Source organism: Salibacterium aidingense DSM 18341, assembly GCF_000429685.1.
Lineage (GTDB): Bacteria > Bacillota > Bacilli > Bacillales > Marinococcaceae > Salibacterium > Salibacterium aidingense.
This window is the reverse complement of sequence record NZ_AUCI01000002.1, coordinates 1-115,343: the sequence shown is the minus strand read 5'-3', so window position 1 is coordinate 115,343 and position 115,343 is coordinate 1. Positions and strand designations below refer to the sequence as shown.

At 44.9% G+C, this 115,343-nt stretch carries 117 protein-coding genes, 1 riboswitch and 1 other annotated feature (1 of these 119 running past the window's edge); of the genes, 24 read left to right on the top strand and 93 right to left on the bottom strand.

Features of this window, described 5'->3' with window-relative positions; genetic code table 11:
- A protein-coding gene (locus tag G475_RS0102720; RefSeq protein WP_026699945.1) for an LCP family protein crosses the window boundary here: on the top strand, nucleotides 1–680 show its 3' portion. The gene continues 385 nt to the left of window position 1, outside the view; only the last 680 of its 1,065 coding nucleotides appear in the window; its start codon lies off the left edge, out of view; it ends in the stop codon at nucleotides 678–680.
- 206 nt (nucleotides 681–886) lie between these two features.
- Here the strand turns inward: G475_RS0102720 and fabF are convergent, their stop codons facing one another.
- From fabF to ctaG, 16 genes are all read right to left on the bottom strand, one after another.
- Nucleotides 887–2,131 carry a beta-ketoacyl-ACP synthase II gene (gene fabF, locus G475_RS0102715; RefSeq protein ID WP_026699944.1) on the bottom strand — a complete coding sequence of 415 codons (1,245 nt, stop codon included), beginning with the start codon at nucleotides 2,129–2,131 and terminating at the stop codon, nucleotides 887–889.
- A 46-nt stretch (nucleotides 2,132–2,177) separates the two neighbouring features.
- Nucleotides 2,178–3,113, bottom strand: a complete 936-nt coding sequence (locus G475_RS0102710) for a beta-ketoacyl-ACP synthase III (protein ID WP_026699943.1) — start codon at nucleotides 3,111–3,113, stop codon at nucleotides 2,178–2,180.
- Between the two features lie 198 nt (nucleotides 3,114–3,311).
- Complete coding sequence (locus tag G475_RS0102705) at nucleotides 3,312–3,506, bottom strand: ComZ family protein (RefSeq protein WP_026699942.1); 195 nt, start codon at nucleotides 3,504–3,506, stop codon at nucleotides 3,312–3,314.
- A 72-nt stretch (nucleotides 3,507–3,578) separates the two neighbouring features.
- Complete coding sequence (locus tag G475_RS0102700; RefSeq protein WP_051302108.1) at nucleotides 3,579–4,556, bottom strand: BMP family ABC transporter substrate-binding protein; 978 nt, start codon at nucleotides 4,554–4,556, stop codon at nucleotides 3,579–3,581.
- A gap of 67 nt (nucleotides 4,557–4,623) precedes the next feature.
- Nucleotides 4,624–4,785 (bottom strand): hypothetical protein, encoded by a 162-nt coding sequence (locus G475_RS27060; protein ID WP_156911610.1) that lies wholly within the window; start codon nucleotides 4,783–4,785, stop codon nucleotides 4,624–4,626.
- A 159-nt stretch (nucleotides 4,786–4,944) separates the two neighbouring features.
- Complete coding sequence (gene argF, locus G475_RS0102690) at nucleotides 4,945–5,904, bottom strand: ornithine carbamoyltransferase (protein WP_026699940.1); 960 nt, start codon at nucleotides 5,902–5,904, stop codon at nucleotides 4,945–4,947.
- A 4-nt stretch (nucleotides 5,905–5,908) separates the two neighbouring features.
- Nucleotides 5,909–9,094 carry a carbamoyl phosphate synthase large subunit gene (locus G475_RS0102685; RefSeq protein ID WP_026699939.1) on the bottom strand — a complete coding sequence of 1,062 codons (3,186 nt, stop codon included), beginning with the start codon at nucleotides 9,092–9,094 and terminating at the stop codon, nucleotides 5,909–5,911.
- On the bottom strand, nucleotides 9,087–10,169 hold the full coding sequence (locus tag G475_RS0102680; protein WP_026699938.1) for a carbamoyl phosphate synthase small subunit: 1,083 nt from the start codon (nucleotides 10,167–10,169) through the stop codon (nucleotides 9,087–9,089). The genes G475_RS0102685 and G475_RS0102680 overlap by 8 nt, the downstream gene beginning before the upstream one ends.
- Before the next feature lie 164 nt (nucleotides 10,170–10,333).
- Nucleotides 10,334–11,503 carry an acetylornithine transaminase gene (locus tag G475_RS0102675; protein WP_051302106.1) on the bottom strand — a complete coding sequence of 390 codons (1,170 nt, stop codon included), beginning with the start codon at nucleotides 11,501–11,503 and terminating at the stop codon, nucleotides 10,334–10,336.
- A 35-nt stretch (nucleotides 11,504–11,538) separates the two neighbouring features.
- Nucleotides 11,539–12,321, bottom strand: a complete 783-nt coding sequence (gene argB / locus G475_RS0102670; RefSeq protein ID WP_026699936.1) for an acetylglutamate kinase — start codon at nucleotides 12,319–12,321, stop codon at nucleotides 11,539–11,541.
- 24 nt (nucleotides 12,322–12,345) lie between these two features.
- The gene (argJ, locus tag G475_RS0102665) at nucleotides 12,346–13,578 is read right to left on the bottom strand and encodes a bifunctional glutamate N-acetyltransferase/amino-acid acetyltransferase ArgJ (RefSeq protein WP_026699935.1); all 1,233 of its coding nucleotides are present in this window, start codon (nucleotides 13,576–13,578) and stop codon (nucleotides 12,346–12,348) included.
- 36 nt (nucleotides 13,579–13,614) lie between these two features.
- Nucleotides 13,615–14,646: an N-acetyl-gamma-glutamyl-phosphate reductase gene (gene argC / locus G475_RS0102660; protein WP_026699934.1), complete on the bottom strand. Its 1,032-nt coding sequence runs from the start codon at nucleotides 14,644–14,646 to the stop codon at nucleotides 13,615–13,617.
- A 270-nt stretch (nucleotides 14,647–14,916) separates the two neighbouring features.
- Nucleotides 14,917–15,228, bottom strand: coding sequence for a redoxin domain-containing protein (locus G475_RS0102655; RefSeq protein WP_233275720.1), 312 nt, complete (start codon nucleotides 15,226–15,228; stop codon nucleotides 14,917–14,919).
- Between the two features lie 9 nt (nucleotides 15,229–15,237).
- The gene (locus tag G475_RS0102650) at nucleotides 15,238–15,423 is read right to left on the bottom strand and encodes a hypothetical protein (protein WP_026699932.1); all 186 of its coding nucleotides are present in this window, start codon (nucleotides 15,421–15,423) and stop codon (nucleotides 15,238–15,240) included.
- Between the two features lie 36 nt (nucleotides 15,424–15,459).
- Entirely contained in the window at nucleotides 15,460–16,080 is a 621-nt protein-coding gene (locus tag G475_RS0102645; RefSeq protein ID WP_026699931.1) for an SCO family protein, read from the bottom strand.
- A 21-nt stretch (nucleotides 16,081–16,101) separates the two neighbouring features.
- Complete coding sequence (ctaG, locus tag G475_RS0102640; protein ID WP_026699930.1) at nucleotides 16,102–17,031, bottom strand: cytochrome c oxidase assembly factor CtaG; 930 nt, start codon at nucleotides 17,029–17,031, stop codon at nucleotides 16,102–16,104.
- 214 nt (nucleotides 17,032–17,245) lie between these two features.
- Between ctaG and G475_RS0102635 the strand changes: the two genes are divergently transcribed.
- Together G475_RS0102635 and G475_RS0102630 are read left to right on the top strand one after the other, a co-directional pair.
- The gene (locus tag G475_RS0102635; protein WP_324603199.1) at nucleotides 17,246–18,085 is read left to right on the top strand and encodes a Cof-type HAD-IIB family hydrolase; all 840 of its coding nucleotides are present in this window, start codon (nucleotides 17,246–17,248) and stop codon (nucleotides 18,083–18,085) included.
- 29 nt (nucleotides 18,086–18,114) lie between these two features.
- Nucleotides 18,115–18,567 (top strand): GNAT family N-acetyltransferase, encoded by a 453-nt coding sequence (locus tag G475_RS0102630; protein ID WP_026699928.1) that lies wholly within the window; start codon nucleotides 18,115–18,117, stop codon nucleotides 18,565–18,567.
- A 33-nt stretch (nucleotides 18,568–18,600) separates the two neighbouring features.
- On the opposite strand, the gene G475_RS0102625 is transcribed toward G475_RS0102630, so the two are convergent.
- Nucleotides 18,601–19,158, bottom strand: a complete 558-nt coding sequence (locus G475_RS0102625; RefSeq protein ID WP_026699927.1) for a helix-turn-helix domain-containing protein — start codon at nucleotides 19,156–19,158, stop codon at nucleotides 18,601–18,603.
- 85 nt (nucleotides 19,159–19,243) lie between these two features.
- On the opposite strand from G475_RS0102625, the gene G475_RS0102620 reads away from it, so the two are divergent.
- Both G475_RS0102620 and G475_RS0102615 read left to right on the top strand, forming a co-directional pair.
- Nucleotides 19,244–19,975, top strand: coding sequence for an AzlC family ABC transporter permease (locus G475_RS0102620; RefSeq protein WP_035710022.1), 732 nt, complete (start codon nucleotides 19,244–19,246; stop codon nucleotides 19,973–19,975).
- Nucleotides 19,975–20,280 (top strand): AzlD domain-containing protein, encoded by a 306-nt coding sequence (locus G475_RS0102615; RefSeq protein ID WP_026699925.1) that lies wholly within the window; start codon nucleotides 19,975–19,977, stop codon nucleotides 20,278–20,280. The genes G475_RS0102620 and G475_RS0102615 overlap by 1 nt, the downstream gene beginning before the upstream one ends.
- Here the strand turns inward: G475_RS0102615 and G475_RS0102610 are convergent.
- The 9 genes from G475_RS0102610 to G475_RS0102565 form a co-directional block, all read right to left on the bottom strand.
- Nucleotides 20,264–20,713: a BsuPI-related putative proteinase inhibitor gene (locus G475_RS0102610; RefSeq protein WP_026699924.1), complete on the bottom strand. Its 450-nt coding sequence runs from the start codon at nucleotides 20,711–20,713 to the stop codon at nucleotides 20,264–20,266. The genes G475_RS0102615 and G475_RS0102610 overlap by 17 nt on opposite strands.
- A gap of 16 nt (nucleotides 20,714–20,729) precedes the next feature.
- Complete coding sequence (locus G475_RS0102605) at nucleotides 20,730–21,575, bottom strand: YitT family protein (RefSeq protein WP_026699923.1); 846 nt, start codon at nucleotides 21,573–21,575, stop codon at nucleotides 20,730–20,732.
- 25 nt (nucleotides 21,576–21,600) lie between these two features.
- On the bottom strand, nucleotides 21,601–22,359 hold the full coding sequence (locus G475_RS0102600; RefSeq protein WP_026699922.1) for a prolyl oligopeptidase family serine peptidase: 759 nt from the start codon (nucleotides 22,357–22,359) through the stop codon (nucleotides 21,601–21,603).
- Nucleotides 22,360–22,508: 149 nt separating this feature from the next.
- A complete protein-coding gene (locus G475_RS0102595; RefSeq protein ID WP_026699921.1) occupies nucleotides 22,509–22,820 on the bottom strand; it encodes a hypothetical protein in 312 nt (103 codons plus the stop codon).
- 82 nt (nucleotides 22,821–22,902) lie between these two features.
- Nucleotides 22,903–23,775 (bottom strand): hypothetical protein, encoded by an 873-nt coding sequence (locus G475_RS0102590; RefSeq protein WP_026699920.1) that lies wholly within the window; start codon nucleotides 23,773–23,775, stop codon nucleotides 22,903–22,905.
- Nucleotides 23,776–24,333: 558 nt separating this feature from the next.
- Entirely contained in the window at nucleotides 24,334–25,602 is a 1,269-nt protein-coding gene (locus tag G475_RS0102585) for an exo-beta-N-acetylmuramidase NamZ family protein (RefSeq protein ID WP_026699919.1), read from the bottom strand.
- Nucleotides 25,603–25,629: 27 nt separating this feature from the next.
- Nucleotides 25,630–27,717, bottom strand: a complete 2,088-nt coding sequence (locus G475_RS0102580) for a glycoside hydrolase family 3 protein (protein ID WP_026699918.1) — start codon at nucleotides 27,715–27,717, stop codon at nucleotides 25,630–25,632.
- Between the two features lie 565 nt (nucleotides 27,718–28,282).
- Nucleotides 28,283–28,657 carry a rhodanese-like domain-containing protein gene (locus G475_RS0102570; RefSeq protein ID WP_026699917.1) on the bottom strand — a complete coding sequence of 125 codons (375 nt, stop codon included), beginning with the start codon at nucleotides 28,655–28,657 and terminating at the stop codon, nucleotides 28,283–28,285.
- Nucleotides 28,658–28,690: 33 nt separating this feature from the next.
- Nucleotides 28,691–29,782 carry an AI-2E family transporter gene (locus tag G475_RS0102565; RefSeq protein ID WP_026699916.1) on the bottom strand — a complete coding sequence of 364 codons (1,092 nt, stop codon included), beginning with the start codon at nucleotides 29,780–29,782 and terminating at the stop codon, nucleotides 28,691–28,693.
- Nucleotides 29,783–29,932: 150 nt separating this feature from the next.
- On the opposite strand from G475_RS0102565, the gene G475_RS0102560 reads away from it, so the two are divergent.
- The 4 genes from G475_RS0102560 (at nucleotide 29,933) to G475_RS0102545 (ending at nucleotide 35,457) form a co-directional block, all read left to right on the top strand.
- Nucleotides 29,933–30,829: a PucR family transcriptional regulator gene (locus G475_RS0102560; protein WP_026699915.1), complete on the top strand. Its 897-nt coding sequence runs from the start codon at nucleotides 29,933–29,935 to the stop codon at nucleotides 30,827–30,829.
- Between the two features lie 137 nt (nucleotides 30,830–30,966).
- Nucleotides 30,967–32,064 (top strand): ABC transporter ATP-binding protein, encoded by a 1,098-nt coding sequence (locus tag G475_RS0102555; RefSeq protein ID WP_026699914.1) that lies wholly within the window; start codon nucleotides 30,967–30,969, stop codon nucleotides 32,062–32,064.
- A 203-nt stretch (nucleotides 32,065–32,267) separates the two neighbouring features.
- Nucleotides 32,268–33,356 (top strand): TAXI family TRAP transporter solute-binding subunit, encoded by a 1,089-nt coding sequence (locus G475_RS24125; protein ID WP_051302104.1) that lies wholly within the window; start codon nucleotides 32,268–32,270, stop codon nucleotides 33,354–33,356.
- Between the two features lie 151 nt (nucleotides 33,357–33,507).
- On the top strand, nucleotides 33,508–35,457 hold the full coding sequence (locus G475_RS0102545; protein WP_026699913.1) for a TRAP transporter permease: 1,950 nt from the start codon (nucleotides 33,508–33,510) through the stop codon (nucleotides 35,455–35,457).
- 172 nt (nucleotides 35,458–35,629) lie between these two features.
- Here G475_RS0102545 and G475_RS0102540 read toward each other — a convergent pair whose 3' ends face one another.
- Together G475_RS0102540 and G475_RS0102535 are read right to left on the bottom strand one after the other, a co-directional pair.
- Nucleotides 35,630–36,484, bottom strand: a complete 855-nt coding sequence (locus G475_RS0102540; RefSeq protein WP_026699912.1) for a MurR/RpiR family transcriptional regulator — start codon at nucleotides 36,482–36,484, stop codon at nucleotides 35,630–35,632.
- A gap of 15 nt (nucleotides 36,485–36,499) precedes the next feature.
- The gene (locus G475_RS0102535; RefSeq protein WP_026699911.1) at nucleotides 36,500–37,906 is read right to left on the bottom strand and encodes an aspartate aminotransferase family protein; all 1,407 of its coding nucleotides are present in this window, start codon (nucleotides 37,904–37,906) and stop codon (nucleotides 36,500–36,502) included.
- 293 nt (nucleotides 37,907–38,199) lie between these two features.
- On the opposite strand from G475_RS0102535, the gene G475_RS0102525 reads away from it, so the two are divergent.
- Both G475_RS0102525 and G475_RS0102515 read left to right on the top strand, forming a co-directional pair.
- Nucleotides 38,200–39,387: a KamA family radical SAM protein gene (locus G475_RS0102525; RefSeq protein ID WP_026699910.1), complete on the top strand. Its 1,188-nt coding sequence runs from the start codon at nucleotides 38,200–38,202 to the stop codon at nucleotides 39,385–39,387.
- A 132-nt stretch (nucleotides 39,388–39,519) separates the two neighbouring features.
- On the top strand, nucleotides 39,520–40,269 hold the full coding sequence (locus tag G475_RS0102515) for a hypothetical protein (protein WP_026699909.1): 750 nt from the start codon (nucleotides 39,520–39,522) through the stop codon (nucleotides 40,267–40,269).
- On the opposite strand, the gene G475_RS0102510 is transcribed toward G475_RS0102515, so the two are convergent.
- The 6 genes from G475_RS0102510 to G475_RS0102485 all read right to left on the bottom strand — a co-directional run bounded on the left by G475_RS0102510 (nucleotide 40,270) and on the right by G475_RS0102485 (nucleotide 45,703).
- A complete protein-coding gene (locus G475_RS0102510) occupies nucleotides 40,270–41,169 on the bottom strand; it encodes a fumarylacetoacetate hydrolase family protein (protein ID WP_035710017.1) in 900 nt (299 codons plus the stop codon).
- Between the two features lie 36 nt (nucleotides 41,170–41,205).
- On the bottom strand, nucleotides 41,206–42,000 hold the full coding sequence (locus G475_RS0102505; protein ID WP_026699907.1) for an ABC transporter ATP-binding protein: 795 nt from the start codon (nucleotides 41,998–42,000) through the stop codon (nucleotides 41,206–41,208).
- Entirely contained in the window at nucleotides 41,987–42,988 is a 1,002-nt protein-coding gene (locus G475_RS0102500; protein WP_026699906.1) for an ABC transporter permease, read from the bottom strand. Before G475_RS0102500 ends, G475_RS0102505 begins: the two co-directional genes overlap by 14 nt.
- Nucleotides 42,989–43,123: 135 nt before the next feature.
- Complete coding sequence (locus G475_RS0102495; protein WP_026699905.1) at nucleotides 43,124–44,191, bottom strand: ABC transporter substrate-binding protein; 1,068 nt, start codon at nucleotides 44,189–44,191, stop codon at nucleotides 43,124–43,126.
- 258 nt (nucleotides 44,192–44,449) lie between these two features.
- Entirely contained in the window at nucleotides 44,450–45,019 is a 570-nt protein-coding gene (locus G475_RS0102490; protein ID WP_026699904.1) for a hypothetical protein, read from the bottom strand.
- Between the two features lie 90 nt (nucleotides 45,020–45,109).
- Nucleotides 45,110–45,703, bottom strand: coding sequence for an NAD(P)H-dependent oxidoreductase (locus G475_RS0102485; RefSeq protein WP_026699903.1), 594 nt, complete (start codon nucleotides 45,701–45,703; stop codon nucleotides 45,110–45,112).
- A 182-nt stretch (nucleotides 45,704–45,885) separates the two neighbouring features.
- Here G475_RS0102485 and G475_RS0102480 point away from each other — a divergent pair, with 182 nt between their 5' ends.
- The gene (locus G475_RS0102480) at nucleotides 45,886–46,335 is read left to right on the top strand and encodes a hypothetical protein (protein WP_026699902.1); all 450 of its coding nucleotides are present in this window, start codon (nucleotides 45,886–45,888) and stop codon (nucleotides 46,333–46,335) included.
- Nucleotides 46,336–46,594: 259 nt separating this feature from the next.
- Here G475_RS0102480 and accB read toward each other — a convergent pair whose 3' ends face one another.
- From accB to G475_RS0102445, 5 genes are all read right to left on the bottom strand, one after another.
- A complete protein-coding gene (accB, locus tag G475_RS0102470; RefSeq protein WP_026699900.1) occupies nucleotides 46,595–47,065 on the bottom strand; it encodes an acetyl-CoA carboxylase biotin carboxyl carrier protein in 471 nt (156 codons plus the stop codon).
- Nucleotides 47,066–47,109: 44 nt separating this feature from the next.
- Complete coding sequence (locus G475_RS0102465; RefSeq protein ID WP_026699899.1) at nucleotides 47,110–47,742, bottom strand: TetR/AcrR family transcriptional regulator; 633 nt, start codon at nucleotides 47,740–47,742, stop codon at nucleotides 47,110–47,112.
- A gap of 27 nt (nucleotides 47,743–47,769) precedes the next feature.
- Nucleotides 47,770–49,116 (bottom strand): acetyl-CoA carboxylase biotin carboxylase subunit, encoded by a 1,347-nt coding sequence (accC, locus tag G475_RS0102460; RefSeq protein ID WP_026699898.1) that lies wholly within the window; start codon nucleotides 49,114–49,116, stop codon nucleotides 47,770–47,772.
- Between the two features lie 249 nt (nucleotides 49,117–49,365).
- Nucleotides 49,366–49,839, bottom strand: coding sequence for a hypothetical protein (locus G475_RS0102455; protein WP_156911609.1), 474 nt, complete (start codon nucleotides 49,837–49,839; stop codon nucleotides 49,366–49,368).
- Nucleotides 49,840–50,003: 164 nt separating this feature from the next.
- A riboswitch (cyclic di-GMP riboswitch) is annotated at nucleotides 50,004–50,091 on the bottom strand.
- 90 nt (nucleotides 50,092–50,181) lie between these two features.
- Nucleotides 50,182–51,024 (bottom strand): dimethylarginine dimethylaminohydrolase family protein, encoded by an 843-nt coding sequence (locus G475_RS0102445; protein ID WP_026699896.1) that lies wholly within the window; start codon nucleotides 51,022–51,024, stop codon nucleotides 50,182–50,184.
- A 142-nt stretch (nucleotides 51,025–51,166) separates the two neighbouring features.
- Here G475_RS0102445 and G475_RS0102440 point away from each other — a divergent pair, with 142 nt between their 5' ends.
- The 5 genes from G475_RS0102440 to G475_RS0102425 all read left to right on the top strand — a co-directional run bounded on the left by G475_RS0102440 (nucleotide 51,167) and on the right by G475_RS0102425 (nucleotide 52,709).
- Nucleotides 51,167–51,460, top strand: coding sequence for a 4a-hydroxytetrahydrobiopterin dehydratase (locus G475_RS0102440; RefSeq protein ID WP_026699895.1), 294 nt, complete (start codon nucleotides 51,167–51,169; stop codon nucleotides 51,458–51,460).
- A gap of 112 nt (nucleotides 51,461–51,572) precedes the next feature.
- A complete protein-coding gene (locus tag G475_RS24120) occupies nucleotides 51,573–51,842 on the top strand; it encodes a DUF5665 domain-containing protein (protein WP_051302103.1) in 270 nt (89 codons plus the stop codon).
- A 4-nt stretch (nucleotides 51,843–51,846) separates the two neighbouring features.
- Nucleotides 51,847–51,909 (top strand): hypothetical protein, encoded by a 63-nt coding sequence (locus tag G475_RS27985; protein WP_407636186.1) that lies wholly within the window; start codon nucleotides 51,847–51,849, stop codon nucleotides 51,907–51,909.
- 60 nt (nucleotides 51,910–51,969) lie between these two features.
- Complete coding sequence (locus G475_RS0102430; protein WP_026699894.1) at nucleotides 51,970–52,419, top strand: DUF948 domain-containing protein; 450 nt, start codon at nucleotides 51,970–51,972, stop codon at nucleotides 52,417–52,419.
- Nucleotides 52,416–52,709 carry a hypothetical protein gene (locus tag G475_RS0102425; protein ID WP_026699893.1) on the top strand — a complete coding sequence of 98 codons (294 nt, stop codon included), beginning with the start codon at nucleotides 52,416–52,418 and terminating at the stop codon, nucleotides 52,707–52,709. Before G475_RS0102430 ends, G475_RS0102425 begins: the two co-directional genes overlap by 4 nt.
- A gap of 506 nt (nucleotides 52,710–53,215) precedes the next feature.
- Here G475_RS0102425 and G475_RS0102420 read toward each other — a convergent pair.
- The 11 genes from G475_RS0102420 to G475_RS24110 form a co-directional block, all read right to left on the bottom strand.
- The gene (locus tag G475_RS0102420; protein WP_026699892.1) at nucleotides 53,216–53,824 is read right to left on the bottom strand and encodes a cytochrome c oxidase subunit 3; all 609 of its coding nucleotides are present in this window, start codon (nucleotides 53,822–53,824) and stop codon (nucleotides 53,216–53,218) included.
- Nucleotides 53,817–55,757, bottom strand: coding sequence for a cytochrome c oxidase subunit I (locus G475_RS24115; RefSeq protein WP_084413957.1), 1,941 nt, complete (start codon nucleotides 55,755–55,757; stop codon nucleotides 53,817–53,819). Before G475_RS24115 ends, G475_RS0102420 begins: the two co-directional genes overlap by 8 nt.
- A gap of 4 nt (nucleotides 55,758–55,761) precedes the next feature.
- Complete coding sequence (gene coxB / locus G475_RS0102410; protein WP_026699891.1) at nucleotides 55,762–56,778, bottom strand: cytochrome c oxidase subunit II; 1,017 nt, start codon at nucleotides 56,776–56,778, stop codon at nucleotides 55,762–55,764.
- Nucleotides 56,779–57,110: 332 nt separating this feature from the next.
- The gene (gene queF / locus G475_RS0102400; RefSeq protein WP_026699890.1) at nucleotides 57,111–57,602 is read right to left on the bottom strand and encodes a preQ(1) synthase; all 492 of its coding nucleotides are present in this window, start codon (nucleotides 57,600–57,602) and stop codon (nucleotides 57,111–57,113) included.
- Nucleotides 57,603–57,605: 3 nt separating this feature from the next.
- Nucleotides 57,606–58,325 carry a 7-carboxy-7-deazaguanine synthase QueE gene (gene queE, locus G475_RS0102395; RefSeq protein WP_026699889.1) on the bottom strand — a complete coding sequence of 240 codons (720 nt, stop codon included), beginning with the start codon at nucleotides 58,323–58,325 and terminating at the stop codon, nucleotides 57,606–57,608.
- Nucleotides 58,322–58,771 (bottom strand): 6-carboxytetrahydropterin synthase QueD, encoded by a 450-nt coding sequence (gene queD / locus G475_RS0102390; RefSeq protein ID WP_026699888.1) that lies wholly within the window; start codon nucleotides 58,769–58,771, stop codon nucleotides 58,322–58,324. The genes queE and queD overlap by 4 nt, the downstream gene beginning before the upstream one ends.
- On the bottom strand, nucleotides 58,768–59,439 hold the full coding sequence (queC, locus tag G475_RS0102385; RefSeq protein WP_035710011.1) for a 7-cyano-7-deazaguanine synthase QueC: 672 nt from the start codon (nucleotides 59,437–59,439) through the stop codon (nucleotides 58,768–58,770). The genes queD and queC overlap by 4 nt, the downstream gene beginning before the upstream one ends.
- A gap of 395 nt (nucleotides 59,440–59,834) precedes the next feature.
- A complete protein-coding gene (locus G475_RS0102380) occupies nucleotides 59,835–61,712 on the bottom strand; it encodes a putative bifunctional diguanylate cyclase/phosphodiesterase (RefSeq protein WP_026699886.1) in 1,878 nt (625 codons plus the stop codon).
- 108 nt (nucleotides 61,713–61,820) lie between these two features.
- On the bottom strand, nucleotides 61,821–62,357 hold the full coding sequence (gene dcd, locus G475_RS0102375) for a dCTP deaminase (RefSeq protein WP_026699885.1): 537 nt from the start codon (nucleotides 62,355–62,357) through the stop codon (nucleotides 61,821–61,823).
- A 76-nt stretch (nucleotides 62,358–62,433) separates the two neighbouring features.
- Entirely contained in the window at nucleotides 62,434–63,756 is a 1,323-nt protein-coding gene (locus G475_RS0102370) for an oligosaccharide flippase family protein (protein WP_026699884.1), read from the bottom strand.
- A 273-nt stretch (nucleotides 63,757–64,029) separates the two neighbouring features.
- Nucleotides 64,030–64,329: an IDEAL domain-containing protein gene (locus G475_RS24110; protein ID WP_169728503.1), complete on the bottom strand. Its 300-nt coding sequence runs from the start codon at nucleotides 64,327–64,329 to the stop codon at nucleotides 64,030–64,032.
- Nucleotides 64,330–64,746: 417 nt separating this feature from the next.
- Between G475_RS24110 and G475_RS0102360 the strand changes: the two genes are divergently transcribed.
- Entirely contained in the window at nucleotides 64,747–65,127 is a 381-nt protein-coding gene (locus tag G475_RS0102360) for a hypothetical protein (protein WP_026699883.1), read from the top strand.
- 207 nt (nucleotides 65,128–65,334) lie between these two features.
- Nucleotides 65,335–65,988 (top strand): potassium channel family protein, encoded by a 654-nt coding sequence (locus tag G475_RS0102355; RefSeq protein ID WP_026699882.1) that lies wholly within the window; start codon nucleotides 65,335–65,337, stop codon nucleotides 65,986–65,988.
- 704 nt (nucleotides 65,989–66,692) lie between these two features.
- On the opposite strand, the gene hmpA is transcribed toward G475_RS0102355, so the two are convergent.
- A complete protein-coding gene (hmpA, locus tag G475_RS0102340) occupies nucleotides 66,693–67,922 on the bottom strand; it encodes an NO-inducible flavohemoprotein (RefSeq protein ID WP_026699880.1) in 1,230 nt (409 codons plus the stop codon).
- A 134-nt stretch (nucleotides 67,923–68,056) separates the two neighbouring features.
- On the opposite strand from hmpA, the gene G475_RS0102335 reads away from it, so the two are divergent.
- Complete coding sequence (locus tag G475_RS0102335) at nucleotides 68,057–68,491, top strand: RrF2 family transcriptional regulator (protein WP_026699879.1); 435 nt, start codon at nucleotides 68,057–68,059, stop codon at nucleotides 68,489–68,491.
- Between the two features lie 255 nt (nucleotides 68,492–68,746).
- Here G475_RS0102335 and G475_RS0102325 read toward each other — a convergent pair whose 3' ends face one another.
- The 4 genes from G475_RS0102325 to G475_RS0102310 form a co-directional block, all read right to left on the bottom strand.
- Nucleotides 68,747–69,304, bottom strand: coding sequence for a hypothetical protein (locus G475_RS0102325; protein WP_026699878.1), 558 nt, complete (start codon nucleotides 69,302–69,304; stop codon nucleotides 68,747–68,749).
- 116 nt (nucleotides 69,305–69,420) lie between these two features.
- Nucleotides 69,421–70,785, bottom strand: coding sequence for a magnesium transporter (mgtE, locus tag G475_RS0102320; protein WP_026699877.1), 1,365 nt, complete (start codon nucleotides 70,783–70,785; stop codon nucleotides 69,421–69,423).
- A gap of 167 nt (nucleotides 70,786–70,952) precedes the next feature.
- Nucleotides 70,953–72,125, bottom strand: a complete 1,173-nt coding sequence (locus tag G475_RS0102315) for a cation:proton antiporter (protein WP_233275719.1) — start codon at nucleotides 72,123–72,125, stop codon at nucleotides 70,953–70,955.
- 3 nt (nucleotides 72,126–72,128) lie between these two features.
- The gene (locus G475_RS0102310; RefSeq protein ID WP_156911608.1) at nucleotides 72,129–72,620 is read right to left on the bottom strand and encodes a cation:proton antiporter regulatory subunit; all 492 of its coding nucleotides are present in this window, start codon (nucleotides 72,618–72,620) and stop codon (nucleotides 72,129–72,131) included.
- 162 nt (nucleotides 72,621–72,782) lie between these two features.
- On the opposite strand from G475_RS0102310, the gene G475_RS24105 reads away from it, so the two are divergent.
- Complete coding sequence (locus G475_RS24105; protein ID WP_035710004.1) at nucleotides 72,783–73,694, top strand: LCP family protein; 912 nt, start codon at nucleotides 72,783–72,785, stop codon at nucleotides 73,692–73,694.
- Between the two features lie 8 nt (nucleotides 73,695–73,702).
- Here G475_RS24105 and G475_RS26235 read toward each other — a convergent pair whose 3' ends face one another.
- The 5 genes from G475_RS26235 to G475_RS0102280 form a co-directional block, all read right to left on the bottom strand.
- The gene (locus tag G475_RS26235) at nucleotides 73,703–74,302 is read right to left on the bottom strand and encodes a CPBP family intramembrane glutamic endopeptidase (protein ID WP_051302102.1); all 600 of its coding nucleotides are present in this window, start codon (nucleotides 74,300–74,302) and stop codon (nucleotides 73,703–73,705) included.
- A 16-nt stretch (nucleotides 74,303–74,318) separates the two neighbouring features.
- Nucleotides 74,319–75,467, bottom strand: coding sequence for a D-alanyl-D-alanine carboxypeptidase family protein (locus tag G475_RS24095; RefSeq protein ID WP_051302100.1), 1,149 nt, complete (start codon nucleotides 75,465–75,467; stop codon nucleotides 74,319–74,321).
- A gap of 111 nt (nucleotides 75,468–75,578) precedes the next feature.
- Nucleotides 75,579–76,121: a thiol-disulfide oxidoreductase ResA gene (gene resA / locus G475_RS0102290; protein WP_026699874.1), complete on the bottom strand. Its 543-nt coding sequence runs from the start codon at nucleotides 76,119–76,121 to the stop codon at nucleotides 75,579–75,581.
- A gap of 185 nt (nucleotides 76,122–76,306) precedes the next feature.
- Nucleotides 76,307–78,502, bottom strand: a complete 2,196-nt coding sequence (locus G475_RS0102285; protein ID WP_026699873.1) for a methyl-accepting chemotaxis protein — start codon at nucleotides 78,500–78,502, stop codon at nucleotides 76,307–76,309.
- 230 nt (nucleotides 78,503–78,732) lie between these two features.
- Nucleotides 78,733–79,968: an FtsW/RodA/SpoVE family cell cycle protein gene (locus tag G475_RS0102280; RefSeq protein ID WP_051302098.1), complete on the bottom strand. Its 1,236-nt coding sequence runs from the start codon at nucleotides 79,966–79,968 to the stop codon at nucleotides 78,733–78,735.
- 197 nt (nucleotides 79,969–80,165) lie between these two features.
- Between G475_RS0102280 and G475_RS0102275 the strand changes: the two genes are divergently transcribed.
- Nucleotides 80,166–81,389, top strand: coding sequence for a DUF418 domain-containing protein (locus G475_RS0102275; RefSeq protein ID WP_026699871.1), 1,224 nt, complete (start codon nucleotides 80,166–80,168; stop codon nucleotides 81,387–81,389).
- A gap of 57 nt (nucleotides 81,390–81,446) precedes the next feature.
- On the opposite strand, the gene G475_RS0102270 is transcribed toward G475_RS0102275, so the two are convergent.
- The 19 genes from G475_RS0102270 to G475_RS0102180 all read right to left on the bottom strand — a co-directional run bounded on the left by G475_RS0102270 (nucleotide 81,447) and on the right by G475_RS0102180 (nucleotide 98,073).
- Nucleotides 81,447–81,932 carry a chemotaxis protein CheX gene (locus G475_RS0102270; protein WP_233275718.1) on the bottom strand — a complete coding sequence of 162 codons (486 nt, stop codon included), beginning with the start codon at nucleotides 81,930–81,932 and terminating at the stop codon, nucleotides 81,447–81,449.
- Nucleotides 81,933–81,946: 14 nt separating this feature from the next.
- The gene (locus G475_RS0102265; RefSeq protein ID WP_026699869.1) at nucleotides 81,947–82,306 is read right to left on the bottom strand and encodes a response regulator; all 360 of its coding nucleotides are present in this window, start codon (nucleotides 82,304–82,306) and stop codon (nucleotides 81,947–81,949) included.
- Between the two features lie 46 nt (nucleotides 82,307–82,352).
- Complete coding sequence (locus tag G475_RS0102260) at nucleotides 82,353–82,817, bottom strand: chemotaxis protein CheW (RefSeq protein WP_026699868.1); 465 nt, start codon at nucleotides 82,815–82,817, stop codon at nucleotides 82,353–82,355.
- 24 nt (nucleotides 82,818–82,841) lie between these two features.
- Complete coding sequence (locus tag G475_RS0102255; protein WP_026699867.1) at nucleotides 82,842–84,905, bottom strand: chemotaxis protein CheA; 2,064 nt, start codon at nucleotides 84,903–84,905, stop codon at nucleotides 82,842–82,844.
- A 412-nt stretch (nucleotides 84,906–85,317) separates the two neighbouring features.
- The gene (gene phoU, locus G475_RS0102250) at nucleotides 85,318–85,968 is read right to left on the bottom strand and encodes a phosphate signaling complex protein PhoU (protein ID WP_026699866.1); all 651 of its coding nucleotides are present in this window, start codon (nucleotides 85,966–85,968) and stop codon (nucleotides 85,318–85,320) included.
- Between the two features lie 18 nt (nucleotides 85,969–85,986).
- Complete coding sequence (pstB, locus tag G475_RS0102245; RefSeq protein ID WP_026699865.1) at nucleotides 85,987–86,808, bottom strand: phosphate ABC transporter ATP-binding protein PstB; 822 nt, start codon at nucleotides 86,806–86,808, stop codon at nucleotides 85,987–85,989.
- Between the two features lie 38 nt (nucleotides 86,809–86,846).
- A complete protein-coding gene (gene pstA, locus G475_RS0102240; protein ID WP_051302097.1) occupies nucleotides 86,847–87,752 on the bottom strand; it encodes a phosphate ABC transporter permease PstA in 906 nt (301 codons plus the stop codon).
- On the bottom strand, nucleotides 87,752–88,693 hold the full coding sequence (gene pstC, locus G475_RS0102235) for a phosphate ABC transporter permease subunit PstC (protein WP_026699863.1): 942 nt from the start codon (nucleotides 88,691–88,693) through the stop codon (nucleotides 87,752–87,754). Before pstC ends, pstA begins: the two co-directional genes overlap by 1 nt.
- A 75-nt stretch (nucleotides 88,694–88,768) precedes the next feature.
- On the bottom strand, nucleotides 88,769–89,824 hold the full coding sequence (locus G475_RS0102230) for a PstS family phosphate ABC transporter substrate-binding protein (RefSeq protein ID WP_233275717.1): 1,056 nt from the start codon (nucleotides 89,822–89,824) through the stop codon (nucleotides 88,769–88,771).
- A gap of 651 nt (nucleotides 89,825–90,475) precedes the next feature.
- Nucleotides 90,476–91,216: an MBL fold metallo-hydrolase gene (locus tag G475_RS0102225; protein WP_026699861.1), complete on the bottom strand. Its 741-nt coding sequence runs from the start codon at nucleotides 91,214–91,216 to the stop codon at nucleotides 90,476–90,478.
- A gap of 186 nt (nucleotides 91,217–91,402) precedes the next feature.
- Nucleotides 91,403–91,705 (bottom strand): 50S ribosomal protein L27, encoded by a 303-nt coding sequence (gene rpmA / locus G475_RS0102220; RefSeq protein ID WP_026699860.1) that lies wholly within the window; start codon nucleotides 91,703–91,705, stop codon nucleotides 91,403–91,405.
- Nucleotides 91,706–91,723: 18 nt separating this feature from the next.
- The gene (locus G475_RS0102215; RefSeq protein WP_026699859.1) at nucleotides 91,724–92,053 is read right to left on the bottom strand and encodes a ribosomal-processing cysteine protease Prp; all 330 of its coding nucleotides are present in this window, start codon (nucleotides 92,051–92,053) and stop codon (nucleotides 91,724–91,726) included.
- Nucleotides 92,054–92,065: 12 nt separating this feature from the next.
- On the bottom strand, nucleotides 92,066–92,374 hold the full coding sequence (gene rplU, locus G475_RS0102210) for a 50S ribosomal protein L21 (protein WP_026699858.1): 309 nt from the start codon (nucleotides 92,372–92,374) through the stop codon (nucleotides 92,066–92,068).
- Between the two features lie 11 nt (nucleotides 92,375–92,385).
- Nucleotides 92,386–92,458: a sequence feature (ribosomal protein L21 leader region), on the bottom strand.
- 51 nt (nucleotides 92,459–92,509) lie between these two features.
- On the bottom strand, nucleotides 92,510–94,018 hold the full coding sequence (locus G475_RS0102205; protein ID WP_035710001.1) for an Rne/Rng family ribonuclease: 1,509 nt from the start codon (nucleotides 94,016–94,018) through the stop codon (nucleotides 92,510–92,512).
- 20 nt (nucleotides 94,019–94,038) lie between these two features.
- Entirely contained in the window at nucleotides 94,039–94,893 is an 855-nt protein-coding gene (locus G475_RS24090) for a site-2 protease family protein (RefSeq protein WP_051302094.1), read from the bottom strand.
- Nucleotides 94,886–95,677: a M23 family metallopeptidase gene (locus tag G475_RS0102195; protein ID WP_026699856.1), complete on the bottom strand. Its 792-nt coding sequence runs from the start codon at nucleotides 95,675–95,677 to the stop codon at nucleotides 94,886–94,888. The genes G475_RS24090 and G475_RS0102195 overlap by 8 nt, the downstream gene beginning before the upstream one ends.
- Before the next feature lie 266 nt (nucleotides 95,678–95,943).
- Nucleotides 95,944–96,354, bottom strand: a complete 411-nt coding sequence (gene arsC, locus G475_RS0102190; RefSeq protein WP_026699855.1) for an arsenate reductase (thioredoxin) — start codon at nucleotides 96,352–96,354, stop codon at nucleotides 95,944–95,946.
- 12 nt (nucleotides 96,355–96,366) lie between these two features.
- On the bottom strand, nucleotides 96,367–97,698 hold the full coding sequence (locus G475_RS0102185) for an arsenic transporter (RefSeq protein WP_026699854.1): 1,332 nt from the start codon (nucleotides 97,696–97,698) through the stop codon (nucleotides 96,367–96,369).
- Nucleotides 97,699–97,713: 15 nt separating this feature from the next.
- Entirely contained in the window at nucleotides 97,714–98,073 is a 360-nt protein-coding gene (locus G475_RS0102180) for an ArsR/SmtB family transcription factor (protein ID WP_026699853.1), read from the bottom strand.
- Between the two features lie 109 nt (nucleotides 98,074–98,182).
- Here G475_RS0102180 and arsD point away from each other — a divergent pair, with 109 nt between their 5' ends.
- Both arsD and arsA read left to right on the top strand, forming a co-directional pair.
- The gene (gene arsD / locus G475_RS0102175; protein WP_026699852.1) at nucleotides 98,183–98,539 is read left to right on the top strand and encodes an arsenite efflux transporter metallochaperone ArsD; all 357 of its coding nucleotides are present in this window, start codon (nucleotides 98,183–98,185) and stop codon (nucleotides 98,537–98,539) included.
- Between the two features lie 12 nt (nucleotides 98,540–98,551).
- Nucleotides 98,552–100,303 carry an arsenical pump-driving ATPase gene (gene arsA / locus G475_RS0102170; RefSeq protein ID WP_026699851.1) on the top strand — a complete coding sequence of 584 codons (1,752 nt, stop codon included), beginning with the start codon at nucleotides 98,552–98,554 and terminating at the stop codon, nucleotides 100,301–100,303.
- A 74-nt stretch (nucleotides 100,304–100,377) separates the two neighbouring features.
- Here the strand turns inward: arsA and G475_RS27055 are convergent, their stop codons facing one another.
- From G475_RS27055 to G475_RS0102095, 14 genes are all read right to left on the bottom strand, one after another.
- Nucleotides 100,378–100,548 (bottom strand): hypothetical protein, encoded by a 171-nt coding sequence (locus G475_RS27055; RefSeq protein WP_156911607.1) that lies wholly within the window; start codon nucleotides 100,546–100,548, stop codon nucleotides 100,378–100,380.
- Nucleotides 100,549–100,774: 226 nt separating this feature from the next.
- Nucleotides 100,775–101,113, bottom strand: coding sequence for an ArsR/SmtB family transcription factor (locus G475_RS0102160; RefSeq protein ID WP_026699850.1), 339 nt, complete (start codon nucleotides 101,111–101,113; stop codon nucleotides 100,775–100,777).
- 202 nt (nucleotides 101,114–101,315) lie between these two features.
- Entirely contained in the window at nucleotides 101,316–102,113 is a 798-nt protein-coding gene (gene minD / locus G475_RS0102155) for a septum site-determining protein MinD (RefSeq protein WP_026699849.1), read from the bottom strand.
- A gap of 38 nt (nucleotides 102,114–102,151) precedes the next feature.
- Nucleotides 102,152–102,832 carry a septum site-determining protein MinC gene (minC, locus tag G475_RS24085; RefSeq protein ID WP_035710108.1) on the bottom strand — a complete coding sequence of 227 codons (681 nt, stop codon included), beginning with the start codon at nucleotides 102,830–102,832 and terminating at the stop codon, nucleotides 102,152–102,154.
- A gap of 111 nt (nucleotides 102,833–102,943) precedes the next feature.
- Nucleotides 102,944–103,468, bottom strand: a complete 525-nt coding sequence (gene mreD / locus G475_RS0102145; protein ID WP_026699848.1) for a rod shape-determining protein MreD — start codon at nucleotides 103,466–103,468, stop codon at nucleotides 102,944–102,946.
- Entirely contained in the window at nucleotides 103,465–104,403 is a 939-nt protein-coding gene (gene mreC / locus G475_RS0102140) for a rod shape-determining protein MreC (RefSeq protein WP_026699847.1), read from the bottom strand. Before mreC ends, mreD begins: the two co-directional genes overlap by 4 nt.
- Before the next feature lie 14 nt (nucleotides 104,404–104,417).
- Nucleotides 104,418–105,461 (bottom strand): rod shape-determining protein, encoded by a 1,044-nt coding sequence (locus G475_RS0102135; RefSeq protein ID WP_026699846.1) that lies wholly within the window; start codon nucleotides 105,459–105,461, stop codon nucleotides 104,418–104,420.
- Between the two features lie 238 nt (nucleotides 105,462–105,699).
- Nucleotides 105,700–106,392 carry a RadC family protein gene (gene radC, locus G475_RS0102130; RefSeq protein ID WP_035709998.1) on the bottom strand — a complete coding sequence of 231 codons (693 nt, stop codon included), beginning with the start codon at nucleotides 106,390–106,392 and terminating at the stop codon, nucleotides 105,700–105,702.
- 10 nt (nucleotides 106,393–106,402) lie between these two features.
- Entirely contained in the window at nucleotides 106,403–106,990 is a 588-nt protein-coding gene (locus tag G475_RS0102125; RefSeq protein ID WP_026699844.1) for a Maf family protein, read from the bottom strand.
- Nucleotides 106,991–107,104: 114 nt separating this feature from the next.
- Complete coding sequence (locus tag G475_RS0102120) at nucleotides 107,105–108,061, bottom strand: hypothetical protein (protein WP_026699843.1); 957 nt, start codon at nucleotides 108,059–108,061, stop codon at nucleotides 107,105–107,107.
- Nucleotides 108,062–108,523: 462 nt separating this feature from the next.
- The gene (locus G475_RS0102115) at nucleotides 108,524–109,279 is read right to left on the bottom strand and encodes a prepilin peptidase (RefSeq protein ID WP_026699842.1); all 756 of its coding nucleotides are present in this window, start codon (nucleotides 109,277–109,279) and stop codon (nucleotides 108,524–108,526) included.
- A 229-nt stretch (nucleotides 109,280–109,508) separates the two neighbouring features.
- Nucleotides 109,509–110,450: a DUF4179 domain-containing protein gene (locus tag G475_RS0102110; protein WP_026699841.1), complete on the bottom strand. Its 942-nt coding sequence runs from the start codon at nucleotides 110,448–110,450 to the stop codon at nucleotides 109,509–109,511.
- Between the two features lie 633 nt (nucleotides 110,451–111,083).
- Nucleotides 111,084–112,370, bottom strand: coding sequence for a bifunctional folylpolyglutamate synthase/dihydrofolate synthase (locus G475_RS0102100; protein WP_026699840.1), 1,287 nt, complete (start codon nucleotides 112,368–112,370; stop codon nucleotides 111,084–111,086).
- A 27-nt stretch (nucleotides 112,371–112,397) separates the two neighbouring features.
- Nucleotides 112,398–115,040 (bottom strand): valine--tRNA ligase, encoded by a 2,643-nt coding sequence (locus G475_RS0102095; RefSeq protein WP_026699839.1) that lies wholly within the window; start codon nucleotides 115,038–115,040, stop codon nucleotides 112,398–112,400.
- Between the last annotated feature and the right edge of the window lie 303 nt (nucleotides 115,041–115,343).

The window sequence follows — 115,343 nt, the reverse complement described above, 5'->3', positions numbered from 1 at the left end:
ATTCCTATGTCGAAATTCCCGGCTATGAAAATAATAAAATCAACGCCTCGTTTGCTTATGGCGGGATTGAATTATTGCAGAACACGATTGAAGAAAATTTTGACATAGACATTGATTATCATGCTACCGTGAATTTTGACGGTTTTATCGAAGTGGTCGATACAATCGCTCCTGATGGTATAGAAGTCGATATTAACGAACGAATGTATTATCAGGATAATTCAGGGAACGTGAATATTGATTTTCAACCGGGGACCCAGAACTTAAATGGAGAAGAGGCCCTTGAATATGTCCGTTTCCGCGGGGATGAAAATAATGACTTTGGTCGTGTGCAGAGACAACAGGAGATGCTCGGTTTATTAAAAGATGAATTGCTTTCTATCAGCAGCGTCACAAAGGTTCCTCAATTAATTGGAGCCATCCGTCCTAATCTGGAAACCAATGTTTCCACAAGCAAAATGCTTGGCCTGGGCAAGGACGTATTGTTGAATCAAATTAACAACATTGATACTATGCGTGTGCCTTTAGATGATACGTATACCAGCGAAAGATACAGCCATGCTGGTCTTGTGCTTGAAATGGACAAACAGGCAAACAGACAGGAATTGAAAAACTTCTTAAATCAATCCTCTTCTAACGACATTCAAACTGCTTCGGAACAGGAAGACAACAGCTATTAAGAAAGACGAATCCCGGGTGTACTTCCCGGGATTCGTCTTTCTTTGGCAGCCGGTTTTTCCCGCAGAATCCTTATCACAGCAACCGCTGTAAATAAGAATTACTATCGAAATCTTCCAAGGCGGCAAACGCTGAAAAACCCCTGTGAAATTTTCCACAGAGGTTTTTCTATGCAGTTACCCTCTAGCCGGTCAAACGCCGGGAACGGTTAAGCTTCATATTTTTTAAATACAAGCGTGGCATTGTGTCCGCCAAATCCAAGAGAATTACTTAGAGCCGCCTTAATCTCAGCCTGTCTCTGTTCATTTGGTACATAATCGAGATCACAGGCCGGATCAGGTTCTTCGTAATTAATGGTGGGCGGGACAATACTGTCCTCCATTGCTTTTAACGTAAACACAGCTTCTACTCCACCCGCAGCCCCAAGCAGATGCCCTGTCATTGACTTCGTGGAACTAACCATTAAATGATAGGCGTGGGAACCAAACACAGATTTTAAAGCTGTGGTCTCGTATTCATCATTATACCCCGTACTTGTACCATGGGCATTGACATATTGAATATCTTCCGGCTGAAGCCCGGCATCCTCAACCGCCTGCTTCATGGAACGGACCGCGCCCTCTCCTTCAGGGGCTGGTGCGGTTAAATGATAAGCATCTCCCGTTGCCCCGTATCCTACAATTTCTGCATAGATATGGGCCCCGCGGTTTTTCGCAGATTCCAGCGATTCAAGGATTAAAATGCCGGCTCCTTCCCCCATAACAAAACCGTCACGATTTTTGTCAAAAGGGCGGGAGGCGGAGGCGGGGTCCTCATTCGTTGTGACCGCTTTTGCCGAGCAAAACCCGGCCACGGCCATATTCGTGATCGGAGCCTCTGCTCCGCCCGTAATCATCACCTCTGCATCTCCCCTCTGAATCACTTTAAAGGCATCGCCGATTGAATTCGTGCCGGATGCACAAGCTGTGACCGAGCAGGAATTGATCCCTTTTGCCCCCGTTACAATGGAAACTTGTCCAGATGCCATGTCTGGTATCATCATTGGGACAAAGAAAGGACTGACTCGTTTATAGCCTTTTTCATTAAATTTATGAAACTGCTGTTCATATGTCTCCATGCCGCCAATACCAGCACCGATCCAAACACCGACATGTTCGGCATTTTCTTCTGTGATCGTGTAATCTGCATCTTCCAGTGCCATCTTTGCAGAGGCGACGGCAAATTGTGTAAAACGGTCCATTTTTCTAGCGTCTTTTTTATCAATAAAATCCGACGGTTCAAAGTCTTGAACTTCTGCTGATGTTTTCATTGGAAAATCTTCTTTATTCACCCGCGTCAACTCACCAATTCCGGAAATTCCGGCCGCAGCATTTTTCCAGGAAGAAGCAACATCGAGACCAATCGGGTTAACTGTTCCTAATCCGGTAATTACTACACGGCTTTTATCACTCATGTCTTTTCTCTCCTTTGTCTGCATTGTCCTTCTTACAATTTAAAAATCAGCGGCCCCAGCGCATGGCTGTGGCTCCCCAAACGAGTCCTGAACCAAATCCTACCATAACGACAAGATCTCCATCTTTTATTTTACCATTTTTTAATTCTTCCACCAGAGCAATAGGAACCGATGAGGAAGAGGTGTTCCCATATTTCTGGACAGTTACCGCCATTTTATCTTTAGGAAGATCTAATCTTTCTCTGGCAGCCTCCATAATACGGATATTGGCTTGATGAGGTACAAGAAAGTCTACATCATCTTTCGTCAGCCCTGCTTTTTCAACGACATGGATGGATGATTCCCCCATTTGTCTTACAGCAAATTTAAAAACTTCCCGCCCATTCATAATAAGCTGTGGATCCTGGCGGATGTGCATAGCTCCACTGCCATCGGAGCCAAGTTCAAAAGAGAGAAACCCTTTGTCTTTTTCTACAGGCCCTACGACAGCAGCACCCGCTCCATCGCCAAACAAAACAGCGGTATTACGGTCCTTCATATCCGTAACTTTTGATAATTTCTCCGAGCCGATAACAAGGATATGTTTGTACATTCCCGTTTTTATGAACTGCTCGGCGGTCGCAAGACCATATATAAAACCAGCACATGCAGCACTGATATCCATTGCTGCTGCTTTTTCTGCTCCAAGTCGTTCCTGCAGCAGAGAGGAAACGGAGGGAAATGGATAATCCGGGGTGACAGTGGCCACCAGAATCATATCAAGTTCTTCTGCATTCAGTTCTGCATCATTTAAAGCCTCTATTGCTGAATAGTATGCCATATCAGAGGTGTTCACGTCATCCTCCGCAAATACCCTTCTTTCAATTCCCGTTCTTGTTCTAATCCATTCGTCATTGGTATCCAGGGTTTTCTCCAGCTCCGTATTTGTTACTTCCCGTCCTTCTACAAATGATCCAATACCCCATATTCCTGCATGTTGCATATAGTGGTCCTCCTCTTTTTAAAAGGCAAATCGTTGTACAGTAAAATATGAATTAACACTTCATCTTATGACCTGGTTTTAATTTTATATCATCATGGTATGATTGTCCACCTATTTGATCCTGCCGCAGGATATGACATATCGGAATGAGAAACAAAAAGGCTGCCCTTTGGGACAGCCCCGCTCCGTTGGAGTATACTAGCCGGATTGTTCTTGTTTCCCTTCCTCGTAACCCATCTCATATGCTTCATTCATAACTTCCATCAACATATTCAAAGCAGGCTGTAGATCTTCCATTCCGAGGTCAATACCGTTTTCATCTAAAAAGGTCCGACCTTCCTGAACGTGTTTCATTGCAATCTCCATAAATTTCATATTCCGTTCCTGATCCATAGTGTCACCTCATACATTATGTAGTGTTCCGCCTCTTATTCAAGCATGCCTGCCGGCAGGCGTCAAGGGTGTTTATTGACCCGGCAGTTCCCCGGTATCTTTATAGTGATCGATTTCCCTTTCAAGCTCGTCTTTTACATCGTCGGGCACTGCCGGGCTGAAGCTACCCAACGAGATGGCCCCTTCTTTAAACCCATAGGAAATAGTACCATTTTTCAGCTCTCCTGATTGATATTGTTCTGCAATGTTTTGATACATTTTATCCACGTGTTGTACGGTACTTGTCAAAACGGTCGTTTCTCCTAAATCGGATTGATCCCCAATATAGCCTATGGCCTGAAGCCCCTGTGATTTTAATTCATTTATCACTTCGACATGAAATCCGTTTCCGGCAGGATAAATAATGTCCGCCTCTTGACTGGTCATGGATTCCTGGATCTTCAGCGCTTTGTCTTCATCATTCCAGCCGCCGACGCTGTCTTTCAAAACATTTATCGATTCTTTATTGTTTTCCGCTCCTTCAATAAAACCTTCTGTTTCCGGCTGCCATTCCTGCGCTGCAATCACCCCGATAGTATTCGTCTGAGTCATTTCACTGGACAGCCTGCCGGCAAAATATCCCATAGCATAACCCTCGAATTGGACAGCAGTAATATTGTCTCCCTCTGCCGCGCCGTTCAAACTGACAAAATGGAGGTCCGGGTAATCATCCTTTATCTTCATAAACATATCTGCAAATGTTTTTCCATGGCCAAACAGGAGCGTGACTCCGTTTTCCTGCATCCCCTGTACGGTCTCTTTTAATTTTCTCATATCGGCCACATTTTCTTCATATGTTACTTCCATTCCAAGCTCTGACTGAATATTGAGCAGCCCTTGATACCCCTTGCTGTTCCATCCCTGTTCATCTATCGTATTTTCCAGAAGAAGTGCAGCTTTCTCCTCTGAAGAGGCCGTGGAAACAGGATTATCACAACCTGTGACCAGTGTCATCATGATTATTGTGCTGCACACACCCCAAACTTTAAATCCTGCAAATACGTGAGCCATAACTACACTCCTTTGTCCCCTGTCCTAAACACTGTAACAGTACACTAGTATGAAGAAACAGCACAAGCTATGACTGCCTCCGCCGATACCACCATTCTACAGAGAATGCCGCGATAATCGCACACACTACGGTTACGCCGTCTCCTGCTTTCACCACATAACGGAGAATACTAAACGTTAGGATTAACACTACACAAAAAAGAAGAGCTCCCATATATAGAGATTTCATGTTCCACGCTCCTTTTCCTTTCACCGTAGTCCCTTACATTGTAGCGGAAACCATACTTTCTGACCAGAACGATTTTCACAATGTTTGCTCAACGCTCATGAAAAGCTGCTTTAACAGCATAGTATGCTGTCAAAGCAGCTTTTTTCACGAAAATATTTATTACTCTATGACAGAAGCGAGAATTGCTTTCTGCATATGAAGCCGGTTTTCCGCTTCATCGTATACAACAGAGTGGGCCCCGTCAATAATTTCCTCTGCCACTTCTTCCCCACGATGTGCAGGAAGACAGTGCATAAAAATGAAATCAGATTTCGCATAACTGCAAAGCGATTTATCAATTTGAAAGCCGGAAAATGCTTCTTCCCGTTTTGATTGTTCCTCTTCAAAGCCCATGCTGGCCCATACGTCTGTGTAAATGACATCCGCGTCCTGAACTGCTTCTTGCGGAGAATGGGTGAGGTCCAGCGAAGTCTTGTTGTTTTCCGCGGTTCTTTTAATTTCCTGCCATACTTTGTCAGATGGCTCATATCCTTTAGGTACAGCAATGGAAGCATTCATTCCTGCTTTTGCGCAAGCAATCAGAAAAGAATGGGCGACATTATTTCCATCTCCTACAAAAGCAGCCTTTCGTCCATTCAACTGCCCTTTGTGCTCTTTGATGGTTAATATATCAGCCAGCGCTTGACAAGGATGATACAAATCCGTGAGAGCGTTAATAACAGGCACATCTGCGTGTGTGGCAAGTTCTTCCACCGTTTCGTGGGAATTGGTTCTGATCATGATGGCATCTACGTAGCGGGACAAGACATTAGCTGTATCTTTTATCGGTTCTCCCCGGCCGATCTGCATATCGCGGGGACTTAAAAACAAGGCGTGCCCCCCCAGCTGGGTCATACCTGTTTCAAAGGAGACCCTCGTGCGGGTAGAGGCGTTTTCAAAAATCATCCCAAGCGATTTTCCCTGAAGCAGAGGATTTTTAATATTCTGCTTCTGTTCCTGTTTTAATTTCTCCGATAAATCAAGCAGCATTTGTATTTCTTCTGCTGTGAAATCCAGCAGTGTCAGCACATCTCTATTTTTCAACTCTCCAGAGGGCTGTGCGAAAGTATTATCGTCCATGATTTTATACTCCTTCATTTGCCGGGGCTTCTTGGAGCCATTCTTCTATTGCCCGCGGTTCTTTTAATGCACCTGTCATCGCTTCCACCATGACAGCAAATGTATTTGCATTCGTGATAATTGTTTTTCTCTGCTTTAAGGCTTCCTGCCGGTGTTCCCGCCCCGTTGAATAACCGGTTTTAGGCAGGCTTAAGAGCGCTGCTGCCTCAGGATGTTTTACCCATGTTGAAAAATCCATCTCTTCATACCATGGGTCATCCGAATCGGAGGAAACGATGGTGTATCCCATTTTTTCCAGCGATGTGAGGCTTTCCTTTACATGAGGACGTTGCGTTTCATTTATTTCACAATAAATGATTCCCTTCTTTTTGAATAACAGAGGTATTTGTGCCTCCGACCAGGCAAAAGCTTTTTTGCACGCTCCCTCTTTATCATACGCAATACTGATCAGTTCCCCAGTAGACTTCATCTCTGCTTCCAGAAGCGGATCCAGGCCTGGAAGCTTATCATTCGAAAATACCGGTGCCTTCACTGTATAAAATGGAGTTTCTTCCTTCAAACCGGCTGCTCCGCCGCTCCATTCTTTTAATGGCGTTCCAAGCAGCATCTCCACTGCTCCTTCCACCATGTGTACTCCTGTCACTTTCGAAAATATCGGCACCGTTCTAGAAGCACGCGGATTAATTTCAATAACATACAATGTATGGTTGTCATACACAAATTGAATATTAAATATCCCTTTAAAGTCCATCCCCCGTGCAATATTCTGCGCATATTCAACGAGTTGGCTCTTTACACCGGATTCTATGGAAAAAGGCGGAGTAACAGCCATCGAGTCGCCTGAATGAACACCGGCGGGCTCAACGTGTTCAAATATTCCTGGAATGAAGATATCATAACCATCTGTCAACACATCCACTTCCAGTTCCTTGCCAGGAATATAAGCATCTATCAAAATGGGATACGCTACGTTTTTATCCATATCCGAAAGATAGGATTTCAATTCCTGCTCTGTGGTATGAATGGCCATCCCCTGTCCGCCGATAACGTAAGAAGGACGAAGCAGCACTGGATAACCAATATCTTCCGCCTTTTGTAACACATCAGCCTGATCATATCCTGTGACTCCCGGAATGTGGGGGACTTCCACTTCCTTCATAAATTCATAAAAACGTCCTCTATCCTCCAGTATATCTATCGTATCCGAGGAGGTTCCCAAAATATTCCATCCCGCTTTTTCCAGTTCTGTCGTCAGCGAAATACCAGTTTGGCCGCCAAGCTGGACAATAATTCCGTCGACCTGTTCGGTATACGCTACATGCATCACATCTTCCTTTGTAAGTGGTTCAAAATAAAGATGGTCTGCCATTTCAAAGTCAGTGCTCACCGTTTCCGGATTGTTATTCATAATGACTGCTTCATAGCCGGCTTTCTTGACCTCCATGGCCCCGTGAACCGAACAGTAATCAAATTCAATTCCCTGGCCGATCCGGATTGGGCCTGATCCTACAATCAATAATTTAGGTTTCCCTGTATCTTCCTTCTCATCACTGTTGTTATACCAGCTCGAATAATAATATGGGGTCTCTGCCGTAAATTCTGCGGCACAGGTGTCCACCATATGGTAGGAAGGGAAAAGCCCCCATGCTTTCCGCTGTTCATAAATCTTTTCCGGTTCCATCTGCCACTGCTGAGCCAGCCAGTCATCTGTGAATCCAGCCTTTTTCCAAATGTGAAGTTGATCACTGGATACATTATCCCAATGTGCCTGCTGAATTTCTTTTTCAAGCTGAACCAGCTTCTCAAATGATTTTAAAAAGAATAAATCAATGGATGTTTTCTCGTGAAGCCCGAGCGGCGTTTCTCCTCTCCGAAGCAATTCCAGAATGATAAAGAAACGGCGGTCATCCTGCTGCCTGAGCATATCATATAAGGATTCAACCGATGCTTCGTCAAAACCAGGGATTTCCAACCCCTGTGTATGAATTTCGAGAGAGCGTACAGCTTTTTGTAAAGCTGCTTCCAAATTCCTTTCAATAGCCATTACTTCCCCGGTAGCTTTCATCTGCGTGCCCAGTTTTCTCTCCGCATGAACAAACTTGTCAAAGGGCCAGCGTGGAAATTTCACTACCACATAATCCAGCGCTGGTTCAAAGCTTGCATAGGTGTGGCCGGTCACAGGATTTAACAGTTCATGAAGATGATAACCAATACTTAACTTAGCAGCCATACGTGCAATTGGGTAGCCGGTAGCTTTAGAAGCAAGGGCGGAGGACCGGCTGACCCGCGGGTTCACTTCGATCAAATAGTATTTTTTGCTATCAGGGTCGAGTGCAAATTGTATGTTGCAGCCACCAACGATACCAAGCGCACGGATCACTTTCAGAGAGGCGGCCCGGAGCATTTGGTACTCAACATCCGTTAATGTCTGCGAGGGAGCAACCACAATGGAATCTCCAGTATGGATGCCGACCGGATCAATGTTTTCCATGTTACACACCGTGATACATGTATCATTAGCGTCTCTCATGACCTCGTATTCTACTTCTTTAAAACCGGCAATACTTTTTTCAACCAGACATTGATTAATAGGACTGGCATCCAGCCCTCCCGCAATAATATAGCGGAGTTCTTCTTCATGATGGGCGATTCCGCCTCCTCCGCCTCCAAGGGTGTACGCGGGGCGGATGATGATAGGATAGCCCGTTTTTGCTGCAAAATCCAGCGCTTCCTCTTCTTTTTCTACAATTTCGCTTTCGGGTACCGGCTCTCCCAGCTCATGCATCAGCGCCCGGAATGCTTCACGGTCTTCCCCCTGCTTAATCGATTCCACCGGTGTTCCAAGCAGTTCCACTCCATATTTATTCAAAATATCGTGGTCATCCAGAGAAAAGGCCAGATTCAACCCGGTCTGTCCTCCAAGCGTTGCAAGAATTCCATCGGGTTTTTCTTTTTGTATTACCTTTTCCACCGATTCGATGCTCAGTGGTTCAAAGTATACTTTATCGGCACAGGCTTCATCAGTCATAACCGTAGCCGGGTTATTGTTCATCAATACGACTTCCATGCCTTCCTCCCGGAGGGCAAGGCAGGCCTGTGTGCCGGAATAGTCAAATTCTGCCGCCTGTCCAATGATGATCGGCCCGGAACCGATCACCAGGACCTTTTGTATGGTTGTGTCTTTAGGCATAGGTTTTCTCTCTCCCTTTATTCTTCAGTTGTTCCAAAAATTGATCAAATATCTCTTCGCTGTCGGCAGGGCCGGGATGAGCTTCCGGATGAAACTGGACAGTCGTGATATCGTGTGTCATATGAGATAAGCCCTCAATGGATTGATCATTGATGTTTTTATATTGAATCGTAAATTCACCGGCGGGCAGACTGTCTTCTTTGACAACGTAGCTGTGATTCTGGGATGTCATAAATACTCTGTTGGAATGTGTATCCTGAACCGGCTGATTGGCTCCGCGATGGCCGAAACGAAGTTTTTCTGTATCTCCACCATAGGCGAGGGCAAGCAGCTGATGCCCAAGACAAATCCCGAGGGAAGGATACGTTTGCGACAGTCTGCGGTACCGCTGCAGGAGAGGAGTAAGCTGTTTTGGATTACCTGGACCGTTTGAAAACAACAGGCCATCCGGCTTTAATGCAGCTATTTCTTCCTCTTCGGCGTCATAAGGCACAACCGTGACCTTGCAGCCTTTTTCATTCAGCCGGCGGACCATAGACTGCTTATAGCCGAAATCAAGCAGCACAATGTGTTCCTCTCCGTTCCCGCTCGCGGCCGGCTCTTTTACAGCGACTTCATCAATCAGCATCTGTTCCCCGATTGGTTCATATTCCCTCACGTTGACCTGGGAAGGAGAGGCAGTCAGCACGGCTCCCATATCTCCTTTTTCCCGTATGCTTTTTACCAGGGAACGTGTATCAATACCGGTAATAAGAGGAATCCCTGCTTTTTCCGCCGCTTCTTTAATTGTCTGTTTTGCTTCATAATGAAAAACTTCCGGTGCCGCTTCGCTGATTACCAGACCAGCGGGCTGGGGATGCACACTTTCATAATCGGTCTCATTCCAGCCGTAGTTTCCAATGAGAGGATAGGTGAACACCACAATCTGCCCATGAAAGGAAGGATCCGTCATCACTTCCTGATAACCCGTCATTCCAGTAAAAAATACAATTTCTCCATAGACATCTTCCTGGCTGGCTGCATTTATTGTTCCTTCAAACACTTCTTCATTTTCTAATTTTATATATCCTTTCATAACCATTGTTCCTCCTCATTTGCTGCATATAAAGTGAAACTTCCATCAGCAGGAATATTGTTCTCCGTATGAAGAAAGCACATCATCGAGCTGCATGTTTGTATGAGTCATGTCGTGAAGTTCGTTATCTCCTGCCTGCAGGGTGGAAGCCGATAATTAGCTGCCTAAGAAAGCAGCACTTCTTTGAGCTTTTGTACCCCTCCGGATAATGTTTCTTCGTCCATGGTCAGGGGAGGGAGCATACGGATGACGTTTGGTCCGGCAGCGATAACAAGCATTCCTTTATCCCGCAGTTTCTTCATTTTATCCGCGGCCGGCTCCGTTAATTCTACACCTGCCATCATCCCCATTCCCCGTACCTCTTTTACGATAGAAAGGGAGGTTAATTCCTGATTAAGTTCATTCAAAAATCGTTCTCCTTTGAAGGCGGCAGCTTCCACCCATCCTTCATGAAGCAGGGTTTCCAGGGTTGATTTGGCTGCTGCCATTGCCAAAGGATTTCCGCCAAACGTCGTGCCATGGCTCCCCGGACCAAACGACTCCCGTAAAAACTCTCGGCCGATCATCGCTCCCAGCGGAAAACCATTTCCAAGTGCTTTAGCAGCTGTAATGATATCCGGGTGGATGCCGCTGTGTTCATAGGCAAAAAACTTTCCTGTCCGTCCAATCCCTGTTTGAATTTCATCACAGATCAACAGAGCACCAGTTTGTTTGGCCGCTTGTTCTGCTGCTCGTAAAAACTCATGATCAGCCGGACGGACACCGCCTTCTCCCTGAACCACTTCCAGAATCACTGCGGCGGTGTCATTATCTACAGCCTTCTCCAGTTCATTCACGTCATTGTAAGGGTGGTATTCAAACCCTTCCAGCATAGGTCCGAAACCTTCATGAATTCCAGTCTGTCCCGTTGCGGCCATGCTGCCAAAAGTTCTGCCGTGAAAAGACTGGACAAAGCTGATGATCTTAGGCCGTCCCGTGTGTTTTCTTGCGAGCTTGATAGCTGCCTCATTTGCTTCTGCCCCGCTGTTGGCAAAAAATACAAGATCGCCGCAGGAATGCGATGTTAATAAACGAGCCGTTTCTTTCTGTTCGTCATATTGAAAAAAATTAGAAGCATGCCATCCTTTATAGAGCTGTTTTTCTACAGCTTTTACAACGGCTGGATGGGCATGACCAAGATTGTTCACACCAATTCCTGCCATAAAATCTGTATACCTTTTTCCGTTTTTATCGGTAATGGTCACTCCTTCTGCTTTATCAAACGTAATATCCCACCTTTTGTACGTGGGAAACAATTCCTCTTTTGTATGAACATCTTTCGCCGTCTGTTCCATGGCTGCTTCCTCCTTAAAAATAACGATTAAATATTTCAGCTTCCGGCGGATGCTTTTTCTTTTATAATGGATGTACCTTTTAAAGTGCCATCTGTTTTTTTATTTTTTCCGTTCCCATTTGCGATCGTTACTTTTTGGATATTGCCGGTCAAACTGTTCAGTGCCGCTTTCACTTTTGGTATCATCCCACCGTAGATCACGCCGCTGCCCATATATTGGTTGATCACAGAGGAAGTGAGCTTTTCTTCTAAGCGGCCGTCCTTTAAAATGCCATCTACATCTGTTACAAACACCAGCTCCTCTGCTTCTGCTGCCTGCGCCACGGCTGATGCTGCCGTATCGGCATTTACATTCAGGCGGCCATGCTCGTCATTTTCTGCAATAGGTGCGATGACCGGAATAATTCCTTGCTGCAGCTGCTCTTCCAAAAACTCGGTATTAACCTTATCCACTTCCCCGACGAGGCCGAGTTTTTCGATATCAATTGGAGAAGCCTTTAATAAATGATGTTTTGCTCCGCTAAAGCCGGAAGCCGGGGCGCCGACTTTGTTTAAAGAAGTGACAAGCGTACTGTTTACTTCCCCCGTTAATACCGTTTCTACAGCGTGTAATACTTCCGCTGTTGTTTTGCGGAGGCCGTCAACAAATTCGGTTTCTACTTCGCCTTCCTCCAGCGCACGATTTATCGCAGGACCGCCTCCATGAACGATAATAGGATGCCTGCCTTTTTTCTTCATCGCGGCAATTCCTTCAAAAAACTCAGAAGTTAACTTTGTCAGTGTAGACCCGCCGCATTTAATGACAACTACATGTTCCATTCTGGACTTCCCCTCTTCCTTGATTTATGTGCGATAGCCGGCGTTAATCCTGACATACTCATAGGTAAGATCGCATCCCCAGGCTTTTCCGGTGCCGCTGCCGCTATGCAGATCAACGTTAATCGTTATATCATCCTGCTCCAGGTAAGCTTTAGCTTCCTCTTCAGAAAACGGGGCCGGTTTACTGTTTTTAAGTGTTGTTATTGACCCAAGAGAAATATCAATGGCGGCCGGGTCAAGATCTATTCCGCTGTAGCCAAGCGCCACAATAATCCGCCCCCAGTTGGCATCCGTTCCATATATTGCTGTTTTCACGAGATCGGAGCCTACGATCTGTTTCGCTGCCATAGCAGCTTCTTCATTACTTTTGGCCCCGTTCACTTTAACTTCTACAAGCTTTGTCGCCCCTTCTCCGTCCCGGGCAATTTTCTTTGCCAGTTCTTCACAGGTGGACTGCAGCGTTTGAACGAAAGTATCCCATTCCGGGTGTTCAGGATGCAGACTATCATTCCCAGCATGACCGCTTGCCATCACAACAACAGTATCATTCGTGGATGTATCTCCATCCACCGTAATGCAGTTAAAGGTCTTATTGGTGACTTCAGACAAGGCCTGCTGCAAATATTCCGGTTCGATGACCGCATCCGTGGTAATAAAGCTGAGCATGGTGGCCATGTTAGGATGAATCATCCCGGAACCTTTTGCCGCCCCGCCGAATGTGACCCGTTTTTCGTTAACGGTTGTTTGAAAACAAGCATGTTTTTTTACTTTATCCGTTGTCATGATTGCTTCATTAAACTGATCGGCATCTTTAAAAGCCGGCATGGGACAGAGTGCTTTGATGCCGGGAATAATTTTTTCCATGTTGAGGCGTTCTCCAATAACGCCGGTCGAATTTACAGCAACATGGTGCTTTGGCACTCCAAACACTTCAGCAGCCGTATCGCGCATTTTATAGGCATCTTCGAGTCCTTCTTCCCCGGTACATGCATTCGCATTCCCGCTGTTGATTACGACAGCGCGCAGCTTTCCTTCTTCAGCAATGCTTTCCTGTGTCACTTGCAGGGGAGCGGCCTGAATTTTGTTCAATGTATAAACAGCCGCACTGGAAGCCGGCACATCACATAGAATTGCTCCGAGATCATTTCGTTTACGTTTCACTTCCGTATGAAGGCCTGCCGCTTTAAAACCAAGGGGGGTAATGATACTCCCTCCACTTATTTCCGTAATGTTATCGGTCTTGTGTAGTGTGCTCATGCTTCTCTCTCCCCTGTTCTTCAAATATCATTAATACTATGGATAAACCGGAATAAAATCCAGCCCTGTTTTTTCAGGCCAGCCAAACATAAGATTCATATTCTGGACGGCCTGGCCGGATGCGCCTTTCATTAGATTATCTATAACAGAAATAATGGTGACACGTCCTGTCCTTTCATCTGCGGTAAAGCCAATATCACAGTAGTTCGTTCCATATACTTCTTTTGTGAACGGAAACGTTTCTTTATGCCGAATTCTTACAAAAGGATCCTCTGTATAAGATTCATAATAGAGCTCCTCCACATCCCGGCTGTTCCAGCCTTTCTTCAGTGGTGCATACGTGACTGCCATTATTCCTCGTGTCATTGGCACAAGATGAGGAGTGAACGTTATAACCGCGTCCTGCTCCGCAGCCTCCTTCAATTCTTGTTCTATTTCAGGTGTGTGCTTATGTTGATTTACTTTATACACTTTAAAGTTATCATTCATTTCACTGAAATGAGTGATGGCAGAAGGAGAACGTCCTGCCCCTGTCGTTCCCGATTTCGCATCTATAATCAAGTCATCCGCATTCACGACACGATGCTTGACGAGAGGGAGTACGCCCAGAAGCGCTGCTGTGGCGTAACAGCCAGGGTTTGATAATAAAGACGTAGAAGGAATCTCTTGTTTATGCCATTCAGTTAAACCATATACAGCCTTCTGCAGCAGTGGTTCCGGGGCGCTCTCCCTTCCATACCATTCATTATAGGTATTCGGATCTTTTAAACGAAGATCCCCCGACAGGTCTATTACCTTCGTTTCTGACACGAGCTTTCCGCTCAGTTCTGCTGATACTCCCGGCGGCGTGGATAAAAAAACCACATCGTGCTCCTGCAGATGTTCCGGTTGGATGTCCCCAAGTGTCAGGTTCACTATTCCCGACACGTGTGGATAGCTTTCAGCCATTGTTTTTCCTTCCTGGGAAGAAGAAAACACGGCAATGCTTTCTATTTCAGGATGGCTGTGGAGCAATCGGATTAATTCGATTCCTCCATAACCAGTTGCACCGACTATCGCAGCTTTCATAAACTTGCACCTCGTTTTATCTTTATACATCCTCGTTATTTTTAATTATAAGTGTGAATATATATTAATGCAACTGTATTTTTATATTTTCTTGGATCAGATTTTAAATCTTCGTGGATAAATTGATATGAGCAACATTATTTATATCTATGCAATGATTTCACACCCATGAATACAACCGGTTCAATGTATGTATATACAATCCCCTGCAAATATCTGCAGGGGGGTATGCCATGTAAAAAACGCTCAGGATGAAAACCTGAACGTTTTTTATTCCAAAGCTTCCTCTATTTTTTCATAGGTGCGGTCTATCTGGTCCCCCCACAAATCATCTTCTTCAGAGGTTATCAAATCACCATTCTTGTCAAATACAGAATAACCCCGGACGGACATTTCTTCCCCCTTCATCTCTGCCTTTTCAATGACTTCCAAAGAGGGGTCAGACAACATCGTGAACGTAAAACTCTGTTGATTTTTCAGCTCCTGGTGAGCTTCGGGCGAATCATTACTGATGGTATAAATATCAGCATCCAGATCCTCGAACAACTCTATGTTTTCCTGCAGCTGCACGAGCTGCGACACACAATGGCTTCAGTCAACCCCTGTAAAATGAAAAAGAACGGTGGGCCGGTCTTTTTCTGCAAGGTTCATGTCCTCCCAGTTTTCATTTTCAAGAGTCATATCTGACTCCTCTTCTCCTCCGCCGCAGGCACTCAGTATAAAAAACGATACTGCTGCAAGAAGAAACAGAAAACAGGTGCTTGAAAACTGCTTCATTTTTCACCCTCCCTGTCGTTCAACATGTTTTCTATTTTATTCATTATTTTTGAGCCGTTTTAAATCTTCTAAAATAGGGTCTGTATCATTTTCAAGCCCATCATAGCTCCGTACCACGTTACCTTCCGGGTCAATGAGGAAAAAGGTCGTCGCATGCACAATATTTTCATCCCCTGTATCTTTATCGACTACACTTTTAAAAGACTTTTCAGCCAGTGTTTGTATTTCTTCATCGGAATAACCGGTGAGAAAATCCCAATTGCTGAAATCGGCCCCATAATTTTCTCCGTACTGTTTTAACGCTTCTGGATCATCATTTTCCGGATCTACAGTAAAGGAAACAATCCTGATATCGTCAATTCCCGCTTTTTCCATTTCACCCTGCAGGTTCAGCATATTAGGGGTCATCGTATTACAAACTGTCGGGCAGCTTGTAAAAATCATATCAGCCAATACATAATTCCCCTGTAAATCTTCATTCGTGACGGTATCTCCATCTTGGTTCGTAAATTCAAAAGAAGTCAGTTCCATATCTGCCTGCGAAAGATCCGATCCATTTTCCGGAGTCTGTGACTGGCCGGCCTGATAAAGCCAGGCGCAGCCGCTTAATAACATACACAGCAGCCCGGCGCCAGCTGCAGATACGATTAACCGCATGAAAGACCCTTCTTTCTGTTTTTATTTCAGCCGGTCTGCATCGGCTGGAATGTCACTGATTGTCCATTCCCCTTCTTTCGGCTGTTCTTTCACCAGCCATTGCTTAAAGACATAGCCAATCGTAGTCACGTAAACGAACTCCTGTGAAATTTTCATTACCACTCCGGCCAGCTGCTGATCAGAATGGGGATCCAGGAAAGAAAAACCTCCGGATCCGCTGTTCATCATATCCGTTGGAGGCGCAGCTCCGGGCGGCAGACAATATGCCATCACATTCGACCAGACGGCAGGGTTCGTGTAGGTTTCATATAATGGACTGCCGGCAAATATAATTAAAGCACAAGCCGGTGTTATTAAAATCCCGTTGGCGAAAATATACACAATACGCCTTAAATCAGGAAGCTGATACTCCGAGGGCAGCGGGGACAGCATATGCCACCACATCAGCCAGGCTGTCGCAAATAAAGCTGCCTGGTATACACTGTGTAATACCGGCGACTGCATAATTTGGTCAAACACTACAGGAACATGGTAAAAGGAGAATAAAGCATTAAATCCAATAAGGCCGATGATTGGGTTCAGAATAATGCGGTAGGTGATTAGTGCTTTACGTTTCCATGTCCTGATCCATTGGCGGAGCACCCATTTCGGAATCGACAGTATAAATAAAGGTACAGCGGCAAAGTAGGAAAACACCATCTGTGTCATATGCAGCGTTATAATCGAATGGCCTGCTACATATAAGGGACTGCCCCATCCAAGGTAAAGGGCCATTAATCCAAGCACAAAATAAATTTTCTGCCGGAGAGGCACCTTCTTCTCTGTTCCGTCCAATGCCTGTTTTTTTACGGATGTCACCCAGTAATACAATAAAGCAATAACAGCCAGTATTGTAATTAATTCAGGAGTCCATAGTGCCCGAAATGTAAAAGTCGAGAAAAATTCCTGCATCTCTGCCCTCCTCCTTACGCGTTTATAAATAAAGCGGGAGCTTTCATTTCTCTTTCACCTGAAGTAAAATAGGAAAAGTACATTACTTATTAATATTAGCATATTTTAGATGGATCATAATCTTTCTCCATTGTAATTTTTTGATGCTTTTCTTACAATCTTATGAACAAACGGGAAATGATGCCGCCTACTCACTGAAAGAAAGCCGAGGTTCATGGTTATGCGAAAAACTTTAATTGCACTTGATTTAGATGGAACATTATTGAAAGACGATAAAACAATCTCGACAAGAACGTATAAAACCCTGCAGGAAGCAAAAAAAGCGGGGCATATGATTGCTATTGCCACCGGCAGGCCGTACCGGGCAAGTAAAATGTATTACCAGCAGCTCGGACTGGACACGCCTATTGTGAATTTTAATGGAGCCTATGTCCATCACCCGGGGGATTCCTCTTTTCATACACACCATTCCCCGCTTGAGCTGGAAACAGCCAGAACCATCATTGATACGTGCCAGGCTTTTCAGGTGCATAATATTATGGCAGAGGTAGTAGACGATGTATTCCTGCACGATTACGACGAAACATTTATAGATATGTTTTCTTTAAGCACCGAACCGGCCGCAAGCGGAAATCTAAAGAAGACGTTACGGACCGGCCCGACTTCCCTGCTGGTATATCCGCAGTTAGAAAATGCTGAAAAACTGCGGGAGCTTATTTCAGGGAAACACGCCCAGGGGATTGAGCAGCGTTCGTGGGGAGCCCCTCACCATATGATCGAAATTATAAAGACAGGAAATAACAAAGCAGCCGGGCTCGAAAAAGTAGCAAGTTACTGTGATGTGTCCATGGAAGATGTTATTGCATTTGGGGATGAAGACAACGATCTTGACATGCTTGCCCGGACAGGAACCGGTGTCGCAATGGGGAACGCAGCCCCGGAAGCCAAACAGGCAGCAAAAGAAGTAACGTTCAGTAATGAAGAAGATGGAATTGCCGTATTTCTGGAAGAAAGGTTACATTTACCAAATATGGCTATGTATCAAAAAAACTAGAAATAATAAAAACAGGAGGTTAAAAAGAAATGAATATTTATGAGATACCAAAAGACGCAACCCGGGACCTTCGTGAACAAGTAGCTGATCTGTTGATGGGACAGATGGCTTCCATTGGCAAGGACAATGCTTATGAGCTGCTAATGGATTCCATTGATCTTGCCCTGCAGGAACATTCCGGCGCTCATATCTTCGTCGCGGAAGTCGAGGGTTCCATTTTAGGAGCAGCTTTCTTTAACCTTGGCATTGCCCTGGACAAAGGAGGTTATTATATTTGGCTGAATGATCTTTTTGTACATAAGGAACACCGTAACCAGGGTATCGCCAAAAAACTGCTGCTAAAAATAATATACTGGGCAGAAAACCAGGGCATTAAAGGAATTGAGCTTGAAACTGGAATAAGCAACGCCGCTACCAAAGCGTTATACAATTCTCTGGGATTTTATGATGTTGTTTCTAAACGGTACGGCTTTCGATTTTAATGTTCGTGCCGCTTCTTCCTTCCCTGCTTTCTATCAGACATAGTAAATAATCATGATAAACCCTGCTTCTGTCTCTCCTTCATTGGAATAGACATGATTTTTGCCTGCTTCAAACCGAAAAGCATCTCCCTCCTTTAAGTGAAAGCTGCTCCCTCCTACTCTTATTTCCAACACCCCTTTTTTTAAAAAGATATATTCTTCCACGCCCTCGGGATGGGCGTTGGAATAATAAGCTTCTCTTGGATCAAGGTCTACGTAAAAAACTTCAAAAGGAGTGCGTGAATCCTTAGAGAACACAGGTTTAACATGAAACCCGCCATGGTCGCCTTCCAGGGTTTTTAATTCTTCATACGAAATTTTCGTAATAGGCGGACGTTCTAATTCTACAAATGTTGTAAAAGGGACATGAAGGCCGCTTGCTATCTTCCACAATGTGCCTACCGTAGGATTTGAATCCCCCCGTTCTATCTGACCCAGCATAGGCTTACTAACCCCGGTCAAGGAAGCCGTTTCTTCAAGATTTAATCCCTTCTGACCTCTTATCTGCTTTAATTTTCTTCCTATATGAGCGTTTAACTGCTCTTTTTCCATTCCTACCACCTTGATCTTTTATATGTTTTAACATACAATAAATATAATATAACATACAGTCAATAACCAGAGAGAAGGTGTCAACATGAAAGTTTTACAAATTTCCAATCTGCCCCATGCTTTTTTTCATGGCTTAAAAGACGGGTCTTCCATTGCCCTGGGATACATGCCGGCAGCTGTGACGTTTGGCTTTATTGCACAAACCGCTTATTTAAGTGCCTGGGAAACGATAATGATGAGTATTCTTGTATTTGCCGGCGCCGCTCAATACATGGCTTTAAGTCTGGTGGCAGCCGGAACCGGCGCTCTGGAAATTATTTTTACTACTTTCATTGTGAACCTCCGCCATTTTCTTATGAGTGCCTCATTGAATGAAAAAGCAGAACCGGACCATCCTTTAAAGAAAGCTGGTTACGCCTTCGGTATCACCGATGAAATTTTTGCCGTAACGTCTATGAATAAAGGAGAAGTAAGCTCTGCTTACATATACGGTGTCTTCCTTATTTCTTATATCAGCTGGGTCATGTTTTCCGGGGTCGGACACAGTGTGGGGGAACTGCTTCCTTCTATGTTACAACAAAGTCTTACCTTTGCGCTATATGCACTGTTTATCTCCCTGTTGGTCCCTTCTTTAAAAAAGCACCGCAAAATATTAGTTCTGGCAGCAACAGCAGCTGTCTTAAACAGCTTATTCGTCCAGATCATGGCGGATGGATGGGCTGTCATCCTGGCTACGCTTTTATCTGCTGCAGGGGTGGAAGGGATAGAGCCAAAACAGCCCCTGCATAACAAACCAGAACAAAAGGAGAGCCGCTGATGTCTGAAGAAATGATCTACCTGATAATAGGAATGGCCCTGGTAACCTATATACCCAGAATGCTTCCGCTCGTATTCTTCAATGCAAAAAAAATCCCTCCCAGACTGGAAGGAATCCTGCAGAACGTGCCTTACGCGGCTCTGGGAGCATTAATTTTTCCAGGAGCCCTGCTTATTCATGACAACGTATTATTTGGCCTGACCGGCATTGGAGCTGCTTTTTTGTTCTCCTTTTTCGGGGGGAGCATGATTGTCGTTGTTCTCGGGTCAGTCGTTGTTTTAACTGTGCTTACTCCTCTGTTTTAGAAAGGGTGAAAGTGTCAGTGACAACAAAATCAGCGTTTTGTTCCGTTTCCAGTATTTCAAATGTGATGGTAAAGGGTCCGTTGGTGAAAAGAGAAGACTCGACCTGTTCCGACCACTTCCTGGTTTCTCCCGGCGGCACTGTCACTGATTTCAATGCCTGGGAAAACATCTTCCTATCTGAATAACGATAGAGGACCCCTTTTTCATTTTCTATCGTCACTTCTATTTCCTGGCCGCTTGCAAAAGACAATGGTAATGGGCTATCTGAAGTGTTATAAAGTATCAAAGACCAAGAGTGCTCTTCTTCATTAAATAATCCCTGTAATTTCCAATCTTCTTCCACTGCTTGACTGCCCCTTTCCGCTTCATTATTCCCGGAAATACCGCATGCTGCTAAAACCATCATCACTACAGCGATCCTCACAATTTTCACTGGTCAGCCTCCTGTATTAATCATCTTTACGGAACAATCCAAAGATGCCGGCCGTATTTACAATATTTGTGAAGGCTTCGGGATCCACTTCTTCAATCACTTCTTTTAACGCAAATAACTCATAGCGTGTAATAACAATCATTAAAACTTCTTTTTCACTGTAATCATAGCCGCCCTTTGCGGGGATTCTTGTAATGCCCCTCGTGATGTGTTTATGAATGGCTTCCCTTAATATATCAGGCTGCTTTGTTACAATCATCGCCGTCACTTTCACGTGGCGGGTGTGAATAGTATCAATAACCCGGGAGCTCACATATAAAGCCAGCAGGGTATACAACGCACTTTCCCAGTCAAACAGCAGTCCCGCGGTCATAACTATAATCCCGTTTAGTATAAAAAAATAAGTGCCGACAGGGCGGTCACTGACTCTTGCCAGCACCAGCGCGACTATATCCAGTCCTCCGGCAGAGGCCCCCCATTTCAATGGAACCGCCGCCCCAACTGCTGTAATCACCCCACCGAACACACCGTTTAATAATATATCTTCAGAAAGAGCTTCCACCGGTACAATTTCCAGAAAAAATGTAGTAAGAGCCACGTGAAGAAAACTGTAAAACGTAAATAGTTTTCCTACCTTATACCAGCCCAGCACGGCTATGGGGATATTAATAAGAAATAGAAAGATACCTGTGGAAAAAGGAAAAAGCGCAGCCAAAATCTGGGCAATACCAGTTGCTCCGTTAGCAAACACATTAGCCGGAATTAAAAACATATTTAATCCAATGGCCATAATGAAGGTGGATAGTACAATAATAAGCACCTTTTGTATTTCCTTAAACAAGGTTGAATTTCTGGTAATCATAGGTGAAACACCACCTTTCCAGCTGCTAAATATGCGCCGCCGTCCATTTCGTCATGGCAAGCATTCCCTCTCTTGTTACTTTATGTCCCGCCCTTTGCTCCAGGTGAAAGACATAAACGTCCTCCTCCCGTTCTTTTTTTATACCTTCATAAAAGGAAAAAGAATCACGATAATCGATGACCTGATCCTCCCGTCCGTGCCAGAAAAACAGCGGACGTCCCGCCAGCAGTTCAGGCTGCCGGGACAAATCGTAAGACAAGAGCTGCTGGACTTCCTGTTCAATTTCTTCCCCTGAAAAGGGAAGATCTCCCTGCTGTTTCAAAGCCTCTACCTGACGGCGGGCATAGGCTTCCCATGCGGGGGTCCCCATCATAACAGCCCCCCCTTTTATCCACGGAAAAGCGGCAAGGGCTCCGCAGGCCAGTATACCGCCCATCGAAGTCCCGGCGGCAAAAATTCGTCCTTCTTTTATTAACCTCTTTTCTTCCAAAGAATCATAAATATATTGTATTTCATGTAAACTTTGTAAAACAATGGACCAGAACTGAAAGAATCTCTGTTTTTCTGTTAATCCTTCATGGCGTTCTCCATGATGTTTTGCTTCCGGCATAATCACACGTACTCCCTGTTTAGCCAGTTGATACGCAATGTGAAGATTGTGTTCTTTGGCACTGGAAAAACCATGCCAGTATAATACTGCCGGCAGCGGCTTTTTTCCATCATTCATATCATAAATATGTAATGCCGGGACGCCGCCAAACGATTCCTCAGCTATCGCAAGCATGTTCATCTTCCTTTACACTCGAATTAATAAACCCTGTTTCATTGTACTGCAAACCTTGCCGCGTTAAAAGGGAAAATCGGGATGCATGCATGCCAATAAAAAAACTGCTGCGCCGTAAGATCCACTCTTGGCACAGCAGTTCATGTTTCCTATTTATCCTCTCTAATGCTGGTGTGAACCGGTTCTTCTCCCTTTTCTTCCGCCTTATTAAAGTGCTGCACCGAATGCATCGCTCCTTCAGAAACCATTTTATTGTCTTCAAAATCATATGGTTCAGAGTGCCCTACTTTTTCATTTAATTCTTTATCTTCCGCCTCTTTTGTGTTTCCTGTCCATTTTGCCACGGTTCGTTTCGATACGTCTTTTACACGCTCCCGCTTATCCTCGTCTCTTAAAAAATAGGTGGCGGTCCCCACTACTCCAGCTACGACTGAAGGAACCAGAACATTTCTTTTTCTCATTTTTCATACCTCCCGTTTCCTGTACATTTCTTTATCAGAGTTGTTTTTTGTTTTCCCGCTCTCACAAAGAATAAACTACTTCTTATCTTTCATATCCTTCTATTTGAAAAGCCCAAATCCCAATCCGTTCTACGTCATTATTGTCATCCGCGATAAACCAAAGACTCCCGCCATTCACATGATAAATATGCACCGTTTTCCCATCTATGGTTTCTTCTATATATTCCGATCCATGGGCGCGCCTTACATCAAATAAAGAGTCACCGACCGTAACCCCCCGGGCTGTTTCAAAATCGGAAGAAGAAAAAATCATATACGTCAGCTCATTATCCGTTATTTCAAGCTGCATATCCGGCACATCCCCTGTTCTTTCTTCTCCATAGCGGTCTTGATACGTAAATTCATGCATATCCCCGTGAAATCCGATATAATCCGCCGGTTGGCCGTACCCCGTATTCCAGTGGACATCCAGTTTTTCATCAACTTCGTTTAGAGTATCCCCGATCCGCAGATTATCCACTGTTAGTAAATCCGCCGTCTCCAAATGAAGCCGGCCCGGGTTATCCTCCCATTCCGCTTGTATGCCGAGTTCCTGCAGGCTGCTCACACGAACTACTTCCTGCTCCTCTATTTCTTCGATATAATCATTTTCTTCAAGAAATTCAAAAGCGGATTCCTCCGCATAAGGAACATCCCGGTCAATTTCTGCTTTTTCATTCATCACCTGCACCGCAGCCTGGATGGAGACGTATAATATTCCATTTTCAAAAACAGGACTGCCGGCATAGGTCTGAAGCTGGCCGTCTATGTATAAATCATGTTCGTTATCATTTGATTCAGCTTCCCGGTCTGTCTCCTGAACTTCTGATTGAAATGGCACATTGGCCTGTGCCTGCTCGATGTGCCAGCTGCATGCCATAAAAAGGACAAAACAAATACCCGCTATTTTTTTCACTGTGACTTCTCTCCCTGTTTTTTAATCCCTAATTTTTTGGTTATTCCCCTTTGTTATGAAAATAAAACATTATATTTTTCCCAAAAACGAAAGCGTTTGTTAATTAATGGAGAAGCGGGCTCTTTGAAAGATAACTGCAAAAAGTGGTACATATATACTCAAGTTCAGAACCCATGATTGGTTTATAGGATAATATAAACTACTAAACATGGTGGGCGGTTGACCATCTTCTATAGAAAGGAGGGGTAGTGTGACGACTTAAAGTTTGATATTTTAATTTAGCTAGTCATTAATAACGACATTAATTGTGATTTTTATCGTCTTTCTATATAGAAAAAAGTACCCCCCCATGACTTCGGTTACTCTTCTTCGAACACCTATTTCATTAGGTCAACCGCTCTTTGTGCGGTTTATCGTTGTTTTTTCCAATTAGTAGCTGCCACTTGGGGGTATTTTTCTATTAATAGTATATTGCAGTTATGATTATTTAATCAAGTAATTGTCAATCAATAGTCAACAAGCGACAGCCACTATTCCTAAAGGCTGCCGCTTTTGCTTTTAATATACTAAATAGTTTTCACGAACATCTTTAAACTCTTCCAATTCGCTTTCCCATTTCGTCTTTATGCTTTCTACTGATTCGCCATTCTCAATAGCCTCACGGATCCAGCCGTTACCAATTAGGTTATCAAAAAAGGATACGCCTTCGCTGTTTTCAGCACGGAATGCGAAATCTTCTGGGTACATATCATGTAGTGTCTTCACGATGTGCAGTCCCGTTTCCACAGGGTGGAAGGACTGTTTATGATCAATATGAATTTGTACACCGTTACTCAATGTACCACTATGTTTTGAAAAGGACGGTGTAAAAGAAGCAGCTCTAAATGATACTCCTGGTAAATTTAGATCGTTTAATTCTGCTGCAAATTCCGTACTATTTACATAAGGTGCTCCAATTAATTCAAATGGCTTAGTTGTACCGCGCCCTTCTGAAAGGTTAGTCCCTTCTATTAATGCTGCGCCTGGATAAACCATTGCTGTATCAAATGTTGGCATGTTAGGTGATGGTAATACAAACTCTAATGGTGTGTCATCATAGTACATGTTTCGTTTCCAGCCGTCCATTTCAACCACTGTTAAATCTGCTCCGATATCAAATTCTTTATTAAATAACTCAGCCAATTCACCAACAGTCATACCGTGGCGAAGAGGAATCGGATAGTTACCTACAAAGGATGCATAGTCAGGATCTAGTACAGGTCCTTCCACCTTAGTACCACTTAACGGATTTGGACGATCAAGTACCATGAATTCAATATCGTTTTCCTGTGCTGCTTCCATTGCATAAGCCATAGTGTAAATATACGTGTAAAACCGTGTTCCCACGTCTTGGATATCAAATAAAAGTACATCTACATCCTCAAGCATTTCAGGTGTTGGCTTTCTGGTTTGTCCATATAAGCTGTAGACAGGCAGCCCTGTTGTTTCATCAATATAATATTCAACATAATCACCAGCCTGTGCATTACCACGGACTCCGTGTTCTGGTCCATATAATGAAGTTAAATTTACATCTGGATCATTGTGCAGGCGGTCAACGATACTGTTTAGTTCCTTATCCACACCAGTAGGGTTTGTGATAAGACCGACGCGCTTTTCTTCAATTAAATCTTTTTGTTCATCCAGTAAAACTTCTACCCCTAACTGGAATGGTTTATCCTTCCCCTTAGCTTTTCCATTATTACTGCTATTATCTGCGAATGCGGCTACAGTTAGCGAACCAGCCGCAAAGACGATTGCTAAACATGCTAAAATTAATTTTTTCATGATACATACACTCCTTTAAAGTATTTGTTAGTAGGAGAGACCATGATCATAGTTAAATAATACACTTTCCCCATCCGCACCTGGAATGGTTACTGGTAAAAGTCCTGATGGATTATTTTCACCAAATAGTGTTGCTGCTGCAGCGTCAAAGCTTGCTTCTCTAAAACCGTATTGCGCTAAATATCCATCGATTTCCGGGAATGCCATAATGTCGTATGGGTTACGGATCCCACTACCAACGACAGGCACATCCAATTCTTCAATCAGTTGATGAATCATCTGCATTTGCGGACTACTTTCTGATCGTCCATTGACGTTGTACGTGTACGTTCCAACAACAACTGCACTTGCCTTCTCTAGTTCTGCCAGCTGATCATCATTTAATGGACCCGATGCAGTGACGAGGTCTGTATTTTCGTGGTAAGCTCTTACAGATTCGTACAAACTGCTGATATAGGTGTTACCAACAACAGCAAGTTTATCTTCATTAGTGAACTCGAAAGGCAGTGCATCTTTATTTTGTACGAGTGTAACCGATTGATTGGCGGCTTCTTGTTCGACTTTTTTATGTTCTTCTGCTCCAACTACTTCCTCGGCATTGGCTACGATTTCATCTACGGAAGGTGAATTCTCAGATTTAATTACACCGCGATTAATTTTTAATGTTAAAATTCGTTCCACTGATTCTTCAATGCGCTCTTCCCTTATTTCTCCAGTTTCTACTGCATCACGTAAGCCATCAGCCACTTTTTCTAACCCTACAGGCATTAAAATGATGTCTGTACCTGCTTTAACAGAACGGATAACGGCATCTACCGATCCGAAATGATCGGTAATAGCGTTCATGTTTAACGCATCGGTGATAATGACGCCATCATAGCCCATTTCTTCACGCATTAACCCAGTAAGTACTTTATGGGATAGTGTTGCTGGTAAAGAAATTTCTGTGCCATCTTTTTTAGAAATCACTTTTGTATCATCTATCTTTGGAAACGTAACATGTGCTGTCATGATCGCATCAATGCCAGCATTCATTGCTTGCTGGAACGGATAAAGCTCAACATCCATTAAGCGCTCCTTATCATGTGGCACTTCCGGTAATCCAAGATGGGAGTCAACTGCTGTGTCCCCGTGACCAGGGAAATGTTTTGCAGTTGCTGCAACTCCAGTACTTTGCAGGCCTTGTGTATAAGCAATACCTAAGTCTGCTACTAAATCAGGTGATTCTCCAAATGAGCGAACACCGATTACCGGGTTATCCGGATTGTTATTGACATCCATAACAGGTGCCAGATTCATATTGATGCCAAGTGAATTTAGCTCCCGGCCAATTGTCTCACCGACATTATGGGTAAGGTCAGTAGAGCGGGCAGCCCCAAGTGCCATGTTTCCCGGCATGTCTGTTCCTGATTGAAGACGTGTAACAATACCACCTTCTTGGTCAATCGTCATCAGCAGTCCGTATTTTTCAGCTGCTTCTTGATATGCTGCTACTAATCTAGCAGTTTGCTCGGTTGTGACCACATTTTCACGGAATAATATAACACCACCAAGATGATAGTCATCGATTACCTTTTCAATCTCAGGCAGCATTTCTGTGACATTCTCACCATCCCAGTTTCTGAAGTCTGGCATAAGCATTTGACCAATTTTTTCATTTAACGTCATACCATCTATGGCACTTTCAATAACGTTATAGCGCTCATCATCTTCTTTTATAATGACCGGGTCCTTATGAGGCTTGTTGTGTACGGCGATACGGTCTGTAAAATCTCCGTTTGTAACACTGATAAACGAACGACCATTTTGACCTGTAAAGGTAACCACTCCATTTTCATTAACAGTAGCTACATTTTTGTTGTTTGATTCCCAAGTAAGGTTTTCAGAAGCGGTTTTAAAGTGCCCGTCGTCATACACGTGTAGTGCATTCAAGTTTAATTGGTTATCCTCTACCTCAGTACTAGCTTCTGGAATATTATCAAACAGGATAAGGTCATCCACATTTTCATCCTCCGCTGCTTCTGCTGCATTACCAGAGAAGTTAAATGGACTGACGATTAAGCTAAAAATGGCTGCTAGAATAAATGGTGTTTTTGTTTTGCGAATAGCATTCATGTTTTTCCTCCTTCTATTTTATTTAATAATGACGCTTGACCCCTTCATCCCTGTAAAAATCCAGTTGTTGCTGTTCAAGTTCAACATTTGTCACATACCATCCACGAGCATTTGTGTAGGTATCTGTTTCGTAGTGGAACGTCCTTCATTAATAAATGAAATAAAGCACTTATACTAGTAACATAGTTTATATTAGGTAGTTTAGTAAATGAATCATAAGTAACAAAATTTTAGGAAATATCTAAATAGTGTGAATGGAAAGCTCAAAGCCGGCGAGGAGCAAGACGATCTGTATTGGTGTCCAAACGAGCGCAAAGTACTTTAAAAATACTAAAAATACCATGGTCACCATCTCAAATGGCCTCCATGGTATTTTACGTTAAGGGTCTGGGACAAAACTATGAAGAAATAAAAAATTCCGAACGATTATTCCATAAATCGTTCGGAATTTTTTGTGCACTCATCCTACGCTACGTCAAAATACTTCGCTTGTTCGTTGCTTATTTTACACATACTACGGAAGGTTCGGCTTTTTATTTATACTTTTTTCTTTTGTCCCAAACTGTTATTCATTATATAATTTTGAAATATCATCTTCCACCGGGTTTTCCATCCCCGTTGTCACTTCTTCGTCCCACGCCAGCATGCCGCCTGCGAAATTCTTAACGTTCTCAATCCCATTATCTTTAAAGTAAAGAGCTGTATGCTGGCTGCGGTTTCCGCTGCGGCAGATGAGAACATATTCCTTATCTTTTTTGAGCTCGTCGATCACTTCCGGAACTTGATTCATCGGCAGCAGCGGCACTCCTGGAATATGCCCTTCCACGTATTCTGAAGGTTCCCTGACATCAATAAAGACAGGGGTGGATGTGTTTTCGTCATAAATATTTTTAATTTCACTCTTTTCCAGTTGCTCAATGCCCTCCAAGTCATATCCCATTTGCTTGATCCCTCACTCTTATTATTAGTATTATCACGTATCTTCCGGTGGTCTGTTTCTTAACTTTAACAATCTATACGTATGGCTGACAACTACTTTAGCAACGGCATATGTGGGGACGGCGAGTAAAAGTCCCACTATGCCTGCAAACCGGGAAGCAACAAGCAGCAGTAAAATAATCGTTAAAGGATGAATATGAAGCTTCCTGCCCATTACCTGAGGAGAAATGAGGTTGCTTTCAATCTGCTGAACGATGACAACGACAAACACAACGAGCAGTGCCATAAACGGCGAATCCAGCAGCCCGACAATCACGCCCGGAAAGGTTCCAATCCACGGGCCGATAAATGGAATGATATTGGTGAACATCGCCACGACCGCCAACACCAGTGGATAATCCAGGCCAATAATAACATAACCGATAAACACGCATATCCCAACAAAGAAGCTGACAATAATCTGTCCCTGAATATAGGAGCTGAGTGCGTCATCCATATCGCTTAAAATCCGGCGGCCTTCTTTTTCCTGTTTGGCAGGGAGAAGACGGAGGATAAAATTTGGTGCCTTTTTCCCTTCTTTCAGCATGTAATATAAAATGAAAGGAAGAATTAGTATAACAATAACGACACTCGTAATCATACCGACTACATTTGCGATATTGCTCCCTAGATCGGCCAATACATCATTTGCATATTCGGCTGCCCGGGAGGTCAACTCCTTCCAGGAAAAATCCATTTCCGCGATAAAATTGTTAAACCATTCCTGATTCTGCAGGTTTACGATCATCCGCTGGGCTTCATTTACAAGAGCCGGCGCATTTTTCACTAAATTATTAAATTGATTCTGTAACGAAGGACCAACAAGAAACACAAGCAGAACAAGCAGGCCTGCGACCATCAAATACAACAGGAGAATAGATAGCCCTTTTGGTATTTTTTTTGATAATAGGTGGACAATAGGGCGGAATAAATAAAACAATACCCCTGCAATAACGATCGGGGCAAAAAGAGTGGAAAAAAGAACCACTATCGGCCGGAAAATAAAATCTACCAATGTCCCCAAGTAAATAATCACCAGTATTATTATGATCCCGTATCCTATGCGAAAGTACTTACCGTCCGGCATTTCATCACCACAACCAATTCATTTTTTCGTATTTATTGTACCATATATTTACTTCCATACACGGTCCTTCATTCTTCCATGTAGATAATTTTTTTTATCCTTAGTAGGATATAGGTAGAATCCCCCTTTTGAGAAAGGATCGTTACAGACATGATTAATAAGCTGAGACAACTATTCCCATCCGCCGTTTATGAAGAAAATCTCCTGCCGTCCGAAAAGCACCTTTATACCGTGTATGTATCATCTCATACTTCCGAATCCTTCGCTATTAAAACCGGGGAATTAAACGAAAGAGAGGAACAGCTTCTTGAACTTTCCTTTCACCAGAAATCCCATTCCCTCCCTTTCCACAGCGGAAACCCTGAATGGTATTCCTACTTCAATGAAGATGGTCCCCGCCCGGCTTCTCTAAAACAGTATAACTCGTTTCGTTTATTTTATTTGCAGGGCAGGAAGCTGTATGAAAATCAAACAGATCTTCATGAGACCCTCCGTTATTATTTTGACGAACAGGTAAAAACTGTATTTCTAGAGCAAAATTTTTTAATCGTTCTTCTTCCTGATCAAAAACATGTAGATCCGGAAATGTTTGAAGCCGGAGAACTTGCCGGAATTCTTGCCGCCGATTTGCTGCTTGATGTGTTCATCTATTCTGGAAGACGAATACATCAGGAGGAAAACATTAAATATATATACCTGGAGGAAAAGCAGCTTTTTCAGATGGCAAGAAACATGTTTCCAAAAGAGCGGACATTTCGGGACTATGAAATACTGCCCTTTATTCTTCCGCTGTTAGAAAAACCGGAGCAGCAGCACCTGTATCATTATGCTCTGGCCGGACTGGAAAAAGAAACAGAACTCGTAGATACCCTATATTATTTCTTTTTATGTAATTTGAACAGCAGCCTCACCGCAAAAGAATTACATATGCACCGGAATACCCTTCAATACCGTTTAGAAAAAGTATCGGACCGCATTGGAATAGATGTGAAGCACTTCCCAAACGCTGCCGCTCTTTATATTCTTATTAAAAAAATAGGGGACTAGACCGGTTTTCTTTCTATACAGCAACCTGCACAAAAGACAGCGCTTTCTTTTTGGTCACTTTTTCTATATGAAAGCGCTGTCTATATCGATATACTATAAATCAAATAACAACGTCTTCATAAAGGAGCGGAAATAGCATGGCTGAAATTAAAATGAATCAAATCAAAAAAGTATATGACGGCGGAGAAGCAGCCGTTGATGATTTTAACCTGCAGGTGGAAGACAAAGAATTTATCGTTTTTGTCGGTCCTTCCGGCTGTGGAAAATCCACAACATTACGGATGATCGCGGGACTGGAAGACATCACCGAAGGCGACCTGTTAATTGATGATAAAAGAATGAATGAGGTTCCCCCCAAAGATCGTGACATCGCCATGGTGTTTCAGAACTATGCGCTTTATCCTCATATGAATGTATATGATAACATGGCATTCGGGCTGAAGCTCCGTAAGTTCAAAAAGGAAGATATTAAGGAACGGGTAGACAATGCAGCAGCCATCCTCGGGCTGGAAGAATACCTGGATCGTAAACCAAAAGCTCTGTCAGGCGGGCAGCGGCAGCGTGTTGCTCTCGGGCGGGCAATTGTCCGGGATCCTAAAGTGTTTCTGATGGATGAACCGTTGTCCAACCTGGACGCAAAACTGCGTGTACAGATGCGTGCCGAGATCATTAAACTTCACAAAAGGCTGAATTCCACTACGATTTATGTTACCCACGATCAAACCGAGGCTATGACCATGGCGACACGCATTGTTATTTTAAAAGATGGGATCATTCAGCAGGTAGGAAGCCCTAAGGAAGTGTATGAAAGTCCGGAAAATCTGTTTGTCGGCGGATTCATTGGTTCTCCTGCCATGAACTTTCTGGAAGGGACGCTGGAAGGAAATTATTTTAACATCGGTAATGTATCCATCGGTGTCCCGGAAGGAAAAATGAAAATACTACGTGATCTGGGATTTGAAAATAAGCCGCTTCTTATGGGGGTCCGTCCGGAAGATATTCACGACGAGCCGCTGTTTTTGGAATCTTCCCCGGAATCAAAGGTCACCCTGCCGATTGAGGTGGCAGAAATGAACGGGGCGGAGATTATTCTTTACAGCACTGTCGGGGAGCAGCAGCTTATCGCCAGGGTTGATTCCCGTTCTGAAATTGAAGCAGATACCACCGTGGACATGGCTTTTGACATGAATAAGGTTCATTTCTTTGACCCTGATACGGAACTGCGGATCCGCTAACGTTTTTCTTTATTCAGCTCCCCCTTATATTAATATACAGCAGGGCCTTCCGAAAAACTCGGAAGGCTTTTGCATGTCTTTTGGTCCTCTTTCCTGTGTATTCGTTTTCCTTTTTAATAAAATTTTGACAATAGGTTCGTTATTTGATTAAATATAATCTGCGTAGTCGTTTCATATATTTTACAAAGGGGGAAAATCAATCAATGAACAAAAAGGGATTTTTACTAATGATTCTGCTGTTTACATTTGGTGTATTGCTTGCTGCCTGCGGCGGCGGTACAGAGGACGGCGACAATGAAGACACCGGCAGCGGAGAAGATTCTGGAGGGGAACCGGAAGTTGAGGTGGAAGAAGAAGGCACCGGCGGCTCCGGGGATGAAATACAGCTTGGAAGCGGTTCTACCGGCGGAACATATTATCCTCTCGGCCAGCAGATGGCAAATGTTTTAAATGATAATGTGGAGCTGGATGGCTTCGATGTAAGTTCCGTTTCTACAGACGCTTCCGTGGATAACCTGGCCCGGATTGGACGCGGGGAAATGGAACTTGGAATGACTGTCCACACTACTGCTCTTCAGGCAGTAAATGGGGAAGCTGATTTCGAAGGAAACGCAGTCGAAAACTTCGGATTTATGGGTCACATTTATCCAGAGGTCATGCAGGTGGTCACGACAGAACAAACCGGCATCACTTCCATTGAAGAATTGGAAGGAGGCACGGTAAATCTGGGACCACCCGGAAGCGCATCAAATGCGGCATCTAAATTGATCCTGGAAGCCCACGGTCTGGAAGAAGGAGACTATGACGCCCGGGAAGAAGGTTTCGGGGACGCTGCCTCTCAGCTTCAAAATGGGAATATTGATGCAAACTTCGGTTTTCTTGGACTGCCGGCTGGGAACATAAATGAACTTGCTACACAGCGTGAAGTTGTCTTCCTTCCTATTGAAGGGGAGGGACTCGAAAACATTGAGGCAGACAGTGATTACAGTCAGCTCGACATCGAGCCGGAAATGTATGACTTTCTTGATGAACCGGTAAGTACGGTGACAGCTTATGCTATTCTCGTTGGCTCCACTGATCTCGTTGATGAAGAAACCGGATATGAAATCACGAAGCAGCTGTATGAAAATACAGACAGCATTGAACATCAGCAAGGACAACACATGACGATGGAAAATATTATGCACGGCTCTGAAGGACTGCCGCTCCATCCTGGGTCGGAAAGATATTTTGAAGAAGAAGGGCTTCTGGATGGAGGAAACAATGAAGAAGAAGCCAATGACGAGGAATAACTCTTGCGGCCGGATAAATGGATCCGGCCGTTTTTATTTCTAATCGGAGCACTAAAAATAAAAGGATTTTAAATAGTATTCTTTCATATTATACTTATATGAAGAGCGGCACCGTGCAGGCGCTCATGTTTATCTAATCGGGGGTGGTTTTTTGAGCCAGGAACAAGGAGATAAAGAATTATCCCGGGACGAGCTATTAAAAAAATACGACCGGGAATCTACATATCGCACCAATCTGGGAAAATGGGCCATTTTGGTTTCTATCCTGGGGATAGCTCTGACCGTTTTTCATTTATGGACGGCGGATGATCCCTACCGCTCAGTTATTCAGGGGGCTGTGCACCTTGCCGGAGGCATGTCCTTAATTTATCTGTTGTATCCCTTTAAACAATCGATGACCGGGCGCAAAGGCATTCCCTGGTATGACATTCTCTTATCCCTGACCGCTTTGTTTTCCAACTTTTATATTGTATTTAATTACGAACATTTATTTCAAAGCTCGGTTGTCGCAGGATTCGGATTATTTGACAAAATCGTTGCCACTGTTTTTGTCCTGCTTCTTCTTGAGGGAACCCGCAGAGCTGTAGGACTACCCATTGTCATTATCGCATTGATTGCTATTGGGTATGGTCTCTGGGGAAGCGGGCTTCCTCATTTCGGACATGCAGGATTTGAGTTCGACCGCCTCATGACAGATCTTGTCTATTCGAGTGAAGCCATTTTCGGCACGCCGATTCAAATATCATCGACCTATATTTATCTATTCCTGTTTTTTGGCGTAATGCTCGTACAGACAAATATAGGGCAGTTTTTTAATGATTTGGCTTTCGGTGCTACCGGGCGGTTCACAGGCGGCACGGCAAAAGCAGCCGTATTTGCTTCCGGCATGCAGGGAATGGTGACAGGCAGCTCTGTTGCCAACACGGTAAGTTCCGGTTCCTTTACGATACCAATGATGAAACGGGCTGGTTTTAAACCTGAGTTCGCAGCTGCTGCAGAAGCTTCTGCTTCCACAGGCGGACAAATCATGCCCCCTATTATGGGTGCCGCGGCTTTTATCATGATAGAAACGATTAACGTTCCTTACAGCGACATTATTCTAGTCGCCATCATTCCCGCGCTCCTGTACTTCACGGGAGTTTTTATAGGAACTCATTTTGAAGCCCGCAAATTAAAAATTTACGGACTTCCCAAAAGTGAACTTCCTTCTCCATCCTCCTTATTAAAGCAGATCGACCTGCTTCTGCCGCTTGCTGCGATATTATTTATGCTGTACAGCGGTTATACGCCGACCACCGCTGCCTTATGGGGGATCTTTGCTGCTTTTGCGATTAGTTTTGTCCGGAGCAGTACGCGGCTTTCTTTGAAAGACATTCTGCATACGCTCGAACAGGGGGCCAGAATCGCTCTTCCTGTCATTGCCGCCTGTGCCAGCGCCGGCATTATTGTCGGAGTTGTGGTATTCACCGGACTCGGAGGGAAAATTGCAAACGGAATTATTGACATTGCCGGCGGCAACTTTTTTCTTGTCATGTTTTTCACGATGATCGCCTGCATTATTTTAGGAATGGGACTGCCGACCACAGCCAACTATGTCGTAACAGCTTCTCTGGCAGCACCTGCTTTAACTCAGGGATTTGATGTTCCGCAGATTGCCGCCCATTTCTTTGTCTTTTATTTCGGCATTGTGGCAGATATCACTCCGCCCGTCTGCCTTGCCGCTTACGCCGGAGCCGGCATCGCAAGAGCCAATCCAATGAAAGCAGGAGTTACTTCCGTCAAACTGGCGATCGCTGCCTTTGTCGTTCCATACGTTTTTGTCACGAATCCGGTGCTCGTTCTTCAGGATGCCACCGCGGCTGCGCTGATTCCTGCCTTGATCACCGCCTTCATCGGAATGACAGGCATCAGCGCCGGCATGATCAATTATTTTGTTACCGGCAATACGTGGTATGAACGTTTGATGCTTATCGGAGGCGGCATCATGCTGCTTATCCCTAATCTATTTATCGCCTTTCCAGGACTGGGGCTTATTATTGTCGTCTATATCCTGCAGCGCTTCCGCCAAAATACTGGTAAAAAAACAGCTGTCTCACCATAGAAGAAAAGCGGCGGTGGAGAAGCCTGAACCGCCCCTCTCAACCACCGTCATCTGTCTCCAATACGTCTATATTCGACAGTTTGATCCGGAGAAGGTCCTTTCAGTTGAACAAAATGCCAGTGCCTTAAAAAGAACCGATGGCCTTATTTCAGGCCATCGGTTCTTTTTATTGTTAGTCATAAAAGACATCAAATGTTTCCCATAATCCTTCTAATTCTTTTAATCTTGCTTCTACTTTTTTATGTTCCGATCTTGTTACTGCCGTAATTAAGGCACTGCTTATACTGAGCGGAGCGGCAAACGAGTCGATGAAAGAATTGATCTCTGTGGCCGCAAGCAGCTTACGGTCTCCATACGGCACCAGCGGAGACATTAAATGATCGGTTAATACGAGAGTTTTTGCTCCCCGGTGTTTCGCATACTTTAATACTTCTACGGTGCGTTTCGTATACCGGGAAAAACCAAATCCAATCACAAGGTCATCGGGAGTAATATCAAGCAAATGCTCGGAAACACCATCTGCTTCTCTCAAAAGCTCTGTGTTCTGAAGCACAAGATCTAAATAAAACTCCAAAAACGAGCCGATGCTGGCAGCGCTGCGGTAGGCAATAATATAAATACGGTTCGCCTGGATAATATCGTTCACCGCTTCTTCAAAAACCTTGGCGTCCATTTGCTGCAGGGTTTCTTTCAGGTTCTGCATATCATCCGATAATATTTCCGACACGGCATTCTCCGGGGGATCGGTCTCATCTGTCGTGCGGGCAAAAACTTCCGCGGAGGTCCACTTTCGCTGCAGGGCTTCCTGGAGATGACGCTGCATGTCCGGATATCCTTTAAAATCCAGAAATACAGCAAAGCGGACGACGGTTGCTTCCCCAACTCCCGCATGTTTTGCCAGTTTGGATGCGGTTAAAAAGGGCGCCGTCTCTGAATGATTAATAAGATAACCAGCGATTTTTTTCTGTGATTTGCTCATTTGATCCTGAAGCTCGGTGATCCTCTTATACACATCGCTGTCCAGCATGCAGCACTCCCCCTTTTACATACGATGAAAAGGGGATCCTCCAAAGACCCTGCTTATAACTTGTTCGTAAGCGTCCAATGTTTGCTCTATATCCTCATCCTTATGAGCCGTCGATAGACTATAACGGCTCATCGGCTTCGTATAAATCCCCTTTTCAAGCAGACGGTAATCTATTTCTTTTTTTAATGCCAGGTTCGTAGATTGGAGGTCCCTGTAATTTCGAATATTTTCCTTCTCCGTTAATAATACACTAAATATGGAACCGATGCCAATGGTACCGCCCTTTACTCCGTATGCCGAAAAAATTCTATCAATTCCCTGCTTTAACTTTTCCGTTTTACCCAGCACTTGTTCCATCTTTTCCTCCAGTTCATCCATGACAGCTAAACCTGCTGCGAGTATCATAGGATGCCCGTTATACGTGCCGCTGTGAAATAAAACATCATATGCGGAAGCATGTTTGCTTTGACTGCTGTCAAAAACATCGGCCCCTGTATCCGGAGCACTTTGCATCATTATTTCTTTTTTACCCCCTACTACTCCAATTGGAAACCCGGCGCCAATTACTTTTCCCAGCGTAGTAAGGTCAGGTTCCACCCCATACGTCTGCTGCGCCCCTCCAAGTCCTGTGCGAAAGCCCGTTTTCACTTCATCAAAAATAAGCACCATTCCCAGGTTTTCCGTCAACTTTTTTAATCCTTGTAGGAAGGAAAGTTCCGCCGGAATTATTCCTCCCTGAACAGGTTCCAGCATCACTGCACCAATTTCGTGCTGATGTTTCCGAAGCAATGCTTCACAGGCCTTTAGATCATTAAATGGCAGTACCAGAGTCTGCTGCTGATGGGACGGATGCATCCCTTTCGATTCCGGCACTGCTTCCGGAGCTTCCTCTCTCCCCGCTTCCTCTACGGGAGGGTTAATGCTGAGAAGCATTTGATCGTATCCTCCATGATAATGACCTTCAAATTTTGCAATTTTATGCTTCCCGGTGTGGGCGGCCGCCAGCCGAAGCGATAATAACGTGGCTTCTGTGCCAGAGTTTGTATAACGAACCCTTTCCATGGAAGGAAAATAATGTTTCAGCCTTTCTCCCATCTCAACTTCCAGCCCGTGCGGCGTGCCAAAAAGCCACGTTCCATCCTTTTCCATCTGATTCATCATCGCTGCCTTCACATTCTCATGCCCATGACCCGTAATAAGAGAACCATAACTCATCAAATAGTCGATATATTCGTTCCCATCTACATCTATAATTTTCGATCCATTCCCTTGTTTCATGACGATGGGATGCGGTTCAAAGTATTTGATATTAGCAGTTACCCCGCCGGGCATCACTGTTTTTGCTTTATCCATAAACTCTTTTGAACCCGTTGTTTTCTGTTTTATACTCCATATCGGATAATCCGTCTGCTCAACTGCCATGACTTCTTCCTCCCGTTTTGAACTTTTTGTTTCATTTAAAACAAATAAAGAATTATATATTTCATTATAAGCGAAGGTATGCTTGTTTGTGAATCCAATATTTCATATTAAAAATTATCTGAAATATTTATTTCTCTATATAATTTACCATCGAAACATTTCTTTCATTATTCCTTATGAATTAAATTTTTCATTCTTTTTTGACTATTTTGAATTAAAGTTGTTATACTTTTACTGAATATCAGTCATTTTCTCTGGGCTGGAAGATTGGAAGGAAAGGTGATGATAGTTTCATGGCACAGCCGAAGTACATTACGAAAATTGATCAAATCGAACAGATACCGGAGGAAGAAAAGGAACGTTTAAAAAAAATTACCGAAAAATTTGTTTTTCGTGTGAACGAGTATTATTTAGGCCTTATTAACTGGGAAGATCCGAATGATCCCATAAAAAATCTTGTCATTCCAAACGAAGGAGAGCTGGAAGAATACGGGCGGTGGGACGCTTCTGATGAGGACACAAATTATGCGGTCCCGGGCTGTCAGCATAAATACGAAACCACGGCTCTCCTTATCTGTTCGGAAGTCTGCGGAGCTTACTGCCGCTATTGTTTCCGCAAGCGCCTCTTCCGTAACGACGTTAGAGAGGCCATGTCTGATGTAGATCCAGGCCTCGAGTATATCCGCAATCATCCGGAAATAAATAATGTGCTCCTGACCGGCGGGGATCCTCTTATTCTTGCAACGAAAAAACTGCGCTATATTATTGAAGAACTGCGCAGTATCCCGCATGTAAAAATTATACGTATTGGTTCTAAACTTCCTGTTTTTAATCCGATGCGTTTTTATGAAGACGAGGAACTGCTCCATTTGATCCGGGAATATTCTACGCCGGACCACCGGATCTACATTATGGCGCACGTCAATCATCCCCGTGAAATAACAGAAGAAGCGAAAAAAGGATTTCAGGCTCTGCATGACGCGGGAGCTATCGTTGTAAACCAGACACCGGTTCTGAAAGGAATTAATAATCATCCGGACGACCTTACGGAACTGCTTGATAAATTATCCTGGGCCGGGGTCACACCGTATTATTTCTTTATCAACCGGCCGGTAGCCGGAAACAATGATTTTGTGCTAACACTGAAGGAAGCTTATGATGCCGTTGAAGAGGCCAAAGCCAGGACAAGCGGCCTGGGAAAAAGGATTCGGCTGTCCATGAGCCACACCTCTGGGAAAATCGAAATTCTCGCTATAGAAGACGGAAAAGCATACTTGAAGTATCATCAATCCAGAGACGGCAACTATGGCCGGTTTATGGTGCTGGACTGTCCGGAGAATGCCTCCTGGTTTGATGATCTGCCGGGAAATGAGCAATATTGGGAACAGCCAAAGAAAAAGGTGGAAGATGTTGTATCAGTCAACGAAATGCCGGACATGCCGCAAAAACGAAAAAAGCGCGCGCAGGCGGCCTCTAAATAAACATGGAAAAACGGGAAAGACAGGCACAGCCCCCTGTCCTTTCCCGTTTTAATTTTAAGAGACCGCAGACTCATTATTACTTTCATGTTAAAATGATCTTATTGATGGAATGAATGAAAAGGATGTCTCCGCATGATAAGAGTACTTCTAGGTATCGCTCTTTTTACCTATTTCTTCACCGGCTGCAGCAGCAGTAATTCAAACCCAATGGAAGAAACAGAAACAACGTCCGTAGCCAATTCATTGTATACTGTCCATTATAATGGGTTAACGCCAGGTCAAAATAACGGGAAAACAGGGTTTTGGCTTTCTTTTTCCATTATAGCTGAAGACAAAACCCGTGACATTACTCCTTCTCCTATTCACTTACAGCTTCCTCAGGAAATTGATGACCAGAAAGGGAATGCATATAAGCGTGCTGGAGAACCTTCTTATCAAAGCAATGAAGAGAAGAAACACGTCATAGAGGCGAAGCAGTTTTTCCGCGGGGAATTACACGAGGATACGACCCATTTGACTGTCCCCGCAAGAATTATGATAGAAGACATCGACGAAAAAATCACATTTGAAAACATTTCCGAAGAAATGGTTCCCATCACGCGCGATGAACTAACTATCAGCCGGTTGACGAGGGAAGCAAACGTGCTGACCCTTGAAGCTGAAGACATTTCCGGAACGGGTGCGTTAGACTGGGGGCTTGTCATAAAAGAAGAGAAGGTATATCCTGTTTTCACCAATACAGATAAAAATGAAGGGGGAGAATATAAAGGGACACTGGAGTTTGCCTTCCCGCCGGAAGAGACGTTTACGCTGACGGCCGAACGCAGCCAAACTCCGGAATTAGAATGGGAACTTCCCTTTGTCCTACCGGTTGAGCAATAATTATTCCCTCACTTTATTTCGGAGCTCCCCGATACCTTCTCCCTGAATAACAATTTCATCCCCGGAGCATAGATAACGTGCGGGGGAAAATCCTTTTCCAACGCCTGCAGGAGTTCCTGTCGCAATGATATCTCCCGGTTCCAATGTCATTCCCCGGGAAATAATCTCTATAAGTTTTTCAATCGAAAAGATCATTTTGGAAGTCGAGGTCTGTTGCCTCAGTTCTCCATTCACATAGGTTTTCAGCCCTATGTTTTTACCATCCAATTCATCCGGTGAAACGACAACCGGTCCCATCGGACAAAATGTATCCAGGCTTTTTCCGAGAAAGAACTGTTTATGCCTGGTCTGCAGATCACGGGCAGTGACATCGTTTAACAGAGTGAAGCCAAAAATGTGATTCCCGGCTTCCCCCTCTTTTATATCTCTGCCTTTTTTTCCAATAATGACAGCGATTTCTCCTTCATAGTCTGCTTCTCCTGTAACCCCGGCATGGGGATGAATATTTTCCTCCGGTCCTATCACCGTCGTTGGAGCTTTGGTAAAAATAATGGGATCTGCAGGAATATCATTGGCGCTTCCCATTTCTAACGCATGTTCTGTATAGTTTTTTCCCGCGCATATAATGTTTTTTACGGGTTTTGGAATTGGAGCTTGAAATTTTACTTCGTTCCATGGGTACAGGCACTCCGTCACATGTTGTTCGAGTACCCAGGCTGTGACATCTTTGATTTCCTTCCAGAAATAACTTCCCTCAGCTGCAGCCTCGAGCATCGTTCCAGGTACTTGATACGTTCCTTTCTTTAAAGACTGGGCCAAAGCCAGGTCGATGAGCTTTCCTTCTTCTATGACAGCCGCCAGCTTTTCCCTGCCTTGATGGAAGATCGTTGCCGTCTTCATTTTTTCCACCGCCCTTCTTTTTTTGGAACCAGATGATTAACCCAGGACTGCTTTATCGTTGGTTAACTGTTCCCCGCGTATACGCTGAAATTCATTCAACAGTTTTTCAATAGTGAGCTCTTGTTTCTCTTTTCCAGCTACATCTAAAATAATCTGGCCTTTATCCATCATAATCAGCCTGGTGCCAAGGTCAAGGGCCTGCTGCATATTATGAGTAACCATGAGGGTCGTCAATTGAAATTTTTCCACGACATCCCCCGTAATGTTTGTAATAAGCTCAGCCCGGGAGGGGTCCAGCGCTGCTGTGTGTTCATCCAGCATCAAAATATTCGGTTCCGTAAACGTTGCCATTAACAAAGACAGAGCCTGGCGTTCCCCGCCGGAAAGAAGGCCGACCTTGGCAGATAAACGATCTTCCAAACCAAGGTTCAACGCTGCTAAATGTTCGCGGAACAGGGTTTTTCGTTTTTTGCTCACGCCAGGCTTTAAGGATCTTTTTTTGTCCCGTGCCCAAGCCATCGCAAGATTTTCTTCTATCGTCATGGAGGGGGCGGTACCGGCCATTGGATCTTGAAAGACTCTTCCGATCATTCTGGAACGTTTGTACTCCTGCATCGGAGTGACCGCTTTCCCATCAATATAGACATTGCCTGTGTCCGGAATAACAGACCCGGAAATCACATTCATCAAGGTGGATTTTCCCGCTCCGTTACTTCCGATTACGGTCAAAAATTCTCCGCTCTTTAATTCAATATTCACGTTTTGAAGAGCTTTCTTTTCATCCATCGTTCCTTCATTAAACGTAAGTGATACCTGTTTAAGTTGAAGCATTCTGATTTCTCCCTTCTTCCGCAGCGGCAGCCTCTGATAGTTCCGCCTTTTTCCGAAGTCTCCTGCGTTTTTCGCGGCGGGATTCAAGCACTTTAGGAGTGATTAAGGCCCCAATAACAATAACAGCCGTGATCAACTTCATGTCCCCGGTTTCCAGGAAGTCAACCCGCAGCGCCAAAGAAACAACAATTCGGTAGATGACAGCTCCGCCGATCACCGCAAGAGTAATTCGGGCGATCGATTTCGTTCCAAATAAGGCTTCTCCAATAATAACCGAAGCCAGACCAATAATAATCATGCCGATCCCCATCCCTGCATCTGCAAAGCCTCCATGCTGTGCCACCAGGGCACCGGAGAGAGCGACCAGGGCATTAGAAAGACCAATTCCGAGAATGATCAGGCCGTCCGTATTCGCGGACAGACTGCGGATCATCCGTTTATTATCACCTGTCGCCCGCAGCGCCAGCCCAATTTCTGTCTTCAGAAAATAATCAGTGAGAAACTTGACAACCAATGTCAGGATTAATGCAAATATAATGATAGACGGATTTGTTATTCCTATCGTGGATAAAAACTGATTGACAGGCTGACTGATGCCGAATCCATTCCATAATCCGGTAATAGATGTAAATAACGTGCTTTCATTTAATAACGGAACATTAGACTGCCCTCCCATGATTCTTAAATTAATGGAGTAAAGGGCAATCATCATTAAAATACCGGATAATAAAGGGTTAATCTTCCCCTTTGTATGCAGAAGGCCCGTTATACAACCTGCCAAAAATCCCGCCGCCATTCCCAATATAGTAGCTGCCAGCGGGGGCTGCCCATTAACAATGAACATCGCGGAAACGGCAGCTCCTGTCACAAAGCTTCCATCCACCGTTAAATCCGGAAAATCCAGCACCCGGAAAGATAAGTAAACTCCTAATGCCATAAGGGCGTATATAATACCTGTTTCTATTGCTCCAAAAAAAGCTACCATCATTGTTTCCTGTGTCCTCCCTTCCAGTCAGCCTCCGCCTCGAAGCACCTGCTGAAACTGGATATAAAAGCTTAAAGATCTACCTTCCTAAAAAAGGCTTGACCTGTTTTCGTTAGAAGACAAGCCAAGCCGGGTTTATTATTCGTTAATAAATTCTGCTTCTTCTTCCCAGTCTTCCTTTATTTCTACCCCTTGCGCTTCGGCTGCTTCTCTGTTAATCATCAACTGCATATCTTCTGGATGTTCTGCCGGAATATCAGCCGGTGTTTTTTCCCCGTCCAGCACTTCTGCTGCCATTTCCCCTGCACGATGGCCGATGGTATGATAATCAATACCAAACGTTACAAATCCTCCGCGCTGCAGGGAATCGGGTTCACTGACAACAAGCGGGATATCCTGCTCTTCTGCCACACTTACAACCGATTCAAGGGCAGAAACGACGGTGTTGTCCGTTACAATATACATTAGATCAGCATCTCCCACAAGAGAATCCGCTGCCTGCTGTACTTCCGCCGAGGAAGATACACTTCGTGTTTCAGCTTCCAGATCCGTTCCTTCCATTGCTGCTTCAACCGCTTCCACCTGAGTTACCGAATTTTGTTCCCCTGAATTATAAATCAGCCCAACACTTGACCCTGGAAAATTTTCAGCGATGAATTCCACTGTCATATCAATCGCCTCCGGGTGAAGGTCCATCACCCCGGTGATTAATTCCCCGGGAGATTCAGGATCATCCATCAGACCTGCTTCCACCGCATCTGTTACCGATGTGAAAACAATCGGTGTTTCAGAGCTTGCCTGCAGAGCGGATTGAGCACTTGGCGTGGAATTAGCAAAAATAAGATCGACTCCGTCTGCTACAAAATTATTGGCGATGGTCTGCGCGTTATTCATGTCATCCTGTGCATTCTGCAGATCGTACTCAATGTTTTCCCCTTCGGTATAGCCATTATCGGCCAGCCCCTGTTTGAACCCTTCATAAGCGGCGTCTAAAGAAGGATGTTCCACAATTTGAGTGGCCCCCACCTGCATCATTTCTTCTTCGGATTCCCCAGCATTTTCTGTTTCTTGCTCTGTCTCTTCCTGAGCTGTGTCTTCCCCTTCTGTATTATCTTCCTGAGAACCTTCTTCTCCTTCCCCGCAGGCAGCTAAAACGGTTACAGACAGGAGACCTGTCAGAAAAAGTTTCCCCCAATTATGTACCATCATTGATCTCCCCTTTAAATATGTAGGCTTTTTCTAATAGTTATATTTATCTTATAAGATTACAAATGACTTGTAAATAAAAAAATTTTCCACATTAAAGTATTATAGTGCCTTCTCTTTACTCTTTCTGCTATGAAAAACGGCGGTTGAGAACTGGGCTCAACCACCGTCTTTTGTCCCTGTAGAAATTGGGTGCTTTTGCAGCATATCCGCTGCAAGGCGCAACGCTGTCTGCGGGGCAGCGCCCCCCCTTTTCTTTTATGAAGAGACCGGGGTTATTTCTACGTTCACCCCGGGAAGTTCCATGTTTTCTGCGTTGGGGGAATGGTGAATCTCTTGTTTCCATTCGTTTTCATAGAGCTTCTGAAACGCAATCCGCCCTTCGTTGACAAAAACTCCATTCCCTTCAATATAGTCTGCATATTCTTCCATGAATAAACGGCCGTTATTTATATCAAACGTTATCTGCTGTCTTTCTCCGTTCATCCGGTCTTCAATCGTAAAACCAAAATCATACAGCCGCTCGATCACTGCGTACTCCCCAAAAGGAACAACAACGACCTGAGCCTTTTCCACTTCCACCATGTCATTGGGGGTGACGACACGTTCCCCCGCGGAGGCCCGGTCTGTAAACAACTCGGCTCCATACCAATAGACGACAGCCATCACCACCGCTAATCCAAAAGCAGAAAGACGTTCTATTTTCTTCTCCCCGTTATTTTTTCTTTGTACAAGGGCATGTAGACCAATTCCGAGTAGAAAGGTAACTGCCAGAATCACAATGGAATACAACAAATAAAATAACCAGGGTGCTGTTATCCAGACCATGTATGCTCACCCTTTTACTTCTCTCAATGTAATCGAACAAACCACATCATATCACACTGTCCGGCGTCCGTGCGACTATGAAAGGTTTCTTTATGAAGTGGATAGTGCTGCTAATTCCCGCGCATAAGCTTTTACTTCTTCGAGCATTTGTTTTCGATGCTGATCCCCTGTCTGAACCACATTACCCAAATGAACATACCGCATGCAGTCAAAACCGCAAAAAGAAAAAATCTGCTCCTCCCATAATTGTTCGAGTACGGTCCGGGTACCGGCAAAAACTTCATCCGGGGTCCCTGTGGTGTAAACAGCTCCAACCTTTTTCCCGGACATCCGTGGAACCGGTGTTTCCCCTTCCAGTTCGTACGCGAAACCATAAGAAAGAACGCGGTCAAGAAAGCCTTTTCCAACAGCGGGGAAACTGCCCCACCATAAAGGAAACATAAGTATGATGCCATCCGCCCATTCTATATAACGGTGTTCTCTTTCGATCTCCGCTGGATATTTTCCATATAAAGAATCTGTATATTCTCCGCGTGTCAAAGTCAGAGACATATCAAGCTCTGAAATAAAACGAGCTTCTATTTCTTTCCCAAGCTTTTGAAGTTCCTTCTGGAAAACATCCTGGACAGCTCCATTAAAACTATGTTTTTCCGGATGCATGAACCAAATTAAGAACCGCTCCATTTGCTCCACCTCTTTACAATTTAATGACAATTATTAAGATTAGAAGAAAATCATGCTGATGCTGCTTTATAACGTTTAATTTCATCAAAAGTGGATATGTATTACTGTAGCTCCCGCTGTTTTTATGACTTTGGAAACTCCCGCAGATTTACATCAAAACTGAATATTGGAGGTCTACCTATATGACAAACAAATTTCTAACCGGGCTGGCAGCCTGGTCCTTATTTATTATTTTAATGGGTATTTTCTTTCCTATCCCTACCATAAACGATGTCGGATCTTTCGTAAAAGTTCTTCACAGTTATACTATCTATGGATTTTTTTCCATTACTCCTATTGTGGTTTATGGATCTCTGATTTCTTTCACCGCTGATTGGCTGGCAAAACGCATTAACTGGCATGTACAGCCGCTTTCCTTTAGCTTTCATATGGCTGGAGCCGCCTGTGCTTATCTGGTGACTCAGAATGTAGACATTATGATAATGGCCATGCTGGCAGCTGCCCTGTTTTTTCTTGCTGACCGCTATTTTGTCATGCTTCGCGTCAGCCGCTATTACATTGCAAAAAACGTTCCTATCTTTCTTGGATTTGCCGGAGTGACAGCAATGGTTGTCGGGTCCTCCATGGGATAAGAAAACGGATCTTGGGGAAATTAACCAAGATCCGTCCCTTCCTCTCTCTAGAGCACCTTGCGGACATCTGTTCCGTTAAATGGCAGAATGAGGGGCCTGTGGCAGCTTTTTTGGACATATGTTCCGCTATTCTGGCCCTGGGCTGCTTTTTTTACGTCAAAAAGAGGGAATAACGGAATAAATGTCCTCCCGCTCGCAGCGAAAAGAAAACTGGTGTCTGGAAACATTCCAGGGTCCGTTCTGGAAATACTCCGTTTTTTTACTTATGTTTCACCAAAAATAAGGGTTGTCCATATTCCACAAGTTCACCATTGTCTACTAACACTTCAACAAGTTCCCCGGAAACTTCGGCTTCCAATTCATTCATCAGCTTCATAGCTTCTATGATACAAACGACACTGTCTTCTTTCACCTGATCTCCTTCTTTTACGTACATGTCAGCTTCTGGAGAAGGGGACCTGTAAAATGTGCCTACCATTGGCGACACAATTTCCTGGAGGTTATCATCTTTCTTTTCCTCAGACTGGACGGTTTCTGTCCCCTTTGCAGGTTCTGCTGCCGGAGCCGGAGCAGCCTGCTGTACAGGCTGAGGCTGAACCGGCACCGCATCTCCGTTCCCCTCTTTTCTGATTGTCAATTTTTCTTTTGTTTCTCCGCGGATCTCAAGTTCTCCCACCGTCGATTCATCTACCGCACGTATCAACTCTTTGATTTCATCCATCGTAAACATTGGTTACACTCCTCGATTATCTATTTTTGAAGCACGACGTTGATTTACATTACTTTATGTCCCAGGAAAAACCGCTGATAGTCTTTTTTATTCCTCGCTTCTTCCGTAAGAACAGCCTGCATGATGAGATCCGCGTAAATGTCAGCAATTTCACGGATGCTGTATTCTCCTTCCGCTTTGTACCATTTGTACGTCCAATTTATCATGCCAAAAATCGCCATCGATGTAATAGGTACAGGCAGTTCATGCCGGAATTCCCCCTGCTGTTTACCTTCCTTCACCACCGAAAACATCATGTCTTTGTAACGGTCCCGCTTTTTTTTAATGCTATCAAAGTAAACGGGGGATAAGTACAGACTTTCTTGGTAAAACACAGTGACATGGGCTTGGTAAACTTCAAACATGCGCACGAAAGAATGGACCGTTTCATATAACTTTTCCGCCGGAGTACTCCAGCTTGCGTGAGCTTGATGCGCTTTATCTATAATATAGGAAATAAATGATTCATGAATAGTGTACAGCAGTTCATCTTTTGACTTAAAGTTGTGATAAAAGCCGCCCTTGGAAGTACCACTTTCCTGTACTATTTTATCAACAGTTACCGCATGAAAACCAAATTCTTCAAACAGCTTTAGGGCAGCCTCTGTGATTCTTTGCTTTGTTGATTTTGCCGGCACTGGTATCACCTGCCTTCTATCTGAACTTTATTCCAAAATCTTATACTGCTCCAGAAACCCTGTAGTAAAATCACCTTCCTGAAAGGCAGCATGATCCATTAATGCTAAATGGAAAGGAATGGTAGTATACACTCCTTCTACCACAAATTCTGATAAAGCCCGTTTCATCCTCTGGATGGCTTCTTCCCTTGTCGTACCTTTCACGATAAGCTTAGCGACCATGGAATCATAATGCGGGGTAATGGTGTAACCCGGATAGACAGCACTGTCCACTCGTACCCCAAAGCCTCCCGGAGGCAGATAGGTGTCAATCTTCCCAGGGGACGGCATAAAATTCCGCTCTGGATTTTCTGCATTCACACGGCATTCAATGGCCCATCCTTCTATAGAAATATCCTCCTGGGCATAAGACAAAGGAAAGCCGGCAGCAGCCAATATCTGTTCTTTAACCAGATCCACTCCGGTCACTTCCTCTGTCACTGGGTGTTCCACCTGGATTCTTGTGTTCATTTCCATAAAATAAAATTCTTTGTGTTTATCCAGCAAAAATTCCACTGTTCCCGCACCGCAATAATCCACGGCTTTTGCAGCATCTACTGCAGCCCTTCCCATTTCTTCTCTGGTTTTTTCATCCAAGGCAGGCGATGGGGCTTCTTCCACCAATTTTTGGTGTCTGCGTTGAATCGAACAATCTCTTTCTCCAAAATGGACAACATTTCCATGGGTATCTGCCATGATCTGTATTTCAACATGGCGAGGCTCTTCTACAAACTTTTCCATGTAAACCCCTGCATTCCCGAAAGCGGTAGCTGCTTCCTGCTGGGCCATCTGAATCGCATGTCGGAGGTCGTCTGAATCGTGAGCCACTCTCATCCCTTTACCGCCGCCGCCAGCTGTGGCTTTGACAATGACAGGGTAACCAATCTTTTCAGCCAGTTCCACCGCGTCCTCTTCGTTTTCAATGATACCATCTGTCCCGGGAACAATAGGAACTCCCGCTGCCTCCATCGTCTCTCTGGCCATGGCTTTAGCTCCCATCTTACTGATGGCTTCTGCAGAGGGCCCTATAAACGTGAGGTTATGATCATGGCATATCTCCGCAAATTCAGCGTTTTCCGATAAAAAACCATATCCGGGGTGAACAGCATCGGCCCCGGTCTTTAAAGCTGTGGCTATTAAATTTGTTTTGTTTAAATAACTTTCCGCCGAGGAGCGGGGCCCTATGCAGTACGCTTCATCCGCCATTAATACATGCAGGGCTTCCCGATCCGCATCCGAATGAACTGCTACTGTTTCAATGCCAAGTTCCCGGCATGCACGTATAACCCTTACAGCAATCTCCCCTCGGTTTGCTACTAAAACTCTCTTAAACATCGTTTCCACCTTCTCTCCATAATTGCTTCCAATTCGTATTCCAATGTTTGAAAATCATAACGGTCTACTCAGAAGCAGCAAGAGACCGACTGGTCAGTCTGTATGTAAACCACGGAAAAACCACTACACTTTTCAAGCGGGGGTTTTCCATTAATATTTTAATTGTATTTTTCTTCAATTACAAGGGATTTTTATCGATTTACATAAATCCGGGGATAAGGAGACGCCGGATTTATGAAGAACCTACTTTTAACGCTTAGGTTCCCTATCCTTTCTTTTCCCTCCAGCATGGCAGTCATGCCGCTGTTGAGGTAGGAAAAAAATCGCGGCGATAGCCGTAAGATTGCTGTCGCGGTAAAAAGCCATTTTATCAGAGGCAACGGAAATACGGTGAAGCCCTCTCCCCAGTGTATGCGGACCCGCCAGTCCAGGAGAATGGATGGCTTCCTTAAGTATGGGAGCTTCAAGGCCCGGCCCCTGGTCTTCCATTAACAAATAAATTCGTCTGTGATTCCCGTATAAAGATAACAATCCATTACCGGCGTATTTTAATGAATTGGACATTAGGTCTTTTGCAGCTGATATAACATTGTCTTTCTTTGCATCACTACAATCAAATGAATATTCTATTTCATTGGAAAGAAGCGCGGCCGCCCTGCTGATATCATCCTTAATAAACACAGGTTCACGAAGTCTCGGTACGATAGAGTGAATTCTCTGCATTGTGGACGGGCTTAAAAAAACAGGCCTTTTGTCATGAAAAAGTGGAGAAATATAGGGCATAAAAGCGATTAGGAGCACACTCACGCATGACAAAATACCTTCTTTCTATTCTTTATATAGACCTGACGAAAGAAAGGCTGCCACGGATAGGAGCAAAAATAAAAGATGGCAGCCCGGCTGCCCAGACGGTATGAACGCTTTAGGCCCACGGCTTTGCGCCTCCGTTTTTCAACAGATTTGCCCGTTTCATCAGAACTTTTCCGAGAACACAGAATTAAGCATATAGTCTCATTTTATATAGTATAGCCCTCCTTTTGAAATTTGACAACAACCGACAAGAAATTACTTGCTTTTCACCAGAGGGAAGGTCACACAGCGAAAGGCGCCGCCTGATTTAATAATCTCAGATAATTCCACTTCAATAACATGAAATCCCCAGGCTCTCATCTTTTCATTCACTGATTTGTTTTGCGGCATGCTGATAATTGTATTGCTGCCTATCGAGAGAACATTAGCAGCAAGCTGAAACTGTTCCCATTCATTGATAGTAATCGTACGATAATGCATCCCTATCTCCCGGACCGTTTTCACGGGCAGAGCCGGGGGAAAAAGAAGTGCCGTCCCGGGTGAGATGATGTTAAACACACAATCCAAATGCAGATATTTTCTCTCCAGGGGCATGCTGATGACTTTTTTATCCGGGAATAACGCTGTCAATTCTTCAATCGCTGTTTTTGTGGTTCTGCTGCTGTTTCCTGCAAAAAGGAGGTCCCCGTCTATTAGTACATCCCCTCCTTCCAATGCTCCAGAGGTCATTTCTTGGTACTCCCATTGATTATGATCAAACCACTGTTTCACATACGCCGTTTCAGGTTCCCTCAAACTCATATTCATCTGTCCGATAATAAGCCCCTGGTCCGAAGCGAATCCAAGATCCCGTGTGAAAACTTGTTCCGGCAGTCCTTCTTCGGGGGTCAGCAAATGGACACGCACCCCGTTTTCTTTCAGCACGTTTTGAAGGTTCTGATGCTGTTTTACGGCTTTATTCTTATCAATGTTTTCTTTTTTGTATTGTTCCTGTGTATTATTCAATGGCTGTTTGATTTTCATTCTCTCCGGCGGACACATCAATACTTCTTTCAATCTTCCGTATTCATTCACCGCGTCTCCTTTATGTTTGTCCATGATGGATTCTCCTTTCTTATGTTAAAAATCCTTCCCTTTTTTCAGCTTCTTTACGCCTTTTCGGAGGATCTTCCAGGATATATGTTTAACATTTGCTTCAACGTGGTAACATTATGCTGGAAATAATAAAAGGAGGGTCCTTATGAGTACGTTGGACAATGAAACGATTGAGAAGGAACTGGATGGGTTGGACGGCTGGGAACGTGCGGATGCTAAAACAATTGAGCGCCATTTTTCTTTTCAGGATTTTTTAACAGGCATTTCTTTCGTGGATAAAATTTCCCAACATGCGGAAGAGGTCCAGCATCACCCCCATATTACGATTGACCACACCGCAATAACTGTAAGGCTCTCTACCCATGATCAAGGCGGAATAACAGAAAAAGATATTAACTCCGCCCAAGCTTACAACCGCATTTTTGATGAAATCACATAATGATTTTTTTGCTCCGGTTTCCTACCGGAGTTTTTTGTTGTAGCGTTTAAAGTGGAAACCGGAAGGGTAAAGAAAAGCAGAATGCCGTCGAATCGGGAAGAGGAGGCTTAATGTGAACGATCAGGATGAAGTAAAAAACAGGCGTCTCGAGATAAGAAGAGAAACGCCGGACAGACAGGAAATGCAAAAACTGGAAAGGCTGATAGACAAATTTGAGGAAATAACAACAAAATCTAGAATGAAGGATATGGCCTATCATTTCACCAGTCCGGGCGAAGTGATTAAGACCAATCTGATTGCCGGAGCCGCCCGGGGTGTTGGATTAACGGCGGGGACCGCCCTAGTCCCTCGCTCTTTTGTTTTTCATTTTAGCTCAGTTTGAAACAATGCCGATTATCGGAGAATATATCGGGGATTTATTGGATGTTGTTGAAAATCAGAGAGAATAACAAACATATGTCGTATTTTCGTGATAAAATAGGAGAAAAATATATATTGGGGGTTGTACAGTGGATATATTAGGAATCAGTTTACTTATTATTGCGATCGCTTTTGCCGTACTTGTTATATTTCTGATCAAAGCCTTGAATAATTTAAGCAGCGTCCTCAGCGGGGTGAATAAAACAGTAGAGAAGTTACCTGATCAGTTGGATGATGTAATGAAAGAAACTGGCGTAGTAATTCACAACAGTAATGAAACGCTGCTGGATTTAAACGAAAAAATGCGCGCGCTTAATCCTTTGTTTTATATTCTCGGAGACGCAGGGGAAGCTTCCAGGAAGTTGTCTTCTTCCCTTGTGGATGTCACGATGTCCATGAAGAAAAACACCGACGAAGCGAAAGACAGTGCGGAGAAAAGAGATCTGGGCGGAATTTACGGCGGAGCAGCCCTGGCCTATTACCTATTTCAAAAAAGAAAGGCTTTAAAAAATATAAAGGAAAGTAATGAAACTTCATGAGGCGTATATTTCGCAGCAATTATTTAAAAGGAGCTGCTGCCGGTTTTAGTACGTTATTTACCCTCTGTATGCTGATCAGCCCGCAGGACGGAAAAACGACCCGGAAGCAGGTTGGAGAAAACATTTATATCATCATAAATGCCCCTGAAAAATTGACTGCCGCTCTCCGCGGGCGAAAGCAGAAACTGCATGAGTATGGACGGGGACGCCACCAATTTTTCAGCAGTGAAATTTCCACGGTGAAAAAAGAGGCAGAAGCCTCGGCCATGAAGGACTGGAATAAAAACTAAGGAAGAACAAAGGCTGTTACCAACGCTCCCAGGACAAAAAAATCCGAACGATTTATGGAAAAAATCGTTCGGATTTTTGTGTATTGTTCTATCGCTGCGTCAAAATAGGTCGCTTTCCGCGGGCACGGCTCGAGCCTCCTCGGAAGAAAGCCACTTCCTACGGGGTCTCGAGACTCGTGCTTTTCCCGCAGGAGTCGACCTCTTTTGACTCCGCTGAATGGACGTTCTTGTTATATAAACTCTACGATGTCCGTTTTGCCAATTTTTCTTTCGTTTGGCCCAACCACCCTCTCTATTCAGCCGAGGCCGGCCACGGAGACTCCAGATTCACTTGGTAATGCGATCTTCTTTACCAAGTGAGCTAGAAAGCGCAGTGACCGGGTGCAGCGATCCCATCGTCATTGTTTTGTTCGGGTTTTCGGCCGGCTCCTATCCTTCTGTCCCGGCCCCATTTTTGCGTTTTTCAACCGCTGCGTCAAAATATTTTGCTTTCCGCAGCCACGGCTCTAATACATCCCCTGGGACCCCAGTACGTAAACAATGGTAAATATAAACACCCACACGACATCTACAAAATGCCAGTATAATCCGAAAGCTCTTATTCGTTTCCAGTTCGTCCAAACTATCTTTTTGGAGGCAAGGTGGCCGAGCAGAAATGCCATCCACACGGAGCCAAATAACACGTGGGCACCGTGGGTACCCACAAGTACAAAAAATCCGGCAAGAAAAGGAGATTCCGTTAAGACAGCTCCTTCTGCAGCATATAGCGTAAATTCATGAATTTCAAAACCTAAAAAAGCAAAACCCAACACCATGGTTATTCCAAGCCAAATAATGGTCTTTTTCAATTGTCCTGCTTCCAGCCCTTTTTCTGCGACGTGAAACGTCCAGCTGCTTAAGAGAAGTAATGCGCTTGGCAGCAGGATAGGCGGGAGTTCAAGTATCTCGGATGGGCCCGGCCCCTCTAACGTACTGCTGCTTAACGCAAGGTATGTTGCGAAGAGGCAAAGGAATACCACTGTTTCAGCCCCGATGAATAACCACATGCCCAGGCGGTCATCGGCTTCAGACCAGGGACGTCCGTTGATTGAAGAAATGCCGGCGGAGTCAGCCATGATGATTTCCTCCTTCCTGTCCGTTTTCTCCTGACCACTCTATATTTTTATCAAAAGTCACCGAACGGTAGGCTAATAATGCAAATATACCGATAATACCGGGAACAGCAATCCAGAAGACTTCAAAAATAAAACCGAAAGAGGCTGTAAAAAAAGCGCCTGCCAGCAGCACGGGTATAACACTGGAATGTTCCTCCATGTGTTTTTCTTCTTTTTCCGCGTACATGAGGTTCTCTCCCGCTTGTTTAGCTTTCCATAAAGGTTCACGGTTTTTAATAATAGGCAGACGTTCCCACCGCTCTGACGGAGCCGGGGAGGGCAGTGTCCATTCCAGGGTCCGCCCCTGCCAAGGGTCCCCCGAAATCCTGCGTTCCTGGGTCTTATAACTATACATCAGATTTAAGAGAAACAGCAGAACACTGCCTCCCATAATAAAAGCGCCAATCGTACTGATGAAATTCAGGCCAAACAGTCCGTCTTCCGGCAGATAGGAATACACCCGGCGCGGCATCCCGTTTAATCCCATGAAATGCATCGGGAAAAAGGTGAGATGAAATCCAATCAAAAAGGTCCAAAAGTGGATTTTACCAAGGGTTTCATTTAACAGAAAGCCAAACATTTTCGGCATCCAGTAATAAATACCGGCAAAAACGCCCATAATAGTTCCGCCCACCATAACATAATGGAAATGGCCGACAACGAAATAACTGTCATGATACTGATAATCCGCAGCAACCATGGCTACCATAACACCGGTCACTCCCCCCATAACAAACGTCGGGATGAAGCCAATCGAAAAAAGCATCGCCGTTGGAAACCGGAGGCGTCCGCCCCGCATCGTAAACAGCCAGTTAAATATTTTGATTCCGGTAGGTACAGCAATGAGCATGGTAGAAATAGCAAAGATGGCATTCACAGTGGGACCGTAACCCACCGTAAACATATGGTGCACCCATACCATAAATCCTAAGAAGGCAATTAAAATCAGGGCGATCACCATCGAATAGTAGCCAAAGACAGGTTTTTTCGAAAAATGACTGATGATATCCGAAAACAGCCCAAAGACAGGAAGGACGATAATGTACACTTCCGGGTGGGCAAATATCCAGAAAAAATGCTGCCACAACAGCGGGGCCCCGCTTTCTCCCGTGAAAAAGCCAGTGGCGAAAATATTGTCAAACATTAATAATAAAATACCGGCAGCAAGGGCAGGAAAAGCGAATAAAATCAAAATGACCGTAATGAAACTCCCCCATGTAAATAATGGCATGCGGAAATAGGTCATTCCCGGCGCCCGTTTTTTTACGATGGTTACGATAAAATTTACCGCTGTCAGAATGGTACCGATACCAGACACCTGCAGGCCAAGGGCATAAAAATTATTTCCTGTATTGTTGGAATACCCCCCCACAGCAAGTGGCGTATAAGAGGTCCAGCCTGCTTCCGGCGAACCGCCCAGCAAATAACTTATGTTTACAAGGGCTCCTCCCGTTAAGAACAGCCAGAAGCTTAACGAATTCACAAACGGAAAGGCGAGGTCACGGGCTCCGATCTGAAGAGGGACAGCCACATTCATTAAACCGATTAAGAGCGGCATCGCTACGAAAAATATCATAGTCGTCCCATGGGTGGTCATCATCTGATTGTATTTTTCGCCTTGAAACACCCAAAAATCCCAGTTCGGAAAGGCCAGCTGCATCCGTACAAACAACGCATCCAGTCCTCCCCTAAGAAAAAACGCAAAACCAGCAAGCAGATACATGATTCCGATTTTCATATGATCGGTCGTCCGCATCCACTCCCAGAGCACATTCCACTTTAACTTATAGGTCACAAACCAGAGCGCTCCTGCTCCAAGTAAAAGGACAGAAATATAGCCGAAAATAACATCGGAAACTAGTTTAATTTCAGTATTAAAGAAAGGTATTGACATAGCCCTAATCACTGCCTCCCTGCACATTTTCCCTCGTTAATCCGTGAAGATAGTTCACGAGGGCATCCATTTCCTCCCTGCTCAAATTATTGTAGGCAGGCATATCGGTAGACGGCTTGAAATCATTCGGATGGCGGAGAAAAGCTTTTAACTGTTCTTCATCGTTCGCAAAACTACCCGAGATTTTATCGCGTTCGCCGTAAAGGGCCAGGTTTGGTCCCTGGTCATTTTTTGTGGCTGCTCCATCTGCAGCGTGACAGGCCAGACAGTTTTCCTGGAAAACACGGGCCCCTTCTTCCTGGACTGTTTCATTTTCTTCCGGAGTAACATCTTGGCCGGCCGCTTCCACCCATTCTGTAAAGTCATCTTCTTCATGAACGACGACCTGGAACCTCATATCCGTGTGGGCCGCTCCACACAATTCGGCACATTTTCCTTCATATACCCCCGGTCTGCCTGTTTCAAGATGTAATTCATTGGTCCGACCGGGAATCGCATCCTTTTTGCCGCCCAGCTGGGGGATCCAGAAAGAATGGATAACATCTTCTGTATTCAATTCGAACGTTATGTTTGTATTCGCGGGTAAATGCAGTTCCTGTGCCGTCCGTATATTTTCATCCGGATAGTCAAAACGCCACCAGTACTGCTGGCCGGTTACTTCTATTGTCATTTCTTCCTGCGTTGTTTTTGTTTCTAAACTGTAGGTCTGCATCAGCATTGGAACGGCCAATAGGAGGAGAACAAGGAGAGGAAGCACCGTCCATGTTATCTCCAGTTTTTTGTTATCATTTTCCTGCGTATGCGGAGGCCGCTCGATTCTGGAATCTTCCCGGTATCTCCATAAAAAACGAAAGAACAAGACAAATACGACAAGAAGAATAATCATCATGACAGCGAAGCTGAATATAATGAGGCGGCTCTGTTCTTCGGCGACCCTTCCCGCAGGATTCAATACACTCATCTGGCAGCCGGTCAGAAATAAACATACCAGCAGCCAGCTGACTTTCCAGCTTGATTTCATCCATATTCCTCCGATACCCATTTCAATATGTGCCTCTAGTAGCCATACCCTTTCCTTTTTCAGGCAAACATAGATTAGAACATTTTGTCGTAATAGAGGGGAAAGACTTAGATCAAAATTGAGCAGGAAGTAATAAGAAAAGCGCAGGGCACCCGGCTATACTAGAAGGCCTTCTACTAAACCGTGCCCAACGTAGAAACCGCCACGTCCCGTACGGGCGCCGATCTGACCTGCCTCCTGCACCTGAAGCTGGATCTTAAAAACGCAAATTGTTATAAATTCTGATACTATAAAAAACCCCGGAAGCAGGGGTTCCATTCTGCGCTCCGAGGTTATCGGTTATCAATATTTTCCGGATACATATCGTGATACAGCAGTCTTGTTTTGGCCATTTCTTCGTAGGTAGTGCCGGGCCGGCCGTAATTGGCATACGGATCGATGGAGATGCCGCCGCGCGGGGTAAATTTCCCGAGTACCTCCAGGTAGCGGGGTTCCATGAGCTCAACGAGATCATTGACGATCGTATTAACCGCATCTTCATGAAAGCCCCCATGATTACGAAAGCTGAATAAATACAGCTTCAATGACTTACTTTCCACCATTTTCACATCAGGGATATAACTGATATATAACGTGGCAAAATCCGGCTGGCCGGTTTTGGGACAAAGTGTGGTAAATTCCGGACAGTTAAATTTCACGAAATAATCACGATTTTTGTGGTTATTTTCAAACGTTTCGAGCAAGGATGGATCGTAATCAAAAGTGTAGCTGGTTTCTTCCTGTCCCAAATGGGAAAGGTTTTCGACATCTTTTCGTTCAGACATTGCCTATACCCCCTGTTTGTTTCCCCATAGCAGCGTATGCAGCTGTGGCAGTACTTTCACATCATTCAACCGCTCTGAATGAAGCACCTGTTCCACAAGCCATTCGTATTTTCCCAGCAGATGGGATAGAAGCCGTTGATTATCGGGTGTATGAATCTCATCATTGCCAGTCTGCAGGAACATTGCTGCTTCTGGATACCGTTCATGCACGGCAGCTGCGTAGGAAAGGTCATTTTCATCAAAAATCACGATTTTCAAACTTACTTTATTGCCTTCCCGGTTATTTAAACGAGTCATATAATTATCCAACTGCTCCCAGTTCGTTTTCATGCCGGAGCTTGGTGGTTTTGGAGAAACAGTCACGTCATCAATTTCTGTCATCCATTCCTGCCAAATGGTTCCCTGCGTTTCAACTGCTGTTTTTATCCCTTTTTCCTGCAAAAGCTGGACCACTTCTCCCATTCCATGATGCAGCGCTGGATTTCCGCCGGAAATAGTAACATGATTATAGGTGGTGAAGCCTTTTTCTTCTAGCTTCTCTACGATTTCCTCTGCTTCCATCAGCTTCGGTTTTTGAGAACCGTCCCATGTGAAAGCGGAATCGCACCAGGAACAGCGGTAATCACAGCCGCTCGTCCGGACAAACATCGTTTTTTGACCGATGACCATCCCTTCGCCCTGTATCGTCGGCCCAAATATTTCAAGTACAGGTACTTTTTTCATTGGGTAAAATCCCCTTCCCTGGCCCGGTAGACAACATAGCTTGTCGGGGTTTCCCTTACGAGGACCTGCAAACAGCGCGGCTGATTCATCCGTTCGTCCAGTTCGCGCTGAATCGTCTCCCAAATCGTCCGGGCCACAACTTCTGTTGTAGGGAAAGTTTCCGGATCGCCGTTTTCCTTTTCTGCAAACGCGTTATCTTCATTTAATAACGAATGGTCAAAACGATCGTGAACGATCTCTTTTATTGTTTTAAAATCAACCAAAAACCCGGTCTGATCCAGTTTGTCTCCCGCTATGGTTACGTTAATGACATACGTGTGACCATGGACATTCGCGCACTTTCCTGCAGCCGCTGCCGGTATAAAATGGGCGGCTGCCAGCTGCATGTCTTTATTTAATTCATAACGGTATTCATGTGGAACTTGCGGGTAAAATTGATGAATCATTCGATTTCCCGTTCCTTTTCTTGAATATATTGTTCGTATCCGGCCTGACGAAGTATGCAAGCCGGGCATTCCCCGCAGCCGTCTCCGCGGATTCCATGATAACAGGTCAGCGTCTTTTCTTTCACATAAGAAAGCCTGTCCAGTTGATCGGCCAGTTCCCATGTTTCCTTTTTATCCAGCCACATTAATGGGGTATGCAGGACAAATTCTTTACCGACCGCCAGGTTCAGGGAGACATTTAACGATTTTACGAATACGTCCCGGCAATCCGGGTAGCCGCTGTAATCCGTTTCACATACACCGGTAACCACATGTTTGGCCCCCTTCTGTGAGGCTAAAATGGAAGCAAAGGAAAAGAACAGCAGGTTTCTTCCTTCTACAAAGGTCGAGGGGAGCTCCCCGTCTTCTCCTGCCTGCACTTTGACATCATTCCTTGTCAGCGCATTGGGTGCCAGCTGATTCAATAGACTCATATCGAGTACATGATGCTCGACCCCCAGTTCTGCTGCAATATCCCTTGCTACCTCTATTTCGTCGGCATGGCGCTGGCCATAGTCGAAAGTTACTGCAATGACCTTCTGAAACCGTTCCAGTGCCCAAAAAAGACAGGTCGTACTGTCCTGGCCCCCACTGAACACAACGACTGCTTTTTCCTCAGCAAAACTCAACACAAATCCCTCTTTCTATCTATGCCCACATTGGGTTGCTTTCATTTCTGTTGCCGTTTAACACTCCTATTATAACATTTCCATGCAACCCCGGCTTTATCTGTGCTTCTGTCCATATTCTCAAGAAGGGCCCGCAGGATGCGGGTCAGATTGGTGCCCGCCAGGAGGTGCCGCGCTTAGCCGATCCTCCTCTACAGAGGCCGTGCCAACGGCAAAGAAGATACTCCGAGAACGACCAAACGGAGTTAGAGGAGATGTAGCCCGTATATCCAGGGATGAAAGCGGAGAGATGTTGACGGAGCGGTAAATAGTACAGAACGAAAATTTCCGAGCGATTTATAGCAATCGTTCGGAAATTTTCATCTTATTATGGTATTGTCCCAGACTCTTTGTGTTCAAGCTTCTCTGCCCCATGTAAATTCCTGCATTGTTTTTGGAATCGAGTAATAGTAACCCTGAAAATAAAAACACTGCAGGGCCAGCAGTTCTCTTGCCTGTTCTTCTTCTTCGATCCCTTCTGCAATTACCTTCATATTTAAATTTTCGGCGGCATCAATGATTGTCTTTATAATAGCCAGATTAGCATCTTTATCATTCATGTCATCAATAAAAGATCGATCGATTTTCAATGTATCCACCGGAAGTTCTTTTAACTGGCTGAGTGAACTATAACCTGTCCCAAAATCATCCAGACTGAGCCGGAAGCCAAACTCTTTCAGACGTCGTAAAACCGGCAGCATCACATCCGGCTGCATCGTTGTGCGCTCCGTAATTTCAAGTTCAAGCTGCGAAGGGGCTACTTCATAGGCCTGTACAATTTCATACAATTCATCGACAAATTGAGGATCCTCCAACTGCTGGCTTGAAAGATTCACGGCAGCAGTCCAATCTGGATGCCGCTGCAGCACAGGGCCGATTTCCCTGCACACTTGGTGCAGCACCCAGCGCCCGAGTTGATGGATCAGTCCGTTTTCTTCGGCTATTGGAATAAAGGTAGAAGGGGAGATTAACCCTTTGCTGGAATGTTTCCAGCGAAGCAATGCCTCCATACCCTTTGTTGCTCCTTCGTTACCATATACAAACGGCTGGTACATTAAAAACATTTCCTGCCTGGCCAGGGCATGATGCAGATCATTCTCAATCGTATATATCATCCGGGCTTCCTGTTCAATACCGGGACGATACACTTCATAGGCCCAGCCTTTTCGTTTCGCATGGGAGAAAGCAATATCCGCCTGCTGCACGAGAACTTCAGGGTCCGTGTCCCCCTTTCCATCCCACGCTATCCCGGCAGTAAAGGAAAGAAAAAGCTCCTCGTGATTTATTTTAAGCGGGCGCTGAAAAATATGTCGAAGCTTCTCAATAAGTTCTCCGGCCTCTTCCTCTGACTTGCGGACCAGCAATAAAAACTCATCATTCGTCTTTCTGGCGATATCTTCCTCTTCAGATGCCACAAGTTTCAGCTTTTGAGCAATGCCTGTCAAAACTTCATCAGTCGTTTCTGCACCCATCGTTTCGTGAATCCGCCGGAAACGATTAAAATTTAACGTAATCACGGAACGGTGTTGAGTGACAGGTACTTGTTGCAGCCGCCTTAAGAAAAAATCATAGTTAGGCAGGCGGGTTTTCCTATCGAAATAAGACAGCTGGTGAATACTCGCGACTGCTTCATTATAGGCACTGACATCCCTGGCACCTGCAATAATCATCGTTTCCCCTGATATGGAAGCCTGCGTGCTCTGGACTTCGACAGGGATTACTTCGCCGTTTCTGCCCGAAAATTCCCAGTCAAAAGTGACATGCTTGTTTTCATGCATTTGTATTTCCTGCTCCCCGGCCTCTTCTTTGTATCTATCCGAAGATAAATCCACCAGGGTAAATCCATCTGCGGTGCAGCCTATACGATTATGGACAGACTGATTCCATTTCAGAAAACGGAGAGGTTCAGGTTTGGCAGGCACCGGAGCAATAAATACAAAATCGTCCGTATTATCAAACACTGCCTTATATAACTGATCTGCTTCCTGTGTTTCCTTTGGCTGGACGCGTTCTTTTTTTGTAAACTTATTCACCGTAATATAAAGCAAAAGGCTTGTCATACCGACAAAAAATAATCCCTTGTATGTATGAGCGGCAGATACTGCCTGTTCTTCCGTCCATACCGCTACCAGCAGATCAGAAAATAGTATCCAAAGGATACCTATTAATAAGTACCCTGTGGTGATAATGAAAGCGCTGCTTCGCATAAATGAATATTTAACATGCCTTCTCATCGTATGCTCCTCTCTGCTTTAAAGCAGCCGGTTCCTTCTAGTTTTTATTTCGGATCATCACGAAGATTATGAAGGAAATATTTGTTTCATCTTAATGAATAAGGAATACTACCGAGAGTCTTCATCCAGATAGACCTGGCTTCCCACTGCCTTTTGCTGCCCCTGGTATTTCCCATGATACGGAGATGAAGCTTCTTGATCCATGAAGGCAAAGACAAGCTGGGCGATCCTGCGCTCGGCTTTCAACCGGATCGGAAGACGATTGGCATTGTATAATTCAAGAGTGATCTCTCCTTCAAACCCCGGATCCACCCAGCCGGCATTTTGAATAAACAAGCCCATCCGGCCAATAGAGCTGCGCCCTTCTACAAAAGCAGTCACATGATGAGGAAGCCGGATGTATTCCTTCGTTGTAGCAAGTAAAAAAGAATGAGGTGGGATGATAACCTCCTCGCTTTCAAATTCTACATATTTGGCAGGTTCATCAAGCGCAATCGATTCAATCGCATTTTCATCTATTTTTAAAAAATGAGTTCCCAGCCTGATATCCACCGAAGCCGGCTGTATTTGATGATCATCCACCGGTTCAATCTGCAGTGAATCTCCGGCCATCATATTCTTAATCGTCTGGTCTGATAATATCACCCGTAAGCCCCCTGTCTACGTTTAATTCTCCCATCTTCCAGTATAACCATTTCGGAAAAGAAACGCCATCCGCTTCTTAAATTTCCTGCAGCCTGTATCCTACAGGTTCCCGAAGCCGGTATCGTATGGTCATAAAATGCATCATGGCAAGCATGACGATGCCCGTATTCATTCCTATAATGATCCCATCCATCTGCAGCTGCGGCATGGATCCAAGTACATACATGAGAACAAACGAAACGGTGGTGGACCAAACAGAATGGTAAAAAGCATCCTTTACCAGACCCAGACCAATAAGAAATGCCTGCATCGGAATGACAAAGAAATGGAAGAAAAAATAAGGGGTCAAGAGCTGTAAATATACCGCTGCCGGCGATTCTTCAAAAAACAAGCTCGTTAGTTCATCAGAAAAAAAGGAGAACAGATAAACAGCCGGCAGAGCATATAACAAAGTAAAGAAAAAGATACGGGAAAGCAGCATTTCCAGACGTTTGATTTCTTTCTTCGCGTAAGCTTCTGAGACGGTGGGAATGAGAATTATCAATAGGGAGTGAGCAATGAAGGCAGGAAAAAATCCAATCGTAAACGCAACTCCGGCCAGTTTTCCATACTGAATAACTGCCAGTTCTTCTCCTACTCCTGCCTGCATAAGAGCCGCTTTGATCAAAAAAGGTTTCATCGCAAACGAAGCGGCATGAAAAACCCGGAGACCAGTTGTCGGCAAAGAAACAGATAATAGCAGATGGAGAACCGATTTCTTTTCCATTGCTTCTCCCGGAGACTGTTTCAAGCGTTTCATCGTCCTGATAAATCCGTAGGCTAAATAGAGGAAAACGACAAGTTCTGTACCAATCAAGGTGGACAGACTAAGCAGAATAGCAATCTCTGCGTCAAAATGGAAAAAATGAAAAACAGTAATCAATAAGACAAGCTGTACAGCCCGTCTTAAAAAATTAGCGACTGCTATTTTTCCCATATGCTGTACTCCCATAAAATAGCCCCTGGCAATGGAGGAAAAAGAAATAATAGGAATAAGCAAAAGCAGGAGCCATGGAAGAGCAGAATGGTATTGATGAAAAACCGGTATCAGCGGAAAAACCAGCAGTCCGGCCGCCAGACAGGCTATCGTAAACCCGGAAGTAAAATAAACAGCGTGCTGCAGCATACTGCGGTGATAGACTGCATCTTTTTCCGCCACTGCTTTGGATATGGAAATCGGAAGCTCAAGACTTGCAATTACTACTAGAAACATGATAGCCGGCAGAATCGACATATACAGGCCCAGTCCGGTTTCTCCCAGTTCCCGGGCTAATACCATATTAATCAAAAATTCCATACATTCCCCTAATAACGCAGCAATCAGCAACAGGGACGCATTGGTCCAAAATGTGGGCTTCATGATGGGCTCTCCTTTTTTTCCAGCTCCATTATGTCTATGAGACAAGCTGAAAAAGGATAACCTTTCAATTAGGTTGGGACAAAAGAAAGAAGTATTGGAAAAAATAAACGTGTCGTTGTGGTTGGTGTTAGAGCAGCACCTCAGAACAGCACGTGTCTCGAAACTCCGCAGGAGGTGCGATAACCAGGGATACATAAAAAATTCCCGGACGATTGATATCAATCGTCCGGGAATTTTTGATTTTTTCTCGGTTTGGTCCCAGCCCTTAAATCTTTATTTCGATTTAAAATCGAGTTCTAATTCATACCCCTGTTCCGATATGATTTTTCCTTGGCTGTATTCGCCGATTAACGCATTGTAGTGGGTGGTCAATTCTTGAAACAGCACCGGGTCCTTTTCATCCAATGCCTCATCGATCAGTTGCTGCAAACGTTCTTTATTAAAGTGATATACGGCGTATTCCATCATCATTTGGGCATATAAAGACTGGAGCACCTGTCTTGACGGCCGTTTACCGTGTTTGGCGGATTTTACTTTTTTCATGAAATGCTGCTCGTGAGTAGGATGTAGCATGTTTACGGAACCCCCTATCCTTTTACCGGTTCCAGCCGGTTTTTCAATACTGCTTCCCGTTTTCCAAAACGACATGCGCCTTCTGCGATACATTCCTGCAGTATGTGTTTCAGTATTTATTGACAAGATACCCGCATATCGCTTCGTTTAAACTTTCTGCCTTCGCGTTTGGCATCCTGCCGGCACGCCCGGCATCTATAAAGCGCTCTACCTGCCTTTGGCTTTTGTATGCGCTTTCTTATAGTATAACGCATACAGCATTTTTTTTAAAAGAATTGTTTTTATGAAATGTGAAATAGGTGTTTGTCTTGTAACGTAGGAAGAGACGTTAATTTCCATAAATAGGAACTTGTATAAAGGAACGTTTATTCGGTATAATAAAAACAAACGTTTGTTCGTAAAAAGGAGGCCGCACCCATGCAGATTAAAGAAGAAGAACATATTATGATCCATTATTTTATTTTACTTCCTCTTGTAAAAAAAGTTTTGGAAAAAGACATCCAATTGTTTGAGAAAGGGGGGTTCAAAGTGAAAGACCCCTACCTGACTATGATCCGGAACGCCCTGCATTTATTGCATGAGGATATGCGCCACCTTAAAAAGTATATGCATCAGCACCGCGTACGGGTGAATTTCGAGGAGAATGACGGGGTGTTTTCCCGGTATTCCTACGTCTGCCGGGGGTATGAGGGAACGAGCAGCTATCTAAATGCTAATTTAAAGCGACAGGCCCGTCATTGTATGGATGTGTATTTTTCTAAACACTCTCCTCTCCATTCCGACTCTGTCCTTCATTAAATAAAGGGAAACTTCCGGCTCTCCCGCTCACGGGGAAACGGGCAGTTTTACGACTGACCGGCCATGGGATAAAACGCTTTTTCGAGAGTGTTAAACCAGCGATTGACAAACGCTGGTTACGAAGAGTACATTACAAATATCTTTGTTAAATTAACTGTCAGACCTCGTGCATGTGTACAGGGATGTCAAATAGGAGGGGAAAGAGCTGTGAAAAAACAATTTGCAGTGATCGGATTAGGGAGATTCGGAGTAAGTGTCAGCACAGAGCTCCACAAACTAGGCCATGAAGTCCTTGCCATCGATACGAACGAGACAAAGGTCAATGAGATCGTCAATGACTCTACTCACAGTTCCGTTGCAGACGGCACAGACGAAAAAGCGATGCGGGAATTGGGGATCACCAATTTTGACCATGTTATCGTTGCTATTGGGGACAATATCCAGGCCAGTATTCTCTGTACCCTCCTTCTTAAAGAAATGGGTATCGAATCTGTATGGGTAAAAGCCCAAAATTATTACCATCACAAGGTACTCGATAAAATCGGGGCAGATAAAATCATTCACCCCGAACACGATATGGGGAATCGTATCGCGCAGCACCTCGTATCGGAAAAAGTGATCGATTACATTGAACTGTCCGATGATTTTTCGATTGTAGAGATAGCCGCCCCGAAGTTTATGAATGAGCGTACTCTTATTGAGCTTGATATTCGTGCTAAATTCGGCGTTACCATTTTAGGAATTAAGCGGGGAAAGAATTTTAATATATCGCCGATGGCTGAAGACCAAATACTGGAAAATGACATTTTAATCGTTATCGGGCACAAAAACGACCTCAAACGCTTTGAAGAAACAACCTAACATTTGACCACTATTACCGCGGACCATAACTCGTTAAAAAGAACGGAAATTTACCCGATTTCCGTTCTTTTTGGTTCTCCACAAGAAATACTGCCCTTGCCACACCCGCTGCTGGCGGGAGCTGTTGGCGGCTGCCCTCTCTTTTTTTATTTCAAAAGCTGTAAGCTCAGGAACCCCCATTCCATCCAACGATCTCCCCATTTGGAAGGATATTGGTGTACAGTACAACGGAGTCATTTCCTGCTATTGAGGTCCTCCGCTCGGGTTCGAGAACAGTAGGTTCCTTCTTTTTTTTGTTCGTGTTCTCCAAAAGCATTTGAAAGCCACTCCTTCTCTGTTTCTTCCTGCTAATAGGTGCAAAAGCTGATTTGGAAGATAGTAAGATATTAAATCCGTTAGTTAGTGTCCTCCAATGAGAGGATCCACCACCTCCCCACATGAAAATGGAAGCACTTCCTGAGCAAAGAAAAAGCCAGCCTTTGCACTCACACATATATGCACTGAAACTGGGATCGGATCGAATCCAACCGAGTTACTTATAAGAAACACGGAGTCTGGAAATCCCGCCCCGAGTCCCTTTCCTTCCCTTAGAAGCGGACGGCATGTGCAGACGCTCAGCAGCCCTACTCCGCCATAAAGGACTTGCTTTAATGAAGTGCATTCGCTGCAGAAAGGAACTTAGAAAAACAGCGCCAGTTTTTGAGTTATTCTTCTATGTCAGCTGCCGGACCGAAGAACTCAAAATGCAGCCGGTCTGCAGGAATATGGAGTTCCTTTTTTAAGATACGGTTTACCGCCCGCAGGAAAGGCAGCGGTCCGCAGAAATAATAATCCGCTTCTTCATCCAGCTTCAGAGATTGCAGCCATTCCGCATCTAAATATCCCTCTTTTTGGACATATGGATCCTTTTCCTCGGCTTCTGTCCATGTATCATAGCAGACATGATACGAGACATGCGGATTGATGTCAGCCACGCGGGAGGTATATTCGTGCAGCGCATGGAGGTTTCGTGACTGGGCTGTTTGAATAAACGTAACCGGCCGCGACGGATCTTCCGCCAGAGTATTAAACATGCTCATTAAAGGGGTAAGACCAACTCCTCCGCTGATCAATACGACAGGACGACTTCCCTCCTGCAGATAAAAATCCCCCGCCGGAGCCGTAAGTTCAAGAGAGTCCCCTTCATTCATATGGCGGTGAAGAAAGGTAGATACAATGCCATCCGGCGCCTGTCCGCCTCCTTCTTCCCGCTTGACACTGATCCGGAAATAATCACGATTCGGGGCATCGGACAGAGAGTACTGACGTAAATGCAGGTAATCTTCCCCTGGGATATCTGCTTTGATGGTGATATACTGGCCGGGTTCAAACAATGGAAGAGAGCCCCCGTCTGCCGGACGCAGATAGAAGGAGGTGATCACGTCGCTTTCCGGCACTTTTTTAACAACCGTAAACGTTCGAAATCCTTCCCATCCTCCATCCTGCTCTTCCGCTTCCTGATACATTTCTTTTTCTACTGAGATAAACACATCCGCAATGACGTTGTAGGCTTCTTCCCATGCTGTGATCACCTCATCCGTTGCTGCCTCTCCAAGGACTTCCTGCATCGCCGCAAGCAGATTTTCCCCAACAATAGGATAATGTTCCGGCTTAATCTGCAGGCTGCGATGTTTGTGAGCGATATTTTTTACCACCGGCAGCAGGGTTTCCAGCTGGTCTATATTCTTGGCAGCAGCCAGCACCGTATTAGCCAAAGCTTTCGGCTGCCTCCCAATCTTCTGATTCGTCTGGTTAAAAATGTTAAGCAGTTCAGGATGATTATTAAACATACGTTTGTAAAAGTGAGACGTAATTTCCGTTCCTCTTTCTTCTAACACTGCTGCTGTTGCTTTTACCGTCTCCAGCGTATTTTCATTAATGACAGGTTGACTCATGACAACGCCTCCTTAAATATGTACTTTTAATACATATTTATATTACCATAAGATGAAGACAAATCATGTGGCGATTTAACGAAAATATGATACGATAAAATAGTACCTCACGAAATGAAATTGGAGCGTTTATTATGCAGCTAACTTCTTATACAGATTATTCCCTGCGCATGCTGATTTACCTGGAAGCCGTGGATTATCCAAAGCTGTCCAGCATTAAGAAAATCTCAGCGTCCTACAATATATCGTACAATCACCTGACCAAAGTCGGCCATGAATTATCAAAACTCGGCCTGATCGAAACGGTAAAAGGAAGAAACGGCGGCATTCGTCTTGCAAAAAATCCAGAGGATATTAATATTGGATGGGTGGTCCGGCGGACAGAGGACAATCTCGATCTGGTGGAGTGTTTTGATCCGGAAAAGAGCATGTGTGTCCTTACCGGAAGCTGCCGGCTGCAGAGCGTATTACGAGAAGCTCTCCACGCCTACATGCAGGTGCTTGACCACTATACACTCAAAGATGTTACCGTCAACAAGAATGCGCTGAAAGATTTATTGTTGTCTTAACGCCAAAGTCCGAGGGAACTCATCTAAGTTTGTCCGCTATCCGGAAGGCAAAGCTTGACTTTCTGCTGCAGCTTTTTAAAGATACCATTACGCTGTACAAGGCTGTACAAGGAAGGGAGCGGATGCAGGAAATCCCATCAAGGCTGCTCCAAAAAACAAAAAGATCCGGCGGCTGACAGGAAATGAATTTTCCCCTCATTATTTTATATCCGCTCTTCTACAAGAGACAGAAATGTAAAAAAGCAGGACGGTTTTTTACCAGTCCTGCTTTCGTTTATGTGTATGAGATAACGTATGAATGCTTGAACGCCCATCTTCCACCGATTCCATCTGAAGTAATTCCGGAAGAACGGCACTGCTGTAAGAAGCATTAAGCGCCATGGCCTCTGCAGTTTGGGATAATACTACTGGATCCGATTCAAACAAGTATAATTTCAAACGGTCCGCTTCTTTAATAATAGGCAGAGTCAGAGCACCTCCGGCTTGCAGGGGCGGCCTGTACTGAAACCATCCGCTCAGTATACCTGCTTCTTGCTCCAGGGAAGGAAGAAGCAGGCCGGAGACATGCATCAGCCATAGGTAATAAGATGTTTCATACCGGTACCAGCCCGGCTCCATCCGGGAAAACCAGGTTGATTTAAATAAATCAACTAAGAGAGAAGAGGAGCGTTCTTCTAAAGAATGGACCAGCACTTGTTCGATAACATCATTCACCACTTCCTGCACCGATTGTTTCCAAGGATCAAAAGCTGAAACCTGCATCGGATAGAAGGGACCTTGGTGATAAAAAAACGATTCAAATTTCTCTTCCATTTCCCTTCCTCCTTTTTTCGATGCCTCATTACCTTTATTGTACGAAACCCCTTCGTGCCTTGTAAATGCCATTTTTAAATTCCCTGTGAAAAGATTGAAAGATTTTTTACCATGGATTAGGAAACGGATTGAAGCAGCGATGTCGCAATGGTAAAATAAATCATTAAACTAATGATATCACTTAATGTCGTAATAAAAGGACCGGAGGCAATCGCCGGATCCATTTTCAGCTTGTTAATAATCATCGGAATCGTTGTGCCGATGACGCTGGAAGTTCCCAGGGAAATCATAATGGATGCCCCTACAATGGCTCCTAAAAAGAAATCACCGTAAAATAGACCAAGCAAAAAAGTAATAACCACACCGCAGACGACCCCAATGAATAAGCCGGTAGAGAATTCGCGGATAATTGTTTTCCAGAACCCGCGCTTTTCCAATGTTCCTGTTGCCAGCGCCCGTACAGCCACAGCAAGAGACTGGGTTCCGGTATTTCCTGCCGATCCCATCACCATGGGGATAAAAGCTGCCAATAATACGACCGATTCGAGCGTCTCTTCAAACGTACTGATCACTTCAGCCGTCCCTAACCCAAAAAACATGAGGAGTACGATCCAGGGCGTTCTTCGTTTAGCCGCCTGAAAAGAAGTCAGGGTTACGTCTGTTGCCCCTCTGGAGGCTGTAATTTCTCCTAAATCTTCTGTTGCCTCTTCCTCCAGCACATCAATCACATCATCAACCGTAACAATCCCTAACAGCATATGATGATCGGTCACTACTGGTGCCGCTAAAAAATCATATTTTTGAATAAGCTGGGCTACTTCTTCCTGATCTGTTTTCACATGAACGGAGACGACACGGGTGCTCATAATGTTTTCTATTGTTTCATCGGAATAGGAAGTTATTAAATCACGAATCGAGGTAACTCCTGCTAATTTTCCAATCTCATCTACCACATATAAATAATAGATCGTTTCTGCATCCGGCCCTTCCTGACGAAGCAGTTCAATCACATCACCCACTGTATCCGCGGCTTTCACCGATATAAATTCCTTCGTCATGATGGAACCGGCCGTACCTTCTTCGTAAGTTAACAGTTCCCGTACATCATCGGCATCCTCATGGTCCATCGCCAAGAGAATATCCCTGGCATACTCATGGTCTAATTCTCCGAAAAAATCCGCCACGTCATCCGCATACATACTGTTGAACATTTCCGCTGCATATCGCTCATTCAGCTCCAGGGCTATCTCTTTCTGCTCATCTATTTCCAGTCCTTCAAAAATCTCTGCAAATTCTTCCGGGCTTAAAAATTCATAAACCCGTTTTCGTTCCGGCTTTTCAAGACTTAAGAATACGTCTGTCTGATCCGCAGGATGAAGTTCCAGAAATAATAACCGAAATTCTTCAATATCCTCTTTCACCGCAGCTTTTATAATATTTTCCATATAGTTTTCACGAGTTTCTTCGTTTAACTTTACCAATTCCGGCCCCTCCTTTATCAGAGGATTCTCATGAAAAACGCCTTCCATGTGCAGGGAAGGCGTTTTTCATCCTTTCATCTCTCTCGTTATCTCCAGCTTACGCCTAATATACGTGTTTTAATATAACGCTGAAAACAAGAAACTGTCAATTGCTTTTACCCTGCATTTCATTGTGGTACTTTTACTTTGTACTCTTTCTTTTTCCTGCCATAAATTTTTCTCGTGACAGCCGGAGCCGTTAAAAATAAGAGGATACCCGCCGCAGCAGAAATTAATATGAAAATACTGCCAAAAGCCATAACCTCTGCCGCTGCCACACTGGCAATAATAATAGAAAACTCTCCCCGCTGTGTAAAGGACAGACCGGCACGAAAAGCCACTCTGCCGGAAAGACCATAGAACCGTCCTCCCGCTATTCCAACCAGCATCTTTCCTAGTATCGACCAAACAACTAACACTCCTAATAATATTGGATAAGAAATACCATGAGCCAAATCAATCTGCGTTCCAAACCATAAGAAAAATAAAGGCAGGGTTAATTCCCGCACGGGTAAAATTAATGGTTCTATCGTTTCGCTGCGTTTCACTTCGGCAAGCATAATGCCAGCAAGAAAGGCGCCAAGCACTTCAGATAATCCCAGATAAACAGCCAGCCCACTATAAGTAAACGCCATGCCAATGATAAACAAGTGAAAAATATCAGAACCTGCATTTCGATCAACAAATTTGGCTGCTTTCGTAAACATAAAACGGCCAAGACACACGGCAGCGGTAACCAGAAGCATAACTTTTACTATCAGCCACAAAAATTCCCCGCCGCTAAACTGTCCACCGCCACTCATGCCGACGAGTACGGCCACTAAAATGGGGGCAATTAAGTCTTCAAAAATGAGAACACCAAGCAAAAATTCAGATTCCGGGTTTGCTGTTCGTTTTGTATTCTGAAGCATCTTCATCGTAATCGAAGAACTGGTGGCATATAATAGACTCCCTACCACAAAAGCAGTGAAAATATCTAACCCAAAAAGCAGGCAGAGCAACGAAGATAGAAACAGGTTTAAAAATAAATCCAACAGGCCTGCGGGTGTCACTTTTTTGGCTATTGCTCCCAGCTGCTTTATGGGAAACTCCAGTCCCAGCATAAAAAATAACAGGACAATACCGATTTCTCCGGAAAAATACAATATCTCTGAATCATGAAGCAGGCCGCTGACAGCAATCCCTACCAAAATAAATAAAATAACATCCGGCACGCGGGATCTCATGCCAATAAATCCAATAATAAACATGATGAACAAAATCAGACCTGCCGCCAATAATTCCGGCATGTGCGGTTCCACGTATTACTTCTCCTCCCCCTCGGCCAGCTCTTCAAATAAGGTTATTTGGCTGTTTTTCCCAATCACCATCACTGTATCCCCTACCTGCAGTATTTCTTCTACCCCTGGGCTTGCGATAACATCTTCATTGCGAAAGATCCCTACGATCGATACCCCCGTTTTCTTCCGGACTTCGGAATTCCCAATGGTTTTCCCCGCAAATATCGAGTTTTCCTGTAACTCGATCCATTCCACGACAATCTTACTGCGGAACAACTTCATTTTATCGCTGTCCACAGGCTGAAATACAGCTCCAAGCAATTGAGCCCCTAATTCACGTGTTTCATTAGAGGTCAATTCCAGCGAAAAATCAGCTTCATCTTCATCCGGATCCTGAAAAAAATACAATTCCCTTTTCCCGGTATGGTGAGTGACAAGCACCACCATACTTCCCTCTGCTGTTAAAAATGACATTTTTTTGCCGATCCCTGGTAAATCCGTCATTCTTACATCCAATGCTGCTCTCTCCTTCATCATTCTATATAATATCTTTCTCCTATTATAAGAAACTCGTTCCAGTCTGAATAGTTTTTCCTCTTTCCTTTTCAATAAACCTTCTTTTCCCTGGTGATACGTGATATATTCTTAGTAGAATAACGCAAAGGAGCCCTTATTTCCATGTGGAAAACAGCGCTTGCTATATTTATAACTGTATTACTCACCATCATCCTTGCAGGTGCGGGCTACGCTTATTATCTTTATGATTCAGCCAGTGAGCACGTTCAAGAAATGAATCAAAAATATACCAAGGAAATCGGAGAACACCACAGCCCTTCCTCGTTAACCGGCCCGGTGTCTTTTTTACTGGTGGGAATTGGAGACCGTCCCGGGGAGCAGGGACTCGCCGATACGATTATAGGAGCCACTGTTAATCCGGAAGACGAATCCGTGCTGCTTTTTAATATTCCCCGCGATACGAAAGTGGATATTCCCGGTCACGGGGAAGATAAGATAAATCATTCCTACAGCTATGGGGGTACCAAATTATTAAAAGAAACGGCCGAAAATCAGCTGAATTATTCATTTGATTTTGTAGTAGAGGCGGACATGGAAGGATTCACAAAAATCGTGGATGTTCTGGGAGGTGTCGAGGTCAACAACCCATTTGCATTTTCTCAGGATAATATCGACCACAGCCGGACGTTTCATTTTGAAAAAGGCGTTCAATCCTTAAATGGGGAAGAAGCCCTGCAATATGTCAGGATGCGCAAAAACGACCCCAGAGGTGATTTGGGCCGTAATGAACGACAACGGGAGGTGCTGGCTTCTTTGCTGAAAGAGGGGCGTTCGATGGAACATCTACTTCAAAGCCAGGAGATCCTTTCCATCCTCCAAGAGCATGTTAAAACAAATGTAACCATGAAAGACTTACGTACGTTGTTTGCCAGTTATCGTTCTGCTCTGGATTATATCCGCACGTTTGAACTGGAAGGGGAAAATATAATGGAACAGCAGGTCAGTTATTATAGAGTACCTTCCAAGGAATGGGAAAAGGCCTCTCTGCTGCTCGAAAATCATCACAATAAATAAACGGTGACTCAATGCCGGGCCTTCTTTTTCATCATAAAAGCGAGAATAGCGTTGTAGGTGATATGAGCAGCGATAGGGGTCCACAGGGAGCCTGTGTAGAGGAATAACCCTCCCAGTACCCCTCCCATCACAAAGACTACCGCATGAATCATGAAACTGCCTCTATACTGCGGGATGTGGAGTGCCATAAATAATAAAGAAACCCCCAGCAAGGCAGGAAGGTCTCCGGCATAACGGGCAGTCACCCCAAACAGCGCTCCTCGAAACAAAAATTCTTCTGCCACTCCAGCGCCTGCTGCAATCGTAAACAGGCCGTATTTTTTCTCCGCTATTTTTTGTATTAATCGAATATACGTGTTGTCCGGTATTTCTATAACAGAAGTATAAATGAGCAGCAGAACAAAACCCGAAAACAGTAATCCGGAAGCAGCTCCCAGAAACACATCCATCCCGGGATGAGACAGCAGCCACAACTCCCCCATATAATGGAAGCGCCCTGGTCCATAAAAGCCTAAAATAAGCACCGCTCCCACCGCCATAAATATCCCAAAACTTTTCCAAATCGTTTGCAGGGCAATATCCTCCGGAATTCCGGAATAATCGTTCAACGGCATTCGCTCCTGTCTATAGGATATACTGCAGGTGATAGTAAAGGGTATCCGCTACCATAGAGCTGTATTCCGCCCATGTTTTCCAGACACTCTGCCTTTCTTCCTCCGCTTTGGGAGAAGGCTCCGCCCTTTTTTTCTTTTCCATGCCGGACTTGGCCCGTTCTTTCACTAACTCGGCGGTAAAAATATGATTCCCTTTCTGATCCGTAACGTTCAGCATGCCCTCATCAGAAACGGTTCTCTCCAGTTCAGCCTGTTCAGGAGAAAGAAAGGTTACGTTCTCCCCGGTTACAAAAATTGAGTGGTCCGGCGACTGGAACCGCTCCCCTTTTTCCAGAACATTTTCCTTCCATTTATCAAAACCAAAGTCCAGCAATTGAACCGAATCCTCATAAGCACGTTGAGCGCTGTCTGCTTTCATAACCACTGCAATCAATTCTCTGTTTCCCCGCTTTGCTGACGTTACCAACGTAAAACCTGACTCTGACACGTAGCCGTTTTTCACTCCGGTAGCTCCCTCATAATCCCAAAGAAGTTGATGATGATTTCTCAGTTGAGTGTCCCATCCTTCACTTTTCCATTCAAGCTCCTTGGTAGAGACAATTTCCCTGAAATCGTCATTTTTCATGGCATATTGGGTGATGCGGGCCATATCTTCGGCGGTGGAGTAATGATCTTCCGAAAACAAACCATGGGGGTTCGTAAATGATGTCGTCGTAATTCCCGTCTTTTCCTTCAAATACTCTGTCATTTCCCTGGAAAAAGCTTGTTCTGAGCCGGAAATATGTTCAGCCACAGCTGTACCGGCATCATTGCCGGAATTAATAAGCATACCCTCCACAAGCTGGTGGAGTTCGATCTTCTCACCTTCAAGTAAGTAAACCGAGGTACCATCTACCTCTGCTGCATTTTTACTGACTGTCACTTTTTCCCCGCTGTCTCCTTTTTCGAGCGCCATAATGCCGGTGGCAATTTTCGTAATCGAAGCAGGGTACATTTTTCGATCTCCATTTTTATCAGCCAACACCTGACCGGTTTCTGCATCGATTAATACAGCAGCTTCACTATGCAGGGGAGGAGCGTGCTCCGGTTTTGAGTCTGCATGCAGTTTATCAGCACCGCTGACAAAAAACACGCAGACAAGAAAAGCCCACATTCCCATTTTTACAATGTTAACGTGTGTGATACAAAGCCGCTCCTTTCTCCGCTTTTTCCAACATACTTTTTCTGTATCAGCAGCTGTATTTCCTGCTGTTTTAAAACATTGTAATTTCTAACGATGGTTGGCAGGTTCAATTTCCTCCATGTACCCTTCCATCTTTTCTTCTGTCATTGCCCCGAGCAGCACCCGCTGCACAACACCATTTTCATCGATCAGAAAGGTAGAAGGGAGCGGGCCTATGCCATAGCGGTTCAGGACATTTTTATTTTCATCCATTGGGATTGGAAACGTTAAATCATGACGGCTGGCAAAACGATTCACCGCCAGGTTGGACTCTCCCACATTTACAGCCAGTACCTCCACCCCCCGGTCCTCAAATTCCTGATATAACTTGTCCATATAAGGCATTTCTTCTTCACACGGCGGACAATACGTTCCCCAGAAATTTAAAAATACACCTTTTCCACGAAAGTCCTTCAGTTCGACAGATTCTCCATCAATCGTCGAAAGTACAAAGTTTGGAGCCACATCTCCTTCATGAACATCTGTTTCTTTTCCGGACATAAAATTAGCGTAAAACACATAACCGAGCACAAGGGTTAGTGCTCCTAATATAGAAGAACGCATGATCAGGCGTCTGCGTTTTTTTGGCATGGCGGAAGCCTCCTTTTTCCCTGGAACGTTTCATCTATGCCTTATTATTCTCTACGATACTCATTATAGATAAACTCCAGTTCCAGTATAAAGCTTCTGCCTGATCTATGCATTCCTTGAATATCTCGATTTTATGAAAAAGGAGAGGGGCCGCCCCGCGGCGATCCCCCCTTTTTTCTCTATTTTTACGAATCTTTTTGCTGTTGGTCTTCGGTTTCTGTCCCTTCCTCTTTCCTGTCCTCCCCGGCTGCTTCCTTTTCCGGCTCTTCCACAACTTCTGCCTGCTCTTCTTCCTCTTCCTGGGCTGCCGGTTCGTCTATTTCCATCTCAGCAGGAACGACCGCTTCCTCCTCCTTCTCTGCTGAAACAGTGTCTCCTTCCTCTATGACAAATTGTTCAATAAGAGAGGAAAGGGTATCACTTTCTTCATGCAGAGACTCTGCCGAACTTGCTACGGACCGCATGGCCTCTCTCTGTTCATCAGTGGAGGCATTTACTTCTTCTGCGGAGGCTGCATTGGACTGGGACACCTCAGCAATCTTAGAAATGGCGTTCTCGACAGTCTGTCTGCGTTCATCCATCATCGGAATTTCTTCTAACAGACGCTGAACCACCGACGCTATCGATTCTCCTGTTTCTTTGATTTTCTCAAAAGAAGCTTGCACCTGGGACACTGCACTCTGTTGTTCCGATGATACATTTCTGGAACGTTCTACTGTATCATGGACTTTATTCGCTTCGTCGGTCACTCCTTTTAAGATGGTTTTCACTTCATCTGCGGATTCGCTGGAAGCATCCGCCAATTTCCGAACTTCTTCGGCCACTACCGCAAAACCTTTCCCGTGTTCGCCGGCCCGGGCTGCTTCAATACTGGCATTTAAGGCAAGCAGATTCGTCTGATCGGAAATTTCTCCAATGGACCCCATGGCCTTTTGAATGTCTTCCAGGCGTTCGGTCAATTGCGTAAATACTTCCTCTACTTCTTCCATCATATATTGGGACTGGCCCGCTTTTTCTGTCAATGTCGAGACTTCCGCGACCCCGTTTTCATTTAACTCTGCCGATGCTTTCGTGCGATTCTCTATGTCTTTAACCTGTTCTTCCAGAAACATAAATGCTGTGGTTAGAATCTCCATCTCCTGTTTCGTTTTTTCGGCTTCTTCCGCCTGGGATACAGCGCCGCGGGAAATTTCATTAACGGCATTGGCTACTTCTTCGCCGGAAGCGCTCGTCTGTTCTGAAACTGCACTGAATTGTTCAGAGGATGAAGCTACCTGAGCGGTCGATTCTTTCACCTGACCGACCAGGGTGCTGATATTTTCCGCCATTTTATTTAAATCACGGCTTAATAAATTAATTTCCTGATGGGAGCTTTTGGGGAATTCCACATTTAAATTTCCTTCCGCCATTTTATTCACTTTCGTCTGCATTTTTTTAATCGGCTTCGTGATTCGTCCGGCAACGATCACAGTAATAAGAATAGACAGCACAATGGCCGCAGCCGCAATAATCATGATCGTGTCACGAAGGGTGTTCGATTCCGCTGCCATGGCTTCATTAGAAAAAGCCGTGCCGATCACCCAGTTGTTTGTTTCCACGCGGTCATAAAACAAGCTGTGCTCTTGATTTTGATGAGTAAATGACATCCGTCCGTTTCCTTCGGTGTCAAGCACAGAAGCTAACGGAGCATTCTCATCGATCGTTTCTCCCTTTAACTCCGGGTGGACGATCATCGACCCGTTATCATCCATCAATGTCATAAACCCGTTGTAGGGAACATCCAGCTCGGACATCATTTCGTTTAAGTGAGCCAGCGATAAATCAATCCCGACAACTCCAAGAATATCACTGGTTATCGGATCGATGACGGCTTTGCCGGCGCTGATCACAAACTCTTCGTCCTCTTCACTTTTATATGGTTCCGTCCAGCCTGTGTCCTGCGGATGTTCTACAGCTGCTTCGTACCAGGGACGGGTAGTGGCGTCCATATCTTCAACGTTAACATAAGGAGTGGTGTTAGACCCGCCGTTTGCCGCACCGGTGAAAGTCAATTCAATATCCTCGTAACTGTACATAAATCGATTCATCACATCTTCCACTTCGCTGTAACCAATCGCGTAATCCGTTCCTTCTTCGTTTTTCTCCTGTAAAAATGAAACCACTCTGGTATCAGCGCTGATCATATCAAGATGGTTTTCAAAGGTTTCAAAATATTGTTCTAAGTACTGCTTTTCTTTTGTTACAGTATTATTACCATTGTTGGTTACATTCTCTTCGACCACGTCTGTCATTTGATAATAAATAATAAAAGCGGCCGCCAATAATGAGACAGTTACTAAACCCCCGGTTAAAAGAATTAGTTTCGTGTTCAGCTTTTTCATATTTTCCTCCTTCTAGGCAAACAAAGTAAGTCTAAAGTTTTGGATTTGATTATCTTTTTCCTGGAAAACAAATATGTATGATACCTTAGCATTAGATAACTGCCATTTCTTATATCGTCTTATTGTCTGAATTTTTAACAAGCATTTGTAAAAAAAAGAAGAGCTTCTCCATAAGCTCTTCCAGCAGCGTACAATTTTTTTAGTTTTTGTCAGGGTTTAAGCGGACGCTGTTATTCTTTTTGCTGTTCGAAAAAATAGGATTTTGAATGGTACCTGACACTCATCACCATCCCAAGGGCAAACATCGTAGCCACAAGGGAACTTCCGCCGTAACTCAGCAGAGGCAGGGTAAACCCTGTCACCGGAAGCAGTCCCAGACCCATCCCAATGTTTTGAAAAACCTGAAAGGAAAACATTCCGATCAAACCGGCGCACAAATATTTTCCAAACGCGTTGTGACAACGCAGTCCGGTCATCAGTATCTGATACAGCAGGATAAAATACAGGGTGATGACAAAGGCCCCGCCTAAAAAGCCATGCATCGAACTAATAACCGCAAAAATAAAATCGGTATGAGCTTCCGGAATATAAACGGCCGTTCCGTAATTTCCATACAGCTGCCCGGAACCAATCGCTGTCATCGCCTGCAGCACCTGGTAACCTTCATCTACATACTCAAAAGGATTAAGCCAGCCGTTGATTCGATCCACCTGATAGCTGCGGAGATTGGAAAGAAAAAATCTTTCCACTAATTCAGGGAACTGGTAAAAAGCAAAAATAAAAGCCAGTCCGGCGCTGAGAGGTCCTCCTATCAGAACAACCAATATCTTATACGACATTCCGGATACGATCATTAAAGCAATCAGTATCGCTGCTATGAGCAGAACACTCCCCATATCAGGCTGCCGTTCCAGAAGAACGATAACGGGGGCTGTCACCAGCCCCATTTTTCCCAGCAGAAGAAAGTCTGTCTGCAAGGATCTATCCTCTCTATGGCGGGAGTTATGCCGGTAGATGATCGCGCTGAGAGTAAGCACCAGAAAAATTCTCATGATCTCCGAAGGCTGGACAGAACCAATACCTGGAACTTGAAACCAGCTTACAGCCCCGTTCTGGTAGGGGGCAAATGTTTCATGCGGTCCTATAACATCGAGCAGAATTAAAAGAAAAAGACCGAACCCGTATAAAAACCAGTGAATATTGATGTAATACTCAAAATCAAAGTGAATCACGCTGAATGCGACCACAAAGCCTACCACATAAAACATCATCTGGGAGGTATGAAAAGAGCCTTCATACTGCCCCATCTGCTGCGCGAAATAAATATAAAAACAGCTTACGACGCCAAAAAGAAACAACACAAACAGCATATTGATATCATATTGCTTTTCTGTCATTGGGTTATTAAAACTCACCAGTTCATCACCAGCATTTTCATAATTAATAGTGTATCCTTTAAAAATCATACACGATTATCTCCGGATCGTATAGAGGAAAACAGCTGATCTATATTTAATTTATCTGGAGAGGAATGTTAAACTTAGCTGGAGTATATAATGTTCCGTCGTTCTTTTTCCAACTCTAATGTCAGAACACTTCCCCCGGGAAGAGGCTTCGCACTCACCATCCGCCCCGGACTACTATTTTCAGGAGGAGCGAGGACATGAAAATAACAGCAACCAACAAACAGGAACGTATTGTAACCCTTGATATTTTACGTGGATTTGCACTGTTAGGAATTTTAGCTGCCAACATGTCTGCTTTCAAATCTCCATACTATCAGCTGCAAAGTATGCCGGCTGAACTTGCTTCTATTCCGCAGGGATTGCTCAATCAATGGAGTGTCTTTGCCATGGATTTTCTGGTGGTTGGTAAGTTTTATCCTTTATTCTCTTTTTTATTTGGCCTGGGATTCTATTTATTTTATGAAAGGTTAAAAGAAAAGGGGGTCCGGCCCCAGGATTGGTATAAACGGCGCATCGTCTTTTTATTAGGGGCGGGCCTGCTCCACCTCGTTTTTTTATGGTCGGGTGATATTTTACATACCTACGCGCTGGCAGGATTATTGCTGCTGCTCTTCGTGCATCGGAGGAAAAAAACGATTCTTACATGGGCATGCCTTTTACTTGCTGGATCTTCTATCGTAATGATGTTTCTCGTAACAGCCGGGAATTTTTATATGACCGTAGAACAGGGATCGCAGGCACTCGAACAGGCTCGACAGAACGTGGCAGAGGCCGAATCTGTCTACTCTGGCGGATCCTATATGGAAATCCTGAGTTTTCGCTTACAGGAAGAGGTTCCTATCGTGCTTTCCAACCTTTTTTTCACCATTCCCAACATTCTGGGAGTGTTTCTGATCGGATTGTATGTAGGAAAAAAAGGCTGGCTCCAGCACGCTTCGTTCTTTACAGGAAAATGGAAAAAAATTCGGAGTAGGATGCTTGCAGGCGGAGGAATCCTATCCCTCTTATTTGCTTGTTTAACAAACGGACTACTTCCTTTTCCGGCTTGGCTGTCGGATGGCCTGGCTTCAGGCTTGAATATCATTGCCGGACCGCTGTTTATGCTTTTTTATGCTGCCGCCGCCGTCCTGTTATGCCAACGGAAAAACTTGTTCCGCCTGCTAAAGGTGTTTGCTCCGGTAGGGCAGATGGCGTTAACCAATTATATGCTGCAGACCATTCTCTGCATTTTTATTTTTTATGGGTTCGGCCTTCAGCTGTTTGGCACGATTGATGCGTCCACCGGAATTCTCATTACCGCCGTCATTTATGGGGCCCAGGTTGTGTTGAGCATATTCTGGATGAGCAATTACAGCCAGGGGCCGTTGGAAAAGCTGTGGAGGAACTGGACGTATCGAAAACAGGCTCCCGCAAAACGGTAAATGTTCCTCCCCTCTGCCAAAACAGTCCGCTACCTTATATCAAGGAGCGGACTGTTTCTAGGAACGATTGCTTGGTGTTATAGAAACATGAAGGTAAACCTCTCCCGCCGCACTGCTGAGAGGAAAGGTTAGGAATGTCTTTTCCATGCGGAATCTGGAATGACCTTCATTGATAACCGGCGGGGAAATATCAATGACGGCTTCTGCTTTTGCCAGTTCTGAAGCTGCCCTTCCTGCTACCCAGTTACCAAATTCCTGGATAGCGCTCCATCCCATATCATCCAGCACGCTTATTTCCATTCCGCCCATCATATTGCCGACAATGGATCGTGCTGTTTTTTCTTCCATCGTGCAAATAATCTGTCCTTCCAGCTGTCCATTAACACCCATCACTACGGAGATATCGGATGCGAGAAACTGCTTTCCAGACACATAAGGTTTAGAAAACTTCGCTTCTATTCCTAAATGCTGCTCTACTATCATCACTGCTGCATTGGTGATGGCATTAACATGCTGTGCTTCCATATGTGGTGCTGAACTCATGACGAAGCTCCTCTCTATCCCAACACTTTATTAATGGCATCCATGACACGATCTGCCTGGAATGGTTTTACTATAAAATCTTTAGCCCCTGCCTGAATCGCATCGATGACCATAGACTGCTGTCCCATAGCCGAACACATAATAACTTTTGCCTCAGGGTGCTCCCCTTGAATTTCCTTGAGCGCAGCAATACCATCCTTTTCCGGCATCGTAATATCCATCGTAACTAAATCAGGACTCAATTCTTTAAACATGTCCACTGCTTCCTGGCCATTTGCAGCTTCACCTGCTATGTCAAACTCATTTTTTGTAAGGATATCTTTTATCATCATTCTCATAAAGGACGCATCATCCACAATTAATACAGACGCCATATTCTCACCTCATGTCAATATTTTCGTTGATACGATCAGCTTCGGTTTAGGCTCCGGATCGTTTTTCTTCATTTTTGTTCAGGATTTTATCTATGTGCAGTAACGTGAACAAGCGGTCATCCAGTTTTACCACCCCGCGCAGGTACTCTTCCGCCACACCGCCAACTACTTCAGGAGTTGGTTCAATCCGGGATTCAGCAATATCCATCACATCGTTTGCTCCATCAACAATAAATCCGATTTCGTTGTTATCCTTTTTCAACACAAGGATACGCGTGGCTTCGTCATAGGATTGGCTTTCGATCCCAAATCTTTTTCGAAGATCTATGACCGGCGTGATGACTCCGCGGAGATTCATGACCCCGATAATATAGGCTTCCACACCGGGTATCCGTGTTACAGACTGCATTCTCTCGATAGACTGTACATGATCAACTTCTATGGCATACTCTTCTTCTTTTAATTGAAAAACAATAACTTTCACATAGCCTTCTGCTGTTTCTACCGCCATGTCTCGGCCACCTCCAGGCTTCATTTATTTTATTAAGGCATTGGAATCCAGGATTAAGGCTACCTGCCCGTCTCCTAATATCGTAGCTCCAGATATCGCAAACACATTGGTTAAGTAGTTTCCAAGAGACTTTAACACGACATCGTGCTGTCCGATTAAAGAGTCTACAACTAAGCCGGCAATTTTATCCCCTTTGCTGACGATAACAAGGGAGTAATACTCCGTTTCTGCTTCCCTTTCATGATCAGGTACCTGGAAAATATCATTCAAAAAGACAAGGGGAATAACGTTTCCACGGAAATCGATGACTTTCTGGTTGTGTGCGCTGTAGACTTCCTCTTTACTCACAATAGCTGTTTCTACAATAGCTGTCAGAGGTACACCATATTTTTCTTCTCCCACTTCGACAAGCATGACATCAATAATCGAAAGGGTGAGGGGCAGCTGTACAGAAAACAGAGAGCCCTGCCCAAATTCAGAGTCAACAGTGACACTTCCTCCCAAAGTTTCAAACGTGCTTCGCACGACATCCAGTCCGACGCCCCGGCCGGAAATGTCTGTGATTTCTTCTGCCGTACTAAAACCGGAAGAAAACATCAGACCAAATATCTGCTGGTCACTCATCTTCTCAATATCATCTTCGGTTACTACCCCGTTATCCAATGCTTTTTTAATAATCTTATCTTGATCAATGCCGGCCCCGTCATCTTCTATTTCAATGAATACGTGGTTTCCGCTGTGATAAGCCCTTAATTGAACCGTTCCCTGGGCTGGTTTACCGGCAGCTTCCCGGACGTGCGGCTCTTCAACTCCATGATCAATAGAGTTTCGGATCAGATGGACGAGCGGATCCCCGATTTCATCAATGATCGTACGGTCCAGTTCTGTTTCCGCTCCGGTAATTTCAAGATTCACCTGCTTACCGAGCTCTTTTGATAAACTGCGGACCATTCTTGGAAAACGATTAAAAACCTGATCCACCGGCATCATTCTCATATTTAGAATAATTTCCTGAAGGTCCCCGGAAATTCTGGACATCCGTTCTACGGTTTCACTAAGTTCACTGTTGTCAAGATCACTCGAGATCTGTTCAAGGCGGCCGCGGTCAATGACAAGTTCTTCAAACAGATTCATTAACACATCCAGTCGGTCAATGTTCACCCGAATCGTTTTATTTAATTCATTTCCTTTTTTCGGGGTTTCTTCTTTTTTATCCTGTTTTTTTGATTTCGGTTCCTTCTTTTTGGCCTGGTCTGCTGCAGCGGGAGCCGGAGAAGCTTCTTCTGTTTTTGAAGCCGGGCGTTTCTCCTGAAAGGTTACATCAACTTCCTCTATAGTAACCGAGGCAATTTCGGAAACTTTCATTACCCGTTTTTCCAATTCCTCTTTCTCCACACTGGAAATCACGGTGATAACAAAAGCAAATTCAAAGTTTTCATCTTCCAGATCATCTGCCGGCGGTGTTGACTTTATGATGTCCCCGACTTGTTCCAGCACTTCAAATACCATATAAACCCGGGCTGCTTTCAGCATCGTCTGCTCATCAAGAACTATTTCAATTTTATACGGATAATACCCCTGTTCTTTGGACTGGGTAAGAACTGTACGCTCATATTCATCATAGTCCTCCTGAACGCTGCCTGTATTTTCAGGAGCTGGTGCTGCCTCAACAGCCGCTGCCGCCTCTGTCTGGGGGTCTGCTGCTTTTTCGCCGTGCTGCAGAGCCTCCAATTTTTTTACAGCTTCTTGTACGTCCCTCGAGCCGTCCCCCCCGTTAGAAATATCTACTACCATTTCTTCTAAATCATCCACCGATTCAAATACAACGTCCATGACGTGAGAGGTGACTTCCAACTGTTCATTTCGTATCAGATCCAGCACATTTTCCATGTTGTGTGTTAAATGGGCCAGATCCTCAAATCCCATGGTGGCCCCCATCCCTTTCAGGGTATGGGCGGAGCGGAATATTTCACCAACTATTGAAATATCCGCCGGCTCTTTTTCCAGTTTCATTAAGTTATCATTTAACGTTTGTAAATGCTCCTGGCTTTCATCAATAAATACTTCTAAATACTCAGATTGACTCAAATTCCAAACCCCCTGCTCCTACAAATTATCTATTTTTAACCTTTGAAATGTTTGTTCAGCTCCAATCTGGTTACTTTTTTAATATCGGTAAAAGGAAGAAAAATTTCATAGTCTGGCTGTTATTTTTTCAACAAAGACTTTAATACTAGTTTTATATACCTATAATACTAAAAATTTGACGTGTTGAAAACTATTCGGTTAAAAAAACGGCTCCCCTGCGATCGCCGTGTCTTCTTTACCGCGGGCTCAGCTTCGACGAACCGGATGTTCTAGTGCCCGCGGCCGCCACAGGACGGAACCGTTTTTAGCCGTCGAGCAGCGGAAGGCGGCGGCCTTCTACTTCTGCCCATGGTTTACTTCTCTTTGCCATAGAAAAGGAGCTGTACCTTTTGATACAGCTCCGAAAAAACAATCAGTTTAAATCAAAATGTTTTCCACTGGATTCATATACAATCCATTCTGCCAGATTGGTAGCGTAATCCGCGATTCTCTCGACATACCGCCCGATAAAAGCAAGCTGTGTGGTCTGTTCGGCGTTGGTTTCGTCTGTTAAGGTAAACAACCGCTGAATATAGTGTTTATATTTTTTATCTACGGTGTCGTCAAGCGTCGCAATATGCTGGGCTCTCATCATGTCTCTTTTTTGATAGGCCGTTAATGCTTCCTTCAGCATTTCTTCCGCGACTTTTGCCATATCAAGAATATCATCAATTTCTGACTCGTTTCTTTTTGTTTCCATTCGTTTGGCAGCCTTCACCATATCTACGGCCAAATCCCCGATCCGTTCCAAGTCGCTTGAAATCTTTAAAGCAACAATGGTGGTCCGCAGATCTGTAGCCACCGGCTGCTGACGGGCAATCATCATGGTCGCCTCATCATGAATTTTTAATTCCACCTGGTTAATGACCGCGTCATTCTCAATTAATTGATTGATTTTCTCTTCATCCCGGCTTTGTAATAGTTCCAATGCGGTGTTAAAAGCCGCCATTACCTGTTCCCCCATAGAAAATAGATCATTTTTCAGCTGGGAGAGCTCTTGTTCGTAGGTTCCTCTGACCCCCATTCCGTTGTCCTCCTAACGTTATCCGAATCGTCCTGAAATATAATCTTCGGTGCGTTTATCGTCCGGCGAGGAAAATATTTTATCAGTACGGTCATATTCGACGACCTCCCCGTTCAGAAAAAACGCGGTGTTATCTGAAATGCGGCCGGCCTGCTGCATATTGTGGGTGACAATAATAATACTGTAATTCTTTTTTAAATCCTGTACCAGCTCTTCAATTTTTAACGTGGAAATAGGATCAAGGGCAGAGGTCGGCTCATCCATCAGCAGCACATCTGGTTCCACTGCCAGGCATCTTGCAATACAGAGACGCTGCTGTTGGCCGCCGGACAGCCCAAACGCATTTTTTTTCAAATCATCTTTCACTTCGTCCCATAGGGCAGCCCCCTTCAGGCTGCTTTCCACGATCTCATCAAGCACTTTTTTATCTTTGATGCCGTGAATTTTCGGGCCATAAACGATGTTTTCATAGATGGATTTGGGGAATGGGTTTGGATTCTGAAAAACCATACCTACCTTCGTTCGAAGCAGTTCTACTTTATATTTTTTATCGAAAATATCCTGATTCCGATAATAAATCCCGCCGGTTGTTTTAACGGAGGGAATCATCTCGGTCAGACGATTGAGTGTTTTAATAAAGGTTGATTTCCCGCATCCAGACGGACCTATTATCGCTGTAACCTGCTGTTCCGGAATCTCCAGTTCGATATTTTTTAAGGCCTGGTCCTGCCCATACCAAAGATTTAATTGGTCTACTTTATATACTGAATCTGCAGGACGTGCGGTATTCGGTTCGTATACTTCTTCCGCTTGTGTGTTATTATCTTTACTGGCTAACATCGAAAACACCTCTCTATAAATTTAGATGTACCTCAAACCTAGAATCGGCGTTGAAATTTATTTCTTATCCATACGGCAATCGAATTCATCAATAGCAGCATCGCTAACAATACAATGATCCCGGCAGCAGCCACGAGGTGAAATTCCTCCTGGGGTCTGCTTGTCCAGTTAAAGATTTGAATGGGCATCACTGTAAACTGCGAAAGCAGGTTTTCCGGCAGAAAGGCAATATAGGTAAGAGCACCTATCATGATCAAGGGAGCAGTCTCGCCGATGGCTCTGGATAAGGCCAAAATGTTCCCCGTTAAAATACCCGGCAGTGCTGCCGGCAGAACCACCCGGTAGATCGTCTGCCAATTAGTGGCCCCCATCGCATAGGAAGCTTCCTTCAAATTTGTTGGGACCGAGCGGATTGCTTCCTGGGAAGCTACAACAATGATAGGCAGAATCAATAGGGACATGGTCAAGGCCCCGGCGATGATACTTCTCCCCATCGCCAGTTCACGAACGAATAAGGTAAGCCCAAGCAGACCAAATACAACGGAAGGAACGCCTGCTAGGTTGGAAATATTAGTTTGAATTAATGAGGTAAAACGGTTTTTGTTCGCGTACTCCTCTAAATAAATTGCTGTTCCTACACCTAATATAAAAGAAATTGGAGCAGTGACAGCCATCAGCCAGATGGTACCGACAAAGGCTGCTAGAATACCTGCGTCCGAGGGGTTTCGAGAAGCAAAGGAGGTAATTAAATTCCAGTCCAGATAGCCAATTCCTTGAGTGAATATCCGAAGGATAAGAACAATAAGCATAAGCAGACTAAACCCTGCAGCTGCCGTGAATATTCCTTTGAAAATTTTATTCTTCCATTCTCTTACGGATAAATTAGCTGGTTCCTGGAGTCTTTCCTCTGTTGTTATTGTTGTTTCCTGACGGGCAGCTTTCATCAGTATTCCTCCCTAAACCGATTGGAGATGACGTGGGCAATAATATTCATCGCCAAGGTGAAAATAAACAATGTCATCCCCACGGCATAAATGCTGTAATAAACCGTGGTTCCAAACCCGGCATCACCAAGACTCATCTGGACGATATAAGCTGTCATCGTCTGCATAGAAGAGGTGATATCCAAGTCAGCCGTTGGGTTCGCTCCCCCGGCAACCGTTACAATCATGGTTTCCCCGACGGCCCTTGATATGGCAAGAACAAAAGAAGCGATAACACCGGACAAGGCTGCCGGAAGCACGACTTTCAGAGAAACTTCCAGTCTTGTCGCCCCCAGAGCAAAGGCTCCTTGTCTCATGGACTGGGGAACAGCGCTCATCGCGTCTTCAGACAGGGAGGCCACCATCGGAATAATCATAATTCCCATCACGATGCCGGGACTGAGAGCATTATATATGGCCAGACCGGGAATAAAAGTCTGCAGCAGAGGCGTGATGAATGTTAACGCAAAAAAACCATAAACAATCGTAGGAATTCCTGCCAGCACTTCAAGCACTGGTTTTACCGTACGTCTGGTTTTATCGCTCGCATATTCACTCAAATAAATAGCAGAGGCCAATCCTACTGGAATCGCAAGACACATAGCAATGAATGCAATCGTAAACGTTCCGAGTAATAAAGGCCTGATCCCGAAATCGGGGTCCTGAAACATGGGATACCAGTCCGGACTCGTTATAAATTCAACCACAGAAACGTCCTGGAAAAAGGTAAACGTTTCAAAGACAAGAGTAAAAACGATCCCTATCGTCGTTAAAATGGAAATAATAGCACACACTAAAAAAAATTTAGGCATTAAAGTTTCCGTGACATTTGCCATCCCTTTTTTTGAAGCTTTTTCTTCTATCATTTTATGAATCGGCGTATTCGAATGATCAGCCATCATACATCCCCTTTCCAGCCATTGGTGCGGGCAAAACACAAAGGTAAGATGCAGGCATCTTACCTTTGGCGGATTTTTTTATTCTCCTGCCGCTTCTTCAATTTTTTCCATGTTTTCGTCATATTCTTCTTCCGTCAGATTGACATAACCAACCTCAAGCGCCATGTCTCCAGCATTTTCATTTAAGAACTTCACATAATCAAGCACCTGCGGTTCCTGCAGAGATTCTTTTTTCACATAAGTGAACAGCGGACGGGAAAGCGGAGCATAGGAACCATCGTTAATTGTTTCCTCCGAAGGTTCTACCGGGCCATCACCGTTGTCGATCGGAACGATTTTCAGGCTGTCCTGATTTTCTGCATAATAGGCGTAGCCAAAGAAAGCAATCCCATTCGGACTTCCCTGCACCCCTGTCACAAGCACGTTGTCGTCTTCAGACATCTGCGCATTGCGGTTAATGTCCTCATCCTCCAGAATCACTTCATTAAAATAGTCAAATGTACCAGAGTCTGTTCCCGGTGCATAACGGTCAATCGGTTCATCCGGCCATTCGTCGCGGACATCACTCCAGGTTTCCGCCCCGCCGTCGACCCAGATTTGTTTTAACTCTTCCACTGTTAAATGATCAACAAAGTCATTCTGCTGACTGACTACTACGGAAAGACCATCATAAGCCAGCGGCATTTCAAAAAACTCAATACCGTTTTCTTCTAATGCAGCTGCTTCTTCTTCATTCATTTCCCGGGAGGCATTACTTAGATCCGTTTCCCCGGCGATAAATTTCTCAAAGCCGCCTCCGGAACCCGAAACACCAACCGGAGCCTGTACGTCAGGGTGTTCTTGTGTATATTCTTCAGATACAGCTTCCATTATCGGGAACACCGTAGAAGAACCATCAATTGCTACTTCCCCTGAAAGTTCTCCCTCTTCCCCGGAAGCTTCTTCCGATCCGCCTTCCGAAGAGGATTCTTCGGCACTGCCGTCACCGGATGTTTCTTCTTCTGTTTCTTCTGTACCCCCTGTATCTTCGGAACCTTCTGAGTCTTCCGGTTCTCCTTCTCCACAAGCAGCCGCAAACACCATTACCGCAGCCAGTGCGAGCAGCAGCCATACCTTTTTCATACTCACAAGCATTTCCTCCTCTTTCTCTATTAGTTGGTAGATAAGGAGCTTGTCTCTCCCCACTCACAGTTGCAAGTATAGAAAAAGAACATTAAGGAGACATGGTGTGAACGTAAAGATTTTGTAAATGTATTTGAAGAAATGTAAAGAGGAATATTGTTTCGAGCGAAGAAAGAGAGAGGTTTATCTTAAATTGCTGCTGACGTTGACTTCGTTGTGTGCTAAGCATTACTTTTCACCTTATTAAAGGTAGATTTGACGCTTAACAAAAAGCCAGCCGTCACTTTTGCCTATTGGAATAAAAAAAGTAACGCTTACCCTTTTTCTAAGCGTTAGATGGCCGGGTTGAAACATCAAAAGTAATCATTACAGCCTTCCATATAATCCCTTTGCCAAAATGTCGGGGCAAAGTCATCAAAACAAATGGTCCAGAAGAAGGAGTTTTCATCTTCCGTCGTAAAAATCAGGATCCCCTGTGTAGGTAGACTGTTTCTTTTTATCATTTACTTTTTAGTTATTATCAAAGCTGTTTTCTTATTGTCCCAATGTTTTTATTCATTGTCTCCGCTGATTTTCTTATCGTCCCGGGTATTATTCTTCTTATTGTCCTCTCGGCTTGGCTAAAAAAAGACACTTCCTCTAAAGAGAAAGCGTCTTATTTCGTTATAAGGTTTTACTCCATCCGCCGGCTGCTTTTTCCACTTTTGTATCCGGGCATTCATTTTGAGCTTCGGTGACAAGCTGGTCATGATCGCCAAAATGGGGAAGATGGGTCAAGAGCAGATGTGGTACGTTGGCCAGTCCTGCCATCTGTCCCGCTTCCTCACTCGTCATATGGCCGAAAGAGGCGCCGTCCTCTCCTTTATAAGCAGTGGATTCGGCAATCATGAGATCCGCACCGGAGGCAGCATGCGCCAATTCTGTGGAAAATCCAGTATCTGCGGTGAAAAACAATGCCGACTGTTCTGTTTGGATTTTCATAGCGTAACACGGCACTGGATGGGTTGTTTTATAAAAAGTGAATGTAAAAGGGCCGATGTTCAGGGGTTTATCCGCCTCATAAGGTTCTGTTGTTATTGTTCCTTCAAAGGATAAGTTCTCAAAACCAGCCGGGTCTTCTTTATGGCCGTAAATGGTTATCGGCTGCTGCGGCTCTTCGGAGATGACCGGCTGCAGCAGACGAAAATAATGAAGAGCGCCGATGTCGCCGATATGGTCGTTGTGATAATGAGATATAACTACAGCATCAATATCTCCCAGCTTACAATAATGCTGCAATTGAGCAATGACACCACTTCCGCAGTCGAGCAGCACCTGAAATCCATTTTCTTCTATTAAATAGCCGGAGGCTGCTTCGCCCGCTTCGGGAAATGCATGCCAATATCCTATCACCGTTACTTTCATTCATTCTCCCGCCTTTCCAAATCCCATCTTTGTTATTAGTATAAACCTATATTGTTAGATAGGGAAAGGCATTTTCTCATTATTTCGGGGAGGGGAACCCATCACGTCAAGACACAAGGCCTCGCTGTTAGAAAGTCTTCTCTACATAAAAACGCCCCGTGATAAACGGGACGCTTTCTTGTATATTTATGCTTCCTGTACTTCTTTTGCTTCGTTGGCGTAAACACTTACTTGTTTTTTCTTTTTCCCGCGGCGTTCAAATTTAACCACGCCGTCTACTTTGGAAAAAAGAGTGTCGTCTCCGCCGATTCCTACGTTTTCCCCGGGATAAATGCTGGTTCCGCGCTGGCGTACGAGAATGGAACCGCCGGTTACAAACTGACCGTCCGCACGCTTGGCGCCAAGACGTTTCGCGATCGAATCACGGCCGTTTTTCGTACTCCCGACCCCTTTTTTCTGGGCGAAAAATTGCAGATCCAAATTCAGCATCATGTTTCTCACCTCCTGTTAGTCTAAAATAGTGATGTGATCGCCATACTGTTCCGCGATCGTCTGCAGGGAGACAAGCATGCCTTCCAAAAGCAGCTGTACTTCTCCGCTTGTCTGTTCGATTAACCCGCCGGGCACTTTACAGAAAAGGTACCCGCCTTCATCTGCCAGTTCTACGTCCAGATCCACCTCACAAAGAGCGTCCACCGCATTGACCGCTCCAAAAGAAACAGCGGAGGCCCCTGCGCAGACAAGGTCATACCCGTAAGGACCACTGGCGGCATGCCCGGACATGGAAAAAGCAGTGATCTTATTCTTATCATCCCGGTCTACCTTAATTTCTATCATGGCAGGCCGGCCTTATGCTTCGATTTTATCGATAACGACTTTCGTGTACGGCTGACGGTGGCCGATTTTACGACGGTAATTCTTTCTCTTCTTCAGCTTGAATACAGTGATTTTCTTCTGGCGGCCGTGTTTATCCACTTTTGCCGACACTTTTGCGCCGTCTACGAATGGAGAACCAACTTTTACTTCATCGCCTCCAACGAAAACAACGTTATCAAACGTCACCGCATCACCTTCGGAAGCGTCCAGTTTCTCTACATATACTTCCTGGCCTTCTTCCACTTTCACCTGTTTACCGCCGGTTTCAATAATTGCGTACATCTTCTGCACCTCCTATGACTTAGACTCGCCAACACAGGTGCCTTGTAGGACTTATAACCTGCATATGTGCGGTTGAAGTTTGGGTGCAAGCCAAACAACTAACAAAAGATATCATATCACAGCGGGAAAACCGTGTCAATCACGGTTCTTCTGCTGTTTTCCTGAGGAATTGGCACGTTTTTGGGCCTCCGCCTCTTCTCCGGCAAATCGAATTGATATTTCTTCCCCCTCCCTCCCGGAAACCAGATAGATGGAAAAAGGATAGCGGTGTTTCCATGTCTCCAGTAAAGAACTTCCGTTTTGATGCAGCCACTCATAGACACGGTTCGGAAGTTCCAGTACGATGGCTTCTGCTTCCATTTCCCGGTATTCATGAATATACCGTTCTGTCCGGTAAGCCAGGGCTTCTTCTGAAAGACGCCTGCCCGTTCCATAGCAGAAGCCGCATGTTTGAAACAACGATTCGGCCAGTCCTTTACGGATTTTTTTGCGGGTCATTTCCACTAATCCCAGGGTGCTCATCCCTGTAACATTCGTCTTTGTCCTGTCTTTTTTTAATGCCGTCTGCAGGACGGCCATTACCTCTTCCTTGTGAGCCTCTTTTTTCATATCGATAAAATCAATCACGATGATCCCTGAAATATCACGAAGCCGTAACTGCGCAGCAATTTCCTCTGCTGCCTCCAGGTTGGTCTTTCGGATCGTCTCCGTTAGATCATTTTTTCCGGTAAAGCGGCCGGTATTTACATCGATTACTGTCAGCGCTTCTGTTTTTTCAATCATTAGAAAACCGCCGTTTTTCAGCCAAACTCTTGGTTTTAACGCTTTTTCAAGCTCTTTTTCAACCCCCTCCCTGGAGAAAAGATTTTCATATCCTTTATAATGAATGACCTTCCCCATATCTTTTTCTTCATATCGCAGCAAGCGTTTGATATGCTGCACATCTGGTAAATGATCCACAATAATTTGCTGGATGCTCTCCAGCGGATAGTCCCGCAGTAATCGTTCCACGATTCCGCCGTCCTGAGAAATCATACTGGGAGCCCGTTTTTCTTCAGCCCGTGCTGCTATATGTTTCCAATCTTCCCTTAAATATTCGATATCTTCTGCCACGATTTGTGACGGCAGGGTTTCGCAAATCGTCCTGATAATAACGCCTTCTTGTTCAGAAAGCAGCTCCCCGGCCCAGCTGCGCCAGCTTTCCCGATTTTCTTCGTTCATTTTTTTGGAAATCCCGATATATCCGCCTTCTGGCAGGTAAACAGTATATTTACCAGAGAGCGAAATATTTTCGGTCAGCCTTGCTCCTTTCTGCCCGAATTCTTCCTTCATCACCTGGACGATCACGATCTGTCCCTCTGTAATAAATTCAGAGATACTTCGTTTTTCTTTTTCTTCGTATGGTTCCTGCAGCAGTTTGTAGCGGACCAGTTCATCCCGGTACAAGAATCCGTTTTTTTCCCGTCCTATATCTACAAAAGCAGCCTGCATTCCCGGCAGAACGTCTTTTACCCGTCCCTTGTAAATGCTGCCGGCAATCCGCTCTTGATCCGGACGCTCGATAAAAATTTCTGTAATCCGGCCATTTTCCCGAAGCGCGGCCCTCCGCTCTGTTGTAGCTGAATTTAAAAGGATATCCATCATTTCCGCAGCACCTCTTTGATTTAATCCTTTCCGTGATGGGAAAGCAGTTCTTTTAATGGTTTCATGCCTAATCGTTTTTCTGTGATTGTTTCAAGGATATAAGATTCCGGCAGAGTTTGTCCATTTTCTATAATGAAAAAAGACGTCGTTCCATGTCTGCCTATCCATTTGGCTGCATCCACCGGGCGGTTATGCCAGGATATACTTTTTTTAAGGTAGGGGGCGGGCTGGAGGGGGTTCGCTGTTTTATTCATTAAAAATCGAAAAAAACTATAGGGGTGTTGTTTCCACTCCGTATAATGAAGAACAATAAAAAACAAAACAATCAACCATGCCTGAACATGAAATGGAAGATAAAGACATAGACCAGCGACGGCTGTGATAAGAACGGTACAGGAGATAAACCACATCCTTTTTTGGGCCTTGTAAAATGGAAGCCGTGCTGACAGCAGACAAAACAATAATTTCCCGCCATCCAGCGGCCAGACCGGCAGCAGATTAAAACAAAAAATTGTTATATTGTAATGCAAAAATAAAGAATGATCAGCATGATTCCAAAAAGAGGTATCGAGCATCAAAAACGAAAGAGCAATCAATGGGAGATGAACCAGGGGCCCGGCTATGGTCACCATCACTTCCTCACGCACCGGCCGGTTTCCGTGTTCTTCTGTTTCCATCATTCCTCCAAATGGAAGCAAAGCAATTTGTTTGACCCGCCATTGATAATGCAGGGCAGCAGCGGCATGTCCAAGTTCATGCAGCAGTATAATAAGGAACAAAAGCATAATTTCATAGAAAAAACCAGTAAAAACAGCCGTTCCTGCCATCACCCAGAATAACGGATGAATGTGAAGCAGACGCAGCTGTTTAATCAAGGGAAATCACATCCATGGGATCAATGTATTCCTCGTCTTCTTTTATCGCTAAGGAATAACGTCCGCTTTCTTCTTCTGTATTCACTCTACCCAGCACAGTTCCGCTCGATACATGATCATAAAGCTTTACGTCTACATTATCGAGCATGCCATACCACGCTTCTCCCCCGTCATAGTGTTGTACAGCTACAGCGAGATCCCACTCTTCGTGGGGACCCGTGTGAACTACCACTCCTCCGTTGACAGCTTCGATTTCACTGTTATTTCCCGTTTCCAAAACAATCCCCTTTCCGTTTTCCGAAAAACTTTCCGCCACCGTACCGGAGACAGGAACGGCAACCGGCTCTGTTTCCTGATTCACTGTTTCCTGGGGCGGTCTCTCCTCCAGATCATTTTCAAACGGCAGAAACGCCAACGGGCTGCCGAATCGTTCCTCGTACCATGCTGTGGCCATCGCAAACGGAAATTCCTCTTGGAAGGAAGACTCTACAAAACGTTTTGCTCCTTCAAACGCTGGATGAGTGGATTGAAAAAGAATCCCAATAACCAGAAAAGCAATAGCTGCTAAAAAGCTTTGGAGCACCCAGACCCCTTTCTGCTTGTCCGAAGCAGACTCCTTTACCTGTGGTTCCTGCTCCTGCCATTTGTAAAATTCAGGCTCATGATAAGGAACATCACTATGATGTGGATAAAAACTGTAAGACTCCCCCCGCTCTCTCATCAACTCCCGCTTTCTTCGTTTATGGTTCACCTGCTTACGCACTTTTTGTATTCGTTTATCCATCCCGCTCCCCCTTCTCTTTGACAGCTTGTATCACTATTCCTTCTGCGGTCATTATATGAGGGAAAATCGAAGATATTATATTGTTTCCTAAAATATTAAAAGAAAAGAAAGACGGGACGGACGAAAGGAAGGGAGGGAGGGAGACGCCGATATCCATGCCTGAGAAAAAGAACTTACATATATAAAACGATCTTGGGAAAGTCGTCCAAGATTCGTCTTTTTGTGGTTAGTATTTTTTATTTTCTCAGCCATCGTTTCTTCTTTTATTAATGATTCTGAGCGAAATGGCGGATACGTTCGCCGATTTCGTCACGGACCCGTTGAAATACCGTCCATTTTTCTTCTTCGCTTCCTTCAGCCTGGGCAGGATCGTCAAAACCCCAATGTTGGCGTGTAACATGCGGAGGTACTGCCGGGCAGACATCATTGGCATGGCCGCATAGTGTGACAACCATATCCGCATTATGAAGCAGATCCATATCGATTCGATCCGACGTATGTCCGGAAATATCAATACCAATTTCGTTCATGGCTTGCACAGCCTTTGGATTAACACCATGAGCCTCAATACCAGCCGAATACACATTCCAGTCTGACAGGTATTTTCTGCCGAATCCTTCTGCCATTTGACTTCGGCAAGAATTACCAGTGCATAGAAAATAAATTGTTTTTGTCATGTTCATTCTCCTTTATCCAATAATTAGCAGCCATACGTAAAGACCGGCCAAGGTAATAAAAAGCGTTGGAATAGTGATGACGATTCCGACTTTAAAGTAGTAGCCCCAGCTGATTTTGACTCCTTTTGTCCAAAGGACATGGAGCCAGAGCAGGGTGGCCAGCGAGCCAATCGGTGTAATTTTCGGTCCAAGATCGGAGCCGATGACATTTGCATAAATCATTGCTTCGCGCAGCGTTCCCACGGTTTCCGTATCTGCAATGGCAAGGGCATTAATCATTACCGTCGGCATATTATTCATGATTGAAGACAAGAAGGCAGCGGCAAAACCGGTCACCATGGTACCGGTAAATAAACCCTGATCCGCAGCTGCTTCCAATCCGGAAGCAAGAACATTTGTCAAACCGACATTGCGGAGCCCATAAACAACAACATACATTCCAATCGAAAAAACGACGATTTCCCAGGGTGCTCCTTTCATCACAGACGCGGTTTCTACTGCTTTGCTGCGCCGTGCCATAAAAAGAAAGAAAACAGCAATGATGCCGGATATAAAGGATACCGGAAAAGCTTCTGATTCTCCCGTTACCGGATTTGTCCATGGAATAAATTCACTGACAAAATAACCAATAAGCAGCAGCCCAAGTACATACCACGACAGGCGGAACATTTTATGGTCCTGAATGGCATCCGCGGGGCGGCGCAGATCCTCCATGTTATAAAATCTGGGGATTTTTTTTCGAAAGTACAAATAAAGGACAATAATGCTCGCGATAAGCGCAAACAAGTTAGGTACGATCATTCGGGAGGCATATTCGGCGAATCCTATTCCAAAATAATCCGCCGAAACGATATTAACCAGGTTACTGACAATAAACGGAAGACTTGTGGTATCAGCGATAAAGCCACTTGCCATTACAAACGGCAGTACCATGGCTTCTTCAAATCGGAGCGCGCGCACCATTGCCAGCACAATCGGCGTTAAAATAAGAGCCGCCCCGTCATTGGCAAACAATGCTGCTACGACCGCTCCGAGTACCGATACATAAATAAACATTTTCAACCCGCTGCCATTTGCTATCCGGGCCATGTGAAGAGCCGCCCATTCGAAAAAACCGATTTCATCCAATATTAAAGAAATAATAATAATAGCCACAAACGTCAGGGTGGCGTTCCAGACGATGCTGGTCACATCGCCGACATCCTGAAAAGAAACCACGCCGGCAAGCAGTGCCAAAACTGCGCCGAACACAGCAGACCATCCAATCGACAACCCTTTCGGCTGCCAGATGACAAGTACCAGTGTCACCAAAAAAATCAAAACTGCTACAAGAACTTCATTCATTTGTAACGTAACTCCTTACCGTTTAATATCACACCATACAACTCGATGACCATTATTCTCAAGGTCCTCCAATTTTTCTTTCTGGGATGGAATTTGGTTCAGGACACTTTCCACAAGCGGATATAGTTCATTATCCGTATTCAGAGAATAAAATACCCACTGGCCGCGCCGCGTTTCCAACACCACTCCGGCATCGCGCAGTTTGCGGAGATGCTGACTGATGGACGGCTGACTCATATTGAAAATTTCAGTGAATTCACAGACACAGCATTCCCCCTCCATCAAGAGTGCTGCCATTGTTAATCTTGTCTTATCCCCAAGCAGCTTGAGAATAGGCGCCGCTTTGTCAATCGGGACGTCTTTCATAGTATTCATCTGCTCCCTCCCTCTCTCTTGAAAAGTATGATGCTATGTTTTATTATAATATAAGCAAATGATTATATGTCAATAACTTAATATTATTATTTTTTAAGGAGGCCCATCTATGACACTGGAAATTTTTGACCCGGCGCTTTGCTGTCCCACCGGGGTATGCGGCCCGGACACCGATCCAGAATTAATACGTATCGCTTCCGATATCCATCGGCTGCAGCAGCAGAAGATGGAGGTTCAGCGTTATAACCTCGCCCAGGATCCCGGTGCGTTCGTTGAGCACGAAGGGGTTTCTCGTCTGATAGATGAAAAAGGCACGGACATTCTGCCTGTGTCTGTGCTCGACGGGGAGATCGTGAAAACGGGAGCTTACCCTGACCGGCGGGAATTAAGTGAATGGCTCGGGATTGAACAGTATCAGCTCGAAAAAAAGAAGAACCCAACCCGGGTGGACATTTCGATTCGGTAAAGGAGAAATCCAATGGAATTTCAAATAAAACATCTGCCCGATACGAAGCATTTATTTTTTACCGGCAAGGGAGGCGTCGGAAAAACCTCAATTGCGGCTGCTTCTGCTGTTGCGCTGGCCGATCAGGGACAGCGTGTGCTTATCGTCAGCACGGACCCAGCCTCCAACCTACAGGACGTTTTTTCAACAGAGCTTTCCAGTGAAATAACAGCCGTTCCCGGTGTAAACGGCTTGTCCGCTCTTAACATCGATCCAGAGGAGGCAGCCCGCACGTACCGGGAAAAAGTGATTAGTCCGTACCGCGGAAAACTCCCTGAAGCTGCCATTCAAAGCATGGAAGAACAGCTTTCTGGAGCTTGTACCGTCGAAATTGCTGCCTTTGATGAGTTCTCGGCTCTGCTTGGGGAGGAGACTTTTCAGCAGACGTTTGATTACATTGTTTTTGACACAGCTCCTACCGGTCATACCCTGCGCCTGCTTCAGCTGCCGGCCGCGTGGAGTGGATTTCTGGAAACCAGTACTCACGGTGCATCCTGTCTCGGGCCGATGGCCGGACTCAAGGAAAAAGAAGCATTATACCATAAAACAAGGAACGTGTTGGCTGATCCCGCTCAAACAGCGCTGTTTCTCGTATCAAGACCGGAAACATCCTCTCTGTATGAAGCCGGCCGGGCCTCAGAAGAACTGCGGGAACTCAATGTTTCTAACCAATATTTGGTTATAAACGGACTTCATCCGCTGGACTTTAGTGAGGATCCGACAGCATCTGCCTATATTAAATCCCAGCAGCAGTCGCTGAAAAAGCTTCCGCAGGTACTGGATGAACTCGTCACCTACGAACTCCCGCTGCTTTCCCATTCATTGGAAGGGGTCGACGGGTTACGCTCCTTTTTCCATGGAGAAGGGGACAGTTTCCGGGACGGTCCCCCCTATCGAAACACACCAGAACTGCCGGATGTGTCAAAAGCAGTGGAAGACTGGGTTCAAAGCAACACGCGTCTGATCATGACGATGGGGAAAGGAGGGGTTGGAAAGACAACGACTGCGGCAGCCATTGCACTTGATATTGCGAAAAGAGGATACCCGGTTCACCTGACCACCACGGACCCGGCTGATCATCTCGGTCTTGCGCTCACCGGAGAAGAACGACCGGAAAACCTGACCGTGAGCCGAATCGACGCAAAAGCAGAAACAGAAAGGTACAAACAGGATGTCTTATGCCGAACAGGAAATGAACTGGACGAGGAGAGTCTGGCCTATCTTAAAGAGGACCTCGACTCCCCATGTACCGAAGAAATTGCAGTATTTTATGCTTTTGCCACAACGGCTGCCCGGGCCAAGCAGGAGTTTGTCGTCCTTGATACGGCCCCAACCGGTCATACCCTGCTGCTGCTCGATGCTGCAGAGTCGTACCACCAGGAAGTACTGCGCGCCAGTGGAGATCTGCCGCCGGAAGTAAAAGAACTGCTGCCGCGCTTGCGCAATCCGGCAGAGACCGCTGTTGGGATTGTTACGCTGCCGGAAGCTGTCCCTGTTTTGGAAGCAGGAAGGCTTGAAGAGGAGCTGCATCGCGCCGGGATCCTTTCCTCCTGGTGGATTATTAATCATAGTTTTCTGGCTGCCTCCGTAACAGACCCATTACTTCATGCCCGGGCTTCCCGGGAAGCCCGGTGGATCGAAAAGGTAACAGCCGCTCATCCCGGCCGCACCTGCCTGCAGCCCTATTCCCCTTCCTTTGCCGGAACAGCGGCCCCTATCCAATAGAAGCACAAAGCGGCGTTTTAGGTGAATGAAAAAACCTGTCGGAATGGATTTCCGGCAGGTTTTCCTGTACCTTATTATGACTGACTCGTTTCTTTGCGTACCCGGGCCTTTTCATATATCAACGTCATTTCGGTCGTATAACGTTTTAATGCTTTATCATTTTCAGCATGCTGTACCTTCTGCTCCAAGTCGTTAATTTTCCTTTTCTCTTCCGGGGACAAATAGTCATAGTCCACAGCCATCATATTTACCCTCCTTTTTCATCTAATAAGGGAATCGTTCTTTCTCACTAGTCATTATGACGGTTTGTCTCTGTTTTTAGACATATTCAGGGAGTTTGGAAAATATGGGCAGCAGGATGATATAGAGTAGTGGTGACAAGAATATGAAATGAAAATCAGAAGGTTGTATGGTTTATAAGGTTCTATGAAAAATATATCATACGTGCAGAAGGGAAGTAAATTTTCTGTTTTAGCTGTTGTTTCTCTCCACAGCCGGCTGACGACTTTCCTTTCGAAACAAACAGCACAAATCTTCCGACAAAATATGGTTCACTGCCTCTTCCTGAAGTTTATAATAGCTCCACGTTCCCCGGACCTCCCTGGTAATAAAGTCTGCGTCGAGAAGTATTTTTAAATGGTAGGAAAGCTTGGACTGGGGAAGATCAAGGATATCTGTTAAATCACAAACACATACACTGTCATGGCGGGATAGTTCATGCATGATCTCCAATCGCTTCTCATCAGCGAGCGCTTTAAATTTCTTTTTATATTCGGAAAACGGGATAGCACCCCGGTCTACCTTTGTCATCAATATCCTCCTCCCTATACTCCTTTCATCAACAACAATTGATGTAATACAAGTATAGAAGAAAACACAGTCGTTATGCAAATGGCACCGCCATCGGCCCGGTGTATGGTTTAATCATTTTCAAAGAACGATCGAATCGATACGTTCTCTCCTGCCAAGAATAAACGCTGTTCCCTCTTATTTGAGAAAACAGCGTCCTGTCTTAAGCTCTCAATCCAAGCATGCTTTTCAGCCTGGCAAAAAACCCTTTTTTTTCATCAATCGACATCAGCGGCACTGATTCTCCCAGAATACGTCTTGCGATGTTTCGATAGCCGATGGAGGCCCGGCTGTTTGGATTCATCGCGATGGGTTCTCCCTGATGAGCGGCTTTTAACACTTCTTCATCATCGACAATCATTCCAAGCAGGTCAATCGCAAGCGTGGACACTACATCATCAACATCGAGCGTATCCCCCTGGGTGGAAAGATGACTGCGTACCCGGTTAATAATAAGCTTTGGGGCGGCCAGATCTTCCTGTTCCAACAATCCAATGATGCGGTCTGCGTCCCGGACGGCAGACGTATCCGGCGTTGTGACTACGACAGCCTGGTCCGCTCCGGATACCGCATTTTTATAACCCTGTTCGATACCCGCAGGACAGTCGATGATAATATAATCGTAATCCGGCTTTAATTCCTCCACGACCTGCTTCATTTGTTCCGGCTGCAGCGCTGATTTATCTTTTGTTTGCGCTGCCGGAAGTAAATGCAGGCAGTCAAACCGTTTATCTTTTATCAAAGCCTGCTGGACACGGCACCTGCCTTCCGCTGCATCTACAAGATCATATATGATCCGGTTCTCCAGGCCCATGACTACGTCCAGATTCCGAAGTCCAATGTCCGTGTCAATAAGACATATATGTTTTCCCTGCAGAGCCAGGGCCGTACCGATGTTGGCTGAAGTCGTTGTTTTCCCCACTCCGCCTTTACCGGATGTAATAACAATCGCCTCTCCCACTGCAATTCCTCCTTCCAGACATAAACACAAGATGTCCTTTACTGCTTTTGAAATTGAGTCAGCAGTCTGGTTTTTTCAAATGAAATTTCTTTTTCCGGCGTTGCTATGTAAGCAAAAACAGGTTCTCCAAACAATGGGCCGCTTTGTTTTTTTTCATAGCGGTCCGGGGCGTAAAACATTACATCCGAAATGGAGATTTGATTGGGTTCCATCACGGATGCACAGACCACGGCTTCCAAATCACCTTCCACCCCTGCCCGCGCGGTCCCCTTCAATGTTCCTAATATATAGACATTGCCAGTAGCTTCTACCGCACCGCCGGGATTTACATCTCCCAGTAAAAGAACATCCCCGCGGACGCTTACGACCTGGCCGGACCGAATAATTTGTGTTACCGGCGTCAGTCCTTCTTCTTCCCGCTGCCTTTTTGCTTCTTCACGGCTGATAACCTCTGATCGGAATTCTTTAATTCGAATAGATTCCGCATCTTTCAGCAATCCGGAAAGCACTTCTTTCTGATGTTCTCCGATATAACGGTAGCCCGTGTCCACGGTTACTTCCACTTCCGGTCCGTTGCCAAAGACTTGTTTATCCTTGGCTATTTTTTCACGCAGTTCCTCTTTTAGATCTTCAAACGAACATTGGTCATCCATAATGATCGTCAGACCTTCTTTGGTCCCCTTTATCGTCACCCGGTTTTTTGAGGGTCCTGTTTTCATCTGCTTCACCTCTGAAACATAAGCCATTATCTTCCTTTATGCGCACTCGTACCGATTATTTATACTTCCATATTCCCGTCACTAAATCCTTCCGCATGCCGTAATATTCTTTCAGCGCTGCTGCAAATCTTCCAATTCACGCAGTCTTTGAAAAAAACGCTGAAACGGATACAGAAGCAACAGTGCCACTGTTCCATTCAATACCCAGGAGGGAAGCAGCCTGAGTATAAAAAATTCTTCAAACAACATATCAGTATACCCGATGACATAATGGAGACCATACGTCAGCCATTCTAATATAAAAATCGCTCCAATGATAATGAGAAACTGCCACCAGTAGCTTGTCCGCACTGCCATATATGTAAAGGAGCTGAGATAGGCAGTGAATCCCATGCTGAACATGTAAATTCCAATTAAATCGGTGTAAACAATGTCATATAATAATCCAAAGCCTGCTCCGATAAGAACACCGCTGCCCGCTCCACGATAGATGGAAGTCAGCACAACTGCAACGAGCACCAAGCGCGGAACAAGGACAATATCGCGCTCCGGAGAAGGAGGAACAAAAATTTGAAACCAGGTACCTTCCATCAAAAACAATAAAAAAATGACAAACGGAAGCGCAAAACGAATCATGGGCTGCCTCCCTCTTCTAGGTCATCCTCTCCAATTTCAACCGGTTCCTCTTCCTCCTCTTCTTCGTCCTCAGGTTGTTCCATATTTTCATCCAATGTTTCGCTCGTTCTTTCTATCACATTAACTTGTTCTAAATTATAATAATCTGCTGCCGGCTCGACGAGAGCATTATACGTTAACCCGTATTCATCGGGTTCCAGTGAAGAAATTTCCCCTATGGCAAGTCCCTGTGGAAATATACCGCCAAGCCCGGACGTCATGACCTGCTGTCCCTCTTCGATTTGCGCATCGGATTCGATTTTGCGAAGCATCAGCCCTTCTCTTTCTTCGTCCCAGCCTTCTATAAAAGCGTATACGGGGTCATTCTCTGTCGCGACCATCGCGGAAACCCGGTTTGTACGGTTGCTGTCAGACAGCAGCTGCACCGTGGATGTGAATTCAGAGGCAGTGTCCACTTTTCCGATCAGTCCTTCCGGAGTAACAACTGCCATATCTTTTTCCACCCCGTTCTGCGTCCCCTTATTAATGCCGATCATTTCTGTCCAGCCGTCGGGCGTACGGTGAATGACAAGAGCTGATCTTGTTGTATAATTACTCAGACTTTCTTCCGAGCCAATCATTTCTTTTAATGTCTCATTTTCCTGTTTTACACTTTCCAATTCGGCGGACATCGAGGCAAACTCTTCCATTCGTGACTTGAGCAGTTGGTTTTCTTCATACACATGAACCACATCCGCCACATTCCCAAAGAAACCCGCCGTCCAATGAGCGGGCTGGCTGAACACAGATTGAACCACTCCGGTCGTATCCCGGAAAAATTTTTCCGGCCAGGTTATGGAATCCCTTTCCCGCATGGAAAAACCAATGAACGCCACGAGAACGATGATGCTCACCATTAATAAAATAAGACGTTTGTTGGAAAAAAAGTGAGGCATGCCGGACACCTACTTTACAAGGTTTCCCGGCTGGATCTGGCGGTTATCCCCGCCTTCGACCGGAAAAGATGCAGATTCTCAAGTGCCCTTCCTGTGCCCAGCGCCACACAATCCAGCGGTTCTTCGGCCACTAATACGGGCATATTGGTTTCTTCACTTAATACTTTGTCAATATTGCGGAGCATGGCTCCCCCGCCTGTTAATACTATCCCCCGGTCCATAATATCGGCGGAAAGTTCAGGCGGCGTCCTTTCCAGCGTACTCTTCACGGTTTCCACAATGGAATTCACCGTGTCGGCAAGAGAAGTGGAGACCTCTTGCGCCGAAACAGAAATCGTCTTCGGCAGACCGGACACAAGATCCCTGCCCCTGATATCAAGGTTCTCGATTCCTTCCGGATTACCGGCGGATCCTATTTCCATTTTTAACGTTTCAGCCGTGCGCTCCCCAATCATGAGGTTATAGGTTTTCTTAATGTACTGAATGATGGATTCGTCCATTTCATCTCCCGCTACCCGGATCGACTGGCTTGTCACTATACCACCCAGGGAAATAATCGCAACTTCCGTCGTTCCTCCGCCGATATCCACAATCATGCTTCCTGTCGGCTCCCAGACTGGCAGATCTGCACCAATCGCGGAAGCGAAGGGCTCTTCAATCGTATAAGCTTCGCGGGCTCCCGCCTGCTTGGTGGCATCTTCCACAGCTCTTTTTTCCACAGCAGTAATCCCTGAGGGAACACAGACCATCACATTCGGTTTGCGGGTAAAAATGGACCGCGTCCGCTGTGCCTGCTGGATAAAATATTTCATCATTGTGGCTGTGGTGTCAAAGTCGGCAATGACCCCGTCTTTCATCGGGCGGACCGCGACAATATTACCCGGGGTTCTGCCTATCATATTTTTTGCGTCATTGCCGACTGCTTCTATAGTATTAGTGTCTGTCCGCATAGCTACGACCGAAGGCTCACGAACAATAACTCCTTTTCCTTTCACATAAACCAGCGTGTTCGCCGTTCCTAAATCAATTCCCAGATCTTTTGAAAAACCACCAAACATCTATGTATCTCCCTTCATCCTTCACAAACTGTATCCATTCATTGTTCCGGTTGTTTAAGCCGTAACAATAGTTTCCTTCCTTTTCTTCTGAAAAACATTGTCATATCTCATTATACTGAAAACAAAATGAAAAACATAGAGTTTCCATTTTCTTTCACAATTTTCATCCGTTTCTTTAAATATTCTCAACTTACATAGTTTATAAGAAATAGGCGCATTCAGCAAGAGCCGATAGGCACTAGATGCAGCCTTTTTCTTTCAGGCTGGTGAACTTCCGGTCGCCTATAATAATATGGTCCAGCACCTCAATACCCAGAATTTTACCTCCTTCCATCAATCGTTTGGTGACATCAATATCTTCCTGGCTGGGAGCAGGATCACCGGAGGGGTGGTTGTGAAGACATATAACAGAGGCTGCGGAGCGTCGCAGTGCTTCTTTAAAAAGCTCTCTGGGATGGACTATACTGGCGTTTAAACTGCCGATAAACAACGTCTGCCTGTGAATGACCTGGTTTTTTGTGTTCAGGCAGAGGATAACAAAATGTTCCTGCGTTAAAAAGCGCATATCATCCATGACATAACGGGAAACATCTTCGGGAGAACGAATCACATACTTTTCATTTTCCTGGAACGTATAAATGCGCCGGCCCAATTCTAAGGCCGCCCGTAATTCGAGTGCTTTTGCCAGGCCGATTCCCTTTATTTTCTGAAGTTCTTCCATTGTTGCTTCTTTCAGCATAAGCAGTCCATCAAAGTCATAAAGTACACGCTGGGAGAGCTGGAGGACCGATTCATTTTTTGTACCGGTGCGAAGCAGGATCGCGAGAAGTTCTTGGTTGGACAATTGTTCTGCTCCAATTTTCACCATTTTTTCCCGGGGACGTTCAGAGAAAGGGACGTCTTTTATCGTCGTTGGGGATAGAGGCAACATTCACTCTCCTTTATGAAAAATTGGTTGAATAGAAAGGAAAAATATGAAAGGCTTGAAGTTCCCGGCTGAGACGAGAAATAGGCAGCCCCATGACATTGTAATAATCACCTGCAATTGATTCGACAAACAGGCAGCCCTGTCCCTGTATGCCATAGGCGCCCGCTTTATCATACGGTTCCGAAGTGGAGAGGTAGGAAGAAAGCTGCCACCTTTCAAGTGGATAAAACGTGACTTCGGTTTTAACATGAAATACATGGTTCGCGCTGCGGGAATAAAGCGCAACGCCGGTAAATACTTCGTGGGTTTGATCGGACAGCGCTTCGAGCATAGCCTCTGCTTCCTCTTTTGAACCTGGTTTACCAAGGATCTGATGTTGATGGGCAATGAGCGTATCCGCGCCTAAAACAACCCCGTCCGAATGCCGGGAATACACTTCCTCTGCTTTTTGAGAAGCCAGGGCTTCCACAGCCTCTTCGGGACGAAGCAAACCGTTTAATTGCTCCGAAACACGGCTGGGGCGGGATTGAAAACGGTATCCTGCTTGACCAAGCAGTTCTTTTCTTCTTGGGGATTTCGATGCCAGGATAAGGGAAGGCATGAAGGGAGACCACCTTTCTAATACGTCTTTAATACGCATTATACCAGCGGTGATAAAAGTGTACCAAATAAGGGGCCGGTCTACAAGAAGATTTTTCCTGCAGCCGGCATTACGCTATTCCCTGTTTTCTCCGTTATAGACATACACTGCTTCTTCATAATAAAGAATTGCTTCCATCACAGCTTCCTGAAATCCCGCTGAGGCTTCCTCCTTCTCCGGCCATTCTTCCTTCAGATGCTCCAGCCCCTCTTTCAGATGTACATAAGCCTCTTTTTCCCATTCCTCTGTATTTCCAAGAAATGTTGATAGTTTTTCGGCCGTCTCCCTTCCCTCCTTCTCGTTTTCCGCCACTTTTACTGTCTCCTTAAGCAGCTGCTTTACCTCAAGAAGATTCTCCTTCAAACGAGCGGGCTCCTGCCCCTCCTCCGGATCGGGGATATATCTTGTTTTTTCAAACACTTCAACCCCCTCCTCCTCGTAATACTGGAGCAGTTTTTCCGACGCTTTTTTATCGAAATGCATGCCGGAAAATAAATAATAATATTCCCCATCATACGTCAATATTCCAGGGTAGCCCTGATCTGTTAACGCTGTCTGCATTTCCAGCCCCTTTTCTTTTTTCGTAAAAGCGCCGGCCTGAATAATATAAGCCGTCAGGGAATCATTAAAATCCGCCGTGATTGGCGGCGGCTCTTCTTCAGGTTCCGTTCCGGCCGGTGAGTCGCCGGCTGAAACAAATTGGAGGAGCATAATCCCAAATAGCAGCCCTAATACCGCGGCACCTGCGGTTATAGATATAAAATAAAGAGAAAACGGCTCCTTTTTTTCAGAAGACATTCTTGGTCTCCAGTGCTTTTTCTTTTTACGGTTATTTTTTAATGGGAGTCCCGGCCGCTTTTTTTCATTATCCACTTCTCTGACTGCAGCCGTTTCTTCCTCTGCCGCTCTTCGTTCGTTCCAGTCTATGATGGGCAGCTCTTCGGCTGCTGTGGTTTCTTTTTCGGGAGACGGCTTTTTTTCCACATACTCTCCATTAATCTTCAAGGAAACAGGAGGCTCGTCCTTTTTCATTCTATCGTCTCCTTTCCATCCTGCTGGGATTGATTTCTACCCTAGCATAAGAAATATGAAAAAGAACGAGACCCTTGTCGTCCCGCTCTTAAAAAGATTGTCAAAGAAACCATTTTATTGTGTTAGAGCTTCTCCCCCCAAAAGAGGTTCCGGAGCGAAGCTGTCCTTCCAGCCGGAAGTGCAGCGAAGCCAATGAAATAGAGGTGCCTGAGTGGGGTATACATAGTGGAGGACGGGACAACGAGAATTTTTTTCGCTGGCGGGAGTCATAGGAGGGTTGGAGGACAGCAGGTTTCTCCTTCTATCTATTCGTGTTCTCCATAATCTTTTGGAGAACACGGTCTCCCTTTTTCTTCCTGCTAATGGGGCCCACCGCTGGTTTGGAGAGCAATAAGAATGCAGCCCCTTCACCCGGCGGCCTTCAGTATTCCTTCAGATTGGTATGTTAACCTGCCGGCAGAGTTATAGAAAGCGGATGTACCATTGGAACAGGGTTTCGCCAAAAAATAGTGTCAGGAGACTTCCTGCTGCGATAAATGGACCGAACGGCATTGGTATTCCACGCTTTACTGTACCTGCAGCAAGTCCGACACAGCCAATCACCGCCCCGATAAACACAGACAGAAAAAAAGCGAGCAGCAGCTGCTGCCAGCCGAAGAAGAAGCCGAGCAGAGCAAACAGCTTAATGTCTCCGCCGCCCATCCCGCCTTTGCTTACAATCGCGATCATAAGCAGCAGACCGAAGCCGAGCGCTGCTCCAAGGAACGGATCCCACCACGGATCAAGCGGAGCCGCTGTCATTCTCAAGACAGCAATCGGCACTGCAAAAGTGAGGAGAATTTTATCGGGGATCACCATCGCCGACTTATCGCTGATCGTAATAATAACAAGAAGCGACAGGATCAACAAGGCCATCCCTGTATCCCAGGAAAACCCCCAGAAGTACCAGGCCGCTGTAAAAAGAATGGCCGTAACAGTTTCCATGAGCGGGTAAAAAATGGGGATGCCGGTTTGGCACGTCCGGCACCGCCCGCCAAGAAACATATAAGAAGCGACAGGAATTAGATCAACCGCCTGCAGGGTCGTACCACAGGAGGAACAGTGCGAACGGGGATGCAGGATCGATTCTCCCTGCGGCACTCGCAGCCCGACGACATTAAAAAAGGAACCGAGCACCAGCCCGGTGATAAATATGTATCCCAAAATAATGAACTCCATCTTTTATCCTCTTTTCGTCATGCTGCGTCCATTTTACCATATTGCTTACAAAGCGGGTAGAATGGGTTTCGTTAAATTAGATGCTAGTACAAACCATACAAGACACAAAATTTCCGAACGATTCATAGTAGAATCGTTCGGAAACCTTTTGTTCAAGCTCTATCCTTGACTCTTTGTTTTTTAGAGATCAATTTCTAAACACTGTACTCACCAATATTATTTTATTTGCTTAGTATAGACCCAGGATGTTTGAAGTTTTCTTAAAAATATTTGAGTTTTTTTCCTCCTTATTTATCAGCTGGTCGCCAGTTTTTGTTTCCTTAACAGGTGCAAGGGTGAACTTCTCTGTATTTTCATGGGGGACGGAAAATTTATATATATATTTACTTGCCGTTTTTTCATCAATATTAACCGATCTACCTAAAAAATGTAACTTGGTAAGAAGATTTCCATTTTCGTCTAACAGACCAAATAACATGTTTTCGTCATTAATATCTCGTTTAACGTCAGCCGTCATTGCAATTTCAGCTGCATTCATCTTCGCAAAAGTAATTTTAACATCACGGGTTTCTGGTATATCAGTCTTTACTATTTTAATGTCCTCTCCTTGTACTTCTTTTATAGGGAAATTAAATGTCCAGTTACCCTGAAAATTTGCTGCTTTGTTAAACTTTATATTAAGTTTGCCTTCTGTAGGCAGCGTTTTCATAGGTGTCATGGTATAAATACCGACGTGTTTTCCTTTTGAGACTTCCTTACTCCAACTCCTGCCACTATAATCATATCTTTTACCATCCATTTTTATTTTTGGTTTTCCAACAAGATTTGGAGGGTATGTTTTTACTTTTTCAGCAGTTATTGATTTATTTGTTTCTATAGAGTATGAATAACTGATTTCATTCCCGAAATAATACACGTCGTTTATGGTTAAAGTTACCCCATTATCCGTAACGGATTGGTTTATTGTAGAAGTTAACCCATTGTTATAAGCAGCAGAAATTCCATCAAACGGCCCTTGAAGAATGATGGAATCTAATTGAAATTCAGATGCCTTATTATCCTCCTCTTCATTACTACGATCCTCTTCTCCAAATGCTACATTATCAGTGTGAAAGCAAATGGGAATTATACTAAGTATGAATAATAAATGGACCAGTCTTCGGGCCTGCATTTTATTACCTCCCATATGGGAATTATGGATGATACTGCTAGTATATTTCATGTGAAAAATAATTATTCATTCGTCTCCTTGTGGTGGCAGAGATTGTTATGGCTTCTCAGAAAAACACCGTCTGGCCAACGACAAAAAAGTGGAAGTAAATGTATATTTTGAAAGAAATATACACATAGGCTTAAATAAATTTATTTGGAGGGGAAAATGAAGCCAAATTATTTTTTAGTGTTTTTGTTGTAGTACTAGCTGGTTGTCAAACGGACAATGAACAAAGATCCTTCATCCATTACCATTTTTAAAGAGGGAAAAACAGAAAAAAATATGAAAGATTAGATGCCGTAAACAAGTATTTGGAAACTGAATTAAGCGAAACTAGTATTAAAGTGAACTATACGGAAAACACAGAAGACCTTAATGAAGATAAGTTAACATTTACCTTCTTTGAAGGTGATGCAGTATCCAATAAAAGTACAATGGCTCATTACGAGGGGAAAAATATTGCTAGAATCATGTTTGAAGTATAAAGTCGAATTTTATAATTAAATAGCCTCACTCCAGAATTGTTCAATAAAATACTCCCTTCCAGGCCTCTTCTATTTGTCACCTGTCGGGGAGTATAACTTTTTGTCTTTAATCTTTTGCTGCTTCAGATATAAAATAGAGAGATCCGGCGGCGACCACTAAATCCCCGGGGGCTGCCTCCTGCTGAACTTTTTCCCAGGCAGCCTGCCAGTCCGGCAGAGCCTGTGTCTCCGGGATTGGACTTTTCTCCGCCACTTCTTCTGCTTCTGCGGCCCGGAAGAAATCAAAACTCACTGTTGTCACCGATTGAATCGGAAGAGATTTCAACGGTTCGAGCAGAACGGCGGGATCTTTTTCCTTCGTCATCCCGACAATCAGATGGAGAGGCCGTCCGGAAAAATGATCCTTCAGGGCCTCGGCCAGGCTCTCCATTCCTTCTTTATTGTGGGCCCCGTCCAAAAGGAGCGGTGGGGTGGTCTCCCGATAATCGAGACGCCCGATCCAGCTGGCCTTTTTAAGCCCTTCACGAATATGTTCTTCCTCTACAGGAAGAGTGTAATACAACATCAAGTAACGAAATACCATCAGAGCAGCAGCTGCATTTTTCGTCTGATGTCGCCCCAGCATCGAAATCGTAACATCTTCCATATGATTCAAGTTCGATCGGAATGAAAACGTCCAACCTGCGGCATGAGCCTCCGCTCCCACGACGTGAAATTCGTGCTCAAGACGGTACAGCCGTGTCCGGGCTTCTTCCGCTGCTTCCTTTAGAATAGCGAGTACCTCAGGATTCGTATCGCATGTAATGACTGGGACGCCGGATTTAATAATGCCCGCTTTTTCACGTGCTATTTCTTCAATCGAATCTCCCAGGATCGCCTGATGATCGTGTCCCACATTGGTAATCACACTGATCATGGGATGCATCGCATTGGTCGAATCCAACCGGCCGCCAAGCCCGACTTCCCAGATCACCAGGTCCGGAAATGCGGTGGAAGCAAAGTAGTGGGCGGCAATAACCGTAAGCACTTCAAACTCCGTAGGAGGACCAAACGGTGTTTTAGCAATGCTCTCGGCGATTGGTCTTACTGCCTGCGCACTCTTTAGAAAATCCTCTTCCGAAATGGGTTCTCCGTTTACAGCAATCCGTTCCCTGAATTCATAGACATATGGTGAGGTAAAGGTTCCACATACGAGTCCGGCTTCTTTCATCGGTTCTTTCAAAAATGCTGCCGTGGAGCCTTTCCCGTTCGTACCTCCAACATGTATACTTTTCAGCCGCCGCTCCGGGCTGCCAATTCCTTCGAGCATCATGCGCACCCGGTCCAGGCCCGGCCGGACCCCGAAGGCCGTAAGCTCTGTGAGCCAGCCGTGTGCTTCTTCGTACGTCTGCATCGTAGCATCCCTCTCGTTTTCTGTCTATTAAGTCTGCAGCTCCTGGATACGGGCTGTGACTTTTTCGCGTTTTTCCAGATAGTCCTTTTCCTTTTCCCTTTCCTCCTGAACCACATGATCCGGCGCTTTCTGGACAAATCCCTCATTGGAAAGCTTTTTCTGGACACGTTCCACTTCTTTGTCCAGCTTTTCTTTCTCTTTTTCCAGCCTGGCGATTTCTTCCTGTAGATCAATCAGCCCGGCAAGCGGCATGTACAGTTCTGCGCCACTGAGCACATGGGAGACCGATTTTTCCGGGGCAGTCAGGGCAGAGTCGATGGAAAGCTGTCCCGGATTGCAGAATCTCTCAAGATAACTCCGCCCCCGTTCCAGCTGTAATTGTTCTGCCTCCGTCTGCGGCTTAATCTGCAGATCAATTTCTTTGCTTGGTATAACATTCATTTCGGCGCGAGTATTTCGTACAGCATGGATGACACTTTTCAGCAGTTCCATATCTTCTACCGACTCTGCATCCTCCAGCGTACGATCAGCTTCCGGCCAAGAAGCAGCAGTCACGGAGTCTCCTGTATGGGGCAGATGCTGCCAGATTTCTTCGGTAATAAACGGCATAATCGGATGCAGGAGCCGCATGGTCTGCTCGAGGACATGAGCCAGCACGGAACGACTCTTCTGCTTCGCTGCCTCATCGTCCCCGTAGAGCGGAAGTTTGGCCATTTCAATATACCAGTCACAAACGTCATCCCAGATGAAATTATAGAGGAGACGCCCCACTTCCCCGAACTCATAATTATCCATCAGCCTTGTGACATCACGGATTGTTTCCTGGAGGCGGGTCAGAATCCAGCGGTCTGCGATGGTTTTCTCCCCGTCGATATAAATGTCCTCATAGCGTAGGCCGCTCATGTTCATGAGCGCAAAGCGGGAAGCGTTCCAGATTTTATTCGCAAAGTTCCAGTTGGCTTCAATCTTTTCCCAGTGAAACCGGAGATCATTGCCTGGGGTAGTGCCGGTAGCAAGAAAGAAACGGAGCGCATCCGCACCGTAGCGGTCAATCACATCCATTGGATCGACGCCGTTGCCGAGAGATTTACTCATCTTACGACCTTCTGCATCCCGCACAAGACCGTGGATGAGAACGTCTTTAAACGGGCGTTCATTGGTAAATTCAAGCCCTTGAAATATCATCCGCGACACCCAGAAAAAGATAATGTCATAACCTGTGACAAGGACATTTGTCGGGTAAAACCGCTTAAAATCCGGATTTTCTTTATTTGGCCAGCCCATTGTGGAAAACGGCCAGAGTGCAGAGCTGAACCACGTATCGAGAACATCCTCATCCTGTTCCCATTCCTCCGGATTGGACGGGGCCGTATGGCCGACATGCATTTCGCCGGTTTCCTTGTGATACCAGGCCGGGATCCGATGTCCCCACCATAGCTGCCGGGAAATACACCAATCCCGAATATTTTCAAGCCAATGCAGATATGTTTTTTCAAACCGGTCTGGAACAAAATGGACTTTGTCCTCTTTGTGTTGTAATGCAATGGCCTGTTTGGCAAGAGGTTTCATTTTTACAAACCACTGCGTCGACAGGTACGGTTCTACAACAGCCCCGCTTCGTTCGGAATGGCCGACCGAATGCGTATGCTCTTCAATATCAAAAAGGACACCGTCATCCTGCAGGTCTTTCACCAGCTGGGTGCGGCACTCAAAGCGATTAAGCCCCTTGTATCTGCCGGCGTTTTCATTCATCGTGCCGGCTTCATCCATGACCAGCACCCGTTCAAGATCATGCCGGTTCCCCATTTCAAAGTCATTTGGATCATGAGCCGGGGTAATTTTCACAGCGCCGGAGCCAAATTCCATATCGACATAATCATCCGCGATAATCTCGATCTCACGGCCAACAATGGGAAGCACTACGGTACGCCCGATCAGATGATTGTAGCGTTCATCCTCTGGGTGCACTGCAACGGCTGTATCACCGAGCATCGTTTCCGGCCGGGTGGTCGCCACTTCAATATGACCACTTCCGTCTTTGAGTGGATATTTCATATGGTAAAAGTGCCCCTGTACTTCTTTATAATCAACCTCAATATCAGAAAGGGCGGTTTGTGTATCGGGATCCCAGTTAATAATGTACTGTCCCCGGTAAATCCATCCTTTATTGTAGAGCGAGACAAATACTTCCCGGACGGCCGTGGAAAGTCCTTCATCCAGCGTAAAACGTTCACGTGAATAATCAAGGGAAAGTCCCATCTTCGCCCATTGCTGCCTAATGAAATCGGCGTACTCTTCCTTCCAGTCCCACGCCTTTTCGAGAAACCCTTCACGTCCCAGCTCATAGCGGCTGGTCCCTTCTTCCTTTAGTTTTCCTTCTACTTTGGCCTGGGTGGCAATACCTGCATGATCCATCCCCGGAAGCCAGAGCATATCATAGCCCTGCATTCGTTTCAGCCTGGAGATGATATCCTGGAGTGTCGTATCCCATGCGTGACCGAGATGGAGACGGCCGGTGACATTTGGGGGTGGAATCACAATCGTAAAAGGTTCCTTCTCTCCTTTTCCTTCCGCTTCAAAAAATTTTCCATTCGTCCAATATGGATACCATTTGGTTTCCGTGTCTTTTGGATCATACTTGGTTGGCATATCTGTATGCTGTTCTGCCATAGGATTCCCTCCCTCTTTGTAATTAATTATCCTTCCACATGTTCTTGTTTTCTCCGAATTTCTAACCTATCAATTATCACCAGATAGATTCATTCCCACCTCACGGACACATATATTGTTATTTATAACAATTTGAACCAGTTTGGATTCCTTCCAACTGCTCGAACAGGAATTTGTTGGTAAATTATTATATGACCGTGCTCTTGGTAATCACCCACATCGCACATGGTCGCTAACCCTCCCATATATCACTGGATGGGTGTCCATACATTCCTTCGTCCGGCGTATCCATGTGGTGGGGGG

Coding starts and splice junctions, on each gene's coding strand:
- fabF (WP_026699944.1), bottom strand. CDS start 2,131: ATGAGTGATAAAAGCCGTGTAGTAATTACCGGATTAGGAACAGTTAAC.
- G475_RS0102710 (WP_026699943.1), bottom strand. CDS start 3,113: ATGCAACATGCAGGAATATGGGGTATTGGATCATTTGTAGAAGGACGG.
- G475_RS0102705 (WP_026699942.1), bottom strand. CDS start 3,506: ATGGATCAGGAACGGAATATGAAATTTATGGAGATTGCAATGAAACAC.
- G475_RS0102700 (WP_051302108.1), bottom strand. CDS start 4,556: ATGGCTCACGTATTTGCAGGATTTAAAGTTTGGGGTGTGTGCAGCACA.
- G475_RS27060 (WP_156911610.1), bottom strand. CDS start 4,785: ATGAAATCTCTATATATGGGAGCTCTTCTTTTTTGTGTAGTGTTAATC.
- argF (WP_026699940.1), bottom strand. CDS start 5,904: ATGGACGATAATACTTTCGCACAGCCCTCTGGAGAGTTGAAAAATAGA.
- G475_RS0102685 (WP_026699939.1), bottom strand. CDS start 9,094: ATGCCTAAAGACACAACCATACAAAAGGTCCTGGTGATCGGTTCCGGG.
- G475_RS0102680 (WP_026699938.1), bottom strand. CDS start 10,169: ATGAAAGGATATATAAAATTAGAAAATGAAGAAGTGTTTGAAGGAACA.
- G475_RS0102675 (WP_051302106.1), bottom strand. CDS start 11,503: ATGGAACAGACGGCGAAAGATGTTCATACAAAAGAGGAATTGTTTCCC.
- argB (WP_026699936.1), bottom strand. CDS start 12,321: ATGGAACATGTAGTTGTCATTAAATGCGGCGGGTCTACACTGACAAAG.
- argJ (WP_026699935.1), bottom strand. CDS start 13,578: ATGAGCACACTACACAAGACCGATAACATTACGGAAATAAGTGGAGGG.
- argC (WP_026699934.1), bottom strand. CDS start 14,646: ATGAAAGCTGCGATAGTCGGTGCAACTGGTTATGGAGGAATCGAATTA.
- G475_RS0102650 (WP_026699932.1), bottom strand. CDS start 15,423: ATGAAGCAGTTTTCAAGCACCTGTTTTCTGTTTCTTCTTGCAGCAGTA.
- G475_RS0102645 (WP_026699931.1), bottom strand. CDS start 16,080: ATGCGGTTAATCGTATCTGCAGCTGGCGCCGGGCTGCTGTGTATGTTA.
- ctaG (WP_026699930.1), bottom strand. CDS start 17,031: ATGCAGGAATTTTTCTCGACTTTTACATTTCGGGCACTATGGACTCCT.
- G475_RS0102635 (WP_324603199.1), top strand. CDS start 17,246: ATGGTTATGCGAAAAACTTTAATTGCACTTGATTTAGATGGAACATTA.
- G475_RS0102630 (WP_026699928.1), top strand. CDS start 18,115: ATGAATATTTATGAGATACCAAAAGACGCAACCCGGGACCTTCGTGAA.
- G475_RS0102625 (WP_026699927.1), bottom strand. CDS start 19,158: ATGGAAAAAGAGCAGTTAAACGCTCATATAGGAAGAAAATTAAAGCAG.
- G475_RS0102620 (WP_035710022.1), top strand. CDS start 19,244: ATGAAAGTTTTACAAATTTCCAATCTGCCCCATGCTTTTTTTCATGGC.
- G475_RS0102615 (WP_026699925.1), top strand. CDS start 19,975: ATGTCTGAAGAAATGATCTACCTGATAATAGGAATGGCCCTGGTAACC.
- G475_RS0102605 (WP_026699923.1), bottom strand. CDS start 21,575: ATGATTACCAGAAATTCAACCTTGTTTAAGGAAATACAAAAGGTGCTT.
- G475_RS0102600 (WP_026699922.1), bottom strand. CDS start 22,359: ATGCTTGCGATAGCTGAGGAATCGTTTGGCGGCGTCCCGGCATTACAT.
- G475_RS0102595 (WP_026699921.1), bottom strand. CDS start 22,820: ATGAGAAAAAGAAATGTTCTGGTTCCTTCAGTCGTAGCTGGAGTAGTG.
- G475_RS0102585 (WP_026699919.1), bottom strand. CDS start 25,602: ATGAAAAAATTAATTTTAGCATGTTTAGCAATCGTCTTTGCGGCTGGT.
- G475_RS0102580 (WP_026699918.1), bottom strand. CDS start 27,717: ATGAATGCTATTCGCAAAACAAAAACACCATTTATTCTAGCAGCCATT.
- G475_RS0102570 (WP_026699917.1), bottom strand. CDS start 28,657: ATGGGATATGACTTGGAGGGCATTGAGCAACTGGAAAAGAGTGAAATT.
- G475_RS0102565 (WP_026699916.1), bottom strand. CDS start 29,782: ATGCCGGACGGTAAGTACTTTCGCATAGGATACGGGATCATAATAATA.
- G475_RS0102560 (WP_026699915.1), top strand. CDS start 29,933: ATGATTAATAAGCTGAGACAACTATTCCCATCCGCCGTTTATGAAGAA.
- G475_RS0102555 (WP_026699914.1), top strand. CDS start 30,967: ATGGCTGAAATTAAAATGAATCAAATCAAAAAAGTATATGACGGCGGA.
- G475_RS24125 (WP_051302104.1), top strand. CDS start 32,268: ATGAACAAAAAGGGATTTTTACTAATGATTCTGCTGTTTACATTTGGT.
- G475_RS0102540 (WP_026699912.1), bottom strand. CDS start 36,484: ATGCTGGACAGCGATGTGTATAAGAGGATCACCGAGCTTCAGGATCAA.
- G475_RS0102535 (WP_026699911.1), bottom strand. CDS start 37,906: ATGGCAGTTGAGCAGACGGATTATCCGATATGGAGTATAAAACAGAAA.
- G475_RS0102525 (WP_026699910.1), top strand. CDS start 38,200: ATGGCACAGCCGAAGTACATTACGAAAATTGATCAAATCGAACAGATA.
- G475_RS0102515 (WP_026699909.1), top strand. CDS start 39,520: ATGATAAGAGTACTTCTAGGTATCGCTCTTTTTACCTATTTCTTCACC.
- G475_RS0102510 (WP_035710017.1), bottom strand. CDS start 41,169: ATGAAGACGGCAACGATCTTCCATCAAGGCAGGGAAAAGCTGGCGGCT.
- G475_RS0102505 (WP_026699907.1), bottom strand. CDS start 42,000: ATGCTTCAACTTAAACAGGTATCACTTACGTTTAATGAAGGAACGATG.
- G475_RS0102500 (WP_026699906.1), bottom strand. CDS start 42,988: ATGATGGTAGCTTTTTTTGGAGCAATAGAAACAGGTATTATATACGCC.
- G475_RS0102495 (WP_026699905.1), bottom strand. CDS start 44,191: ATGGTACATAATTGGGGGAAACTTTTTCTGACAGGTCTCCTGTCTGTA.
- G475_RS0102490 (WP_026699904.1), bottom strand. CDS start 45,019: ATGGTCTGGATAACAGCACCCTGGTTATTTTATTTGTTGTATTCCATT.
- G475_RS0102485 (WP_026699903.1), bottom strand. CDS start 45,703: ATGGAGCGGTTCTTAATTTGGTTCATGCATCCGGAAAAACATAGTTTT.
- G475_RS0102480 (WP_026699902.1), top strand. CDS start 45,886: ATGACAAACAAATTTCTAACCGGGCTGGCAGCCTGGTCCTTATTTATT.
- accB (WP_026699900.1), bottom strand. CDS start 47,065: ATGTTTACGATGGATGAAATCAAAGAGTTGATACGTGCGGTAGATGAA.
- accC (WP_026699898.1), bottom strand. CDS start 49,116: ATGTTTAAGAGAGTTTTAGTAGCAAACCGAGGGGAGATTGCTGTAAGG.
- G475_RS0102455 (WP_156911609.1), bottom strand. CDS start 49,839: ATGCAGAGAATTCACTCTATCGTACCGAGACTTCGTGAACCTGTGTTT.
- G475_RS0102445 (WP_026699896.1), bottom strand. CDS start 51,024: ATGGACAAACATAAAGGAGACGCGGTGAATGAATACGGAAGATTGAAA.
- G475_RS0102440 (WP_026699895.1), top strand. CDS start 51,167: ATGAGTACGTTGGACAATGAAACGATTGAGAAGGAACTGGATGGGTTG.
- G475_RS0102425 (WP_026699893.1), top strand. CDS start 52,416: ATGAGGCGTATATTTCGCAGCAATTATTTAAAAGGAGCTGCTGCCGGT.
- G475_RS0102420 (WP_026699892.1), bottom strand. CDS start 53,824: ATGGCTGACTCCGCCGGCATTTCTTCAATCAACGGACGTCCCTGGTCT.
- G475_RS24115 (WP_084413957.1), bottom strand. CDS start 55,757: ATGTCAATACCTTTCTTTAATACTGAAATTAAACTAGTTTCCGATGTT.
- coxB (WP_026699891.1), bottom strand. CDS start 56,778: ATGAAATCAAGCTGGAAAGTCAGCTGGCTGCTGGTATGTTTATTTCTG.
- queF (WP_026699890.1), bottom strand. CDS start 57,602: ATGTCTGAACGAAAAGATGTCGAAAACCTTTCCCATTTGGGACAGGAA.
- queE (WP_026699889.1), bottom strand. CDS start 58,325: ATGAAAAAAGTACCTGTACTTGAAATATTTGGGCCGACGATACAGGGC.
- queD (WP_026699888.1), bottom strand. CDS start 58,771: ATGATTCATCAATTTTACCCGCAAGTTCCACATGAATACCGTTATGAA.
- G475_RS0102380 (WP_026699886.1), bottom strand. CDS start 61,712: ATGAGAAGGCATGTTAAATATTCATTTATGCGAAGCAGCGCTTTCATT.
- G475_RS0102370 (WP_026699884.1), bottom strand. CDS start 63,756: ATGAAGCCCACATTTTGGACCAATGCGTCCCTGTTGCTGATTGCTGCG.
- G475_RS24110 (WP_169728503.1), bottom strand. CDS start 64,329: ATGCTACATCCTACTCACGAGCAGCATTTCATGAAAAAAGTAAAATCC.
- G475_RS0102360 (WP_026699883.1), top strand. CDS start 64,747: ATGCAGATTAAAGAAGAAGAACATATTATGATCCATTATTTTATTTTA.
- hmpA (WP_026699880.1), bottom strand. CDS start 67,922: ATGAGTCAACCTGTCATTAATGAAAATACGCTGGAGACGGTAAAAGCA.
- G475_RS0102335 (WP_026699879.1), top strand. CDS start 68,057: ATGCAGCTAACTTCTTATACAGATTATTCCCTGCGCATGCTGATTTAC.
- G475_RS0102325 (WP_026699878.1), bottom strand. CDS start 69,304: ATGGAAGAGAAATTTGAATCGTTTTTTTATCACCAAGGTCCCTTCTAT.
- G475_RS24105 (WP_035710004.1), top strand. CDS start 72,783: ATGTGGAAAACAGCGCTTGCTATATTTATAACTGTATTACTCACCATC.
- G475_RS24095 (WP_051302100.1), bottom strand. CDS start 75,467: ATGGGAATGTGGGCTTTTCTTGTCTGCGTGTTTTTTGTCAGCGGTGCT.
- resA (WP_026699874.1), bottom strand. CDS start 76,121: ATGCCAAAAAAACGCAGACGCCTGATCATGCGTTCTTCTATATTAGGA.
- G475_RS0102285 (WP_026699873.1), bottom strand. CDS start 78,502: ATGAAAAAGCTGAACACGAAACTAATTCTTTTAACCGGGGGTTTAGTA.
- G475_RS0102280 (WP_051302098.1), bottom strand. CDS start 79,968: ATGATTTTTAAAGGATACACTATTAATTATGAAAATGCTGGTGATGAA.
- G475_RS0102275 (WP_026699871.1), top strand. CDS start 80,166: ATGAAAATAACAGCAACCAACAAACAGGAACGTATTGTAACCCTTGAT.
- G475_RS0102270 (WP_233275718.1), bottom strand. CDS start 81,932: ATGAGTTCAGCACCACATATGGAAGCACAGCATGTTAATGCCATCACC.
- G475_RS0102265 (WP_026699869.1), bottom strand. CDS start 82,306: ATGGCGTCTGTATTAATTGTGGATGATGCGTCCTTTATGAGAATGATG.
- G475_RS0102260 (WP_026699868.1), bottom strand. CDS start 82,817: ATGGCGGTAGAAACAGCAGAAGGCTATGTGAAAGTTATTGTTTTTCAA.
- phoU (WP_026699866.1), bottom strand. CDS start 85,968: ATGGGGGTCAGAGGAACCTACGAACAAGAGCTCTCCCAGCTGAAAAAT.
- pstB (WP_026699865.1), bottom strand. CDS start 86,808: ATGTTAGCCAGTAAAGATAATAACACACAAGCGGAAGAAGTATACGAA.
- pstA (WP_051302097.1), bottom strand. CDS start 87,752: ATGAAAGCTGCCCGTCAGGAAACAACAATAACAACAGAGGAAAGACTC.
- pstC (WP_026699863.1), bottom strand. CDS start 88,693: ATGATGGCTGATCATTCGAATACGCCGATTCATAAAATGATAGAAGAA.
- G475_RS0102230 (WP_233275717.1), bottom strand. CDS start 89,824: ATGCTTGTGAGTATGAAAAAGGTATGGCTGCTGCTCGCACTGGCTGCG.
- G475_RS0102225 (WP_026699861.1), bottom strand. CDS start 91,216: ATGAAAGTAACGGTGATAGGATATTGGCATGCATTTCCCGAAGCGGGC.
- rpmA (WP_026699860.1), bottom strand. CDS start 91,705: ATGCTGAATTTGGATCTGCAATTTTTCGCCCAGAAAAAAGGGGTCGGG.
- G475_RS0102215 (WP_026699859.1), bottom strand. CDS start 92,053: ATGATAGAAATTAAGGTAGACCGGGATGATAAGAATAAGATCACTGCT.
- rplU (WP_026699858.1), bottom strand. CDS start 92,374: ATGTACGCAATTATTGAAACCGGCGGTAAACAGGTGAAAGTGGAAGAA.
- G475_RS0102205 (WP_035710001.1), bottom strand. CDS start 94,018: ATGATGGATATCCTTTTAAATTCAGCTACAACAGAGCGGAGGGCCGCG.
- G475_RS0102195 (WP_026699856.1), bottom strand. CDS start 95,677: ATGGATAAACGAATACAAAAAGTGCGTAAGCAGGTGAACCATAAACGA.
- arsC (WP_026699855.1), bottom strand. CDS start 96,354: ATGACAAAAACAATTTATTTTCTATGCACTGGTAATTCTTGCCGAAGT.
- G475_RS0102185 (WP_026699854.1), bottom strand. CDS start 97,698: ATGAATGAAGTTCTTGTAGCAGTTTTGATTTTTTTGGTGACACTGGTA.
- G475_RS0102180 (WP_026699853.1), bottom strand. CDS start 98,073: ATGAATACTATGAAAGACGTCCCGATTGACAAAGCGGCGCCTATTCTC.
- arsD (WP_026699852.1), top strand. CDS start 98,183: ATGACACTGGAAATTTTTGACCCGGCGCTTTGCTGTCCCACCGGGGTA.
- arsA (WP_026699851.1), top strand. CDS start 98,552: ATGGAATTTCAAATAAAACATCTGCCCGATACGAAGCATTTATTTTTT.
- G475_RS27055 (WP_156911607.1), bottom strand. CDS start 100,548: ATGATGGCTGTGGACTATGACTATTTGTCCCCGGAAGAGAAAAGGAAA.
- G475_RS0102160 (WP_026699850.1), bottom strand. CDS start 101,113: ATGACAAAGGTAGACCGGGGTGCTATCCCGTTTTCCGAATATAAAAAG.
- minC (WP_035710108.1), bottom strand. CDS start 102,832: ATGAAAACAGGACCCTCAAAAAACCGGGTGACGATAAAGGGGACCAAA.
- mreD (WP_026699848.1), bottom strand. CDS start 103,468: ATGATTCGTTTTGCGCTTCCGTTTGTCATTTTTTTATTGTTTTTGATG.
- mreC (WP_026699847.1), bottom strand. CDS start 104,403: ATGCCTCACTTTTTTTCCAACAAACGTCTTATTTTATTAATGGTGAGC.
- G475_RS0102135 (WP_026699846.1), bottom strand. CDS start 105,461: ATGTTTGGTGGTTTTTCAAAAGATCTGGGAATTGATTTAGGAACGGCG.
- radC (WP_035709998.1), bottom strand. CDS start 106,392: ATGTTGCCTCTATCCCCAACGACGATAAAAGACGTCCCTTTCTCTGAA.
- G475_RS0102125 (WP_026699844.1), bottom strand. CDS start 106,990: ATGCCTTCCCTTATCCTGGCATCGAAATCCCCAAGAAGAAAAGAACTG.
- G475_RS0102120 (WP_026699843.1), bottom strand. CDS start 108,061: ATGAAAAAGGACGAGCCTCCTGTTTCCTTGAAGATTAATGGAGAGTAT.
- G475_RS0102115 (WP_026699842.1), bottom strand. CDS start 109,279: ATGGAGTTCATTATTTTGGGATACATATTTATCACCGGGCTGGTGCTC.
- G475_RS0102110 (WP_026699841.1), bottom strand. CDS start 110,450: ATGCAGGCCCGAAGACTGGTCCATTTATTATTCATACTTAGTATAATT.
- G475_RS0102100 (WP_026699840.1), bottom strand. CDS start 112,370: ATGCAGACGTACGAAGAAGCACACGGCTGGCTCACAGAGCTTACGGCC.
- G475_RS0102095 (WP_026699839.1), bottom strand. CDS start 115,040: ATGGCAGAACAGCATACAGATATGCCAACCAAGTATGATCCAAAAGAC.